Origin of the sequence: Burkholderia sp. MSMB1835, from assembly GCF_001526365.1 — a bacterium.
Lineage (GTDB): Bacteria > Pseudomonadota > Gammaproteobacteria > Burkholderiales > Burkholderiaceae > Burkholderia.
Genome location: NZ_LOYP01000054.1, coordinates 171794 through 282233 on the forward strand (window position 1 = coordinate 171794; position 110440 = coordinate 282233).

Here is a 110440-nt window from a genome sequence, read left to right on the forward strand (position 1 = left end):
GCGTGGCCTGACGCGCCGGCATCGCGCCAATGAAAAAGCCGCCGTGCTTCTCGCACGGCGGCTTTTTCAATTGCGCCGACAGCAACGGAACGGATCAGACCTGCTGCAGATCGCGCAGGAAATTGTCCCGCCACACCGACACGTTGTTCTCGCGAAGCTGCGCGATCATGTCCGCATAGCGCGCGCGCCGCTCGGCGAGCGGCATCGTCAGCGCCTGCGACAGCGCATCGGCCATTCCGTCGATATCGATCGGATTGACGATCAGCGCGCCCGTGAGCTCGCGCGCGGCGCCCGCGAAACGCGACAGCACCAGCACGCCCGGATCGTCCGGATTCTGCGCGGACACGTATTCCTTCGCGACGAGGTTCATCCCGTCGCGCAGCGGCGTCACGAAACCCACGCGCGCGAGCCGGTACAGCGCGGCCAGCACCTGACGGTCGTACTGACGGTGAATGTAGAGGATCGGCGCCCAGTCGAGCTCCGCGTAGCGCCCGTTGATACGCCCCGACTCCGCTTCCAGCTGCAGGCGGATGTCCTGGTACGCACGCAGGTCCGCACGCGTCGACGGCGCGATCTGCAGGAACGACACGCGGTTGCGGATCGACGCCTGGTGCTCGAGCAGCTTCTCGAACGCACGGAATCGTTCGACGAGCCCCTTCGAATAATCGAGCCGGTCGACGCTCATGATCAGTTGCCGCCCACGCAGCGACGTCGCGAGCGTGCGCACCGCCTTGCCGTGCTCGCCCGCCTGCGCGAGCGACGCGATCTCGTCCGGATAGACACCGATCGGATAGGCGGCCGCGCGCAGCGTCTGGCCGAACGCGCGTACGCGCACCGTGTGCCCGTCGTGCTCGACTTCGCCGTCCGCCTCGAACTCGACGTAGTCGCAGAACGCGCGCAGATCGGGCTCGGTCTGGAAGCCCAGCAGATCGAACGCGCACAGCGACTCGACGAGCTCGCGGTGCGGCGGCACGTTGACGAGCACCTGCGCGGCCGGAAACGGGATGTGCAGGAAGAAGCCGATGCGGTTCTTCACGCCGGCGTCGCGCAGCGCGCGCGCGAACGGAATCAGGTGATAGTCGTGCACCCAGATCACGTCGTCGTCCTGCAGCAGCGGCACGAGCTGCTGCGCGAGCCAGACGTTGACGCGGCGATAGCCGTCGAATTCGTGGCGATCGTACTGGATCAGGTCCGCGCGGTAATGGAACGCGGGCCACAGCGTCGCGTTGGAGAACCCGCGGTAATACTGGTCGTAATCGCGGCGCGACAGCCCGACCGTCGCGAACGTCACGGGCCCGCGCTCCTCGATGCGGATCTGCGGGTGCGGTGCGCCGGACGCGACCACTTCGCCGCTCCAGCCGAACCACATGCCGCCGGTTTCCTTCAGCGCGTCGTAGACGCCGATCGCGAGGCCGCCCGCCGCCGGTTCGCCTTCCGAAATCGGCGCGACGCGGTTTGAAACGATGATGAGCCGGCTCATGCGTGCGGCTGCCCCGCGCCGAGCCAGCATGCGATCTGCTCATGCAATGCGTCGACCGAATCGAGCCGCATGCGCGCGGACGTCTCGCCCGCACCGACCTTGATCGACAGGCCGCCGCGCGCGTTGACCACCGCAAAACCCTTCTCGTCGGTCAGGTCGTCGCCCGCGAACAGCGGCACGCGGCCCGCAAAGGGCGGCTCGTCGAGGAACGCGGCCAGCGCGCGACCCTTGTCGACGCCCTTCGGCTTGATCTCGAACACCATCTTGCCGGGTTGCAGCACGTACGCATCCGCATAGTCGGCGACGAGGCGCTCGGCCGCTTCGCGCGCCACCGCCTCGCGCTCGGGCGCATTGCGAAAATGCAGCGCGACGGCCGCGCCCTTGATCTCGAGCAGCATGCCCGGATGGCGGTCGACGACGTCCGCGAGCTCGCGCTCGATGCGCAGCAGGCGCTCGTCGTTGAAGCCGATGCGCTGCGTGTCGCCGTTCGCATCGCGGCGCTCCGCGCCGTGCAGGCCGGCGATCGGCAGGCCGGGCATCTTCAGGAACGTGTCGAGGTTGTCGATGCCGCGCCCGGACACGATCGCGACCGCGCCGTGCGAGCGGCGCGACAACGCGTCGAGCAGCGTCAGCAGCGACGGCGGAACGCGAATGCTATCGGGCGTCGGCGCCAGTTCGACGAGCGTGCCGTCGAAGTCGAAGAAGAACGCGGTATCGGTCAGGGACAGGGAAGCCGGAACGGATTGCATCGATTCGATAGTCTGAGGGGCAGCCGGCACATGCCGGCCGCCGCTGCGCGAATGGAGTTGTGCGCATCTTACCGCGCCTGCGCGTCCAGATGGGCGAAACCGGAGCTGCGCGGACACCACGCAGGTCGCCGCGTCAACTGCGACATATTGCCCCGCTCGCCCGCGCCGTACGGGTTTCGAAAGGACGCAGGCGCGCGAATTGCGCTACAGTCGCAACCGCCTGCCGCGCGACGCATGGCATCGTGCCGGCCGGCTACTCGTTGAGTCCGAGCGAGCTTGGGGACCGTTTCCGTATGGCACGCACATGCGAAGGTCCGAAATTGCTCGTAGGGCAACGAGTGAGGAGCGCCGTTTGGCCGAGCCAAACAAGCGACGCGCGACGCCGCCATACGGGCAGTTTCGGACAATCCCGTAGAATATTTTTTAATTTGGGGTTGCGCGTTCCATATGGAAACAGTCCCTGAGATGCCGTCTGCCTGTCCCGCGCCGCGCCGGCGCCTCTCCCGCCTCATCCGCACGGCCGCGGTCCTCGCCGCCGCCCTGGCGCTCGCCGCGTGCACGCACGACGAGCCGCGCTGGAACCTGACCAACGTCACCGGCCACCTGCCCGACCTGTCGTTCGAGCTGACGGGCGGCGACGGCCATCCCGTCGATGCCGATGCGTTCCGCGGCCGCGTCGCGCTCGTCTACTTCGGCTACACGCACTGCCCCGATGTCTGCCCCGAAACCCTGGCGCGGCTGATGGAAGTGCTGGCGAAGCTCGGCCCGCAGGCGGACCACGTGCGCATCCTGTTCGTCTCGGTCGATCCCGCGCGCGACACGCCGCAGGCGATGCAGTCCTATGTCGCCGCGTTCGACGCCGCGCACGCGCGCGGCCTGACCGGCACCGACGGCCAGATCGAATCGCTCGCGAAGCGCTATCGCGTCGCGTACCAGATGGAAAAGCGCGATCCGTCCGGCGGCTACGAAGTGACGCACAGCTCGGCCGTCTACATCTTCGACGCGACCGGTCGCGCGCGCCTGCTCGCGACCGATCGCGATTCGCCCGACGCCATCGCCGCCGATGTGCGTCGGATCATCGACCCTGCCTCCACGACCTGAATTCCGCGATGAACACGAAAACGACCCTCAAGACGTTCGCCCTCCTCGCCGCGCTGTGCGCCGGCGCCCACGCCTATGCCGCCGGCGCGATCAGCGCGCAGAATGCCTGGGTGCGCTGGCTGCCGAACAAGCTGCCCGCGGGCGGCTACGTGACGCTCGTGAACGCCGGCGACAAGCCGATCGACCTCGTCGACGTCGACAGCCCCGACTACGAGATGGCGATGCTGCACCAGACGGTATCGAACGGCTCGACGCAGAAGATGGAGATGGTCGACAAGCTGACGATCCCCGCGCGCGGCAAGGTCGACATCGCGCCGGGCGGCTATCACTTCATGCTCGAGGAGCCCAAGCACGCGATCAAGCCGGGCGACACCGTGCATCTGCGCCTGAAGTTCTCCGACGGCGAAACGGTCGATACGCCGTTCGCCGTGCAATCGCCGGCCCGGGCGAAGTGATGCACGCGCGATGAACCTCCTGTACTGGCTCGATCCGTGGGAACCGTCGCCGACCGTGGTCATCGCGGTGCTGGCGGCCGCCGTGCTGTTCGCACGCGGCGTGAAGAAAGCGAAGGTGTCGCCGCTGCGGCAGTTCTCGTGCTGGTTCGGGCTGACCGCGCTCTACGTCGCGCTGCATACGCGGCTCGACTACTTCTTCGAGCACGAATTCTTCATGCACCGCGCGCAGCACCTCGTGCTGCATCACCTCGGGCCGTTCTTCATCGCGCTGTCCTATCCGGGCGCGGCGATCCGCGCAGGCATTCCGTTCCGCTGGCGGCAGCGCTTCGTGCGCCCCGCGCTCGCGTGGGCGCCGGTGCGCGCGACACTCGACGTGGTATTCCATCCGGTCGTCGCCGTCGTGCTGTTCGTCGGGCTGATCTATTTCTGGCTGCTGTCGCCGATCCACTTCATCGCGATGCTCGACTGGCGTCTCTATCGCGTGATGAACTGGAGCATGGTGATCGACGGGCTGCTGTTCTGGTGGCTCGTCGTCGATCCGCGTCCCGCGCCGCCCGCGCGGCTGTCGCCGGGCCGCCGGATCCTGATCGTCGTCGCGGCGATCCCGCCGCAGATCGCGCTCGGCGCGCTGATCTTCTTCACGCCGCACGAGCTGTATCCGATCTATTCGATCTGCGGCCGCGCGTTCACGTGGCTGAGCCCGCTGCGCGACCAGCAGATCGGCGGCCTGCTGCTGTGGATTCCCGGTTCGATGATGAGCGTGATCGGCGCGCTGATCGCGCTGCGGCACTGGCTACGGCTGTCCGCGCGCGGGCGCCTGATCGGCGAACGGGCCGCGCGGCGCACGGACGAACCGCCCGTCGCACGCGGCGCGCACTGACTGCCGCGCAGCGCGGCGCGTCACGCGCGCGCGCTGCTCATCCAGACGTGCGGAATGCCGTCCTCGTCGTGCACGTCCGAACTCGGCGTGAAGCCGAATGCTCCGTAGAAACGCTGCAAGTGAGCCTGTGCATGCAGGCTCACCGGCGTATCCGGCCACTGCGCGCGGATATGCTCGAGCGCGCGCGACAGCAGCCCGTTGCCGAGCCCGGCGCCGCGAAACGCGGCGGTCGTCAGCACGCGGCCGATGCGCACGTCGGTGTGCTGCGCGTCCGGCAGCAGCACGCGCAGATAGCCGGCCAGACGGCCGGCCGGATCGAAGGCCGCCAGATGCCACGCGGCCTGGTCCGCATCGTCGATGTCGCGATACACGCAGTTCTGTTCGACGACGAATACGGCGCTGCGCGCTTCGAGGATCGCATAGATTTCTCGCGCCGTGAGCGCGTCGAAGGATTTCCAGCGCCAGTCGAGATCGGCGGTGCTCGGGGATGCGGCGGGGGCGGATGCGTTCATGTGCGGTCCTGAGTCGGGCGCGCCGACCGGCGCGCGGCAACCGTCGATTATGCCTCGAAGCGCGCCTCGCGCGCGACCGCCTGCCCGCATGCGAAAAAAGGCCCCGCATCGCGCGGGGCCTGCTCGTCATGCCGTCATGCCGGCATCTGGCCGAAGCGGCCGCTGTTGAAGTCCTCGATCGCGGTACGAATCTCCGCTTGCGAGTTCATCACGAACGGACCGTAGCCGACAACCGGCTCGTCGATCGGCTCGCCGCTCAGGATCAGCAGCTTCGCGTCGCCGTTCGCTTCGATCTCGACGTCGCTGCCGTCGCGGCCCAGTTGCACGAACTGCGCTTCGCGGGCCACCGTCTCGCCGTTCACCTGCACGGTGCCGCTCAGCACGACCACCGCGAGCGTACGCCCTTCGGCGACCGGGAACCGCGCATGGCCGCCTGCGACGAGCCGCACGTCCCACACGTCGATCGGCGTGTGCGTGCGGGCCGGGCCGCGCCGCCCGTCGAGCTCACCGGCGATGATCCGCGCCCGTCCCGCGCCGTCCGGCAACTCGACCACCGGGATATCGGCGTTCAGCAGCGTCTGGTAGCCGGGCGCGCCCATCTTGTCCGCGGCGGGCAGGTTCACCCACAGCTGCACCATCTCGAGCGGGCCGCCCCGCTTCGTGAACGCCTCCGAGTGGAATTCCTCGTGCAGGATCCCGCTCGCGGCCGTCATCCACTGCACGTCGCCCGGGCCGATCGTGCCGCCCGCGCCGGTCGAGTCGCGGTGCGCGACTTCGCCGTCATAGACGATCGTCACCGTTTCGAAACCGCGGTGCGGATGCTGGCCGACACCGCGCGGCGTGCTCGTCGGTTCGAACGTCGCCGGGCCCGCGTAATCGAGCAGCAGGAACGGGCTCAGGTGCGTGCCATGAGACTGGTAGCTGAACATCGAACGCACCGGGAAACCGTCGCCGACCCAATGACCGCGCGGCGCACTGTACACACCCTGGATCTTCTTCATTGCCCTTCTCCGTATTGCGGCGAAACCCGTGTTTCGCATCCATGGATGACAATATAGAGATGGAACGATCGATCCGGTAGACTGCCAAAATCGCACTCAGCGTTCCATTTCATGAACGATAAAGCGCGGGATCTCAACGATCTCTACTACTTCGTGCAGGTCGTCGAACACGGCGGCTTCGCGCCGGCCGGGCGCGCGCTGGACATGCCGAAATCGAAGCTGAGCCGCCGCATCGCGCTGCTCGAGGCGCGGCTCGGGATGCGGCTGATCCAGCGTTCGACGCGCCGCTTCACGGTCACCGACGTCGGCCAGACCTATTACGCGCATTGCCGCGCGATGCTCGTCGAGGCCGATGCCGCCGACGAGGCGATTGCGCTGCTGCACGAGGAGCCGCGCGGCATCGTGCGCGTCAGTTGCCCGATCGTGCTGCTCGATTCGCTGGTCGGCACGATGATCGCCGCGTTCATGGCCGCGTGCCCGCGCGTCGAGATCCACCTGGAAGCCACGAATCGGCGCGTTGACGTGGTCGGCGAAGGAATCGACGTCGCGATCCGCGTGCGTCCGCCGCCGCTCGAGGACAGCGATCTCGCGCTGCGCGTGCTCGCCGAGCGCGGCCAGTGTCTCGTCGCGAGCCCCGCGCTGCTGCGCGAGCACGGCGTACCGGCCGTTCCCGCCGATCTCGCGCGGCTGCCGAGCCTCGATCACGGCGTGCCGCAGTCCACGCACGTGTGGCGGCTGCGCGGGCCCGACGGCGCGCACGCGGAAATCCATCACCAGCCGCGCTTCGTGACGGGCGGGATGCTCGCGCTGCGCGCGGCGGCCGCCGCAGGCGTCGGCGTCGTGCAATTGCCGACGATGATGGTGCGCGACGAAGTTTCGCGCGGCGAGCTGGTCACGGTGCTGCCCGACTGGGCGCCCCGCCGCGAAATCGTGCACGCGGTGTTCGCGTCGCGCCGCGGGCTGCTGCCCGCGGTACGGGCGCTGCTCGACTTTCTGGCCGAGCGGTTCGCCGAACTCGAACCGGACTGAACGCGCCGCATCGCCCACGCCCCTGCGCTGCAGACCGCGCGCGCGTGCCGTAGACTGCGGTACGCGCAGTGCGCGCTTTCACAACCTCTATCGCTTTCCCGCCATGTTCACGCTGTCCAACGACCCTACCGCCTCCAAGGCCGACCAATACGCGACGCTCGTCGAGCAGGCGCGCGCGCTCGTCGAATCCGAACGCGACCTGATCGCGAACGCGGCGAATTTTTCCGCGCTCGTCTATCACTCGCTCGATCGCCTGAACTGGGCGGGCTTCTACTTCTTCGACGGCACCGAACTCGTAGTCGGCCCGTTCCAGGGCAAGCCCGCGTGCGTGCGGATCGCGCTCGGCAAGGGTGTGTGCGGCACCGCCGCGCAGACGCGCGAGACGCAGGTCGTGCGCGACGTGCACGACTTCCCCGGCCATATCGCTTGTGATGCGGCGTCGGAATCGGAAATCGTCGTGCCGCTGGTGGCCGGCGACGGCACGCTGATCGGCGTATGGGACGTCGACAGTCCGGTCGCCGCGCGCTTCGACGACGAAGACCGCCGTGGCATGGAAGCGCTGTGCCGCGTGTTCGTCGAACACGCGTGGCAGAAGGCGCGCGGTTAAGCGCAGCGGCGCCGCGGCGCTGGCCGCGTCAAACGAAACGGGCTCCGCGAAGGAGCCCGTTTCATTGCAACGCCGCGCCGCCGTATGCGGCACACGGTCGCCGTCAGGCCGCGTGCGTGCCGGAAAGCGCGGCGAACGCCTGCGGCTTCGCGTCCTCGGTCAGCACCTCGACGCCCGTTTCCGTCACCACGACCATGTGCTCCCATTGCGCGGACAGCGAATGGTCCTTCGTGACGACCGTCCAGCCGTCGGCCAGCACGTGCGTATCGCGCTTGCCCGCGTTCAGCATCGGCTCGATCGTGAAGATCATCCCCGGCCGCAGCGGCAGGCCGGTGCCCGGGCGACCGTAGTGCAGCACCTGCGGTTCGTCGTGATAGACGTCGCCGATGCCGTGCCCGCAATATTCGCGCACCACGCTGAACCCTTCGCGATGGGCGACCTGCTGTATCGCATAGCCGACGTCGCCGAGCGTCGCGCCGGGGCGCACCGCGCGGATGCCGGCGTGCATCGCCTCGTAGGTCGCCGCGACGAGCCGCCGCGCGAGCGCGTTCGGTTCGCCGACGAAATACATGCGGCTCGTATCGCCGAACCAGCCGTCCTTGATCACCGCGATGTCGAGGTTCACGATGTCGCCGTCGCGCATCGGCCGCGACGTCGGAATGCCGTGACAGACCACGTGGTTGACCGACGTGCACAGCGTCTTCGGATAGCCGTGGTAGCCGATGTTCGCGGGAATCGCGCCCAATTCGTCGACGATGTATTCGCGGCAGCGCGCATCCAGCTCGTCGGTGGTGACACCCGGCTTCACATGCTCGGTGATCATCGTCAGCACCTGCGACGCGAGCTTCGCAGCTTCGCGCGACTTGGCGATTTCCGCGGCACCGCGGATCGGGATTTCGCGTTTCGCCATTACGCCACCTGCTCGATATGCTGCGCGACCGGTTCCGCCGGCCCCACGTCGCCGCCACGCGCCTCTGCGTCGATCAACATCTTGCAGATGTCGCCGTAGGACAGCGACGGATTGAGCTCCGCCAGCATTCCGACGCGCAGCCAGTGTTCGGCCTGCGCGTTGATCGAACGGCTCAGCGCCGTGCTCGTCGAGCGCAGCCGCTCATGCATGTGCTCGGAAATCTTGATGATGCCCATATATCCCCAATTAAACGAAACGTAGCTGTTTCGTATATTACGCTGCGCCTGATGACCGAGCAAGCCGTTCGGTTCCGTCCCCTTCTTCAATCCGCGTCGGGGAATGCCGTTGACATCGAATTCCATCTTGCTGGAAAATAAATCCATCATGAAAGAATCAGCGATTCCCACGGCCGACGACGCCGGTATCAACGAACGCATTGCCCGGCGCGTGCGCGATCTGCGCGCCGTTCGAGGCTACACGCTCGATGCGCTGGCCGCGCGTTCCGGTGTCAGCCGTTCGATGATCTCGCTCATCGAACGCGCGTCGGCCAGCCCGACGGCCGTCGTGCTCGACAAGCTCGCGGCCGGCCTCGGCGTGTCGCTCGCCGGGCTGTTCGGCGGCGACCGGGACGACGCGCCCGCGCAGCCGCTGGCCCGCCGCGCGCAGCAGGCCGAATGGCGCGACCCGGCGTCCGGCTATGTGCGGCGCAACCTGTCGCCGGCCGGCTGGCCGTCGCCGCTCCAGCTCGTCGAGGTCGATTTCCCGCCCGGCGCGCGCGTCGCATACGACAGCGGCGGGCGCGAAAGCGCGCTGCATCAGCAGGTGTGGATCATCAGCGGCCGCGTCGACGTCACGTTGGGCGATGCGCTACACGAGCTTCGCGAAGGCGACTGCCTGGCCATGCGGCTCGACCGACCACTGATCTTCAGCAATCCGTCGTCGCATGCCGCGCGCTATGTCGTCGCGATCTGCGACGCATCCGCCGCCGTGCGGAGCGCGTGATGCGCGCGTCGAGTGCGCACCCGATTTAGAGCCAACAGGAAGGAACCCGTATGAACTCCCCGTCACAGCGCGACGACGTGCGCCTGATCGATTGCAGCGAGGCCGAACACGCAGCGGCCATTCTCGAGATCCTGAACGACGCGATCGTGAACTCGACCGCACTGTACGACTACCGGCCGCGGCCGCCGGAAGCAATGGTCGCGTGGTTCGCGACGAAGCGCGCGGGCGGCTTTCCGGTCTTCGGCGCCGTCGACGCCGCGGGCACGCTGCTGGGCTTCGCGAGCTGGGGGACGTTCCGCGCGTTCCCGGCCTTCAAGTACACGGTCGAACACAGCGTGTACGTGCGCAACGATCAGCGCGGCCGCGGGCTCGGCGAACTGCTGCTGCGCGAAGTGGTGCGGCGTGCGCGCGAAGCGCAGGTGCACGTGCTGGTCGGCTGCATCGACGCGACCAATGCCGGAAGCATCGCGCTGCATACGAAACTGGGATTCGTGCACGCGGGCACGATCGCCGAGGCGGGATTCAAGTTCGGCCGCTGGCTCGATGCGGCGTTCTATCAGTTGAAGCTCGAGACACCGGTGCAGCCGGTGGACGGGTAATTGATGGGCGGCCGTCGCATGCATCGTGTGCGATTGTTCAAAGCGACGCAAAAAAGAAGAGCCTCGCCGTAGCGAGGCATTATCTCGCTCTGCCTGGAGGCGCGGGCGGGATCGAACCGGCCTGAACGGTTTGCAAGCCCTCGTACGGGTCTTTACTTCGATTACTTATACGGCTTAACCGCCAAGGTAGCGGCTTTCTGAAGGCGGGTCTTTGCATGGCGGCTGGCGGCTCCACCATCTTCGGCGTTACTTCCGATTGCGCTCAATCCTCGGCAACTTCTGCGCCCGAAATGACTCGGTGATGAAGTCCACGAACGCGCGTGTTTTGGCTGGCAGGAGCTTTTGGTTCGAAAAATACAACGACAATGGCCCAGCATCGACATGCCAATCTTCCAGCACTCGCACCAGGGCGCCGCTGGCGAGGTGTGGCGCTGCATGTAGCAGCGAAACCACACCGACGCCAATACCCAGTAGCGCCGACCGACATACCGCATCGGGGTCATTGACCAGCATCACCGGCTTTTCTGCTACGGCCATCTCGGTGCCGGCCGAGTTGCGCATGACCCATGCGCGCTGACGACTGCTTAGCGGCGAACGCATCGTCACGCTTCCCAGTCTCGCGAGATCAGCGGGATCTTTCGGGGGAAGTTTACCGGCCATGAATGCCGGTGATGCCACCGCAATCAAATGAATTCGGCCCAACTCGCGAGCCACCATACCGGCAGGGAGCTCGAAACCGCCCCCAATTGCCACGTCGAATCCTTCCCCGATGAGATCGACCGGCCGATTATCGAAAAACCAATCCGGCCTCACCTCAGGATAGCGTTCCAGGAAAGCAGGCATCAGCGGTAACAGATAGTCCATTCCGAAACCCGCTGGAACGCTCAATTTCAGAACGCCCGAGGGTTTCGCGGCATTGACCATGAGATCCGCAATCGCACCTTGGATACTGTCGAGACCGCTCCGCACCGACAGCAGAAAGCGGTCGCCCGCTTCGGTGGGGGTCAGGCCGCGCGTGCTACGTTGAAACAGTTGGACGCCCAGGTTGCGCTCAAGATGCGCAACGTTGCGGCTGACCGCTGCAGGCGTAAGCGCGAGCCTGCGTGCAGCCGCCGAAAAGCTTCCTGACTCGGCGCTCCGGACGAAGCACTCCAGGTTGGCAAGACTTTCCATGAGCAGCTTCAAATATTGATTGAAACTGATTCTACTTGCATTCAACTACCTGTAAAGGCTCAACGAGCATAAAGTCCCTCTACGAAATGACTTTCAACCAGAGGGAACCAGTATGAGTATCGCAATCATTGGGGCCGGCGCCATTGGCTCGGCCATCGCGCGCAATCTCGCCCGTAGTGGCATCTCGGCGTCCATTGCCAACAGCCGCGGACCGCAATCACTACAGGCGCTGTCCGATGAACTCGGCCCCTATATTCGAGCCGTGAGCGTAAAAGAGGCTGCACGCGCTGACATCGTGTTTCTCGCGGTGCCTTGGGATCAGGTGGCCACTGTCTTGAAGGATCTCGGTCCGTGGAACGCCCGCGTTCTAGTCGACGCAAACAACGCGGTAGAAGTACGAATCGGTGCCGACAACGTACCGTCGTTCCATGCTATCGATTTTGGCGGTCGTGCTTCCAGCGAGCTGGTCGCGCAGTGGGCGCCGGCAGCAAGGGTTGTGAAGGCGTTCAATCATTTGAGCGCCGGGCCGCTGGCCTCTGGCCCCAAGGTTGACGGGGGTCGACGCGTGCTGTTCCTGGCCGGACAAGATGCTGATGCAAAGAAATCCGTCAGCGAGCTGATCGTTCGCCTCGGTTTCGCGCCGGTCGATCTCGGCGGTGTGGACGAAGGTCGGCTCATCCAGTTTCCGGGTGGGCCGCTCGCGGCGATTAACCTCACCCAGCTGGATCAGTAACGACGAAGCAGAGCAGAAAAAGAAAAGCCCCGCCGAAGCGGGGCTTTTTCTGGAGGCGCGAGCCGGAGTCGAACCGGCCTAAACGGCTTTGCAGGCCGCTGCATAACCGCTTTGCTATCGCGCCAAAAGCGGACTGTCCGGATGCCGTGAGGCAAGCGACAGATTTTCATTCGAGGACCGGAAGTCCATCAAATAAAAAGGGAAGCGTGGCTTCCCCGTTACCTGGAGCGGGAGACGAGTCTCGAACTCGCGACCTCAACCTTGGCAAGGTTGCGCTCTACCAACTGAGCTACTCCCGCATTGTCCTGCATCTGCAGCGCTTCGCCGTACTACACGCTGCCAGAAAAATCTGGAGCGGGAGACGAGTCTCGAACTCGCGACCTCAACCTTGGCAAGGTTGCGCTCTACCAACTGAGCTACTCCCGCATGTGTCCTGCATCCGCAGCGCTTTGCCGTACTACACGCTGCCAGAAAAAATCTGGAGCGGGAGACGAGTCTCGAACTCGCGACCTCAACCTTGGCAAGGTTGCGCTCTACCAACTGAGCTACTCCCGCGTATCGCTACGCTGCTGCTTCCCCGTCACACACTTCTTACTTCGTCGTGCAGCGGAGAAGCGAGATTATGTCGAAGGCACATTCGTGTGTCAAGGGCTTTTCCAGCCCTTTTTACAAAAACCGCCGGCCCATGCCGCGCGGATCACGCGCCGCCGCGCTCGCGAATCTGCGGCCATGCGAGCTTCATGTAGTACAGCATCGACCAGATGGTCAGCACCGCGGCGAGATACATCAGCCACTCGCCCCACACGCGCGTATCGATCGTCACGATGCCGAGCGGCAGCGGCCCGTAGAACAGCAGCATCGGAATCGCGACCATCTGGCATGCGGTCTTGAACTTGCCGAGCTGATTCACCGCGACGCTCTTCGACGCGCCGATCTGCGCCATCCATTCACGCAGCGCCGAAATCGCGATCTCGCGCCCGACGATCACGAGCGCGATCGCCGCGTCGACCCGCGAAATCTGCACGAGGATCAACAGCGCGGCCGTCACCATCAGCTTGTCCGCCACCGGGTCGAGAAACGCACCGAACGACGACGTCTGGTTCCACTTGCGGGCAAGGAAGCCGTCGAACCAGTCGGTCAGCGCGGCGAGGATGAAGATCGCCGCCGCCGCGAGATTGCGGTGCGCGCCGTCCATCACCGTGTCCGGCAGATAGAACACGCCGACGACGAGCGGAATCAGCACGATCCGTACCCACGTCAGGAAAATCGGGAAATTGAACGGCATGGCATACGGGACAGTAAAGGATTCGCAATTGTGCCGTGTCGACCGGCCTGCCACAAGAATGCTGGCAAATGCCGCCGGCCGCACGGCCGCGTCAGTGAAGCTGCTTGTAGATCTGCTCGGCGAGCGCGTGCGAAATGCCTTCGACGCTCGCCAGCTCCTCGACACTCGCGGCCACCACGCCGCGCAATCCGCCAAAACGCGCGAGCAGTCGCTGCCGGCGCTTCGCGCCGACGCCCTCGAGCTCCTCGAGCCGCGACGTCTGGCGCGCCTTCGCCCGCTTCGCCCGCATGCCGGTGATCGCGAAACGGTGCGCCTCGTCGCGGATCTGCGCGACGAGCATCAGCGCGGCGCTCTCCTTGCCGAGTTCGAGCGGCGCGCGACCGTCCGCGAACACCAGCGTCTCGAGGCCGACCTTGCGCCCCTCGCCTTTCGCGACGCCGACCAGCATCGACGTGTCGAGGCCGAGCTCGGTGAACACCTGCCGCGCGATCTCGACCTGGCCCTTGCCGCCGTCGATCAGCACGATGTTCGGCAGCAGGCTCGATGCCTCGGCCTGGCGCGTCGACTCGCCGTCGATGCCGGCCGCTTCGTCGGCGGCAGCCGCCTGTGCGGCCTGTTCCACCATCTTCTCGTAGCGGCGCGTGAGCACCTGCCGCATCGCCGCGTAATCGTCGCCCGGCGTGATGCCCGTGATGTTGTAGCGGCGATATTCGCTCGATTGCATCTTGTGATGGTGATAGACGACGCACGACGCCTGCGTCGCCTCGCCCATCGTATGGCTGATGTCGAAGCATTCGATCCGCAGCGTCGCGAGATCGTCGCTGTCGTAGCCGAGCGTGTCGGCCAGCGCACGCGTGCGCGCCTGCTGCGAGCCCTGCTCGGACAGCAGCCGCGCGAGCGCGAGCCGCGCATTCTGCTCGGCCATCGACAGCCACGCGCGCCGCTGCCCCTGCGGCTGCCGCACCAGCGACACCTTGTGGCCAGCCTGCTCGGACAGCAGCTCCAGCAGGTCGCGACTCGCGGGCGCATGGCTGACGACGAGCACGGGCGGCACGCGATTGCCGAGATAGTGCTGCGCGATGAACGCATCGAGCACCTCGGCCTCGACCGATGCCGCCGCCGTGCCGCGCGCGCCGCCGGCCTCTTCCGGGGGCTGGTCGGGCAGCGTGTCGAGCGTCGCATCGACCGCCTCCGCCGGCTCCGCCTCTTCGCCGAGACCGCCTTCGGCGAGCGTCAGCGCACTTTCGACGTGTGTCGGGAAATACGCTTTGTCCCCGAGGTGCCGGCCGCCGCGGACCATCGCGAGGTTCACGCACACGCGTCCGCCCTGCGCGACGACGGCCAGGACGTCGACGTCGCTGTCGCTGCCGACCTCGATCGCCTGCTGGTGCAGCACCGTCGCGAGCGAACTCATCTGATTGCGCACGGCCGCCGCCTGCTCGAATTTCAGCTCGGCTGCGAACGCGTGCATCTTCTGCTCGAGCTCCTTCATCACTTCGGACTGCCTGCCGAGCAGGAACCGCGCGGCGTTCGATACGTCGACCGCGTAATCCTCGTCGGAGATCGCGCCGACGCACGGCGCCGTGCAGCGCCCGATCTGGTGCAGCAGGCACGGCCGCGTGCGGTTGTTGAAGACCGAATCCTCGCAGGTGCGCAACTGGAACACGCGCTGCAGGATCTGGATGCTCTCGCGCACGGCCCACGCGCTCGGGAACGGCCCGAAATACTGGTTCTGCTTGTCGACCGAGCCGCGGTAGTAGGCCATCCGCGGAAAGCGGTGCGCGGTGAGCTTCAGGTACGGATACGACTTGTCGTCGCGAAACAGGATGTTGTAACGCGGCGCGAGCGCCTTGATCAGGTTGTTCTCGAGCAGCAGCGCTTCGGCTTCCGAGCGCGTGACGGTCGTTTCGATGCGCGCGATGCGCGTGACCATCATCGCGATGCGCGGCGACAGTTGCGTCTTCGTGAAATAGCTCGACACGCGCTTTTTCAGGTCGCGCGCCTTGCCGACGTAGAGGACGGCGCCCGCCGTGTCGTAATAGCGATAGACACCCGGCATGTGCGGCAACTGCGCAAGGATCTTCTTCGGTTCGAACGGGGTATCGGAGGCTTCTGGGGATGTCATGCGTGAGCCGGGCGCCTTGTAACGCGGAACGGGTCTATTAGAATCGCCAGTTTAGAGCATTCACCGGCCCGCTTCGATGCCACGCTCCCCCGCTGCCCCCCTCTCCGCCGTGCCGCTCGCGCCGGGCGAACCGATCGCCTGCGACCTCTTCTGCACGGTGATCGACAATTTCGGCGACATCGGCGTGTGCTGGCGCGTCGCGCGCCAGCTCGCGCACGAGCACGGCTGGCAGGTTCGCCTGTTCGTCGACGACCTGCACACGTTCGCACGCCTGCTGCCGCAGGTCGATCCCGACGCGACGCGGCAGACGGTCGACACGATCGTGATCGAGCACTGGCATGCGGAAGTCGGCGATGCGCTGGACATCGCCGACGTCGTGATCGAGGCGTTCGCGTGCGAGCTGCCGGGCGCGTATCTCGCGGCGATGGCGCGGCGCGCGCGGTGCCCCGTGTGGATCAACCTCGAATACCTGAGCGCCGAGGACTGGGTCGCCGATTTCCATTTGCGGCCGTCGCCGCATCCGCGCTACCCGCTGCTGAAGACGTTCTTCTTCCCGGGCCTGTCGGCCGGCACGGGCGGCGTGCCGAAGGAGCACGACCTCGACGCGCGCCGCACGGCCTTCGACACCGATCCGGCAGCGCGCGCCGCGTGGTGGCAGCGCGCGACCGGCGGCGCGCCGCCGGCGCCCGGCACGACGGTCGTCAGCCTGTTCGCCTACGAAAACCCGGCCGTCGACGCGCTGCTCGCGCAATGGCGCGACGGCCCGTCGCCGGTCGTCGCGCTCGTGCCGGTCGGACGTCTGTCGCCCGCCGTCGCGCGCTTTTTCGGGGTCGAATCGTTCGCGGCGGGCGCACGGGCGCGCAGCGGCAACCTGACCGCTCACGGTCTCGCGTTCGTTCCGCAGGCCGACTACGACCCGCTGCTGTGGGTCGCCGATTTCAATTTCGTGCGCGGCGAGGATTCGTTCGTCCGCGCACAGTGGGCGCGCAAGCCGTTTGCGTGGCACATCTACCCGCAGGCCGACGACGTGCACCTGCCGAAGCTCGACGCCGCGCTCGCGCACCTGTCGGCCGGCCTCGCCGATGCGCCGCGCGCGGCGCTCGAGCGGTTCTGGCATGCCTGGAACGGCGCCGGCACACCCGACTGGGCCGATTTATGGCAGCACCGCGCCGCACTGGAGGCCAATGCAGCCCGCTGGGCCGACGCGCTCGCGGCCGTCGGCGATCTCGCCGGAAAGCTGGCGGAATACGCAAAATCTCAGTTAAAATAAGCGGTTATCCGACGGCTGACCATGCAAGCGCTCGCGTTTGAGCTTTGGGGGCCCACCGGAACGCATCTGCTTGGCGCCTCACCCGTTGTGCAACGCTCAGGCACCTATTTATTCGATTGGATCAGGACAGTTTTTTATGAAGACCGCACAGGAACTCCGCGTAGGCAACGTCGTGCAGATCGGCAGCGACGCATGGGTCATCGCCAAGACGGAATACAACAAGTCGGGCCGTAACGCCGCCGTCGTCAAGATGAAGATGAAGAACCTGCTGACGAACGCAGGCCAGGAATCGGTCTACAAGGCCGACGACAAGTTCGACGTCGTCGTGCTCGACCGCAAGGAAGTGACGTACTCGTACTTCGCCGACCCGATGTACGTGTTCATGGACGCCGACTACAACCAGTACGAAGTCGAAGCGGAAATGATGGGCGAAGCGCTGAACTACCTCGAAGACGGCATGGCTTGCGAAGTCGTGTTCTACAACGAGAAGGCGATCTCGGTCGAACTGCCGACGATCCTCGTTCGCGAAATCACCTACACGGAACCGGCCGTCAAGGGCGACACGTCGTCGGGCAAGGTGCTGAAGAACGCGAAGCTGGCGACCGGCTTCGAACTGCAAGTGCCGCTGTTCTGCAACACCGGCGACAAGATCGAAATCGATACGCGCACGAACGAATACCGCAGCCGCGCGTAATCGTCGGCGATACCCGCATCGAACAAAGCGCCCTTCGGGGCGCTTTTTGTTTGTCTGGCGCCAACAGCTACCACGAGCGAGAGCCATAAAGAGCACAAAAGCCACCGGTAAAGATATTCAATTTGTATCATCGGTAACTGTTTTATAGCGCCGGAGAAATAATGCGCGTGACGCGTTCGGCGGGGCATAAAATCAATCTTTAATCCGACATGCGGCTGCGGCCCGCTGGCCGACAGCCCGCCTCTCTTGACTCGACTCGCGTCCACCATGCCACACGCCCTGATTGTCGAAGACGATCCCAACAGCCTGTCAGGCCTCACCGCACTGCTCGCCGCAGACGGCTTCTCGGTCGACACGGCCACGTCGCTCGCCGAAGCGCGCACGGCGCTCGGCCGCTCGATTCCCGACGTCGTGCTCGTCGACCTGAACCTGCCGGACGGCAGCGGGTTCGACCTGCTCCAGCACCTGCCGCAGCAACAGCCGAACGGCTCGCTGCCGGTGATCGTGCTGACGGGCAACGCGACGGTCGAGAGCGCCATCGAGGGCCTGCGCCACGGCATTTGGGACTACCTGCTGAAGCCGATCAACATTCCGCGCCTGCGCAGCCTGCTCGCGCGGATCCCGCGCCCGTACGAACTGATCGACGAAGTGCAGTCGCTGCGTGCGTCGCTGCGCCAGCTCGGCCGCTTCGGCGCGCTGGTGGGCCGAAGCGACGCGATGCAGCACGTGTACGACATGATCGAGCACAACGCCCGCACCGAAACGGCCGTGCTGTTCTCGGGCGAAGCCGGCACCGGCAAGAAGCTGGCGGCGCGCACGCTGCACGAACTGAGCCGGCGCCGCAAGGGGCCGTTCGTGTCGTTCGACTGCCGCATGCTCGCGCAGGCCGGCCGGCACGGCGCGTCGCTCGACAGCGTGCTGTTCGGCCATGAACGCGGCGCATTCGACGGCGCCGAGCGCCGCGAATCGGGCCTGTTCGAGCAGGCCGGCGGCGGCACGCTGTTCCTCGACGAAATCACCGCGCTGCCGCTCGTGCTGCAGGAAGCGCTGCTGCACGCGCTCGATTCGCAGAACTTCATGCGGATCGGCGGCACGAGCCCGATCACCAGCGATTTCCGGCTGATCGCGGCCACGCGCCGCCCGGCGCGCGAAGCGGTGGCGAACGGCACGCTACGCGAGGATCTGTGGCTGCGCCTCGACGCGGCGTCGATCACGATGCCGCCGCTACGCGAGCGCGACGGCGACGCGCTCGCGATCGCGGACGCGCAGATCGACGAACTGAACCGCGAAGCGCGCGCAACCGGCCGCAGCACGACCGACAAGCGGGCGGCGCCGGGCTTCGTGCGCGAATGCCTGTCCTACGAATGGCCGGGGAACGTGCGCGAGCTGCAGGAACGCGTGCGCTTCGCGTACGACGCGTCGGGCGACTTCATCGAGACGCTGCGCGCGGGCGAAGCCAGTTTCTCCGCCGGCGCCGCGCTGAACGGCAGCAGTGTGCAGATCAAGGTCGGCACGCCGCTGTCCGACGTCGAGGATCTGCTGATCCGCGCGACGCTCGACGCGGTCGGCGGGACGCGCCACCGCGCGGCTACGCTGCTCGGCATCAGCCCGAAGACGCTGTACAACAAGCTGCAGCGGATGAAGGTGAACTGAGCGGGCGGCTCTGGATGCGGGCACTGACGGGATCCGACCGTTAGTTGCATCTGCACCCAAGCTCGTCCCGGCGACTGTCCTGATCGGGCGGTCGCGCCCCGCAAAAAAGCCGCGCTATTGCGCGGCTTTCTGTTTGAGGCGACCCAAACGGCGCGACGCGCGCCATCCGTGCCCGCTTACGCCAGCGCGCTGCTCAACAGCGCCTGCGCCTGCAGATACTCGGGCTGCGCGACCAGCTTCTCCCACTTGAGCGCCTTGCCGCGCGCACGCATCCGCTTGATGCGCCGCACCGACTCGGCCGAGGCCCGCGCCTTCAATCCGTTCAGCACGACTTCGGCCGCGTCCGGCTGGTTGCAGACGAGCACCATGTCGCAACCGGCGGCGAGCGCGGCGTCGGCGGCCTGCGTGAGCGTGCCGCCTTCGCGCGCTGCCTCCATCGACAGGTCGTCGCTGAAGATCGCGCCCGTGAAGCCGAGCTTCCCGCGCAGGATGTCCTGCAACCACACGCGCGAAAACCCGGCCGGCCGCTTGTCGACCTGCGTGTAGATCACGTGCGCCGGAATCACTGCGGACAGCGACAGCCCGAGCCAGTCGTACGGCGCGACGTCCTGCTCGAGGATCGCATCGAGCGTGCGGTCGTCGGTCGGCAGCGCGACGTGCGAATCGGCCTCCGCGAAACCGTGCCCGGGGAAATGCTTGCCGCAGTTCGCCATGCCGGCGAGCGACAACCCGTGGTTCAGGCTCTTCGCGAGCAGCGTGACGACGCGTGGATCGCGATGGAACGCACGATCGCCGATCACCTTCGAGTGCCCGTAGTCGAGATCGAGCACCGGCGTGAAGCTCATGTCGATCCCGCACGCGCGCAATTCGGCAGCCAGGATGTAGCCGACGGCGGTCGCGACCTTCGTCGCGAGCAGCACGTCGCGATCCCACAGTTCGCCGAGGCGGCGCATCGCGGGCAGCACCGTGAAGCCGTCGGTGCGGAACCGCTGCACGCGCCCGCCTTCGTGATCGACCGCGATCAGGATGTCTTCGCGCACCGCGCGGATCGAATCGGTCAGCGCGGTCAGTTGCGCACGATTCTGGAAGTGCCGCGCGAACAGGATCACGCCGCCGGTATTCGGATGCGCGAGGCGCCGCGCATCGTCGCGCGACAGGGTCGTGCCGACGACGTCGAGCATGACCGGGCCGGGAGTCGTTTTCATCGAATCGGGAATTCCGTCAGGAGAGGGTTCGGGAAACAGGTCCGGGAGCAGGCGCGGCGTCCGTTTCGGCGATCACGAACGACACCGCGTAGTCGCGTTCGTCGCTGACCGTCACGCGCGCCGTGATGCCGCGAGCGGCCAGCCAGTCGGCCAGCTCGCCCGAGGCGACCACGTACGGCTCGCCGCTTGGATGGTTGAGCGTCTGCAGTGCGCGCCACGTCATCGGCCAGTGCATGCCGAGCCCGATCGCCTTCGAGAACGCTTCCTTCGCGGAAAACCGCGTCGCGAGAAACGCGATGCCGCGCGCCTCGGAGCGGGCGCGCCGCGCGTGGAACACGCGCAGCTCGTCGGGGCCGAGCACCTTCTCGGCAAACCGGCCGCCCGTGCGCTCGAGCACGGCTGCAACGCGGCTCACCTGCGCGATGTCGGTACCGATGCCGTAGATCGCCATGTCAGTCTCCGCCGGGGTGGCCCGGCGCGGCCGGGTCAAGTGCGTCGCAAACGGCGTGCGGGGCGCGGCGGCCTCGCATCTCAGCGCGCGCCGCCGTGCAGCGCGGCGACGCGTGCGGCGACCATGATCGCCTTCATCTCGCGAACCGCGTTGTCCCAGCCCGCGAAGATCGCGTGCGCGACGATCGCGTGACCGATGTTCAGCTCGACGATACCGTCGATCGCGGCAATCTGCTGCACGTTCGTGTAGTGCAGCCCGTGGCCCGCATTGACCTTCAGGCCGAGTTGCGCGCCGGCCTGCACGCCCGCGACGATACGCTCGTATTCGCGCTGCTGCTCGGCCTGGTCGTGCGCTTCGGCGTAGCGGCCCGTATGCAGCTCGATCACCGGCGCGCCCGCTTCGTGCGCGGCGCGGATCTGCGTGTCGTCCGGGTCGATGAACAGCGACACGCGCACGCCCACGTCGGCGAGCTGCTTGCACGCCGCGCGCACGGCCTCGAAGTGGCCGGCGACATCGAGACCGCCTTCGGTCGTCAGTTCCGCGCGCTTCTCCGGTACGAGGCACGCATCGTGCGGACGCACTTCGCACGCGATGTCGAGCATCTCGGCCGTCACCGCGCATTCGAGGTTCATGCGCGTCTTCAGCAGCGGGCGCAGCTCGCGCACGTCGGCGTCGACGATGTGACGACGATCCTCGCGCAGGTGCAGCGTGATCGCGTCCGCGCCCGCCTCTTCGGCGGCGAGCGCCGCACGGACCGGATCGGGATAGCGCGTGCCGCGCGCATTGCGCAGCGTCGCGACGTGGTCGATGTTCACGCCGAGGTCGATGGCGGTGGGCGTTGTCAGGAAGAAGCTCATAGGTTTTGCAGGTCGATCAGGATCTGACGCGTGGCGAGCGGCGTGCCGCCGAGATAGGTGTTCAGCAGGAAGCGCATCAGCGTCTTGCTCTGCGCAACCGTCTGGGCTCGATGGTAATCGTCCTGCTCCATGTCGAGCAACGTCTGTCCGGTGATGACCGGCCAGTGCGACGGCACGTCGTCGTCCGCATTGCGCACGCCGCGCTCGGGATCGAACACGTAGCGGCGCTCGGGCTCGACCGCGCGGCGCGCGACCGTGCGATTCAGCGCCATCGCATACCCGGTCTCGCGCAGCAGCACACGCTCGAACGAGCGCAGCACCTGCACCGCAGGCTCGCCGTGCGCGAGGCGCGTGAGGGTCAGCACGTAATGATTGAACAGCGGCGGCTGGGGATCCTCGCGCGCGCAGAATTTCACGAGCAGCTCGTTCGCGTAGAAACCGCACAACAGCCCGTCGCCGCTTAGCGGCAGCATCCCGCCGACCCACTCGGCGCCCGTCAGCGTGCGCACCTCGGATTTGCCGGACCACGACAGCAGCAGCGGCTGGAAGGTCTGCAATACGCCGCGCAACGCCGAGTGCGGGCGTTTCGCGCCCTTTGCGACGAGCGCGAGCCGGCCGTGGTCGCGCGTCAGCACGTCGACGATCAGGCTCGTTTCCCGATACGGATAGCTGTGCAGCACGTACGCCGGCTGCTCGGCGACGCGGAAATCGGACGTGCGAGACGCCGCGCGCCGCACCTTGCGCGGCGGTTCGGGCGGTGCCGGCAACGGCGCGTCGTTCGCGCCGGCGCTCACCGCGTCTTCGGTCGACGTCAGCGCGTCATTCGTACCCATAGGCACGCAGCCCCGCCTCGTTGTCGGCCCAACCGCTCTTCACCTTCACGAAGGTTTCGAGATAGACGGGGCCGTCGAACAGCTTCTCCATGTCCATCCGCGCTTCGGTGCTGATCTGCTTGAGCTTCTCGCCCTTCTTGCCGATCACCATCGCCTTGTGCGAATCGCGCTCGACGAGGATCGTCGCGAAGATGCGCTTCAGGCGGCCCTCCTCCTCGAACTTGTCGATCAGTACGGTGCTCGTGTACGGCAGTTCGTCGCCGGTCCAGCGGAATACCTTCTCGCGCAGGATTTCGGCCGCGAGAAAGCGCGAGCTGCGGTCGGTCAGTTCGTCCTCGCCGTAGATCGGCTCGCCTTCCGGCAGGTACGGCTTGATCGTGTCCAGCAGGCGCTTGATGTCTTCCGGCCGCTGCGCCGACAGCGGCACGAGCTCGGTGAATTCGCGCAGTTCGCTCACCTTCTGCATGAACGGGAACAGCGACGCCTTGTCGTTCACGCGGTCGATCTTGTTCGCGATCAACAGCGTCGGCATGCCGGGCGGGATCAGGTCGAGCACCTTCTGGTCGTCGGGCCCGAAGCGGCCGGCCTCGATCACGAACAGGATCACGTCGACCGACGTCAGCGTCGACGTGACCGCACGGTTCAGCGAACGGTTCAGCGCGGTGCTGTGACGGGTCTGGAAGCCGGGCGTGTCGACGAACACGAATTGCGCGTCGTCGAACGTGTTGATGCCGGTGATGCGGTGACGGGTCGTCTGCGCCTTGCGCGACGTGATGCTGATCTTCTGGCCGACGAGTGCGTTCATCAACGTCGATTTGCCGACGTTCGGGCGGCCCACGATCGCGATCATGCCGCAACGGAAACCGGTAGGAGCGGGAGTGTTCATATCGTTTGGGGGACAGGTTCGGAAACGGCCGCGCGGTGCGCGGCACGATCGATGGGCAATTCAGTGGCCGGCATCGGCCACGCGCGCCTGCGCGGCAGCAAGACTCGCGCCGCCGGGCGGCGCATCGGCGTCGGGCGTCGCGGCATCGCGTACGCGCGCCGGCGTGCGCGCAGCGGCGTCGGCACTCGCGGAAGGCTTGTCGGCCGACGGCGCCGCCGAATCGGCTGCGTGGCCGGCCGGCTTGTCGGCTGCGCGCGACGCGGCCTCGGCGGGTTTTTCCGCAGCCTTGTCGGGCCGCTCGGCCGGTTTGTCGGCAACCTTGTCGGTCGCCGGCTTCGCCGCCCGCTCGCCCTTGTCCGTGGCCGGCTCGACATGCGCCGCGCGAATCGCCGCCATCGGCGCGACGGCCGGCTCGCCCGTCGCCGCAGCCGCAGCGGCTGCAGCCGGCGCCGCGCCGGCCGCCCTGGCCTCGCGCGCCGCCGCACGTTCCTTCCGCTCCGGCGAGCGCAGGTCGAGCGCTTCCTGCACGCCCTTCACGCCCGGCACGATCTCGGGTTCGACATGCTTGGACCCGCGTGCGTTTTTCGAGCGCTTCGGCTTCGCGGCCAGCATCGGCGCGGCCGCCATCACTTCGTCGAGCGCCTTCTTCGCGGCGGCCTGCTCGGCCGCACGCCGGCTCGCGCCGGAACCCGATACCTTCACGTCGAGCTTCGGCACCGTGCACTCGACCTCGAACTGCTGATTGTGCGCCGCACCATGCGTCGCGACGACCGTATAGGTCGGCAGCGCGATCTTGTGCCCCTGCAAGTATTCCTGCAGCAGCGTCTTCGCGTCCTTGCCGAGCGTGCGCGGATCGATGTGGTCGAGAATCGGGATATAGAGCCGCTTGATGACCCCTTGGGCGGCTTCGAAGCCGCCATCGAGGAATACGGCCCCGATGATGGCTTCGAACGCGTCCGCGAGGATCGACGGGCGACGGAATCCGCCGCTGCGCAGCTCGCCCTCGCCGAGCCGCAGGCCGTCCGAGATATTCAGGGCCTGAGCAATTTCGTACAACGATTGCTGTTTGACGAGGTTGGCGCGTACGCGCGACAGGTCACCTTCGTCCAGCTTGCCGAAACGCTGGAACAAAAGGGCGGCCACCGCGCAATTCAGAACGGAATCGCCGAGAAACTCGAGCCGTTCGTTGTGCGTGGCGCTGTGACTGCGATGGGTCAAAGCCTGGCGCAACAATTCCGCATTGCGAAATTCGTAGCGCAGCCGGCTTTCCAACTGGGATAGGGGCATGTGCAGGAGTATAACGCGGGCGCCCGGTCGGGCCGAAACGGCACGGCCGGACGCGAAAAGGCGTGACGAGGCGGTGTTACCGCCGGTTCTTAAAGTAGTTCGGCAATACGCGACGCGGCCCGTGCGTCGCGTATTGCGTGTGAATCGAATGCGGTCAGTTGAAGGAACCGATGCGCTTCAGGTCGCCGAAGTTCATCCAGATGAAGAACGCGCGGCCGACGATGTTCCGGTCCGGCACGAAACCCCAGTAGCGGCTGTCCGCGCTGTTGTCGCGGTTGTCGCCCATCATGAAGTAGTGGCCGGGCGGCACCTTGCAGATCACGCCGCGGCTGTTGTACGTGCAGTTGTCGCGATACGGATAGTCGTATGCGCCCATCACGAACGGCGGCACGGCCGGGTTGTTGAGGATCGCGTTCTTCTTGTTGCCGATCGTTTCCTCGAACTGCTTCGCGTAATTCTGGCGCTCGTCGTCGAAGAAATCGGGCAGCGGCGTTTCGGGCACCGGCTGGCCGTTGATCGTGAGTTGCTTGTCCTGATACGCGACCGTGTCGCCCGGCAGGCCGATCACGCGCTTGATGTAATCGACCGACTCGTCCTTCGGATAGCGGAACACGACGACGTCGCCGCGCGACAGCGGGCTGCCCTGCGTGATCTTCGTGTTCGTGACCGGCAGGCGCAGCCCGTACTCGAACTTGTTGACGAGGATGAAGTCGCCGACAAGCAGCGTCGGCACCATCGAGCCCGACGGAATCTTGAACGGCTCGACGACGAACGAACGCACGACGAACACGGCCAGGATCACCGGGAAAAAGCTCGCCGTGTACTCGAGCCACCACGGCTGGCGCAGCTTTTCGTCACGCAGCTTCGAACGCGTCTGCGCCGCGTTTTCGTCCGCGAAACGCTTGTCGATGCGCGACTGCTGGCGATCGAACTCCTCGATCGCCGAGTCGGCCGCCTTGCGACGCCGCGGCAGGAACACCAGTTTGTCCAGCACCCACGCTACGCCCGTCACGACGACGAGCACAAAAAGAATCAGCGCAAAATTCATAAAGGATCAGTCCTGTTATTTGTCTTCGACGCGCAAGATCGCGAGGAACGCCTCCTGCGGGATCTCGACCGAACCCACCTGCTTCATGCGTTTCTTACCTTCTTTCTGCTTCTCGAGCAGTTTCTTCTTCCGCGTGATGTCGCCGCCGTAGCACTTCGCGAGCACGTTCTTGCGGAGCGCCTTGATGTTCTCGCGCGCGACGATGTGCGCACCGATCGCGGCCTGGATCGCCACGTCGTACATCTGGCGCGGGATGATCTCGCGCATCTTCGCGGCGACTTCGCGGCCGCGATATTGCGATTGCGACCGGTGCACGATGATCGACAGCGCGTCGACCTTGTCGCCGTTGATCAGCATGTCGACCTTCACGACGTCCGACGAACGGTACTCCTTGAACTCGTAATCCATCGACGCATAGCCGCGCGATACCGACTTCAGGCGATCGAAGAAGTCGAGCACGATCTCGGCCATCGGGATCTCGTACGTGAGCTGCACCTGGCGGCCGTGATACTGCATGTTGATCTGCGAGCCGCGCTTCTGCTCGCACAGCGTGATCACCGAGCCGACGTAATCCTGCGGCATGTACAGGTTCACGGTGACGATCGGCTCGCGCACTTCGGCGATGCGGCCGGGTTCCGGCATCTTCGCCGGATTCTCGACCATGATCGTCGAGCCGTCGCTCTGCACGACCTCGTAGACGACCGTCGGCGCGGTCGTGATGAGATCCATGTCGAACTCGCGCTCGAGCCGCTCCTGCACGATTTCCATGTGCAGCAGCCCGAGGAAGCCGCAACGGAACCCGAAACCGAGCGCCTGCGACACTTCCGGCTCGTACTGCAGCGATGCGTCGTTCAGCTTGAGCTTCTCGAGCGATTCGCGCAGCGCGTCGTACTGGTTCGCCTCGACCGGATACAGCCCCGCGAACACCTGCGGCTTCACTTCCTTGAAGCCCGGCAGCGGCTCGGCAGCGGCCTTGGTCGCGTGCGTGACGGTATCGCCGACTTTCGCGGCCGTCAGTTCCTTGATGCCCGCGATGATGAAGCCCACCTGCCCGGCCGACAGCGACTCGAGATTGCGCGACTTCGGCGTGAACACGCCGACGTGCTCGACCGGATACTGTGCGCCGGTCGCCATCATCTTGATCTTGTCCTTCGGACGCAGCGTGCCGTTGACGATGCGCACGAGCATCACGACGCCGACGTAGTTGTCGAACCACGAATCGATGATCAGCGCCTGCAGCGGCGCGGCCGGATCGCCCTTCGGCGGGGGCACCTTCGCGATCAGCGACTCGAGCACGTCCTCGACGCCGAGGCCCGTCTTCGCGCTGCAGCGCGTCGCGTCGGTCGCGTCGATGCCGATCACGTCCTCGATCTCCTCGATCGCGTTCTCGGGGTTCGCGGCCGGCAGGTCGATCTTGTTCAGCACGGGCACGACCTCGACGCCGAGCTCGATCGCCGTGTAGCAGTTCGCGACCGTCTGCGCCTCGACGCCCTGACTCGCGTCGACGACCAGCAGCGCGCCCTCGCACGCGGACAGCGAACGGCTGACCTCGTACGAGAAGTCGACGTGCCCCGGCGTGTCGATCAAGTTCAGGTTGTAGACCTTGCCGTCGCGTGCGCGATAGGACAACGCGGCAGTCTGCGCCTTGATCGTGATGCCGCGCTCGCGCTCGATATCCATCGAGTCGAGCACCTGCGCTTCCATTTCACGGTCGGCGAGGCCGCCGCATACCTGGATGATGCGATCCGCGAGCGTCGACTTGCCATGGTCGATGTGGGCGATGATCGAGAAATTGCGAATATGATCCATTCAGTGCCGATCAAGCGAAAAAGGCGCGCTCACGACTGCGGAGCACGCCTTGTAAGTCGGTGAAAAAAACGGCTTATTTTAGCCGAAAAGGCTTACGCCGGGCGGGATTTCGGACGCCCCGCCACGCGGGAGCCCGGCCGAGCCGGCCGCCGGATCGTGCCCCGTGCGAAGCGGCGCCGGCTCGCGGCGGACCCGGTTCAGCGCCGGGCCGCCAGCGCGTCGCGCACCCGCGCGTCGTCGAACCGGTGGCGGCACACTTCCGCGCCGTCCAGCAGCAGCACGGGCACGTCCTCGTCGTAACGCGCGACGAGCGCCGCATCGGTGTCGATGTCGATGTAGTCGACCGCGACGCCGAATTCGGCCGCCACCGGCGCCAGTGCGTCGCGCATGTCGTCGCACAGGTGGCACCAGCCGCGGCCGTAGAGCGTGAACATCGGCGCGTTACTTCTGGCGCGGCCGCACGGGCACGAACTGCGTGTTGTCGCCACGCCGCACGAGCACCGCGACCGCCTTCTGCGGATCGAGCTGCGCGGTCACGTCGGCGAACTGCTTCGCGCTCGTGATGTCGGTGTCGCCCACCCGCAGCACGATGTCGCCGCGCTGCAGGCCCGCACGGGCGGCCGGGCCGTCGACGCCGTCGATCTGCACGCCGTTCTTCAACTTCAGCGTCTTCATCTGTTCCGCCGTCAGGTCGCTGACCGTCAGGCCGAGCGAATTGGTCTGGCGCGGCTTCTGCGGCGCGTTCTTGCGCTGCTCGGCCTTCGCCGTCGACTCGGCCGGCGTCTCGGCGATCGTGATCGGCAGATCGCGCGCCTGACCCTTGCGCCACACGCTGACCGTCGCCTTCGTGCCAGGCTTCGTGTCGCCGACCATGCGCGGCAGATCCGACGCCGCATCGACCGGACGGCCGTTGAACTTCAGGATAATGTCGCCCGGCTGGATGCCGGCCTTGTCGGCGGGGCCGCCCGGTTCGACGCTGCTGACGAGCGCGCCTTCGGCCTTCGGCAGCCCGATCGAGTCGGCCACGTCCTTCGTCACCTCGCCGATCGCCACCGCGATGCGGCCGCGCGTGACCTTGCCCGTCGCCTTCAGCTGGTCGGCCACGCGCATCGCCTCGTCGATCGGGATCGCGAACGAAATGCCCATGAAACCGCCAGTGCGGCTGTAGATCTGCGAGTTGATGCCGATCACCTCGCCCTGCATGTTGATCAGCGGGCCGCCCGAGTTGCCGGGGTTCACGGCGACGTCGGTCTGGATGAACGGCAGGTAGTCGCCCGTGTTGCGGCTCTTCGAGCTGACGATGCCGGCCGTGACCGTGTTGTCGAGGCCGAACGGCGAACCGATCGCGACGACCCATTCGCCGACGCGCACCTTGTTCGAATCGCCGATCGCGACGACCGGCAGGTTCGACGCCTGGATCTTGACGACCGCGACGTCCGTGCGGTCGTCGACGCCGATCAGCTTCGCCTTGAATTCGCGCTTGTCGGTCAGCGTCACGTAGATGGTGTCCGCATCGTCGACGACGTGCGCATTGGTCATCACGTAACCGTCGGCCGACACGATGAAGCCCGAGCCGACGCCGCGGTTCTGCTCGGTGTCGGGCGGATTGTCCGGCGCCGGCGCGTTCTTCGGGTTGCCGCCGTTGCCACCGCCGTTACCGGGCGCCTGCGGCAGCGGAATGCCGAAGAAGCGCCGGAAGAATTCGGACATGTCACCGTTGTCGAAGCCGGGCGGGAGCATCCCGCGCGGGCCGCTCGTCGGCACGTTGGCGGTGGTCCGGATGTTCACGACGGCCGGGCCGACCTTTTCGACCAGATCGGCAAAGTCGGGCAGGCTGGCAGCGGGAGCCGTCACAGCGAACGCGGTATGCGGCACGAGCGGCAGGCAGGCAGACAGCGCCGCCGCCGCGAGCCATTTGCGCAGCGTGAGTTTCATCATGTCGGAAGCCGTAGCGTTACTTGGAAGCCTTGTATTCTATGGCAGACGCGAACTGCTGCAACGTGGCCGGCGGCACTTCGCCGAGCACGGTGATCCAGTAGTCGCCGCGGCGCTTCACGAGAACGTGCGTCGCACCGGTGCTGCCCGCGCCTTCCTTGCGCGTATTCTTTTCGGCCGGCTCGATGAAAACCGAGATCGTCGCGAGGCCGTCGGTGAAGACGGCCTGATCGACCGGGATCGGCGGATCGCCCGCATCGCGCGCGGCCATCGGCCGGCGCACTTCACGAATCTTCTGGAAGCCGGCGACGCTCGGCGCAAGCTGCCAGCCCTGCGCCTCCATGTCGACCGCCGCGACCGGCGGGCGCACGACCGTCCAGCCGCTCAGATTGCGCATGCCGGCTGCAATCGCGGCCTTGTCGCCGCTTGCGCCACCCGTCTGCAGTTGCGAGAACGCGATCTGTTCGAGCACGTGATCGTTCGCGTCGAGCGTCTGCGAACGCAGCAACAGCCCGGTGCGCGCATCGGCCCACAGCTTGTACGTGAAACGATACGCATCCTTCGGCACGAGCTCGACGACCTGCGCGTCGATCCCGGCCACGCGGTCCTTGCCGAGCGACTTCGCATCGTAGACGGACATCACGTGCTCGCCGCTCGCGCCGAGCAGCGCGGGGAACGAGTCGCGCGTTTGACGGCGCTCGACCACGCACAGCTTGCGTTCGGGCACGAACGTATACAGCTCGTCGTTGTGCCGCAGCAGCTTGCGCGGCTTGCCGTCGAGCGTCTCGATCCGCTCGAACTCGCCGTCGCGGGACGAGACGTGCGCGATACGCGACGACTGCACGTACCCGCCTCGCTGGTAGACGAACGTACCTTCGTAGCTCTGCTGCTGCGCCGCCTGCTGGACGCGGTCGAGCCAGTCAGCGGCGCCCTTGCGGGTCGCGACGGGATCGTCCGGTTGCTGGGCGCTGGCGGGAAGGGATTGAACGGACAACAGGGCGGCTGCGCAAAGCAAAAGGGCCGGCAGCCGCTTCCATCCGGAGATGGCGTGATTCAACTGCAATGTCCGCATCGGGGTTATTGGCCTGGCGTGGTGGTCACGGCAGCGCGGATCAGCGGCATCGAACCCGTGACGACGGGCTGCTGCGCGAATTGCTGGTGCGCTTCAAGGTATTGGTCGAGGCTGGCGTCGCGAATGATGTTGACGTCCTGCAGGCCCGGCTGGGCCGATGCCTGCGCAACCGTCACGCGCTGCAGGTTGCCGGTCTGCGGCGCGCCTACCGATGCGACCTGGACGGCGCCCGGGGCGCCGGCCGTCTGCATCTGCGGGACGACGATCCACGTCAGCGTGGCAGCCGCGGCGGCCACCGCGAACGCGGGCACGACGCGGCGGCGCAGCGACAGCAGCTTGCGCGCGACCGGCGCGGCCGCCGGCGCCAGCAGGTGCGGCTCGCTTTCGAGCGCAGCCGACATGCGCGCGGTGAACGCGACGCTCAGCGCGGGCGACAGCGCGAGCTCGTCCGAGCGCAGCGCATCGCCGATCAAGTGGTACTGGGCCCATACGGCGCGATCCGCGCGGTCGAGTTCAGCCAGAAACTGCCCGTGATCCGGGCCGTCGAACATTTCGCCGTCGACCAGCGCGGAAATGCGCTCGCCGCGCGAGCACGCTTGCGATTGCGTATTGACCGACCCCATGATGCTCCCCATCTTGCACACCCCGTCGTGACTTCACGACTCTATCCGTAACTAGACCCCGACCCGCGTCGTTCCGCCCGTCGCGCTTACCAGCGCTTGCCTTCGGGCGTATCGAGCAGCGGACGCAATTTGGCAGCGATTGCTTCGCGTGCGCGGAAGATCCGCGACCGGACCGTCCCGATCGGACAGCCCATCATTTCCGCGATCTCTTCGTAGCTCAGGCCCTCGATCTCGCGCAGCGTGATTGCCTGGCGCAGTTCTTCGGGCAGCAGAGCCATTGCAGCGTTGACCGTCTCGGCAATCTGCTTGCTCATCAACATCGACTCAGGCGTGTTGATATCCCTTAGTTGGTCTGCATCGGAGAAAGTTTCCGCTTCCTCCGCATCGGCCTCGGTCGAGGTCGGCGCCCGGCGGCCTTGCGTCGCAAGGTAGTTCTTCGCCGTATTGACGGCAATCCGGTACAACCACGTATAGAACGCCGATTCGCCGCGGAATTGCGGCAGCGCACGATACGCCTTGATGAACGCGTCCTGGGCCACATCCTCGACCTCGGCGGGATCCCGCACGAGGCGCGAGATCAGCCGAATGATCTTGCGGTGGTATTTGGAGACCAGGAGTTCGAACGCCGCCTTGTCGCCCTTCTGTACGCGCTCGACCAGAGCCTGATCGATTTCTTTTTCACTCACCTGACAAATCCGTTAACTAGGGATGCAACGCGGAGCGCTATTGTAGCGTTCCGGCGCCGGACGCTGGTTACGGCCGGTAACCGTGCTGCCGTCATGCCCGCCCCGCCGCCCCGGCCGTCCTCGCCAGCACCGACAGCGCGCTGAACGATGCGGCATCGAGCGCGTCGGCCGGAATCAGCAGCGGCCGGGCCCGCCGCGCGCCCTGCCCGACCGACAGCACCAGCAGCAGGCTGCTCCAGTGCGCGTGGCCCGTCACGCGGCCGCGGGCCAGCAACTGCCCGGTGCGGCCAAACGCCGCAATCTCCCCGAAGGCATCGATCCGCAGCTCGGCCGGCAGCCGGCGGGCGCAGGCCCGCGCCGCCCATACGGCCAGCAGTGCCGCCGTCGCCGCCGACACGCCCGCGCCGGCGGCAGCGCCCGCGCGCGGCGCCCAGAACAGGTACGCCGACGCGGCAGCCGACGCGACGAACGCGGCCAGCACGAGATACGACACGGCCGAGGCCCGCAACGCGAAGCGCTGCGGACGCCCGGCCGGAGCATCGAATGGACTCGTCAAGCGATTCGACTCAGACGCGCTTGAACACCAGCGTGCCGTTGGTCCCGCCGAAGCCGAAGTTGTTCTTCACGGCCACGTCGATCTTCATGTCACGCGCGGTGTTCGCGCAGTAATCGAGATCGCACTCGGGGTCCTGGTTGAAAATGTTGATGGTCGGCGGCGACACGTTGTTGTGCAGCGCCAGCACCGTGAACACCGATTCGAGGCCGCCCGCGCCACCCAGCAAGTGACCCGTCATCGACTTCGTCGAGTTGACCACCATCTTGTACGCGTGCTCGCCGAAGGCCGCCTTCACCGCGTCGGACTCGTTCTTGTCGCCCAGCGGCGTCGACGTGCCATGCGCATTCAGGTACTGGACCTCGTCGGCATTCACGCCGGCGTCGCGCAGCGCCGCGACCATGCAGCGGCGCGGGCCGTCCATGTTCGGCGCGGTCATGTGGTACGCGTCACCCGTCATGCCGAAGCCCGAGACTTCCGCGTAGATCTTCGCGCCGCGCGCCTTCGCCGCCTCGTACTCCTCGAGCACCATCACGCCGGAACCCTCGCCCAGCACGAAGCCGTCGCGGTCCTTGTCCCACGGCCGCGACGCGGTAGCGGGATCGTCGTTGCGGGTGGACAGCGCGCGCGCAGCCGCGAAACCGCCGATGCCGAGCGGCGACACCGTCGATTCGGCGCCGCCCGCGACCATCACGTCCGCGTCGCCGGCCTGGATCAGGCGCGCGGCGAGGCCGATGCTGTGCAGGCCGGTCGTGCAGGCCGTCACGGCCGCGAGGTTCGGGCCCTTCAGGCCGAACATGATGCTCAGGTGACCGGAGATCATGTTGATGATCGACCCCGGCACGAAGAACGGCGAAATGCGGCGCGCGCCGCGATCGACGTAGGTCTGGTGCGTATCTTCGATCATCGGCAGCCCGCCGATGCCGGAACCGACCAGCACGCCGATGCGTTCCGCGTTGGCTTCGGTCACTTCCAGCCCGCTGTCGCGGATGGCCTGGACGCCGGCGGCGATGCCGTAATGGATGAACGTATCCATGTTCCGGGCCTCCTTCGCCGGGATGTACTCCTCGGCGCTGAAACCCTTCACTTCGCCCGCGAAATGGCAGGCGAGGTTCGACGCATCGAACTTCGTGACGGTGGCGATACCGGACTTGCCGGCGACGAGATTGGCCCAGCCGTCGGCAACATTATTGCCAACAGGCGAAATCAGCCCCAGGCCTGTAACGACAACACGACGGCGGCTCACGGTAACCTCTTTTCCATTATTGGATGACAAAAACAAAAGCCACAGTGGCCACAGGAATCAGCCCTGCGAGCCCTGTGGCTGTTAGTCCGTCCGGCGCGAAGCCGGCAGGATGGCGCGTCAATCGCGAAGATCGCGGCGACGTGGCGGACAAGCGCGAAAGGCGCTTACGCCTTGACGTTTGCGCGAGCGTAGTCGATCGCTTGCTGAACGGTCGTGATCTTCTCTGCTTCTTCGTCCGGGATTTCCATGCCGAACTCGTCTTCGAGCGCCATCACCAGTTCGACCGTGTCGAGCGAGTCGGCGCCCAGGTCGTTCACGAACGAAGCTTCGTTCTTGATCTCGGCTTCGGCGACGCCCAGTTGTTCAGCGACGATCTTCTTGACACGTTGTTCGATGTTGTCCATTACCCCTCCGAGGGAAAGTTCAGATTTACAAGTGCGCGCATTTTATCAGGTTTGCTGACGCCAAAACGCGCGTTGGCTTGATGGTCGATCAAGCGCCGATCCGCCTGAAAAACGGGATACGGCGCGGATGGTAAACGAAAACCGTTACGACATGTACATGCCGCCGTTCACGTGCAGCGTCGTGCCGGTGATGTAACCGGCCTGCGGCGATGCGAGGAACGCGACGGCATGGGCGATGTCTTCCGGGCTGCCGAGGCGGCCGAGCGGAATCTGGGTCTTGAGCGCGGCCTGCTGTTCTTCCGGCAGCGTCTTCGTCATGTCGGTGTCGATGAAGCCCGGCGCCACGCAGTTCACGGTGATGCCGCGGCTGCCGATTTCGCGCGCGAGCGCACGCGTCATGCCCGCGACGCCGGCCTTCGCGGCCGCATAGTTGACCTGACCCGGATTGCCGGCCGAGCCGACCACCGACGTGATGTTGATGATACGGCCGCCGCGCGCCTTCATCATCGGGCGCAGCACCGCACGCGACAGACGGAACACCGACTTCAGGTTGGTGTCGATCACCGCGTCCCAGTCCTCGTCCTTCATCCGCATCGCGAGCTGGTCCTGCGTGATGCCCGCGTTGTTGACGAGCACGTTCAGCGCGCCGAATTCCTTCACGGTCGCATCGATCAGCGCTTCGGCAGCCGCCGCGTCGTTGACGTTCAGCACCGCGCCGCGGCCCGCGACACCGGCTTCCGCGAACGCCGCGGTGATCGCGGCGGCGCCCGATTCGCTCGTCGCCGTGCCGATCACCGTCGCGCCCAGATGCGCGAGTTCGAGCGCGATCGAACGGCCGATGCCGCGCGACGCGCCGGTCACGATCGCAACCTGTTTATCGAGAGTCTTGTCCATGAATCGAATATCCGTTGCTTGGGAAAAGGCGCCGCGTCAGGCGGTCACCAGCTTGAGCGCTTCGTCGAGCGAAGCCGGATCGAACACCGATGCCCCCGTCAGGTTGCCGTCGATGCGCTTCGTCAGGCCGGCGAGCACCTTGCCCGGACCGCATTCGATCACGTGCGTGACGCCCGTGCCCGCGATGTGCCGCACGCATTCGACCCAGCGCACCGGGCCCGCGGCCTGGCGCACCAGCGCATCCTTGATCGCGGCCGGATCGCCGACCACGGCGACGTCGATGTTGTTGACGACCGGAATCTGCGGCGCCTTCACGTCGACGTTCGCGAGATAGTCGCGCAACTGATCCGACGCCGGCTTGAGCAGCGACGAATGGAACGGCGCCGACACCGGCAGCGGCAGCGCGCGCTTCGCGCCCTTCGCCTTCGCGATTTCGCATGCCTTTTCGACCGCGGCCTTGCTGCCTGCGATCACGACCTGCGCGGGCGCATTGAAGTTCACCGCTTCGACGACGCCCGCTTCCGCGGCTTCGGCGCACACCGCGCGCACCGTGTCGTCGTCGAGGCCCAGGATCGCGGCCATGCCGCCCTGGCCGACCGGCACGGCCGTCTGCATCGCCTGCGCGCGAAAACGCACGAGCGGCACCGCGTCCTTGAACGCGAGGGCGCCGGCCGCGACGAGCGCCGTGTATTCGCCGAGGCTGTGGCCGGCGACGATCGACGGCGCCGGGCCGCCCGCCTGCTGCCACGCGCGGTAGCACGCGTACGCTGCGGTCAGCATCACGGGCTGCGTGTTGGTGGTCAGGTTCAGCTCTTCGGCCGGACCTTCGGCGATCAGCTTGCCGAGATCCTGATCGAGCGCGTCGGACGCTTCCTGGAGCGTCTCGCGCACGACGGCCAGATCGGCGAATGCGTTGAGCATGCCGATCGCCTGAGAGCCCTGCCCCGGAAAAACGAATGCAAATTTCATATCGTCCCCAATTGAATCGATTCGGACGGCGCACGCGAACGGCGCGCCGACGGGATCCGCGCGCGGCTTCGCGCGCCGCGGATCAGAAGCGGAAGACCGACGCGCCCCAGGTGAAGCCGCCGCCGACGCCTTCGATCAGCACGTGCTGACCGCGCTGGATGCGGCCGTCGCGCACCGCGGCGTCGAGCGCCAGCGGGATCGACGCGGCCGACGTGTTGCCGTGCTGGTCGACCGTCACGACCATGCGCTCCTGCGGCAGGCCGAGCTTGCGGCAGGTGCTGGTCATGATGCGGATGTTGGCCTGGTGCGGAATCAGCCAGTCGATTTGCTCGGGCGCGAGATTCGCCTTCGCGAGCGCTTCGATCGCGACTTTTTCCAGCACGTTGACCGCGAGCTTGAACACGGCCTGCCCGTCCATGTGCAGGAACGCGCTGCCGTCGATCACGCCGCGATTGACGTTGCCCGGCGTGCACAGGATGTTCGAGTAGCTGCCGTCCGCGTGCAGCGCGCTGCCGAGCACGCCCGGCTCTTCCGATGCGGACAGGATCACCGCGCCCGCGCCGTCGCCGAACAGCACGCAGGTCGTGCGGTCCTTGAAGTCGAGAATGCGCGAGAACGTCTCCGCGCCGACCACGAGCGCCGTACGGTGCTGGCCGCTGCGGATGAAGCTGTCGGCCGTCGCCATCGCGTACGCGAAGCCCGAGCACACGGCCTGCACGTCGAATGCCGCGCCGCCGTTCTTGATGCCGAGCTTGTTCTGCAGCAGGCACGCGGTGCTCGGGAACACGAAATCGGGGGTCGAAGTCGCGACGATGATCAGGTCGATCGACTGCGGATCGACACCGGCTGCTTCGATCGCACGACGCGACGCCTCGAGCGCGAGATCGCTCGTCGTGACGTCGGGTGCGGCGAAATGGCGCGCATGAATGCCCGTACGCGCCACGATCCATTCATCGCTCGTCTCGATGCCTTCCTGCGCAAGACGATCGGTCAACTGCTGGTTCGTGACGCGGTCGGGCGGCAGGAAGCTGCCCGTGCCGAGCACGCGGGAATAGAGAGTCGATTGGGCCATTTATGCTTTAGAGGATTGCGCAGCGGAAGGTTCGGCGTGATGGCCTGCGGCAGGGCTTGCATGGCCCGCGCCGCCCGCGTCGTGCTCGCCGTCGCCGAGCGACGCCGAATTATCCGCCATCGCGCGCGCGAGGCGCTCCAGCACCCCGTTTTTGACGGCATCATACCCGCGTTTGATCGCCCACTCAAACGCGTAGGCGTCGGCCGAGCCGTGGCTCTTGATCACGAGACTCTTCAGCCCCAGCAGCGCCGCGCCGTTGTACTGGCGGTGGTCGACGCGCTTCTTGAAACGCATCAGCACGGGCAGCGCGAGCAGCGCCATCAGTTTCGACATCAGCGAACGGCCGAACTCCTCGCGGATGATGTCCGACAGCATCTGCGCGAGCCCTTCGGACGTCTTCAGCGCGACGTTGCCGACGAAGCCGTCGCAGACGATCACGTCGACGGTGCCCTTGTAGATGTCGTTGCCTTCCACGTTGCCGCGGAAATTGAGCGTGCTGGCGCGCAGCAGTTCGCCTGCGCGCTTGATCGTCTCGTTGCCCTTGATGACCTCTTCGCCGATGTTCAGCAGGCCGATCGTCGGGCGCTCCTTGCCTTCGAGCGCGGCCACCAGCGCGTGCCCCATCTCCGCGAACTGCAGCAGATGCTGCGGTTCGCAGTCGACGTTCGCGCCGAGGTCCAGCATCATCGTGTAGCCGGTCGGGTTCGGCAGCGCGAACGCGATCGCGGGCCGCTCGATGCCGGGCAGCGTCTTGAGTACGTAACGGGAAACGGCCATCAACGCGCCGGTATTGCCGGCGGAAATGCAGGCCTGCGCCGCGCCTTCCTTGACGTGGTTGAGCGCGACGCGCATCGAAGAATCCTTCTTCTTGCGCAGCGCCACTTCGACAGGGTCGTCCATCGCCACGACTTCGGTGGCGGGCACGATGGTCAACGCGGGATCGTCGAGGGCTTTCAGCTTCTTCAACTGAGCGCGAATCGCGCTTTCGATGCCGACGAGCATCAGGTGCGCATCGGGATGCGCGCGGACGAACTTGACTGCCGCGGGAACGGTCACGGACGGGCCGTGGTCGCCTCCCATGCAGTCGATTGTGAGCTTTACGGTCATGGAATGCGACGAATTTCAGGCACAAAAAAGCGGCAGTTGAATGCCGCCTTTTTGTCGAGCCAGGAAAGTGTCAAGCGAACCAGTTGTCACGCGAACGGCGAGCGTAGCGCGCAACGCGTGACTTGACGCTTAGTCGTTCTTCGTCTTGACGACTTTCTTGCCGCGATAGTAGCCGTTCGGGCTGACGTGGTGACGCAGGTGCACTTCACCCGTGCTCGGCTCGACTGCCAGCGGCGCTGCCGTCAGGAAATCGTGCGAACGATGCATGCCGCGCTTCGACGGCGACTTCTTGTTTTGCTGGACTGCCATGACTAACTCCTAAATAATTTTCCGGATTCTAACACAGCCCGATCCGGCGCTTAACTACCCTGGCCCAAAGCCCTACGCCTTCCCGCGCCACAACTGCTCAGTGTTTCTTGGTGCCGTCACCGTCCTTCTTCAACGCTTGCAGCGCCGCGAACGGATTCGGCCGTTTGCCTTCGTCCCCGGCTTCGTCGGACTCCTCGTCCGACTCTTCCGCGGGACCGCTCGCGCCCGACACGAGGCTTTCGTGAACTGCCGGGCAAACCTCGTGCTTGGGCACGAGCGGCAACGAAAGCAGCAATTCCTCTTCGATCAAGTCGACGAGATCGAACTGGCGCGAGCCCACGATCACATCGGCTTCATCGTCGTCGAGCGGAAATTCCTCGGCTTCTTCTTCGGTCGCGACGATCCGGTACGTCATGTCGACGTCGAACGCCTGGTCGTACGGCGTCATGCAGCGCTGGCACGTGAGCCATGCATGGCCGTGCACCGCGAGGCGCAGATACGGCTGCTGCCCGTCGGCGCCGTCGTCCTGCAACTCTTTCTGCGTGAACCCTTCCGCCTGCCACGTGAAGACCGTGTCGCGATCCGGCGCGTCCGTCGGCACTTCGTTTAACATGCGCGGCAGTTGCGAGAGACGCACGGCCCCGGCCGCCTGCCGCCCGCTGCGGGCGAACTCGAACAGGTCGACCGCATGCGGATCGAGGGCCGCTGCAGGTTTGCCAGAAGAAGTGTTCATGTGCGCTCCTGCCTACAGGCTGACTTGCGGGATCCGGCTTGGCACCGCTCGCGTACGGCTCATCGAGGGATGCCGTACTTTACTTCCGAAGACCCGGCAGGCGCCACCACAGCGAAAGCCTGCCGACGAAAAGCGGGAAAGCATACCTGTTTTACCTTTTGCGGTCAATCACTTAAGCTTGCGTCCGCGCAACGCCGCGCCACACCTGACGACTCACCGATCCAACCGACCATGCCGGATACCGTTTGCCGCCCGCCGCGGCTGATTCTTGCCTCCAGTTCCCGCTACCGCCGCGCACTCCTCGAGCGCCTCGGCGTACCGTTCGACGTCGTGTCGCCCGACCTCGACGAAACCCCGCTCGCCGGCGAAACGCCAGCCGCGACCGCGCTGCGTCTCGCCGGCGCGAAGGCGCGCGCCGTGGCCGCGACGATCGACGCGCCGGACGGCGTGCTCGTGATCGGGTCGGACCAGGTCGCGACCTTCGACGGGCGCCAGATCGGCAAGCCCGGCACGCATGAGCGCGCGCTCGCGCAACTCGTGTCGATGCAGGGCCGCGAAGTCGAATTCCACAGCGCGCTCTGCCTGTACGACAGCCGTACGGACGACGCGCAGATCGAGGACATCGTCACGCACGTGCGCTTCCGTTCGCTGCCCGAAGCCGAACTCGACGCCTACCTGCGCGCGGAAACGCCGTACGACGTGGCCGGCAGCGCGAAGTCCGAAGGGCTCGGCATCGCACTGCTCGACGCGATCGACTCGGACGACCCGACCGCGCTCGTCGGCCTGCCGCTGATCGCCCTCACGCGGATGCTGCGCGCCGCCGACTACCCGCTGTTTGCCATCACCCGAGGAGACCGCGCATGACCGCCGGCACGCTTTATCTCGTCCCCAACACGCTCGGCGAAGGCGACGAATCGATGCTCGCCGCCGTGCTGCCCGCGGCCGTGCAGGCGCGCGCCGGCACGCTCGGCTATTACATCGGCGAAAACGCGAAAACGACCCGCGCGTTCCTGAAGAAGATCGGCACGACGCGCCCGATCCAGGAAATCGAGATCAGCGAGCTGAACGTGAATACGCCGGCCGGCGCCGTCGACCGGCTGCTCGCGCCCGTGCTGGCCGGCGCGGACGCCGGTCTCGTGTCGGAGGCCGGCTGCCCTGCCGTCGCCGACCCCGGCGCGCTGCTGGTGCGCCGCGCGCACGAGCGTGGCGTGAAGGTCGTGCCGCTCGTCGGGCCGAGTTCGATCCTGCTCGCGCTGATGGCGTCGGGCCTGAACGGCCAGAGTTTCGCGTTCAACGGCTACCTGCCGGTCGATGCGGCCGCGCGCGCGAAGCGCCTGCGCGAACTCGAGCAACTGTCGCGCAAGGCGCGCCAGACGCAGATCTTCATCGAAACGCCGTACCGCAATCACGCGATGCTCGACACGCTGGTCGCGACCTGCGCGCCGTCGACGCAGATCTGCGTGGCGGCCGATCTGACCCTTGCGACCGAGACGATCGCGAGCCGCACGGTGGCGGACTGGAAAAAGGCGCCCGCGCCGAATCTGCACAAGCGCCCCGCGATCTTCCTGCTGCTCGCGAACTGATGCAGCGACCGATGAAAGTGAAAGGCGGGCCATCGCGGCCCGCCGATTGCCGCCGTCGGCCGCCGGCCGTCAGCGCAGGTTGACCGACGCGCCGCCGGCCGTCAGCGCCTTCATCGCGGCGCCCCCGACGGCCGCACCGAACTTGCGCGCGACACGATTCGTCAGGCTTTCCTTCACCGTATAGTCGACCAGATCGGGCGCCTTCAGCACGTCGCGCGCGACCGTATCGGTCGTGCCGTAGCCGTCGGCGAGCCCGAGCTCGACGCTCTTCTCGCCGGTCCAGAACAGGCCCGAGAACATGTCGGGCGTCTCGTGCAGCCGCTTGCCGCGGCCGTCCTTCACGGCCTTGATGAACTGCGCATGCACCTGATCGAGCAGCGCCTGCGCGTGCGCATCCATCTTCGGCGTTTCCGGCGAGAACGGGTCGTAGAAGCCCTTGTTTTCGCCCGACGTATGCAGACGCCGTTCGACGCCGAGCTTGCCCATCAGCCCGGTGAAGCCGAACCCGTCCATCAGCACGCCGATCGACCCGACGATGCTCGCCTTGTCGACGAAGATCTTGTCGGCCGCGGACGCGATGTAATAGCCGCCCGACGCGCACATGTCGGTCACGACGACGTACAGCGGCTTGTTGGGATACTTGCCGCGCAACCGCCGGATCTCGTCGTAGACCATGCCGGCCTGCACCGGGCTGCCGCCCGGGCTGTTGATCCGCAGCACGACGCCGACCGTGCCGTCGTCGTCGAACGCGGCGTCGAGCGCCGTGTTGATGTCGTCGGCGTTCGCGTTGACGCCGGCCGCGATTTCGCCGTCGATCGTCACGAGCGCCGTATGCCGCCCGCTCGACGAAAACTTCGAATCGCTCGAGAAATCGATCAGCGCGAACGCCAGCAGCACGAACACGCCGAGAAACGCGAAGCGGAAGAAGATCTTCCAGCGCCGTGCCGCGCGCTGCTCCTTGACGGCCGCGAGCGCGATCCGCTCGAGCGCCGCGCGCTCCCAGCCCGGGTCACGGTCGTCGGGACGGGAGGAGGAATCCGGGAAATTCGGTTGGTCGGCCATGCAATGGTGTCGTCAGTCGGTCGTGGCGGGAGTGGCGGGATGCAGATCGGCATCGGGCACCCAGAATACCGCACGCCCGTCGGGCGTGTCGCGCTCGTCGACCTCGACCGGCCGCAGGCGGCCGCCGCGGCACGGGCCGCCGACGCACTTGCCGGTATCCGGCGCGTAGATCGCGCCATGCGTCGCGCACGTCAGATAGAGGCCCGACGACTCGAAGAACTGCCCTTCGGCCCAGTCGAGCTCCATCGGCACATGCGCGCAGCGGTTCAGGTAGCCGTAGGCGCGGCCGTCGTAGCGCACGAAGAACACGACGGCCTGCTCGCCGCGCAGCATCGCGTCGACGCGCACGCCGGCGCCGCCGTCGATCAGCGCGTCCGATGCGCACACGCGCACGGCGTCCGGCGCCGCGCTCATGCGTGCTCCCGCAGCCATGCGGCCAGCGCGCCGACGTCCGGCGCGACGAAGCGCGGCGCGAGCGCCGCCAGCGCGTCGGCCGGGTGCGCGCCGTACGACACCCCGACGCCTGCCGCGCCGGCGCTGGCGGCCATTTGCAGGTCGTGCGTGGTGTCGCCGATCATCACGGTGCGCGACAGGTCCTGCCCCAATTCCCGCGACAACTCGTGCAGCATCGCCGGATGCGGTTTCGAGAAGGTCTCGTCCGCGCACCGCGTCGCGTCGAACCAGCTCGTCAGCTTCGACTGGTCGAGCACGCGATTCAGCCCGACCCGCCCCTTGCCGGTCGCGACGGCGAGCAGGTAGCCCGTGTCGCGCAGTTCGGCGAGCAGCTCGCGCACGCCGGCGAACAGCTCGATGCGCTGGTCGTCGAGCAGATAGTGGTAGCGGTAGCGCTCGGCGAGCCGCGCGTAGTCGGACGGATCGACGGTCGGCGCCGCGATTCGCAGCGCATCGCGCAGGCCAAGGCCGATCACGTAGCGGGAAGCCTCGTCGGACGGCGTGGGCAAGCCGAGATCGCGGCACGCGGCCTGGATGCTGTGCGCGATGTGCGCGGTCGAATCCATCAGCGTGCCGTCCCAGTCGAAGACGATCAGGTCAAATTGCTGTCGGGCCATGCGGTTCAGGCGGTATCGCGCAATGCGCTGAGTTGGTCGAGAAAGCGCCGGCATTCGGCCGGCAGCGGCGCATCGAACTGCAGCGCCTCGCCGGTCAGCGGGTGAGCCAGCCGCAGCCGGTGCGCATGCAGGAACATCCGTTTCAGCGACGGCTGCGCGTTCGCGCGCGCCAGCGCCTTGTTCAGTGCGAAATCGCCATACTTGGCGTCGCCGGCGATCGGCAGGCCGAGATGCGCGAGGTGCACCCGGATCTGATGGGTCCGACCCGTTTTGAGTTCCGCTTCGACGAGCACATAGTCGGACCAGCGGTCGACGAGGTTGAACACCGTATGCGACGGCAGCCCGTCGTCCTGCACGCGCACGCGGCGCTCCCCTTCCGGGGTCGAATACTTGAACAGCGGCGCCTTCACCGCGCGGCGCCGGCCCCAGTCGGGCTGCCATTCGCCGTGCGCGCACGCGAAGTAGCGCTTGTCCATCCGGTTCTCGCGAATCTGCTCGTGCAGGCCCACGAGCGCCGTGCGCTTCTTCGCGAGCATCAGGATCCCGGACGTCTCGCGGTCGAGCCGGTGCACCAGTTCGAGGAATTTCGCACGCGGGCGCGCCTGGCGCATCTGCTCGATCACGCCGAACGCGACGCCGCTGCCGCCGTGGACCGCGACCCCGGCCGGCTTGTCGATGACGAGCATCGCGTCGTCCTCGTACAGCACGTCGAAATTCGCGGGCGGCACGACGGGCGTGTCGGCGCGCGCGAGGTCGGCCGCGGCCACGCGCACCGGCGGCACGCGGACGAGGTCGCCGAGCGCCAGGCGGTACTGCGCATCGATCCGGCCCTTGTTGACGCGCACTTCGCCGCTGCGGAGGATCCGGTAAATATGGCTTTTCGGCACGCCTTTACAGACGCGCAACAGGAAATTGTCGATCCGCTGACCGGCCGAGTTTTCGTCGATCTCGATCGTCGATACCTGGCCGCTTGCGACCGAATTCTGGGATATTTTGCCTAACTCATTCATACTGAATATAATTTTGCCCAGCCTGACGTTGTGGGTGGCCTGATCGGCCGGCCCCGGCTGAATTGGGCAAGGCGCAAGCGCAAACTGCTATTTTACTTGCGCCGGGGGTCCGCTGCTCGCCCCTAATCAAAGAGAAGCAGCAAGTTGCACGCACGGCGCCGCCCGTCGGCAAGGATCGCGCCCACAGGCGGATTCGGTCGGCAAGGCGCCGCGGTAACGGAAAGTTGGTTGAAAAGAATTTGATCGGTAGCCCGGCGGCGCGAAGTACGTCCGCAGGCTGCCGGTTGCGAAAATTACGGCGTTGCGCCCGATTTGGCCCCGCGAAGCGTGCGGGGCTTGGCGACGTCAAACCAGGGAAGTACACCCCAAGCGGGAAAGTCGGGCTGGATTCGATACTCCCCGCTGCGGCCCAAGCCGCAGCATCTGCCGCCCGTCGGCGCGCGCGACGCATTGTGCGCGCCCGTGGCAATGCCCGGACAGGCTTAGCGCGCTTTTGCAGCGTGCGGTGTGTGAACGCCGTGCTTTGAAGCCGTATTCGCAGGTGCCCTATGGCCGCCGGCCCCGTCTTTCGGGCCCAAGCGCCTCTTCAGGCAATTCTCCCCGCCAGCGTTCCCGCTCCAGCGTGCTCGTGACAACACAACAAGGTGCGGCCTGCCGTCGTTCCCGCCCTCGCGCCTGACAACCGCGAGGCGTCGGCAGCGGAGCCGCCTGGAGCCGTTCATGAAACGCATGCTGTTCAATGCGACGCAGCAGGAGGAGCTGCGCGTCGCCATCGTCGATGGGCAAAAACTCATCGACATCGACATCGAAACCGCCGGGCGCGAACAGCGCAAAGGCAATATCTACAAAGGTGTCATCACCCGTATCGAGCCGTCGCTCGAAGCGTGCTTCGTCAACTACGGCGAAGACCGCCACGGCTTCCTGCCGTTCAAGGAAGTCGCCCGCCAGTACTTCAAGGACGGCATCGACATGCGCTCCGCGCGCATTCAGGATGCGCTGCGCGAAGGCCAGGAGCTGATCGTCCAGGTCGAGAAGGAAGAGCGCGGCAACAAGGGCGCAGCCCTCACCACCTTCATCTCGCTCGCCGGCCGTTACCTCGTGCTGATGCCGAACAACCCGCGCGGCGGCGGCGTGTCGCGCCGGATCGAAGGCGACGAACGCCAGGAACTGCGCGAAACGATGGCGCAACTGCAGATTCCGGACGGCATGAGCATGATCGCCCGTACCGCGGGCATCGGCCGCAGCGCCGAGGAACTGCAGTGGGACCTGAACTACCTGCTGCAACTGTGGCGCGCGATCGAGGCCGCGTCGCAAAGCGGCAACGCCGGCCAGCCGATGCTGATCTATCTGGAATCGAGCCTCGTGATCCGCGCGATCCGCGACTATTTCCAGCCGGATATCGGCGAAATCCTGATCGATACGAACGAAATCCACGATCAGGCCCGCGCATTCATGGACATCGTGATGCCGGACAACGTCGCGAAAGTGAAGCGCTACCACGACGACGTGCCGCTGTTCTCCCGCTTCCAGATCGAGCACCAGATCGAAACCGCGTACTCGCGCACGGTCCCGCTGCCGTCCGGCGGCGCGATCGTGATCGACCACACCGAAGCGCTCGTCGCGATCGACGTGAACTCGGCGCGCGCGACCAAGGGCGCGGACATCGAGGAAACGGCCACCCGCACGAACCTCGAAGCGGCCGACGAAGTCGCCCGCCAGCTGCGCCTGCGCGACCTCGGCGGCCTGATCGTGATCGATTTCATCGACATGGAATCGGCGAAGAGCCAGCGTGAAGTCGAGCAACGCCTGAAGGACGCGCTCAAGCACGACCGTGCGCGCGTCCAGATGGGCAAGATCTCCCGCTTCGGCCTGATGGAGCTGTCGCGCCAGCGCCTGCGTCCGGCGCTGTCGGAAGGCAGTCACGTGACGTGCCCGCGCTGCAACGGCACCGGCCACATCCGCGACACCGAATCGTCCGCGCTGCAGGTCCTGCGGATCATTCAGGAAGAAGCGATGAAGGAGAACACCGCGGCGATCCACTGCCAGGTGCCGGTCGAGGTGACCGCCTTCCTGCTGAACGAAAAGCGTCAGGAAATCAACAAGATCGAGTCGCGCTTCAAGGTCGGCATCGTGCTGATTCCGAACAAGCACCTCGATACGCCGCACTACAAGCTCGAGCGCCTGCGTCACGACGACGCGCGCCTCGACGATCCGCGCGCGTCCTGGAAGATGGCCGAGGAAGCGGCCCGCGAGCTCGAGTCGGAAACGGGCTACAGCAAGCGTGCGGCCGAAGTGAAGCCGAAGCAGGAAGCCGCGGTGAAGGGCATCACGCCCGAGCGTCCGGCGCCGAGCCCGGCCCCGCAGCGTCCGGTCGAGCCCGTTGCGGCTCCGGCGGCGCCCGTCGCCGCGGCAAGCGGCGGCTTCATCGGCTGGCTGAAGGGGCTGTTCGGCGTGTCGCCGGCACCGGCACCCGCACCGGTCGCACCGGCACCGGCGAAGGAGCAGGCAGCCCGTCCGGCGCGCGAGCGCACCGAAAAGACCGAGCAGCGCGGCGGCGATCGCAACCGCAACCGTCGCGGCGGCGCACAGCAGGCGCAGGGCGGCCGCGACCAGGCAGCAGCAGGCCGTGGCCAGCCGCAACGCCAGGAACGCGAAGGCAAGGAAGTGCGCGAACCGCGTGAAGGCCGTGAGCCGCGCGAGGGTCGTGAACTGCGCGAAGGCCGGGAAAACCGCGAAGGTCGCGAAAACCGCGAGGGTCGCGAGGGCCGTGGTCCGCGCGAAGGTCGCGAGCCGCGCGAAGGCCGTGAGCCGCGCGAACCGCGCGAAAACCGCGAACCGCGCGAGCGTGTCGAACAGCCGGAAGGCGTCGAAGCAGCCGGCCGCGGCGAGCGCCAGGAACGCAGCGAGCGTCGCGAGCGCGGCGAACGCCGCAAGCCGACCCAGCATGCGGCCACGCTCGAAACCGTCACCCGCGGCGAAAACCATCCGGAACCGGAAACCGACAAGGCCGTTGCAGAAGCCCTGCCCGGCGCGGAACCGGCAGCCGATGCGGAAGCCGGCGCACGTGACGGCGAAGAACGCCGCCGTCGCCGTCGCGGCCGCCGCGGCGGTCGTCGCGAGCGCGAGGAAGATGGCGCAGTCGACCAGGCCGAGCAAGGCGCCGAAGGCGAAGTCGCCGCGCAAGCCGTGACGCCGAATGCACCGGTCGCAGCCGAGCCGGCCCACACGGCCGCACCGGCAGTCGTCGCTGCCGTGGCAGGTGCGGTCGCAGTGGAAGCCGTCGCCGAGCAGCATGCCGCTCCGGCCGCCGTCGAAGCGCAGCCGGCACCGGCAGCCGAAGCGGCACCGGCCGCCCCGACCGAGCCCGTCGTCGCCGTCCAGGCAGCCGAACCGGCACCGGTCGCACCGGCGGCGGCGGAAGCAGGCCCGGCGCCGGTCGCGGTGTCGCCGACCGATGCGTTCGAAGTGCCGGCAGCCGCTCCGGCCGCTGTCGAGGCGCCGCAAGCCGCACCCGTCGAGCCCGCCGCACCGGCCGTCGCGATCGAAGCCGCTCCGGTGGCGGTCGAGGCGCCGGTCGAGGCAGCACCGGCAGAGGCCGTCGCTGCACCGGCACCCGCCCCGACACCGGCTCCCGCCCCCGCCCAACCGGCAGCCGCGCCCGCTTCGGCGAGCCTGGATGCCGTGCTGGAGCAGGCCGGTCTCGTCTGGGTGAACACGGACGCCGACAAGTTCGCGGCCGCGCAGGAAGCCGCGTCGCGACTCCCGCGCCCGGCCCGCGTACCGCGCGAGCGCAAGGTGCTGCCGCCGGTCGATACGGCCCCGATGCAGCAGGTCGAAACGACGCACCACTGAACGGCGCATCGCACGACCAGGAAAAGCCCGCCTCCGGCGGGCTTTTTCATGCCCGCGCTGCGGGTTTCCGCCCCCCGGACCCGCCGGCCGGTTGCGGCTAAAATAGCAGTCTGGTCCGTACTTCTTCCAACATGTCCCGACGCATCATTCCCCTCGCCGACGTCAGCGGGATGCCGGACGTCTCCGGCGTCGCGCATGCCCCCGACGGCACGCTGGCCGACACGTTCGCCAGGCCGCTGCGCGACCTGCGCATTTCGGTGACGGATCGCTGCAATTTCCGCTGCGTGTACTGCATGCCGCGCGCGGTCTTCGACAAGGACTACCCGTTCCTGCCGCACAGCGCGCTGCTCACGCACGAGGAAATCGAGCGCGTGGCGCGGCTCTTCGTCGCACACGGCGTCGAGAAGATCCGTATCACGGGCGGCGAGCCGCTGCTGCGCAAGAACCTCGAATTCCTGATCGAGCGGCTCGCGCGTCTGACGACGCACGCCGGCCGCCCGCTCGACCTCACGCTGACGACCAACGGCTCGCTGCTCGCCCGCAAGGCGCGCGCGCTGAAGGATGCCGGGCTCACGCGCGTCACGGTCAGCCTCGACGCGCTCGACGATGCGCTGTTCAAGCGCATGAACGATGCCGAGTTCGCGAGCGCCGACGTGCTCGACGGCATCTTCGCCGCGCAGGCCGCGGGCCTCGCGCCGGTCAAGGTCAACATGGTCGTGAAGCGCGGCACCAACGACAGCGAGATCCTGCCGATGGCCGAGCGCTTCCGCGGCACCGGCGTGATCCTGCGTTTCATCGAATACATGGACGTCGGCACGTCGAACGGCTGGAACATGACCGAGGTGCTGCCGTCGGCGGACGTCGTCGCGCGTATCGCCGAACACTTCCCGCTCGTGCCGCTCGAGCCGCACACGGCGGCCGAAACCGCGCAGCGCTGGGGCTATGCGGACGGCAGCGGCGAGATCGGCGTGATCTCGAGCGTCACGCAGGCCTTCTGCGGCGACTGCACGCGCGCGCGACTGTCGACCGAAGGCAAGCTGTACCTGTGCCTGTTCGCGTCGACCGGCCACGACCTGCGTGCGCTCGTGCGCGGCGGCGCAAGCGATGCCGAGATCGCGACTGCGATCGCCCGCATCTGGCAGGCGCGCACCGACCGCTATTCGCAGCTGCGCGGCAGCGCATCGTCCGACGCCGCGCCCGAGGGCGCCGGCAAGCGCGTCGAAATGTCGTATATCGGCGGCTGACGCCCGCCGCTCTTTCCGCCCGCGCACGATGTCCGCTCCCGCGTCCGCCCCGTCGATCGCCGGCCTGCTGCTCGCAGGCGGGCGGGCCACCCGCATGGACGGCGTCGACAAGGGCCTGCAATTGCTCGACGGTACGCCGCTCGCGCTGCACGTGCTGCGCCGGCTGTCGCCGCAGGTCGACGAGACGCTGATCAGCGCGAATCGCCATGCCGATCGCTATGCCGAACTCGGTGCGCCGTTCGACGCGCGCATCGTCGCCGACGAAACCTCCGACTTCCCTGGGCCGCTCGCGGGCCTGCTTGCCGGCATGCGCGCGGCGCGCGCGCCGCTGCTCGCGTGCTCGCCATGCGATACGCCCTATCTGCCCGTCGACCTCGTCGCGCGGCTGCATGCCGCGCTCGACGCGCAGCAGGCCGACATCGCGATGGCGATTACCGTCGACGCGCGGCAGATGCGCTCGCCGCAACCGACGTTCGCGCTGCTGCGCACGTCGCTGGCCGACGACCTGGCCGCCCGGCTCGCGGCCGGCGACCGCAAGGTGCGTGCGTGGTACGCACGCCACAAGACGGTCGAAGTCGAGTTTCGCGACGAGCGTGCGTTTTACAATGCCAACTCCTGGCAGGAACTCGCCGCGCTGGCCCGCCGCTGACGGCCCGTGCCGTTCCCGCCCGGCGCCCGCCACACGCGAAACCCGCGCCCCGGCACCCTCCTCGCGCCACCGGCCACGAACCCGATACGCCTCGCGGCGCAGTCCGACTGATGATCACGCAATCCTCGCCCGCTTCCCGAACCGCACCCGGCCCCGATGCCCCGCTGTCGCTCGCCGACGCGCAGGCGCTCGCGTGCCGCTTCGCGGCGCCGGTCGACGCGTACGACACGGTGACGCTGCGCGACGCGCTCGACCGCGTGCTCGCGGCCGACGTGAGCGCGCCGTTCGACATTCCCGCGTACGACAACTCGGCAATGGACGGCTATGCGTTCGACGGCGGCAGCGCAGCATTCGCGTCGGCGCAGAGCGAGGTCGCGATGACGGTCGCCGGCACCGCGTTCGCCGGCCATCCGTTCGACGGCGCCGTGGCGGCCCATGCATGTGTGCGCATCATGACCGGCGCGCCGATGCCGGCCGGATGCGACACGGTGATTCCGCAGGAACGCGTACGCGTCGATGGCGACACGATCCGCTTCGCCGCGCACGACGTCGCGCGCGGCGCGAACTGCCGCAAGGCCGGCGAAGATCTCGCGCGCGGCGCCTGCGCACTCGCCGCGGGCCGTATCCTGCGGCCATCGGATCTCGGCCTGCTCGCCTCGTTCGGCGTCACCGACGTCACGGTGCGCCGGCGCGTGCGCGTCGCCGTGTTCTCGACCGGCGACGAGCTGCGCGAGCCCGGCGAACCGCTCGGCCGCGGCGCGCTGTACGACAGCAATCGCGGGATGCTGATCGCGATGCTCGCACGGCTGCACGTGGACACGATCGATCTCGGGATCGTCCGGGACGACCCGGCCGCGCTCGAAGCCGCATTGCGCGACGCCCTCGCCGCGCAGGCCGATGCGGTCATCACGTCGGGCGGCGTGTCGGTCGGCGAAGCCGATTTCACGCGCGACGTGATGGCGCGGCTCGGCGACGTGACGTTCGCGAGTCTCGCGCTGCGGCCCGGCCGGCCGCTCGCGTGCGGCACGCTCGCACGCGCGGGCGACAGCGCCGGCCACGCGCTGTTCTTCGGGCTGCCCGGCAATCCGGTCGCCTCCGCCGTGACGTTTTACGCGATCGTGCGCCCCGCCCTGCTGACGCTGGCCGGTGCGCAGACGCCGCCGCCGGCGATGTACACGGCGCTCAGTACGCAGCCGTTGAAAACGCGTCCCGGCCGCACCGAATACCTGCGCGGCATCGCGACGCGCGCCGCCGACGGCCAATGGCACGTCGCGCCGGCCGGATCGCAAAGCGCCGCGTCGCTGAGCGGTCTCGCGGCCGCCAACTGTTTCATCGTCCTGGGCCACGATACCGCGGCAATCGACGCGGGCGCCCCGGTCGACATCCTGCCGCTCGACGGCCTGATCTGAATTCCAATCGGTATATCACTACGGGGGCAATCCGCACATGAAGAAACAAATCTCGTCGATCGCCGCGGGGCAGACCGCAAAGGCGCTGATCCTCGTCTACCTGACGTTCAGCGTGCCGATCGTGCTGCTCGGCATTCTCGTCGCGTATATCCGTTACGGGATGGTCGAGTTGAGCACGATCCTGAGCGCGCTGCTGCTGAACGCGATCCTCGGTTTCGTGCTGCTGTGGATCGCGTGCCATGCGTACAACTGGGTCGCGTCGCGCTTCGGCGGCATCGAGATCGTGCTGTCCGATCCGCCGGAGGAAGCGTGAGCGGCACGCCGCTGATCCGCGCGGCCGACCCGCGCGACGTCGGCGCGATCCTCGCGCTGATGCGCGAGCTGGCGGAGTTCGAGAAGCTCACGCATCTGTTCGTCGCGACCGAAGCCGATCTCGCCGACGCGCTGTTCGGCGAGCACCCTGCCGCCGAGGCACGGGTGGCCGAGCAGGACGGCGCAATCGTCGCGTATGCGCTGTTCTTCCACAACTATTCGACGTTCCTCGGCCGCCGCGGGCTGTATCTCGAGGATCTGTACGTGCAGCCGTCGCAGCGCGGCACGGGCCTGGGCACCGCGATGCTGCGTCATCTCGCGGCACTCGCCGTCAAGCGTCGTTGCGCGCGCTTCGAATGGTCGGTCCTCGACTGGAACCAGCCGGCGATCGATTTCTACGAGAAGATGGGCGCGACCGTGCTGCCGGAGTGGCGCATCGTGCGCGTGACGGGCGACGCGCTGGACACGCTCGCCGCGCATTGAGCGCGAGCCGGCCGCGCCGGCGATCGCTGCCAACGAAAACGGGCGCCGCGGCGCCCGTTTTGTTCGTCCGGCCGTTGCCGCCAACGCGCGTCACGCGTCGTCCGCATCGGCGCCTTCGGCCCCTTCCGCGCCGAGCAGACCGGCCGCCGCATCGCCCGGCAGCGCCTCGACCTGCTTGAGCTTGCGGCTCATCACGCGCGTGCGCTGCTCGGCAGACTCGATCGAGCGCGTGACCGTTTCGAGCTGCGCCTTCGTGCGCGCGAGCACGTCGCCGAACTTGCCGAACTCCGTCTTGACCGCACCGAGCACCTGCCACACCTCGCTCGAGCGCTGCTCGATCGCGAGCGTGCGGAACCCCATCTGCAGGCTGTTCAACAGCGCGGTGAGCGTGGTCGGCCCGGCGACCGTCACACGATAGTCGCGCTGCAGCAGGTCGGTCAGCCCCGGGCGGCGCAGGATCTCCGCATAGAGCCCCTCGGTCGGCAGGAACAGCAGCGCGAAGTCGGTCGTGTGCGGCGGCGCGACGTACTTCTCGGCGATCGTGCGCGCTTCCATCCGCACCCGCGCCTCGAGCGCTCGCGCCGCCTCCTCGACCGCCACCGCATCGGCGCGCTCCTGCGCGTCGATCAACCGCTCGTAGTCTTCGCGCGGGAATTTCGCGTCGATCGGCAGCCACACCGGCAGCGCGTCGCGCGTGCCGGCAGCACGGCCCGGCAGCCGGATCGCGAATTCGACGCGCTCGGTACTCTTCGGCACCGTCGCGACGTTCTTCGCGTACTGGTCGGGCGTCAGCATCTGTTCCAGCAGCGCCTCGAGCTGCACTTCGCCCCAGGTGCCGCGCGTCTTCACGTTGGTCAGCACCTTTTTCAGGTCGCCGACGCCGGCCGCGAGCGTCTGCATCTCACCGAGCCCGCGATGCACCTGTTCGAGCCGGTCCGACACGAGCTTGAACGATTCGCCGAGCCGCTGCTCGAGCGTCGCGTGCAGCTTCTCGTCGACGGTGCGGCGCATCTCCTCGAGTTTCGCCGCGTTGTTCGTCTCGATTTCCTTCAGCCGCTGTTCGAGCGTCGCACGCACTTCGCCGATCCGGCGATCGTTCGCCTCGGTCAGTTGCGTGAGCTGCCGGTTCAGCGTGTCGCCGAACAGCCGCAGCGCGCCCGTCTGTTCCTCGCGCGCCTGCTGCGCCTGGCGCTGCAGGCTCTCGCGCATCGCATCGAACTGCTGCGCATTGCCGGCGACGAGCTTGCCGAGCTGCTGCGCGAACCCCTCGATCTGGCTGTTCTGCACGGTCGCCACACTCGTCAGTTGCGCGGCGAGCGTCTGCTGCAACTGGGCGAAGCTGCCGGCCAGCTCGGTACGCGACCCGCGCGCATTATCGACGATCTCGCCGCGCAATTCGCGTTCGAGCCGCTCGACCGCGCGCGCCTGCGCATGCGCGGCATCCTCGATCTGGTCGCCGAGCACGGCCACGTCGTCGTGGCGGCCGCCGCCGCGCACGAGCGCGACGATCGCCACGGCGAGCGCGACGGCCAGCACGACGACCGCCGCCAGCAACAACGTCATCGTCATGCGCGCGGCTTCCCGATCACGTCAGGGTTGATCGGATTCGGCGGCCGCCCCGCGCGCGGCCCCTCGCCGAGCGCGGCGATCAGGTTGTCGGCAGCGAGATTCGCCATCGCGCGGCGCGTCTTTTCGGTCGCGCTCGCGATATGCGGCGTCAGCACGACGTTCGGCACTTCGAGCAGCGCCGGATGCACGCTCGGCTCGCCCTCGTACACGTCGAGGCCGGCCGCGGCGATCGTCCCGTCCCGCAGCGCGGCGGCCAGCGCCGCATCGTCGACGATCCCGCCGCGCGCGATGTTGGTCAGCGTCGCCGTGGGTTTCATCTTCGCGAGCTCGGCCGCGCCGATCGTGTGATGGTTCTCCTTCGTGTACGGCAGCACGAGCACGACGTGATCGGCACGCGCGAGCAGCGCATCCTTCGACACGTATTCGGCCTCGAGCTCGGTTTCGATCTCGGGCGCGACCCGCGAACGGTTGTGATAAATCACCTGCATCCCGAAGCCGCGCGCGCGCCGCGCGAGCGCCTGGCCGATGCGGCCCATCCCGATGACGCCGAGCGTCGAGCCGTAGATGTCGGTGCCGAGGAAGCCGTCGTACGCCCACTTCCGCCAGTGACCGGCGCGCAGCCAGTGTTCGGATTCGGCGATCCGACGCGCGGCGGCCATCATCAGCGCCCAGCCGAAATCGGCGGTCGACTCGTTCAGCACGTCGGGCGTGTTGGTGCCGAGCACGTTCGCCGCGTTGAACGCGGCCATGTCGAAGTTGTTGTAGCCGACCGCCATGTTCGCCACGACGCGCAGGCGCGGCGCGGCCGCGAGCGTGGCCGCGCCGACCGGGTCGCCGGCCGTCAGCGCGCCGTCCTTGTCGGCCAGACGCGCGGCGAGCGCGTCGGGCGCGAGCGCGTCGCCGTCGTTCCAGTCGACTTCGAAATACTGCTTGAGCCGTTCGATCACGTCCGGAAAGATCGGACGCGCGACCAGGATCTTCTGCATCGCCATCTCCGCATGCCGCGGACGGGTCGTAGCGCCGCGCGCCGCCGGGACCGCCCGCTCGGGGTTGAAAATCGTCAGCTTACGCCGGGAAGAAAAGCCACGACGTCAGCAGGAATACCGGTATCAGCACGACGAGCGCCCAGCCGAGGTACGCAAAGAAGCTCGGCATCTTCACGCCGCGCGATTCGGCGATCGCCTTCACCATGAAATTCGGCGCGTTGCCGATATAGCTGTTCGCGCCCATGAACACCGCGCCGGCGGAAATCGCGGCGAGCGTCGATGCGCCGGTCGTCATCAGCGTCTGCGCATCGCCGCCCGCGAGGTTGAAGAACACGAGATAGGTCGGCGCATTGTCGAGGAACGACGACAGGATGCCCGTCGCCCAGAAGTACATCGCATCGATCGGCTTGCCGTCGGGCCCCGTGACGAGATGGACGATCTGCGCGAATGCGCCGTCCGCCCCCGCGCGCAGGATCACGATCACCGGCGCGATCGTCACGAAGATGCCGGCGAACAGCTTCGCGACTTCCTCGATCGGCGCCCAGTTGAACGCGTTGCCCTCGCGCGCGGAACGCGGCGTCAGCGCGAGCGACGCGAGCGTCACCACCACGAGCGCGACGTCGCGCACGAGATTCTGCAACGCGACGTGCGTGCCCCACACGTCGAACGAGATGCCCGGCTTCCACACGCCGCTCATCAGCACGAGCGCGATCACGGCCGCCAGCAGCACGAAGTTGATCTTGCCGTCGATCGACAGCGCCGCGCCGTCGGGCGTCGGATCGAGCGCGGCCGGCCGCTCCTCGCCGCCCTTCCGGTAGAAGTACGTATCGAGCGCGAAGAACAGCGTCAGCAGCACCGCGCAGATGAACAGCATCGGCAGCGCGAGATGCGTGGTCGTCCAGAAGAAGCTCACGCCGTTCAGGAAGCCGAGGAACAGCGGAGGATCGCCGAGCGGCGACAGCGAACCGCCCGCGTTCGCGACGAGGAAAATGAAGAAGATCACGACGTGCACGACATGCTTGCGGTTGTCGTTCGCGCGCAGCAGCGGCCGGATCAGCAGCATCGCGGCGCCCGTCGTGCCCATCACGCTCGCGAGCAGCGTGCCGAGCGCGAGGATCGCGGTATTCAGTTTCGGCGACCCATGCAGGTTGCCGTTCACGCAGATGCCGCCCGCGACCGTATAGAGCGCGGTGAGCAGCACGATGAACGGAATGTATTCCTCGAGCAGCGCATGCACGAGCGTGCCGAACGCGGTGCCGGCGCCGAACGCGACCGCGAACGGCGCGAGGAACACGATCGCCCAGCCGGCGGCGATCTTGCCGAAGTGGTGATGCCAGAACACGGGGGCGACGAGCGGGAACAGCGCGATGGACAGCAGGATCCCGGCGAACGGGATACCCCAGAGCGCCGACAGCGTGGAACCGTCGAGCGTGGCGGCCGATGCGAGCGCGGGAGCGGCGCCAAGCGCGATTCCCGACGCCATGCCCGCCCAGGCGGCATGTCGTTTCATGCGGAACTTCCTTGTTCGAAATAAGGGTGAAGGCAGCGGGTGCGTCATGCGCCCCGTACGACGATCGCGTGCACGCGGTACGGACCGTGTGCACCCAGAATGATCGTTTGCTCGATGTCGCCGGTGCGCGACGGGCCCGACACGAAATTGACCGCGCGCGGCAGTTCGCCGCGCTCCGCGCGAATCAGCGCGAACGCGTCTTCATGACCGGCGACGATGCGCGACGCCGGCACGATCGCGATGTGGGTTTCCGGCAGCAGGCCGGCCGATGCGTAAGTGTCGGGGCCGGACAGCAACACCAGCGACCCCGTTTCGGCAGTCGCGCAAAAACACCCGGTCAGGCCGACGAGATCGCCGTCGCGCGGCTTGCGGCACTCGACCGACAGGCCGGCGGCGGCCCAGTCGAGATCGGCCAGCGTGCGCCACGCGATGGCCTGCGCCGGCAGGCCGTGAGCGGCAAGATAGCGGGCGGCGGCGGCAGGCACGTCGGCCAGCGTCGCGACTTCGTCGACCGTGGTCGACAGGCGCTGCGCTTCGTCGACGAAAGCGGCGACGAGGTCGGCCGGCGCCGGCGGGCGCGGGCCTTGCGGATGACGGGCAAGGTAGTCGGCGACGCCGTCGCGCTCCGCTGCATCGGGTTCGGCCGCACGCCCCTGCGCCGCGCGGATGCGCGCGAGGATCTGGCGACGGGCAGCGGAAGTGTCCATGAACGGTCCTCGTGACGTTGCGTGCAATACGTCGGATTATACCGGCCACCCCTGCTGCGACACACCTGGCCGGACGGCCGGCGCCTACTTCGACGCGTCTTCCTCGACCGGCTGCGCGATGCCGAACACCTGACGCAGGTACGCGAGATACGCCTTGTCGTCGCACATGCTCTTGCCCGGCGAATCCGACAGCTTCGCGACCGGCTGGCCGTTGCAGCGAACCATCTTGATCACGATCTGCAGCGGCACGTAACCGAGATCGTTGGTGAGGTTGGTGCCGACGCCGAACGCAAGCTTGCAGCGGCCGCGGAACCGTTCGTACAGCTGCATGACCTTCGGAATGTCGAGCGCGTCCGAGAACACGAGCACCTTGGTGCGCGGGTCGCACCGGTTCGCCTCGTAATGGCGCAGCATCCGCTCGCCCCAGTCGAACGGATCGCCCGAATCGTGGCGCGCGCCGTCGAACAGCTTGCAAAAGTACATGTCGAAGTCGTTCAGGAACGCGTCCATGCCGTAGACGTCCGACAGCGCGATCCCGAGGTCGCCGCGATACTCCTTCGCCCACATCTCGAAGCCGTAGATCTGCGAATCGCGCAACCGCGGGCCGAGCGCCTGACACGCCTGCAGGTATTCGTGCGCCATCGTGCCGAGCGGCGTGATGTCGTGCTTCATCGCGTACAGCACGTTGCTGGTGCCCGCGAACTGCGGGCCGAGCCCGTCGCGCAGCGTGAGCGCGACTTCCTCGTGCCAGACCTTCGAGAAGCGCCGGCGCGTACCGTAGTCGGCGATCTTGCAGTCGGCGAATTCGGGCTTCGCGCCGAGCAGCTTGATCTTCTCGCGCAGCCGTTCGCGGCCTTCGCGATAGTCGGGCTCGCGCTGCGTGTTGCGGAAATAGACTTCGTTGACGATCGCGAGCACCGGGATCTCGAACAGGATCGTATGCAGCCACGGCCCCTCGATCACGATGTCGATCTCGCCGTTGCCCTTCGGCGAAGGCGTGATCGAGATGTACTTCTCGTTCAGGTGGAACAGCGCGAGGAAGTCGACGAAGTCGCTCTTGATGAAGCGCATCCGCCGCAGATAGTCGAGTTCGACGTCGGAAAAGCGCAGCGAGCACAGGCCGCGCACCTCGTCGCGAATCTCGTCGATGTACGGCACGAGATCGACGCCGGGCGTGCGGCACCGGAAACGGTATTCGACGTTGGCAGCGGGAAAGTGATGCAGGACGACCTGCATCATCGTGAACTTGTAGAGATCCGTGTCGAGCAGCGAAGTGATGATCATGATGACGGCAGCGCCAATATCGTGACCGGGCCCCGACGCACCGCGCGCCGCCCGGTCTGTCGGTCATGTTACCCGAATGCGTGCCGGACCATCGCGAAACCGCCCTCCGCCGTGCCGCATCACGCTCGTGCCCGGCGCGCGGTTGTGTCCGCGTTGCGCCGCCCATAAACTAATCACGAAACGATATAAGCCGGATAGCCGACCACGCGATGCGGGTTTTGCGCTTCAGTTACAATGCCGCTTTTGGCGCAAACGCCACCCCATATATACCGCCAAGCAGGAGCGTTTTAATGACTCACGTTGTGACCGAAGGCTGCATCAAGTGCAAATACACGGATTGCGTGGATGTGTGCCCGGTGGATTGCTTCCGTGAAGGTCCCAACTTTCTCGCCATCGATCCGGACGAGTGCATCGACTGCGCCGTGTGCGTCGCCGAATGCCCGACCAATGCGATCTATGCCGAAGAAGACGTTCCGGGCGACCAGCAGCAGTTCACCGAGCTGAACGCCGAGCTGGCGAAGAACTGGCCGTCGATCACGAAGACTAAGCCGGCGCCGGCCGACGCGGACGAGTGGAAGGACGTGCAGGACAAGCTGCACCTGCTCGAGCGCTGATCGCACGGCGGCGACTGCAAAAAATTTTATTCGCTGCGGCTCCAAAGTATTGACAGGTTAGCGAACACTCCATACAATCTCGTTTCTCTGCTGTTGTTGTTTGTTCCCCGATAGCTCAGTCGGTAGAGCGCCGGACTGTTAATCCGTAGGTCCCTGGTTCGAGCCCAGGTCGGGGAGCCAAAAACGCAAAGGCCCGTTGAAAGTGGACGGGTTTTTTGTTGAGAACGAGCAACACGCAGATGTACCGATTTATTCCCCGATAGCTCAGTCGGTAGAGCGCCGGACTGTTAATCCGTAGGTCCCTGGTTCGAGCCCAGGTCGGGGAGCCAAATAGCGAAAGGCCCGTCATTCGACGGGCCTTTTGTTTTTTCGGCCGCCGTTCCGCCCTTCTGCTTGTCGTGGCCCGGTCACGCGCATGCTAGAGTCTCTGTCCCGCATTCGCATCCGGTTCCGTCGATGAAGCATCGCCTCCTGCGCTCCGCCCCCGTCGCCCTCCTGCTCTCCGCATTCGCTGCAGCGCCGTTCGCGCAGGCGGAGGAAGTCGGCAGCGTCAATACCCATTTCCGCGTCACGGGCTCCGATCGCGTAGTCGTCGAGGCCTATGACGATCCGGTCGTGAACGGCGTGACCTGCTACGTGTCGCGCGCCCGCACCGGCGGGATCAAGGGCACGCTCGGCGTCGCCGAGGATCCGAGCGAAGCATCGATCGCGTGCCGGCAGGTCGGCCCGATCAGCTTCAAGGAACCGCTCAAGCAGCAGACCGACGTGTTCAGCGAACGCATGTCGTTCATCTTCAAGACGCTGCACGTCGTGCGCGTGGTCGACAAGAAACGCAACACGATCGTCTACCTGACCTACAGCGACCGCATCGTCAGCGGCAGCCCGAAGAACGCCGTCACCGCGGTGCCGATGCCGGCCGGCACGACGATTCCGGTCAAGTAAGCCCGCGCCCGCCGGGCGCGCGAGCGATACACTGTCGGTTCGACCGCTCCCGCGCCCGATCATGCCCGCCACCCGCCTTCCCGATTCCGCACGCTACTGGCGTACGCCGCTCGTGCCGGACGCGGATCTCCTCACGGCCACCTATCGCGATCACGCGTTCGCGCCTCACTGGCACGACGCGTACACGATCCCCGTGATTCTCGAAGGCGCGGAACGCTTCACCTATCGCGGCACCGGTCATGTCGCCGAAACGGGCACCGTGCCCGTGATCAATCCCGGCGAAGTCCATACGGGGTCGCGTGCCGCCGACGAGGGCTGGTGCTATCGCGTCAGCTACATGCCGGTCGAATTCATCCGCGAACTCGCCGGTTCGATCGCGGGCCGCCCGCAGGAGGCGCCGTGGTTTGCGCCCGACGTGATCCGCGACGCCGACCTCGCGGCCCGGCTCGCGCTCGCGCACCGGATGCTGGAAGCCGGCAGCGAGCGCGCGCTGTCGTCGCATGCGGCCGGGCAGCGGGCAGGCGCTTCGGCGGCAGGCGACCCGGCGGCCGACGGTCCCGCCACCGGCGCGCCGCGCATCTACGATCCGCTCGCCGCCGAAACCGCGATGCTCGACGCGCTGTCGACGCTGATCGCGCGCCACGCCGACGTGCGACCGCAGCCGGTGCCGCTCGCGGCCGACGAACCGCGTGTCGACGCGATGCGCGAGCGGCTCGCCGCCGATCTGACGGGCGCGGTGACGCTCGACGATGTCGCGCAGGCGGCCGGCCTGTCGCCGTTTCACGCGGCGCGCCTGTTCACGCGTACGGTCGGCATGCCGCCGCATGCATGGCGCAACCAGTTGCGGCTGCAGCGTGCACTGGCGCCGCTGCGCGCGGGCATCCCCGTCGCCGATGTCGCGGCGGCCAGCGGCTTCGTCGACCAGAGCCACTTCACGCGGCATTTCAAACGGATGTTCGGTGTGCCGCCCGGGCGCTGGCAGGCAAGCTGACGCGCGGCTTCCCGCAGCCGTCGGCTGCGCCTGCGCCCCGCGCCGGCCGACACGCGAACCGGCGCCGCTGCGGCGGGCGCAAGAACATACAAGCCGGCTCGCCACCGGCCCGCTATCCTCCCCCTCATGGAGGAGCGCTTCTTGAACGAGACACCCGCATCGCCCCCGCGCCGCCCGCTCAACGAATGGCTCGACGGCGCACGCGACACGATTCCGATGATGATCGGCGCAGCACCGTTCGGCGTGATTTTCGGCACGCTCGTCGGCGGCGGCCCGCTCGCCGCCTGGCACGGCGCGCTGATGTCGCTCGCGGTGTTCGCGGGCTCCGCGCAGTTCATCGCGCTCGGCCTGATCGCCGGCAGCGCGAGTTTCGCCGTCGTGCTCGCCACGACGCTGATCGTGAACCTGCGCCACCTGCTGTACAGCGCGACGCTCGCGCCCTATGTCGCCCACCTGCCGCTGCGCTGGCGCGCGACGCTCGGCGCGTTGATGACCGACGAGGTGTTCGCGGTCGCCTACGGACACTACCGGCACTACCCGCCCGGTACGATCGGCCCCCACTACTTTTTCGGCTCCGGGCTCGCGATGTACCTGAACTGGCAGGTCTGGACGCTCGCGGGCATCGGCTTCGGCACGGCATTCCCGGGCCTGCAGTCGCTCGGCCTCGATTTCGCGATGGCGGCGACCTTCATCGCGATCGTCGTCCCGCAGCTCGGCACGCTGCGCTACTTCTCGGCGGCCGCCACGGCCGGCACGCTCGCGTACTTCTGGCAGGGCTGGCCGTACAAGCTCGGGCTGCTCGGCGCGGTCGCCGCCGGCGTCGCGGTCGGCCTCGCGCTCACGCTGCTGCACGATCGCACGCGCGCCGGCTCCCGCCCGGAGGCGGCATCGTGAGTTACGCGCTGCTGATCCTCGGGATGGCCGTCATCACGTATGCGATCCGCTCGACGCTGTTCCTGTTCGGCGAGCGGCTGACGTTCCCGCCGCTCGTGCGGACCGCGCTCGGCTTCGTGCCGGTCACCGTGCTGACCGCGATCATCGTACCGATGACCGTCTCGCCGCACGGCGGCACGGCCGAGCTGACCTGGCGAAACCCGCAGCTCGTCGGCGCGCTCGCGGCCGTGCTCGTATCGGCCGCGACCCGCCGCCCGCTCGTGACGATCGCCGCCGGGCTCGCGGTGTTCTTCCTGTGGCAAGGGGTCGTACTGCCGCACTGGCCGCCCGCCTGAGCGCGGGCTGCGTCGCGCGCGCGCTCAAGTTTCCGCCCGGTGCGCCGATATAGGAGAGGAAGACCCGCCACCGGCCCCGGCGCGCATCGGTCGGTCGACGCCGTGCCCCGTTCCCGGTGCGCCGCGCCGGCGCCGGCTTGCGCGGGCCGCCATCGAGACGATTCATGGGCCAGATCACCCTTTCCCTCAAGGACGACACGCTCGAGTCCCTGCGCAAGGACTACGATGCGTTCGTCCGCGTGTCGCTGAAACTCGACCCGCAATTCGCGACGCCGTCGTTCGAGGATTTCCTGCGCGCCAAGCTGCTCGACAACATGGTGCCGCTGACCGAGCACGCCGTGCAGCGGATGCTGCAGGGCGGCCAGTACGCGTGGGCCAAGCGCACGCTCGACAAGGAATTTCCGGACGTCGTCGCGATCCTGATGCGGCAGGCCGGCGAATTCGGCTTCGGCTTCGCGTCGCGCTCCGAATGGACCCCCGACGAACTCGCGAAGGCATGCCGCGACTGGGCGAAGGCGATCGTCGCCGAAGCGCAGGGCGACGCGTCGCTGATCGACCCGCTCGCGTCGCAGATCAAGAGCGCGGCGCAGGACATCCAGACGCTCGAGGAACTGATGCAGACGCCTGCGTGGCGGCTCGCGGAATCGCTGCGGCAACGGATCTACGAGGCCAAGCTCGCGTGCGAGATGAGCGTCGGCAGCACCGCGCGCGACAAGCTCGGCGAACTGCGCGGGCTGCTGCGGCTCGGGCTCGCGCACGGCTCGTTCCAGAAGCAGGAAGCGCAGCAGATCATGGAATACCTGCGGCTGCTGAAGCCGGAGATCTTCGTCGAGGAACCGTACGACGTCTTCGCGCGCCTGGCCGCGTGGCTTCGCAGCGTGTTCACGCCGGCCGTCGCACGGCCGGCCCAGGGACAGGGGCAAGGCCAGCGCCGGCCCTGACCGCGCTCGTCCCGCGCAACGCATCCCCCCACGAAAACGGCCCGGTCGCGCGAAGCGAACCGGGCCGCCTGACGATTGCCGTCGCGACGCGCCATCCAGGCGCGCGTCGCGACGGCGTCGGACACGCTTACTGCGTGGCGCCCTGCGCCGATGCACCGCCCTGCGCGCCGACCGATGCGCCGCCTTCGGTCGCCTCGTCGGCTTTCGCCTTGGCCGAGCCCGCATGGCCCTTGGCCGACTTCGCCGCATGCTTCGTGTGCTTCTTGGCCGAATGAACGGCCGACAACGTCGTATCCTTCGCGCCATCGGCCGCCGCGCCGACCGCATCGGTCGCACCGCCCGTCGCATTGCCCGACGCGTTCGCGCCGGCGCCGCCCTGCGCGCCCGCACCGACACCTGCCGCCGGCGTCTGCGCCTGCACGCCGGCACCGGCTGCGCCTTGCGCCGTCGTGCCCGTCTGGGCGAATGCGGCCGAAGTAGCGAACGCCGTCAGCGCGGCACCGATCAGCATCGTACGAATCTTGGACATGGCAATTCTCCTCAAGAAGTTGTGCGTCCGGACCGCAGCGATGCGGTCCGTCGCGTCCCCGCCGCAACACGCAGCAGGTACGACAGAAGACCGGCCGCCCGCACGGCCGGTTCGCGAATCTCTCAGACTGTTACCCACCGTTTCATTTGCTGACGAATCGCTCACAGTCCTTTACATCCACCGGCGGCCACCCGCGCTCGCGTGCGGGCGCGCGGTGCCGTATGATGCGGAGCGTTTCCTCCCGCGCGTCGCGCCCCTTCCTCGTCATGCCCAATCTGGATTTCACGCTGACCGGCGAATACGTCGAGCTGCACAACCTTCTCAAGATCACCGGCCTCGCGGACAGCGGCGGCACCGCGAAGCTGATCGTCGCGTCCGGCGCCGTGAAAGTGGACGGCGCGATCGAGCTTCGCAAGACCTGCAAGATCCGCGCGGGCCAGGTCGTGCTGCTTGGCGACACGCGCATCGCGGTACGCGAGGCCTAGCGCCCGCGGGGGGTTCCCCCTGACCGCAACATGGCCATCGGCGCGCACGTTCGACACGGTACGAATAAAGCCGTAAGCTAGCCGTCTCTCAAAATAAATACATATAGCGCGGGCCCGCACCCGCGCGAGCGCCCATTCCATGTCGCATTCCGGTCTTACGAGGACGGCCGCCGCGCCGCCGTCCCTGTCCAGTCATGCCGCCGATACCGCGCGCCTCGCCGCGCCGCTCGCGATCGCGCAACTTTCCCAGATGGCGATGAGCGTCACCGACACGGTGCTGCTCGGTTCGCTCGGCCCCGATTCGCTCGCGGCGGGCGGGCTCGGCGCGAACTTCTTCTTCGTCATCGTGACGATCCTGCAAGGCGTGCTGTCGTCGGTCAGCGTGAGCGTCGCGCATGCGCGCGGCGCCCAGGCCGAGGATCGCGTGCCGCACATCTACTGGACGGGCTTCGCGCTGTCCGTGCTGCTCGCGATTCCGGCCATCGTCGCGCTGTCGCTTGCCGAACCGATCCTGCTGATGTTCCACGAGCCGCCGCTGCTCGCGCATCACGTCGGCGAATACACGGGCATCCTGCGCTTCGCGGCGCTCGGCAGCCTGATCGGCGTCGGGCTGATGCGCGCGTTCCTGCCGGCGATCGGCGCCGCGCGGCGGCTCCTGTGGGTGTCGATCGGCGGCGTCGGCGTCAACGGCGTGCTGAACTACGGGCTGATCCACGGCGCATTCGGGCTGCCGCGCCTCGGCTTTCTCGGTTCGGCCGTCGCGACGACGATCACGATCTGGCTCACCGCGCTCGCGCTGATCTGGCTGCTGCACGGCCGGCAGCGCTTCCGCCATTTCGTGACCGCGGCGCGCCCGAAGCTGCCCGTGATGGGCGAGTTGATCGGCATCGGCTGGCCGGTCGCGATCACGTACGGGGTCGAATCGACGCTGTTCCTCGCCACCGGCCTCACGGTCGGCGTGCTGGGCGCGACGTCGCTCGCCGCGCACCAGATCGCGCTGAACGTCGCGTCGGTGTCGTTCATGGTGCCGCTCGCGATCGGCCAGGCGGCCAATGTTCGCGTCGGCTACTGGATCGGCGCGGGCTCGCCCGTCGCCGCGCGGCACGCGGGCTTCGTCGCGCTCGCGCTCGGCGTCGGCTTCATGTCGCTGTCGGGCCTCGTGATGATCGTCGCGCCGCATACGATCGTCGGCCTGTACCTGCACCTCGACGACCCGGCCAACGCGGCCACGGTGTCGCTCGCCGCGTCGCTGCTCGGCATCGCCGCGGTGTTCCAGATCGTCGACGGCATGCAGACCGTCGCGTCGGGTGCGCTGCGCGGCCTGAAGGACACGCGCATCCCGATGCTCGCCGCGACCTTCGGCTACTGGGGCATCGGCTTCCCGACCGGCTACTGGTTCGCATTCCACGCGGGCCTGGGCGCGCGCGGCCTGTGGTGGGGGCTCGCGGCCGGCCTGGCGAGTGTCGCCGCACTGATGGCATGGCGCTTTCATCGCAAGACCACCTCGCTCATCGCGACGGTGCGCTAGGCGCGACACGACGCAAAATCGCGGCCGGCGCTATGCTTGTCGATAGCCATCGAGACGCCGCACGAGCGGCGCGACTGCCTCACGATACGTCCGATTACGTCTGACGCCGCGCGACGGCGCGCGGCCTTTCCCCTTTCCTGGAGGAGTGCATCATGAACGAAGCAGTTCGGATGGAACGCGACACGTTCGGCGAGATCGCCGTGCCGGCCGACCGGCTCTGGGGCGCGCAGACCGAGCGCTCGCTGCAGAATTTCCGGATCTCGACGGAGAAGCAGTCGCCCGAGCTGATCCACGCGCTCGCGATCGTCAAGCGCGCCGCGGCGGCCGTCAACCAGTCGCTCGGCGTGCTCGCCGACGACAAGGCGCGCGCGATCATCGAAGCCGCCGACGAGATCATCGCCGGCCAGCATCCGCGCGAGTTCCCGCTCGCGGTGTGGCAGACGGGCTCCGGCACGCAGACCAACATGAACCTCAACGAGGTGATCGCGAACCGCGCGAGCGAGCTGATGGGCGGCGAGCGCGGCGAAGCGCGCAAGGTTCATCCGAACGACGACGTGAACCGCGGCCAGTCGTCGAACGACGTGTTCCCGACCGCGATGCACGTCGCGGCCGCGTATGCGATCGCCAATCACCTGCTGCCGGCGCTGCGCACGCTGCGCGCGACGCTCGACGCGAAGTCGAAGGCGTTCGCCGACATCGTGAAGATCGGCCGCACGCACCTGCAGGACGCCACGCCGCTCACGCTTGGCCAGGAGTTCTCCGGCTATGTCGCGCAGCTCGACCACGGCATCCGTCACGTCGAATCGGCGCTGCCGCACCTGTACGAGCTCGCGCTCGGCGGCACCGCGGTCGGCACGGGGCTGAACGCGCATCCGGAGTTCGCGGTGCGCGTGGCGGACGAGATCGGCCGGTTGACGAAGCTGTCGTTCGTAACCGCGCCGAGCAAGTTCGAGGTGATGGCCGCCGCCGACGCGCTGGTCTTCGCGCACGGCGCGCTGAAGACGGTCGCGGCCAGCCTGATGAAGATCGCGAACGACGTGCGCTGGCTCGCGAGCGGGCCGCGCTGCGGGCTCGGCGAGCTGTCGATTCCGGAAAACGAGCCGGGCAGCTCGATCATGCCGGGCAAGGTGAACCCGACGCAGTCGGAAGCCGTGACGATGCTGTGCTGCCAGGTGTTCGGCAACGACGTCGCGGTCAACGTCGGCGGCGCGAGCGGCAATTTCGAATTGAACGTGTTCCGGCCGATGATCGCGCACAACGTGCTGCAGTCGGTGCGCCTCCTCGCCGACGGCGCGCAGAGCTTCAACGATCACTGTGCGGTGGGCATCGAGCCGAACCGCGCGCGGATCGATCTGTTGCTGAACGAATCGCTGATGCTCGTGACGGCGCTCAATCCGCACATCGGCTACGACAAGTCCGCGCAGATCGCGAAGAAGGCGCACAAGGAAGGCACGACGCTGAAGGCGGCCGCGCTCGCGCTCGGCTACCTGACCGAGGCGGAATTCGATGCGTGGGTGCGCCCCGAGCAGATGATCGGCACGCGGTAACGGCAGGACGGCGGGCGCGGCGCAGATGGCGCGGCGCCCGCGGCACTCAGACGGTGCCCTTCGCGACTTCTTCCGGCTTCATCTCGACGATCTTGTCGAGCGCGGCCCGCACGTCGGCCGCGTATTTCGCCAGCACCCGCTGCTCGTCGGTTTCGGGTACGAACGGCGGCACCGGCACCGGGTTGCCGTTCTCGTCGACCGCGACGAACACGACGAGGCAATCGGTCGTCTGACGCAGCACGCCGCCCTTCGGATCGCCGGCGTGCACCGACACGTGGATGTGCATGCTGGTACGGCCCGTCGCGACGACGCGCGCCTTCAGCTCGACCAGATTGCCGACCAGGATCGGACGCTGAAAACGGATGTTGCCGACGCTGACCGTCACGCAATAGCGGCTCGACCAGACGGCCGCGCACGCATACGCGACCTCGTCGATCCACTTCATCAGCGCGCCGCCGTGCACCTTGCCGCCGAAGTTCACGGACGAAGGCTCGGCAAGGAAGCGGAATACGGTTTCGGTGCGGTCGAGGGCAGCCGGCACGGGGGACGGTTGAGGCATTGTTCTGGCTCCAGGCGGCAGGGGCGCCGTCATCGGGCCATTATACGTTGCACTGCGGCAATACGGCGCGGCAAGCCCCGCGTGGCGGGGCTGCGGCGGCCATGCCGGCTCGCGCCGGACCGGCGCCGGTCAGCGGCGTACCGTGACGCCCTGGTCGATCGTTCCGTACATCTCGATACTGCCGCCGCGCTCGCCGGTCGGGCCCGCGCCGCCGGGTGCACACGCCGCGCACACGAGCGCCGCCGCCAACACACAGAAAATCGTCTTCATCGTTGCATCGCGTCTCATGCGGCGGCCCGCTGCCGCCGCGTCCGGCCATTCTACGCGTGCCCTGCAACGGGCTGCGGTTCGGTCCGCGCGGGGGCGGCACCGCTGCATCCGACATTTCATCCGAAAGCGAAACATCGAATGCGCATCCGGACTACACTGCCCTCATCCCGCTCGACGAGACACGACGATGACCGATCAAGACGACCACCATTTTCCGGGCCTGAGCCGCATCGGCGCGCTGATCGCCGATCCCGGCCGCGCCGCGATGCTATGGGTGCTGATGGACGGCAGCGCGCGACCGGCCGGCGAACTGACGATGATCGCGGGGCTGTCGCCGTCCGCGGCCAGCGCGCACCTCGCGCGCCTGACCGAGGGCGGCCTGCTGGCCCTCGACGTGCGCGGCCGGCATCGTTACTACCGCATTGCGTCGGCCGACATCGCGGCCTCGCTCGAAGCGCTGGCGAACGTCGCCCGCGCGGCCGCGCCGCATCGCCCGGTCCCGCCGCCGTCGCGCACGGTCCCGGCCGAGCTGCGCTACGCACGCACCTGCTACGACCACATGGCCGGCGAGCTCGCGGTACGTATCTTCGACGGTCTCACCGAGCGCCGCTGGCTGCTCGCGAACGGCGACGCGATCGAGGCCACCGAACTCGGCACGCAGGCGCTCGCGCAATGGGGCATCGACGTCGCGCAGCAACGCACGCGCCGGCGCCGCTTCGCGTGCGGCTGCCTCGACTGGAGCGAGCGGCGTTCGCATCTCGGCGGCGCACTCGGCGCGGCGCTGCTCGACAGCTTCTGCGCGCACGGCTGGATCGAGCGCGCCGACCGACCGCGCGTGCTGCGCGTCACGGTGCCCGGACAGCAGGTTTTCGACGCGTGGCTTACGTCCGCTTGACGCCGGCATTGCAGCTGCACGACAGCGGCGCGCGATGGACAGGTTTTGTTACATCGCGTGCCATTCGACTTACAAAACACCGTGCCTTGAAACAGGCCGAGCGGATATTGTGAACTGGACGGCACGAATCGACGCGCCGCGATCACAACGATGACGCTCACCATGGCCTCCCTCTTCACGCTCAAGCGCACCGCCCGCTACACGCTGCTCGCGTTCGTCGCGCTGGCGGCGCTGCCACCGGCCTTCGCGCAATCGGCCGATGCGCCGCCGAACCTGGCCGCGGCACGGCAACCGGGCGGCGATCCGCCCGGCCGCGTCGCACGGCTCAATTACCTGTCGGGCGCCGTGACGACCGAACCGGCCGGCACCGATACGTGGTCGTACGCGGCGGTGAACCGGCCGCTGACGACCGGCGATCAGCTCTGGAACGATGCCGGCGCGCGCTCGGAGCTGCACATCGGCTCGACCGCGGTGCGGCTCGGCCAATCGACGAGCCTGTCGGTGCTGAACCTCGACGACACGACGACGCAATTGAAGGTGGGGCTCGGCACCGTGTCGACGCACGTGCGCGATTTGCCGGCCGGCGGATCGTACGAAATCGACACGCCGAACCTCGCGCTCGGCATCGCCGGCCCCGGCGACTATCGCGTCGATGTCGCGCCGAACGGCGCGAGCACGACGGTGACGGTACGTAGCGGGAGCGCGACCGTCTACGGCAGCAACGGGCAGTATCCGCTGTCGCCGGGGCAGCAGGTGGTGTTCACCGGCACCGACCTGCAGGTCGCGCAGCAATCGGCCGCACCGGCCCCCGACACGCTCGATCAGTGGGCCGCCAGCCGCGACGCGGCCGAAGCGCGCTCGGTGTCGGCCCGCTACGTGTCCCGCGACATTCCCGGCTACCAGGATCTCGACGCGAACGGCACGTGGCGCGAAACCCCGAATTACGGCGCGGTATGGGTGCCGAACGACACGCCGGCCGATTGGGCGCCGTATCACGACGGCCACTGGATCTGGCAAGCGCCGTGGGGCTGGACCTGGGTCGACGACGCGCCGTGGGGCTTCGCGCCGTATCACTACGGCCGCTGGGCGTACGTGGACGACAACTGGGCCTGGGTGCCCGGCCCGATGGTCGTCGACCAGCCGCCCGTCTATGCGCCGGCGCTCGTCGCGTTCGTGGGCGGCGGGGGCGGCGGCGGTTCCGACTGGAGCGTCGCGCTCACGGTCGGCGGCGTCGCCGCGGCCGGCTGCGCATGGTTCGCGCTCGGCCCCGGCGAGCCGTGGCATCCGGGCTGGGGCGGCTGGAGCCCGCACTACTACGACCGCGTCAACCGCAACATCGTGGTGAACAACGTCAACGTGAACAAGACCGTGAACGTGACGAACATCACCAATATCACCAACATCAACAAGACGTACGTGAACTTCCGTGCGCCGCACGCGATCACGGCCGTGCCGGCCACTGCGTTCGTGCACGGCCAGCCGGTCGCGCACTTCTCGCAGCACGTCGATCCGCAGCAATGGCGCAACGCGCACGTCACGCCGGGCACGCCCGGCATCGCGCCGGTGCGCCAGAGCTTCACCGGCGGGCTGCGCAATGCCAGCTACCGCCCGCCGGCGGCGATCGCGCAGCATCCGTACGTCGCGACACGCAACCCGGCCGTCCCCGCCGCCTATCGCGATCAGGCCGCCGCCCACCTCGCGCAGCAAGGCGGGCGCGTACCGGGCGCCGGCGCGCCCGTCGTGAAGACGAACGTGCCGGCCGACTATACGGCTCGTCCGGTCCGCGTTCCGGGCCAGCCGCCGGGCGGCGGCGCATGGGCGATGCACAACGTGCAGCTCGTGAATCCGCACGGCCCCGTCGTGCAGCCGGCCCACGCGTCGCGCGAAGGCCAGCCGGCCGGCGAGCAGGCCGCGCGGCCGGGCGCGCCGACGCCGGGCATGTCGAATGTCGCGCGGCCGCCGAACGGCGAAAACCCCAATGCACCGCGCTTCGCCAACGGCGGCACGCCGCCGGCACCCGGCAACCCGATGCCGCATCAGGCGTTCTCGCCCGGCAACGGCGTCCCGCATCCGCCGGGCGCGAACAACGTTCCGGCCGCGACCGGCAACGCACACGCGGCCAACGCGCCGTCGCCCGTGTGGATGCAGCCGCACACGCCGATGGCGCGTCAACGCGCCGACTCGCCGACCGCACTGCACGCGGCAGGACAGAATGCGCTGCCGCCCGTGCGCAGCGCCGCGGCGCCGCATCCGGACGGCGTGCCGACGCCGCAAGGCGTACAGCCCGGCGGCCGCAACGAAGCGCCGCGCGCGCTGCCGCAACCGCGGGCCGACGATACCGCGCAGATTCAACAACCGCGTCCGCACCCCGACTTCCAGACGCCGGCCTGGCATGCGCAGCCTCAGCCGCAACCGGAACGGGCCGCCCCCGCGCCGCAACCACGCCCGGACTTCGCTCAACCGGCGCCGCATCGCGAGGTCGCGCCGCCGCGCGTGAACGAGTACCGTCCGCCGGCGCCCGCGGTGCACGACGTGCCGCGTCCGCAGCCGCAGGCGCCGCACATGGAGCCGCGACCGCAGCCGGCGCCCCGCATGGAACCGCGCCCGTCGATGCCCGCTCCCCGGATGGAACCGCGGCCGCAGCCGGCGCCGCACGTCGAGGCGCCGCATCCGGGCAATCCGCCGCCGCAGGGCGGCCACGAGGAGCGGCATCGCCAGTAAGGGCAGCAAAGATGAAACAAAAAGGCTCGACCGGCCAATACCGGTCGAGCCTTTTTTGCAGGGTATGGATCGACGAAACCGTGCGGCCTCGCCCGCGCGATCAGACTGCCATCGGCGCGGTCAGCGGCTCGTGGTGGCGATAGCCGACGAGCGAGAAATCGGACGGCTCGACCTGCTCCAGCCATTCGGGCGCATAGACGCCCGTTTTCGCGTACTCGGGCACGCGCTCGGCAATCTCGAGCCGCGGGCTTTCGTACGGCTCGCGCGTGAGCTGCTGCTGCAGCATGTCGAGCTGGTTCTCGTAGATGTGGGCGTCGCCGATGAAATACGTGAACCAGCGCGGCGTGTAGCCCGTCAGCCGGCCGACGAGCGACAGCAGCGCAGCCCCTTCCGTCAGGTTGAACGGCGTGCCGAGACCGACGTCGTTGCTGCGGATGTACAAGCACAGCGAGATCTCGCGCTTCGTCGCGTTCGGCAGGAACTGGTACAGCAGATGGCACGCGGGCAGCGCGATCTGGTCGAGCACGGCCGGATTCCACGCGTGAAACAGGATGCGACGATCGGACGGGTTCTCCATGATCGTGTCCAGGCACTGGCGCAACTGGTCGATCGCCTTGTACAGCAGCACCTTCGGCGCGCCATCCTCGTCGAAACGCGTGACGATCCGGAAGCCGCGGCGCGTCGCGTCGGCGATCTGCGCGTCGGCGCTCGCATCGAGCACCTTGTAGCCGGGCCACTGGCGCCATTGCACGCCGTAGACGTCGCCGAGATCGTCGACGCCCTGGCGATACGGGTTCGCGAGCCACTGCGCGTTCTCGTTCGCGTTCGCATCCCACACCTTGCAGCCGAGCGCACGGAAATCGGCCGCGCTGCGCGACGCACGCAGGAAGCCGACCAGCTCGCCGATTGCCGACTTGAACGCGAGCTTCTTGGTCGTCACGGCCGGAAAGCCTTGCTGCAGATCGAAGCGCAGCATCGCGCCCGGCATGCTGATGGTGCGGATCCCCGTGCGGTTCTCCTGCCAGGTGCCGGTATCGAGAATGGTACGAACGAGATCGAGATACTGTTTCATGCGGGTTCCTTCGGCCGCGAGAGGCGGCCGTACCCGCCGATTTTAGCAAGCGTGGCGCGGAAGCTCCGGCAACGGCGCCGAAAACCCTGCCAGCGTGTCGCCGCGATCGCGCATGCCGTGCGCGCACATCAGCCGGTAGAGCGTGACGCGCGACACGCCGAGCTCACGCGCGGCATCCGCAAAACGGCCGCGATGGCGCAGCAACGCCTGCTCGATCGCCTGCCGTTCGGCTGCCTCGCGCGCCTCCAGCAGCGACACCGGCGCGAGCGTCGCATAGTCGTTCAGCTCGAGATCGGCGGCGGTGATCATCCGGCCTTCGGACATCACGATCGCGCGGCGCACGCGGTTGATCAGCTCGCGCACGTTGCCGGGCCACGAATAGCCGTACAGCGACGCGACCGCATCCGGCGAAAAGCCGCGCAGGCGCCGATGCGCATCGCCCTTGAAGCGCTCGAGCATGTGGCGCGCGAGCACCTCGATGTCCTTGCCGCGCGCGCGCAGCGGCGGCTCCTCGATCTTCAGCACGCACAGCCGGTGAAACAGGTCCTCGCGAAAGCGCCCTTCGCGCAGCGCCGCTTCCATGTTCACGTGCGTCGCGCAGATCACGCGCACGTCGACCGGCATCGACACGTGCGCGCCGAGCCGCTCGATCTTGCCTTCCTGCAGGAAACGCAACAGGCTCGCCTGGCTTTCGAGCGGCAGATCGCCGATCTCGTCGAGAAACAGCGTGCCGCCGTTGGCGGCCTCGACGCGGCCGATCTTGCGCTGGTTCGCGCCGGTGAACGCGCCGCGCTCATAGCCGAACAGTTCGGCCTGCAGCAGCGTCGACGGGATCGCACCGCAATTGATCGCGACGAACGGCGCCTGTGCGCGCGACGAACGCTCGTGAATCGCGACCGCCGTCAGTTCCTTGCCCGTGCCCGACTCGCCGGAGATGAACACCGGTGCGTCGGTCGCCGCGACGCGGCGGATCGTCCTGAAGAGCCCGAGCATCGCATCGCAGGTGCCGACCATCTCGCCTTCGCTGCGTCCTGCGCCGACGGGCGGCAAAACGGGATCGGTCAGTGCGACCATGCCGTGCGCATGACCGACGGTCTCGACGATCCGCGCCGTTTCGTACGGCATCGTCACGTAGTCGAAGCAATAGTCGCGAATGAGATGGCGCAGCGTCGCGTCCTGCAACTGGCCGCGCCGCGTCGCCGCGATCCAGCCGATGTGCTGGATGCTCAGGCAGGATTCGAGTTCGCGCAGGTCCGACGGCTTGAAGCCCGGCGAGAAATCGAGCAGGCCGGCGGTCGCCACGCCGTGCTGCACGACGCGCCGCACATCGCGCACGGTCTCGGCCAAGTCGACGCGCCAGCCGCATTCGTCGAAATGGCCGCGCAACGCGTCGTTCGGTTCGCGCGAATAGTAGACCACGTGCCGCTGATCGGCTCCCATATGCTCACCCCGTTCATCAACCGTCCAACGATTGCCGCACACGTCGGATTGCGTGCAAAAGGATCGAATCGGGTCAGCCGGAGGTGGCTCGATTCGCCATGCCGATGCGCGGCAACGACACTGCCTCGCATGATGGCGCTTGTCTCGCGTCCAGTATTTTTTTGATCAAGACGATCTGGTTATAGGCACCGAATACGACAAATCCGTTTCAGTGCCGATGGCGACACGGCCGAATCGCTCAGCGGTCGATGCAGATCAATCATCTGCACATAGCCCATGTGCAGGAAGGGTTTCGTCATCGACACACGCGCCGATTTTCATCCTTGAAGCGTGTCGATTGAATCAGCAGTATTCCCGACCCCCATCGTTTCAGGCCTGAAACATTTTCAGTCGTTTTCAGCCACCATTCGCAACGCTCGAGCGCGAATCGCAAGGGCGGCAATGGCCCCGGTACGGTGGCATGTATTTCGCTGAATACGTACACGATCGGAGACATCCGCCATGCGAAAACCTTTTTTACTTTCTTTCGTGCCGATGACGCTCGTGCTCTCGGCCGCCGGGCCGCCTGCTCCGGCATGCGCGGACGAAGGCATGCAGCCGGATCGCGCCATGCTGCTCGCCGAAAACACGCCGAGCAGGCAGCCCGGCAACGGGTTCGGCATCCTGACCGTGTCGGCCCCGCAACCGCTGCCGGCCGCCAACGCCGCCGTGACGCTGTGGGACGAGATCCCGCCGCCGCCCCAGTTGCCGATGCCGCTGCCGGCGCCGCAACCGGGCGACATCCGGCATGTGATGGAAGGCAATGCGCGAGGCCATACGCATCCCTGATGCATGCGCCTCTTCAATTCGATCAGGATAACGTATTGAAATGACGAGCCGGTCGAACCGGATGCCATCGAGCGGAACCGGCCTCCCCGATCTCGCGACATGAAACGTTTTGGTGCTCCGTCCCCCGGCGGGCACTCTTTTTATTCGGACGGACCGTCGCGACGCGGGGCATCGCGCGTCGCGACGCCCGGCGCCGGAAACGCCGGTCGCCGTGCGGGCGTGCGGAATCCGGCGCACGCCGTCGTTCCGGTAAAATCGGCCCCGTTCCCCTCTTTCCCGACCTTCATGACGACGTTGACCTTGATCGTCGCGCGTGCCCGCAACGGCATCATCGGCCGCGACAACCAGTTGCCCTGGAAACTTCCCGAGGATCTCGCGTTCTTCAAGCGCACGACGATGGGCGCGCCGATCGTGATGGGCCGCAAGACCCACGAATCGATCGGCCGGCCGCTGCCCGGCCGCCGCAATATCGTCGTCACGCGCGACGCCACGCGCCGTTTCGACGGCTGCGATACGGTCACGTCGCTCGCCGACGCACTGGCGCTCGCCGCGCGCGACGGGGCGCCGGAGGTATTCCTGATCGGCGGTGCGCAACTCTACGCGGAAGGTCTCACACTCGCCGACAAGCTGGTCGTCACCGAGATCGACGCCGACTTCGACGGCGACGCGTCGTTCCCGGCGCCCGACGCCGCGCACTGGCAGGAAATCTCGCGCGACGCGCATCAGGCTGCCGCGCCGAACACGTTCGGCTATGCGTTCGTCGTCTACGCACGCAAGCGCGGCTGACGTCTTCTTCCGCACGATGAAAAAAGCCCGACCGGCTTCGCGCCGGTCGGGCTTTCGTTTTCCGGCGGCCTGCGCCGCGTGCGGCTTACTGCCCCGCGATCGTCATCTGCTCGATCAGCACCGAGCCGGTTTCCTTCGTCCCGCGCACGATCGAATCCGCACCGATCGCGACGATATGACGGAACATCTCCTGCAGCGTGCTGGCAACGGTGATTTCCTCGACCGGATACTGGATCACGCCGTTCTCCACCCAGAAACCCGCCGCGCCGCGCGAATAGTCGCCCGTCACGTAGTTCACGCCCTGCCCCATCAACTCGGTCAGCAGCAGCCCCGTGCCGAGCTTCTTCAGCATCGCGTCGAAGTCGTCGCCCGCCTGCGTGTTCGTGCTGCGCAGCGCGAGATTGTGCGAGCCGCCCGCGTTGCCGGTGGTTTGCGTGCCGAGCTTGCGTGCCGAATAGGTCGACAGGAAATAGCCTTCGACGACACCGTCCTTCACGACGCTGCGCGCACGCGTGCGCACGCCTTCCTCGTCGAACGGCGCGCTGCCCATCGCGCGCGGCACGTGCGGATCCTCGACGATCTGGATGTGCGGTGCGAACACCGGCTTGCCGAGGCTGTCGACGAGGAACGACGTCTTGCGATACAGCGCGCCGCCGCTCACGGCCTGTACGAATGCGCCGAGCAGGCCGGCCGCGAGCGGCGCCTCGAACAGCACGGGCACCTTGCGCGTGTCCAGACGGCGCGCGCCCATCCGCGCGAGCGCACGCTCGGCCGCGTAACGGCCCACGGCTTCGGGCGCGGCGAGGTCGATCGCGCTGCGCTTCGACGAATACCAGTCGTCGCGCTGCATGTGGCGGCCGCTGCCCGCGATCGGCGCGCAGGCGATGTAGTGGCGCGAATACGGATAGCCGGCCAGGAAGCCGCGCGACGTCGCGAGCACGAACTGCGAGTGCTGCGCCGACACGCTCGCGCCTTCCGAATTGCGAATTTGCGGGCTGACCGCAAACGCGGCGTCTTCCGCGCGGCGGGCAAGCTCGACCGCGTCGTCGGCCGTCAGCGCCCACGGGTGGTACAGATCGAGGTCGCGCGGGTCGGTTTCGAGCAGCTCGGCTTCGGCGAGACCGGCCGCTTCGTCCTCGGCCGTGAAGCGCGCGATGTTGTAGGCGGCGGCGACGGTATCCTTGATCGCGGCCGGCGAGAAGTCCGACGTGCTCGCGTTGCCGCGTTTCTTGCCGATGAACACGGTGACGCCGACCATCTTGTCGCGATTGTGCTCGATCGTTTCGACCTCGCCGCGGCGCACCGACACCGACAGGCCGTCTCCCTCGGAGATTTCGGTCGCGGCGTCCGTCGCGCCGAGCGCCTTCGCATGGCGAAGGATGTCCGATGCGATTTCTTTAAGCTGGTCCTGCGTGTGCGGGAAATAGCGCGCTTGTACGTCGAGATTGGCTGCCATCGTCTTGGTATCCGGTGGCGGGCGGGCGCCCGCATGGTCAAAATGTTGCGTATCCCGCGATCATAGCAAGGTCCGGGGCCGGGCACAGACAAGCTTGGGTATCCGCGCCGCGATACAATGCGGCCCATGACACGCAAAACCCGAATCCAGCCGATCGAACATGCCGTCGAGGACGACGACAATGGCTACGATCGCCCCAGCAAATCCCAGTTGAAGCGCGAAATGCACGCGCTGCAGGAACTCGGCCAGGCGCTCGTCGACCTGCCGAAGGACGCGCTCAAGCGCATGCCGATGCCCGAAGATCTCGCGGACGCCGTGCGCGAGGCCCGCCGGATCACCGATCACGAAGGCAAGCGCCGCCAGCTCCAGTACGTCGGCCGCGTGATGCGCTCGCTGACCGACGACGAAACGGCCGCGCTGCGCACCGCGCTCGACGCGCAACGCGGCGTGAACAAGGCCGCGACGGCCCGCCTGCACTGGATCGAGCGCACGCGCGAGCAACTGCTCGCGAGCGACGACGCGCTGACCGAATTCCTGCGCCAGCACCCCGACGCCGACATCCAGGAAGGCCGCACGCTGATCCGCAACGCGCGCAAGGAAGCCCAGCAAGGCAAGCCGCCGCGCTATTTCCGCGAGCTGTTCCAGTGGATCAAGACCGCGAGCGGCACGCCCGGCGGCGATGACGAAGCGGGCGACGACGCCGGGGACGACCATGACGACGAAGCGTAACCATCCGGACGAGCTCGTGGTCGGCCTCGTGTCGATCAGCGACCGCGCGAGTACGGGCGTCTACGAGGACAAGGGCATTCCGGCGCTGCAGGAATGGCTCGCCGGTGCGCTCGTCTCGCCGTGGCGCGCGCAAACGCGCCTGATCCAGGACGACGCGCCGACGATCTCGGCCACGCTGACCGAGCTGGTCGACGTCGCCGGCTGCGACCTCGTGCTGACGACGGGCGGCACCGGTCCCGCGCGCCGCGACGTGACGCCGGAAGCCACGCTGGCCGTGGCGACGAAGGAAATGCCGGGATTCGGCGAACAGATGCGGCAGATCAGCCTGAATTTCGTGCCGACCGCGATCCTGTCGCGGCAGGTCGCGGTGATCCGCGAAACGGCCGACCATGCGGCGCTGATCATCAACCTGCCGGGCCAGCCGAAGTCGATCCGTGAAACGCTGGAAGGGCTGCGCGATGCCGACGGCAAATCGACCGTGCCCGGCATCTTCGCCGCGGTGCCCTACTGCATCGACCTGATCGGCGGCCCGTATATCGAGACCGACGCCGCGGTGGTCGCGGCGTTCCGGCCGAAAAGCGCGCGGCGCTGAACGTGGCTCGAGCGCCGCGCGCGTGCCGGCCCGCTCAGGCGGCCGGCACGGAATCACCTGCCGGCGCCGATGCGGCCGGAATCAGGAAATGCTCGCGATAGTACTTCAGCTCGTCGATCGACTCGTGGATGTCGGCGAGCGCGGTGTGCATCGCCCGCTTCTGGAAACCCTTGTAGATGGCGGGCTGCCAGCGGCGGCACAGCTCCTTGAGCGTGCTGACGTCGAGGTTGCGGTAGTGGAAGAACCGCTCGAATTCCGGCATCCAGCGCGCCATGAAGCGGCGGTCCTGGCAAATCGAGTTGCCGCACATCGGCGACTTGCCCGGCGACACGTACTGCGCGAGGAACGCCTGCAGTTGCGCGGCGGCTTCCGCCTCGGTCACGGTCGATGCGCGCACGCGGTCGATCAGCCCCGAACGGCCATGCGTCGACTTGTTCCAGTCGTCCATCTTCGCAAGCGTCTCGTCGCTCTGGTGAATCGCGAACACCGGGCCCTCGACGGCAACGTCGAGCGTGGAATTGGTCACGACGACCGCGATCTCGATGATGCGGTCGTTTTCCGGGTCGAGGCCCGTCATCTCCATGTCGAGCCAGACGAGGTTCAACTCGTTGCGCACGAGCGCGGGCTGGCTGGCGGAAGCGGCGGTATCGGTCATGATTCATCCTGGAAAATGGCGGACCGGGCGCGCCGACGCGGCGCCGCCCGGGCGGCCGGCATCGCATCAGCGGGGCCGGTCCGCAAGAACATATAATTCTCGCATAGAACCCTTTGGCGCCTTCGATGTCACCCTTTTCGTTCACCCTGCTGTTCGCGATCGCCGTACTCGCGATGGTCGTCACCAAGCTGTGGCTCGCGTCGCGGCAGATCCGCTTCGTCGCCGCGCACCGCAACGGCGTGCCCGCGCAATTCAGCGCCACCATCCCGCTGACTGCCCACCAGCGCGCGGCCGACTATACGGTCGAGCGCACCCGGCTCACGATGCTCGAGATCGTCGTCAGCGCGGCCGTGCTGGTCGGCCTCACGCTGCTCGGCGGCGTCGGCGCGCTCGACACGCTGCTGACCGGCTGGCTCGGCCGCGGCTACGGGCAGCAGGTCGCGCTGGTCGCCGCGGTGCTCGTGATCATGAGCGTGATCGACGTCCCGTTCGAGTATTACCGCCAGTTCGGGATCGAGCAGCGTTTCGGCTTCAACCGGATGACGAAGCGGCTGTTCTTCACCGACATGCTGAAGAATTCGCTGCTCGGCGCCGTGCTCGGCCTGCCGCTGCTGTTCGTCGTGCTGTGGCTGATGAACCAGGCCGGCAGCCTGTGGTGGCTGTGGACCTGGATCGTGTGGGTCGCGTTCCAGATGCTCGTGCTGCTGATCTATCCGACCTTCATCGCGCCGCTCTTCAACAAGTTCGAACCGCTGAAGGACGACGCGCTGCGCGCGCGCATCGAGTCGCTGATGAAGCGCTGCGGCTTCGCGGCGAAGGGCCTGTTCGTCATGGACGGCAGCCGCCGCTCGGCGCACGGCAACGCGTACTTCACGGGCTTCGGCGCATCCAAGCGGATCGTGTTCTTCGATACGCTGCTCGCGCGCCTGTCCGGCCAGGAGATCGAAGCCGTGCTCGCGCACGAGCTCGGCCACTTCAAGCGCCGCCACGTGATGAAGCGGATGCTCGTGTCGTTCGTGCTGAGTCTCGTGCTGCTCGCGCTGCTCGGCTGGCTCGCCCAGCGCACGTGGTTCTATACGGGGCTCGGCGTCACGCCGTCGCTCGACACCAGCAACGCGGGCGCCGCGCTCGTCCTGTTCTTCCTCGCGATTCCGGTATTCCTGTTCTTCGCGACGCCGTTCAGCAGCCTCACGTCGCGCAAGCACGAATTCGAGGCCGACGCGTTCGCGGCCAGCCAGACCGACGCGCAGGATCTCGTCAGCGCGCTCGTGAAACTCTATGAAGACAACGCGTCGACACTGACGCCCGACCCCGTCTACACGGCCTTCTACTACTCGCATCCGCCTGCGTCGCAGCGGATCGACCGCCTGCTGCAACACGCATGAGCCGGCCGACCTCCCGCAAGCCGGCCCCGCGCGCATCGGGCGCGCAACGGGCCGAAGGCCGCGTGATCGCGGCACACGGCCGCCACTACATCGTCGCCCCCGACGACGGCGGCCCGATGCTGCAATGCTTCCCGCGCGGCAAGAAAAGCGACGTCGCGGTCGGCGACCGCGTCGCGTACGAACTCGCGTCGGCCGACCAGGGCGTGATCGTGGAGATCGGCGAACGGCGCAACCTGCTGTACCGCTCCGATCAGTTCAAGTCGAAGCTGTTCGCGGCGAACCTCGACCAACTGCTGATCGTGCTCGCGACCGAGCCCTATTTCAGCGAGGATCTGCTCGGCCGCGCGCTGATCGCCGCCGAAGCGAACGAGCTGAAGCCGCTCGTCGTACTGAACAAGATCGACGTGGAGGCCGCACTGCCGGTCGCGCGCGAACGCCTCGCGCCGTACCGCGCGCTCGGCTACGACGTGCTCGAGCTGTCGGTGAAAGGTGCGCCGGACGACGCGCGCGCGCAACTGATGCCGCACCTCGCCGGTCATTCGACGATCCTGCTCGGCCAGTCGGGGATGGGCAAGTCGACGCTCGTGAACCTGCTCGTGCCCGACGCCGAAGCCGCGACCCGCGAGATTTCGGCCGCGCTCAACAGCGGCCGTCACACGACGACGTTCACGCGCCTGTACCCGCTGGAAGGCGGCGGTGCGCTGATCGATTCGCCGGGCTTTCAGGAATTCGGCCTCTACCACCTGACCGAAGGCCGCCTCGAACGCGCGTTTCCGGAATTCCGGCCGCTGCTCGCGGACTGCCGTTTCTATAATTGTCATCATCTGCACGAGCCGGGCTGCGCGATCCTCGAAGCCGTCGCCGACGGCCGCATCGCGCCGTCCCGGCATGCGCTGTACGCGCAGCTCGTGCACGAGGCGAGCCAGATCGTCCGCTGATCGCGCGACGTGTGCGACGGCCGGCCGGCGCCAGACGGACCGGCCTTCATCGACAGGAGCGGCGATGCGTTTCAAGGCACCCGACCTCGCGACCGCGCAGCATTGGGCCAACGTGCTCCAGGTGGCCGGCATCGGTTGCGAACTGCACAACTGCTATGCGACCGGCGCGCTCGGCGGCCTGCCCGCCGATGCGTGCACGCCCGAACTGTGGCTCGACGACGAACGCGACGACGCGCTCGCCCGCCGGCTCCTCGATGCCGCATCGCACGGGCCGTCGGCCGGCGCCGCACCCTGGCGCTGCCGGCAGTGCGGCGAAGCGCTCGAAGCGCAATTCACCGCGTGCTGGCAATGCGGCGCCGTGCGCGATCCGCGCGACGACTGAACGCACTGCGCCGACCCACAGCGAAAAGGCCGGCATCAAGCCGGCCTGTTCATTTCGTCGGGCGCCGGGCTAGCGCGTCACGATACCCAGACCGCCAGCGTCAGCATCAGCAGCAGGATCATCCACAGGATCACCGCGCGCCACACGAGGCCGACCGCCGACTGCAGCGTGCGCGGCGTGCAATCGTCACCGACCGTCAACGGACCGCTGTCGCCGACCGCCAGCGCATCGAGGCTCGACGGCTCCGCGAGCGGCCCGGCGAGACGCGCGCCGAGCGCCCCGCTGCCGGCGGCCAGCAGCACGCCGTCGTTCGGGTCGGGCCACTGGCGCGTATGGTTGCGCCACGCGTAGATCGCATCCTCGAAATTGCCGACGATCGCGAACCCGAGCGCCGTCAGCCGGGACGGAATCCAGTCGATCACGAAGAACGCGCGCTGCGCGAACGTCGAGAAGGCAGCCGTGCGGTCGTCGCCCGGCGTCGACCAGCTGCGCGCGAGGTATTCGGAAATCCGGTACAGCACGGCGCCCGCCGGGCCGAGCGGCAGCACGTACCAGAAGAACACGCCGAAGACGTGGCGATGCGACGCGACGACCGCGTGGATCAGCGTATGACGGACGATTTCGCCGACCGGCATGTCGACCGTGTCGATACCCGTCCACTCGTGCAGGATTTCTCGCGCGCGCGGCACGTCGTCGTTGTTGAGCGCGAGATGGATATCGGTGAAGTAGTGGCTGAACTGGCGGAAGCCGAGCGTGAAATACACGACGGCGACGTTCCACAGAAACGCGAGCACGAAGCTCACCTTGTACAGCAGGAAATAGATCAGCGCGACGACCAGTACCCACGGCAGCACGACCGCGAGCCAGGCGAGGATTCCGTGCTTCTGCTTGCCGGCGTCGAGGCCATGCGCGACGGTTTCCGCATGAAACTGGAACAGCGCGAACACCGGATTGCTCGGCGACAACGCGCGGACCTGTTCGATGATGAGGGCGAGGAGAACCGAAAAGAAAGTCATGCGTGGCGCCGTCTTCGGAGTTATGTCATTTTTTGCATAACGATAGCACAGCGTCAGTCGCGCATGGCTGCGCGGCGCGGTTGCCGGGCAGCCGGTCGCGCGCGCCGGCCGGCGCGCCCGCCTAGCCGGCGGCCAAGAAGCGATACAAATTGCGAAACATGGCGGCAGTTGCACCCCAGATGAAGTAATGGCCGTCCGGTTTGCCATTCGGATAGGGCATGGCAAAAAAGCGACGCTCGCCGCCCTCCCATCGGAACACGCGCACCTGATGGTTCGCGGGGTTCATCACGAACGCGAGCGGCACCTCGAAAATCTCGGCAACTTCGAACGTGTCGGCCTGCACGGTGAACGGCGGATGCACGAGGCCGACCACCGGCGTCACGCAGAACCCCGTGCCGGTCAGGTAGTCGGGCAGCGCACCGAGAATCTCGACGCGTTCGGCGGCCAGCCCGATCTCCTCCTTCGCCTCGCGCAACGCGGTGGCGGTCGCGTCGCGGTCGAACGGCTCGCGACGGCCGCCGGGAAAGCTGATCTGTCCGGCGTGGTCGTTCAGGTGATCGGCGCGCTGCGTCAGCAGTACGGTGAGGCCCGACTCGCGGACGACGAGCGGCACGAGGACGGCCGCGCTACGCGGATCGACGCCTTCCTGCAGCCTCGCCTCGCCGGGTTCGACGCTCCATTCGAGCGTGCGCGCGAAGCGTTCACGCAGGCCGGACGGCGTCATCAGCCTGGAATCGATGACCGGCAGGCCGGCGCCGGTGCCTTCGACCGGCAATACTTCGGGATCGATGATGGGGCGGCGATTCAATGGGGCTCTCGGGTTCGTGTCGTATCGAGCATATTGTCGCGCCAGAATGAAAAAAGCACCCGGTTGGGTGCTTTTTCCTTACAGCTCTTACTCTTGGGAAGCTGCTGCGGCGCGATCCTTCGACACCAGCTTTTCCTTGATACGAGCCGACTTGCCCGAACGCTCGCGCAGGTAGTACAGCTTCGCACGACGCACATCGCCGCGACGCTTCACGACGATGCTTGCCAGCAGCGGCGAGTACGTCTGGAACGTACGCTCGACGCCTTCGCCCGACGAGATCTTGCGGACGATGAAGTTCGAGTTCAGACCACGATTGCGAATCGCGATCACGACGCCTTCGTAAGCCTGAACGCGCTTGCGGTTACCTTCAACCACGTTCACGTTCACGATCACCGTGTCGCCCGGGGCGAAATCGGGGATCGTCTTGCCGGCGAGCGCGCGCTCGATTTCTTCCTGCTCAAGTTTTGCGATCAGATTCATTACTGACTCCTTATGCCATCGTGTCGGCGTTCAACCCGCCTGCTTCCAGGCTTGGCCCCGATAGAGGATGGATTCACATCAGGCGCCGCACACGCATGTACGGCACCGCCAATTCCCGCTCGCGCAGCCGCCTCAGGAGGCGTCCTTCGCTTCGCGTGCGAGGTTCGCGAGCCACGCCTCGTCGGCGCGGCTCAACAACTTCTCGCGGCGCGCCCGGACGATCAGGTCCGGCCGCTTCCGCAACGTATTCCTCAATGCTTCCTGGCGCCGCCACCGCTCGATCTCGGCATGATGCCCGCCGAGCAGCACGTCCGGCACGCGCACGCCGGCGTATTCCTCGGGACGCGTGTAGTGCGGGCAATCGAGCAGACCGTCGGCGAAGCTGTCCTGTACGGCCGACAGCGAATCGTTCAGCACGCCGGGCAGCAGCCGCACGACCGCATCCATCATCGCCATCGCCGGCAGTTCGCCGCCCGACAGCACGAAGTCGCCAAGGCTGATTTCCTCGTCGACGCAACGGTCGAGCAGGCGCTGATCGATCGCTTCGTAGCGACCGCACAGCACGACGACGCCGGGCTCCTGCGCCATCCGCACCGCACGATCATGCGTGAGCGGCGCGCCTTGCGGCGACATCATCACGACACGCGTGCTCGCGATGCCCTGCTCCGCCTGCGCCGCTTTCGCGGCGTCGATCGCGGCTTCGAGCGGCCTGGCCAGCATCACCATGCCCGGACCGCCGCCGTACGGACGATCGTCGACCGTGCGGTAGTTGTCCGTCGTGAAATCACGCGGATTCCAGGTGCGCAGCCCGAAGCGCCCCTGCTTGACGGCCCGGCTGGTGATTCCCCAGTCGGTCAGTGCGCGGAACATCTCGGGAAAGAGCGTGACGACGTCGAACTGCACCGCGCTCTCGGTAACCTGGTTCATTTCAGTAATCGGCTTCCCAGTCGACGACGATGCGACGCGCCGCCTGATCCACCGTCTTGACGTAGACGCCGACGAACGGAATCAACCGCTCGTCGGTGGTCGGCCGACCGTCTTTGCCGGTTGCCGGATACTCGACGCGCATGATCGAATGCACGCCGTTGTCGATCATCCCGCTCACCGTCCCGAGCGCCACCGATTGCTCGTTGACGACATCGAGGCCGATCAGATCGACCCAATAGAATTCGTCCGCGGCCAGTGCCGGGAAATCTTCCCGGCGCACGAACACGCGAAAGCCGCGCATGGACAGCGCAGCATCGCGGTCGCCGACACCCGCGGGTTGCGCAACGACAGTGTCGCTGTGCGTCTTCGACTGCATGATGCGGACGGAAAGCCGCTCCGCACCGCGTTCCAGCCACCAGCGACGCGCGCTGAGCAGCGCGTCGCCACCGCGACCGGCATCGGCATGCGTCGCCACCTTGACCCAGCCCTTCAGGCCGTAGGCGTCGACTACCGCCCCGACCTCGACGGCATCGTCGGGCCAGGCTTGCGTCGCTTCGGGGCCGCCCTGTTCGGCAGCCTGACCGGCGTTCGCGACCGTGCCGCGCTCGACCGGCTTGCGGACGAATGCGCCGAATGACGCACGCCCGCGCCTTGCATTACCGGAATCGTGACCCGCCATCAATGCACCTCACAGCCGGCACGACCGGCACACCGTGCCACGTTAGGCAGCCGGTTGCGCCTTTTGCGCTTCCTTCACGAGACGCTGGACGGTCGGCGACAGTTGCGCGCCAACGCCTTGCCAGTACGTCAGGCGATCCTGAGCGATACGCAGCGATTCGCCCTTCGTGGCGACCGGGTTGTAGAAGCCGACGCGCTCGATGAAGCGGCCGTCACGACGGTTGCGCGAATCGGTAGCGACGATGTTGTAGAACGGGCGCTTCTTCGAGCCGCCACGAGCCAGACGGATGATAACCATATGATGTCCTTCGGGAAAACCGGGTTCGAAACTACTGAAACACGCGATTATAGCCGGAAACCAGAGGTACAACAAACACTTACGCGTAAAAATCCGCGGACGGCCCGCCAGCCGGACCTACAATCGTCGTATCGAGGATGCTTCCGACCGTCATGCCGCCCCTTCGCGCCACCCCGATGCGCCGCGTGCAGCGCCTATTGGCGGCGCTGCTTGCCGGCCTTGCCTGCGTCGCGTCCGCACCGGCGTTTGCCGCGCCGCTGCCGGTGAACGAACTCGTCGTGCCGCCCGGCTTCCATGTGAGCGTGCTGACCGACGCCGTACCGGCCGCGCGCGAAATGGCGTGGTCGCCGCGCGGCATTCTGTATGTCGGCACGCGAGACGGCCGCGTCCATGCGTTCGCGATGCACGAGGGCCGGATCAGCGCACACTACGTCATCGCGTCCGGGCTCGACCTGCCCGTCGGCGTCGCCTATCGCGACGGCGCCCTCTATATATCCGCCGTCTCGCGCATCCTGCGCCTCGATCGTATCGACGACCGGCTCGCCCGACCGCCCGCGCCCGTCGTCGTGACCGACGCGCTGCCGACCGACCATCATCACGGCTGGAAATTCATCGCGTTCGGCCCCGACGGCAAGCTGTACGTGCCCGTCGGCGCGCCGTGCAACGTCTGCCTCGCCGATCGCGACCGCTACGCGATCATCGCGCGGATGAACGCCGACGGCAGCGGGCGTGAAGTGGTCGCTCGCGGCATACGCAATACGGTCGGCTTTGCATGGCACCCTGACTCGGGCGAGCTGTGGTTCACCGACAACGGGCGCGACATGATGGGCGACGACGTACCCGACGACAAGCTGAACCGTGCGCCGCGCACCGGCCTCGACTTCGGCTTTCCATACTGCCACGGCGGCGATACGCCCGACCCCGAATTCGGCGGCGCCGACGTCTGCCGCCGTTATGTGCCGCCCGTCCTGAAACTCGGCGCGCACGTCGCGGCGCTCGGGATGCGCTTCTATACCGGGGCGATGTTTCCGGCGCCCTATCGCAACAACGTCTTCATTGCCGAACACGGCTCGTGGAATCGCAGCACGAAGGTCGGCTACCGCGTGATGCGCGTGGTCGCATCGGCGGACGGCAGCCACGCGCGCCAGACACCGTTCATCACGGGCTGGCTGCGGCCCGACGGCACCGTATGGGGACGCCCGGCCGACGTATTGCCGCTACCGGACGGCTCGCTGCTCGTCAGCGACGATTACGCGGGCGCGATCTACCGCGTGACCTATGCGGCACCTTGACGCAGGCGACGCGTGACCGGGCCCGACCGGGCATCGTAGAATGCGTGCCGGGCCGCTCGTCCGCGCCGGCCTGCCGGCCCCCGCCCATGCCAACGACAATACGCCGCCATCCATGTCCAGCAGCACCGCTTCGCCCCGCCGCTTCCGCTCCAAGACGCTCACCGCCGCCCTCGCGTTCCTGCTCGGCTCGCTCGGCGCGCACCGCTTCTACCTGTACGGCTTTCGCGATGTGTACGGCTGGGCTCACCTGCTCGCGACGATCGTTGGCATCCCGGGCTTCCTCCTGCTCGCCGCAACGCAGCGCAGCGCCGGCCTCGGCTGGTGGCTCGCGGTACCCGGCGCAATCTCGCTGCTGGCGGCGTTTCTTGCCGCACTCGTCTACGGGCTGCGCCCCGACGAAAAATGGGATGCGCAATTCAACGCGGACACCGGCAAGCACAGCCGGTCGGGCTGGACCGTGATCTTCGTCGTGATCTTCTCGCTGCTGATCGGCGCGTTCCTGTTGATGACCGCACTCGCGCTGTCGTTCCAGACCTACTTCGAATCGCAGGTCGAAGCAGCCAAGCAGATTTCGCAGTAAGCACGACCGATACGGTCGATACGGCACACCGGCGACTGCATGGCTCGCCGGTCAGAACAGGTTCAACTGCATGTCGTCGCGCGGCTTCGCGCCGGCTGCGCGCACCGCGACACGCGGCGCCGGCACCGCAGCGGCCGGCGCACCGCTGAACCGCGACAGATCGAGGATACCGTTCGTGCGTTCGTTCAACCCGAGCCGCTTGACGGCCTGGCGAAAGCGCTGCCGCAACAGGTCGGCCCAGATCCCCTCGCCCTTCATCCGTTTCGAGAAATCCGAGTCGTAATCCTTGCCGCCGCGCATGTCGCGCACGCGGTTCATCACGCGCTCCGCACGATCGGGAAAATGCGCGGCAAGCCATTGCTTGAACAACGGCGCGACCTCCCACGGCAACCTCAGGATGATGTAGCTCGCATGCGTCGCGCCGGCTTCCGCACAGGCCTCCAGCACGCGCTCCATGTCGGGCTCGGTCACGAACGGAATCACCGGTGCAATGCTCACGCCGACCGGCACGCCCGCATCTCGCAGCGCGCGAATCGTGCGCAGCCGCCGCGCCGGCGTGGCCGCACGCGGCTCCAGCGTGCGCGCGAGCTCGGCATCGAGCGTCGTGATCGTGACCGCCGCCATCACCTGCCCGCGTTCGGCCATCGGCGCGAGCAGGTCGAGATCGCGCTCGATCAGCGACGATTTCGTGATCGCCGCGAACGGCAGCCCGCGATCGTGCATCACCTGGATCACGCTGCGCGTAATGCGCAGGTCGCGCTCGACCGGCTGGTATGCGTCGGTATTGACGCCGAGCGCGATCGGCTCCGGCACGTAGCGCTTGCGCGAAATCTCGCGCTCGAGCAGTTCGGCCGCGTTCACCTTCGCGTAGATGCGGCTTTCGAAATCGAGCCCCGGCGACAGCCCGAGGTAGCTGTGCGTCGGCCGCGCGAAGCAGTAGATACAACCGTGCTCACAGCCGCGATACGGATTGAGCGACACGCTGAACGGAATATCGGGCGACTGATTGTGCGTCAGGATGCTCTTCGCCCGCTCCTCGAATACCTGCGTGCGCAGCGGCGCGGGGAAATCGGCGTCGTCGGACTCGTGCGTCCAGCCGTCGTCCACCGCTTCGCGCTGCGCGATTTCGTACCGCCCCTGGAGGTTGTCGACCGCACCGCGCCCCTTGCGGGGCACGGGCGGCGCTACCGGAAATTCGTTGTCGGACCGATCGTCCATGTGCCCACCCATTTGCCTGCGCCCAATACTGTACATTTATACAGTATTGGGCGCAGCATGCCAAGGACGGGATAAAGGGCCCGACAACGGGCCGTCGGCGCGTCACTCGCCGACGGCGATCGTCAGCGTTTCCTTGATTTCTTCCATCACGACGTAGCTCTTCGACTGCACGGCGCCGGGCAACTGCAGCAGGATGTCGCCGAGCAGTTTCCGGTAGTCGGCCATCTCGCCGATCCGCGCCTTGATCAGGTAGTCGAAATCGCCGGAAACGAGATGGCATTCGAGCACCTCGTCGATCTTCATCACTTCCCGGCGGAATTGCTCGAACATGTTGCCGCCCTTGTGGCCGAGCGTGATCTCGACGAACACCAGCAGCGCGGCGCCCAGCTGACCCGGGTCGACCCGCGCGTGATAACCGGTGATCACGCCGTCGCGCTCCATGCGCCGCACGCGCTCGATGCACGGCGTGACGGTCAGTCCGACCTGTTCCGCGAGATCTTTCATCGCCATCCGGCCGTCGTCCTGGAGCAGTTTCAGAATGCGCCGGTCGAGCTTGTCGAGCGAGCGTACGGGCTGACGTTGCGTTCTCATTTGTTTATGCTGAAAACCGAAAAAATACGATAACAAAAACTGCACATTCGACAATACCATAGCTCGAAAAACTAGATCAGCTAGAGGTTACACGGAGCCGCAGGTGCGCCCGGCCTCAACCTGGTCCCTTCCATCTGGAGCAGCTATGCGAGTCGTCATTCTGGGCAGCGGTGTAGTGGGCGTGGCAAGCGCGTATTACCTTGCGCGCGCCGGCCATGAAGTCACTGTGATCGACCGGGAAGCCGGCCCGGCGCTGGAGACGAGCTTCGCGAACGCAGGCCAGATCTCGCCCGGCTATGCCGCGCCGTGGGCCGCGCCCGGCGTGCCGCTGAAGGCCGTCAAGTGGATGTTCGAAAAGCACGCGCCGCTCGCGATCCGCCTCGACGGCACGCGCTTCCAGCTCCAGTGGATGTATCAGATGCTGCGCAACTGCACGGCCGAGCGCTATGCGATCAACAAGGGGCGCATGGTCCGTCTCGCCGAATACAGCCGCGACTGCCTGCAGGCGCTGCGGGCCGACACCGGCATCCAGTACGAAGGCCGCACGGGCGGCACGCTGCAACTGTTCCGCACGCAGCAGCAGCTCGACGGCGCGGCGAAGGACATCGCCGTGCTGCAGGAAGCGAACGTGCCGTTCGAACTGCTGTCGCCGGCCGAACTGAAAAAAGCCGAACCGGCGCTAGCCGCCGTCTCGCACAAGCTGACGGGCGGCCTGCGCCTGCCGGGCGACGAAACGGGCGATTGCCAGCTGTTCACGACGCGCCTCGCCGCGCTCGCCGAATCGCTCGGCGTCAAGTTCCGCTACAACACGCCGATCGATGCGCTCGCGATCGCGGGCGGCAAGATCGCCGGCGTGCAGTGCGGCAGCGAGACGGTGCGTGCCGACGCGTACGTCGTCGCGCTCGGCTCGTACTCGACGCGCTTCATCTCGAACCTGATGAAGATTCCCGTCTATCCGCTCAAGGGCTATTCGATCACCGCGCCGATCGTCAACGAAGCCGCCGCGCCCGTGTCGACCGTGCTCGACGAGACCTACAAGATCGCGATCACGCGCTTCGACCAGCGCATCCGCGTCGGCGGCATGGCGGAAATCGTCGGCTTCGACAAGACGCTGCGCGCGGCACGTCGCGAAACGCTCGAGATGTGCGTGAACGACCTGTTCCCGGGCGGCGGCGACACGTCGAAGGCCACGTTCTGGACGGGCCTGCGCCCGATGACGCCGGACGGCACGCCGATCGTCGGCCGCACGCCGGTGTCGAACCTGTTCCTGAACACCGGCCACGGCACGCTCGGCTGGACGATGTCGTGCGGCTCGGGCCAACTGCTCGCGGACCTGATCTCGGGCAAGATGCCCGCGATCCAGGCCGACGACCTGTCGGTGCATCGTTACCTGAAGGACGTGCCCGGCCAGACGCGCCCGGCATACGCGTAAATCGGAACGGCCCGCGGCGATGCGGGCCCGTTGCATCAGCAAGAAAGGCGCCCGAGGGCGCCTTTCTCGTTTCGGCGGCTGCGAGTGCAACCGCGACCGCGAGTGTCGATTCGGCACGACGCTTCAATCAACCTGCGCATGCCGCCGTCGCACGGCGCTCGAATCGACGCTACCCGTCGTGCGTGCGCGAGGATACGTTCCGCACGACACGGTACGATCCGGATTCTTCCCGCCGAGCGACGCTCGCGCCTCTTCCGCAACGACACAACAAAAAAGGGGCGCTCGTCGCGCCCCTCTTCCCGTGTGCTTACCGCTGAGGCGTCACGCCGCGTCAGCCGAGCTCGCTCACGAGTTCCGGCACGAGCGCGAACAGATCGCCGACGAGGCCATAGTCGGCCACGCTGAAGATCGGCGCTTCCGGATCCTTGTTGATCGCGACGATCACCTTCGAATCCTTCATCCCGGCCAGATGCTGGATCGCGCCCGAGATACCGACCGCGATGTACAGCTGCGGCGCGACGATCTTGCCGGTCTGGCCGACCTGGTAGTCGTTCGGCACGTAGCCGGCATCCACTGCCGCGCGCGATGCGCCGAGCGCCGCCGACAGCTTGTCGGCCAGCGGCTCCAGCACCTTCGTGTAGTTCTCGCCGCTGCCCAGACCGCGGCCGCCCGACACGATGATGTTCGCGCTGGTGAGTTCCGGACGGTCCAGCTTCGTCACTTCACGGCTGACGAATTGCGACTTGCCGGCGTCGGCTGCCGCTTCGATCTTCTCGACCGCTGCGCTGCCGCCTTCGGCCGCAACCGGATCGAAACCCGTCGCGCGTACCGTGATGACCTTGATCGGGTCGCTCGATTGCACCGTCGCGATCGCGTTGCCGGCGTAGATCGGGCGCTCGAACGTGTCGGCCGAATCGACTGCCGTGATGTCCGAGATCTGCGCGACGTCCAGCTTCGCGGCGATGCGCGGTGCGACGTTCTTGCCGTAGGCAGTGGCCGGCGCGAGGATGTGCGAGTAGTCCTTCGCGATGTTCAGCGCCGTCGCCTCGACGTTTTCCGCGAGGCCTTCGGCCAGTTGCGGCGCGTCGGCCAGCAGCACCTTCGACACACCCGCGATCTTCGCTGCCGCATCGGCAGCCGCTTGCGCGTTGTGACCCGCGACCAGCACGTGAATGTCGCCGCCGATCTTTGCCGCCGCCGCCACCGTGTTCAGCGTCGCGGCCTTGATCGACGCGTTGTCGTGTTCTGCAATTACCAGAATCGTCATTTCTTTCCGCTCCCTTTACAGCACCTTGGCTTCGGTCTTCAGCTTCTCGACCAGCGTCTTCACGTCCGGCACCTTCACGCCGGCCGCGCGCTTCGGCGGCTCGACCACCTTCAGCGTCTTCAGACGCGGCGCGACGTCCACGCCGAGGTCTTCCGGTTTCACCGTTTCGAGCGGCTTCTTCTTCGCCTTCATGATGTTCGGCAGCGTCACGTAGCGCGGCTCGTTCAGACGCAGGTCGGTCGTCACGACCGCCGGCAGCGTCAGCGACAGCGTTTCCGCGCCGCCGTCGACTTCACGCGCGACCGTCGCCTTGCCGTCGGCGATCGTCACCTTCGATGCGAACGTCGCTTGCGGCAGGCCTGCCAACGCGGCCAGCATCTGGCCCGTCTGGTTCGAATCGTCGTCGATCGCCTGCTTGCCGAGGATCACCAGTTGCGGCTGTTCCTTGTCGACCAGCGCCTTGAGGATCTTCGCGACGGCCAGCGGCTCGACGCTGTCGTTCGACTCGACGAGGATCGCGCGATCCGCGCCGATCGCCAGCGCCGTGCGCAGCGTTTCCTGCGCTTGCGCGACGCCCACCGACACTGCGATCACTTCGGTCGCGACGCCCGCTTCCTTCAGGCGCACGGCTTCTTCAACGGCGATTTCGTCGAACGGGTTCATCGACATCTTCACGTTCGCGATGTCGACACCCGTGTTGTCCGACTTCACGCGGACCTTCACGTTGTAGTCGACCACTCTTTTCACTGGCACCAGGATTTTCATGCACACGCTCCAAAGTTACGAATACGACCAGAGGCCATTTTATAGCGCGACCTCATGACTGCGCGGCCAGGCGGACCCAACCATCATGGTTGTCGAGGATACCGCTTCTTGGCGACGCGCCAATGATAGCGAACGGTCGTTCTATTTTAAAAGAGAAAAAACCCGGACGCAAAGCCCGGGTTTTCGATCATCGACTCTAATCCCGCCGGGCGTCCGCGCTCCATCGGTTACCAGGCGGCAACGACCGCGCCGCCGAACTTGCCTTCGATGAACTGCTTCACGTCGGCCGAGTGGTACGCCGCAATCAGCTTGGCGACCCACGGCTTGTTCCGGTCCGCCTCGCGGATCGCGAGAATGTTCGCATACGGGCCGTTCGGGCCCTCGATCGCGATCGCGTCCTGCTTCGGTTTCAACCCTGCTTCCATCGCGTAGTTGGTATTGATCGCGGCCGCGTCGACGTCGCCGAGCGAGCGCGGGATCTGCGCCGCGTCGAGCTCGACGATCTTCAGCTTGCGCGGATTGTCGACGATATCGAGCGGCGTCGCCTTCAGCCCCGCATCCGCGCGCAGCTTCAACAGCCCCTGCTTCTGCAGCAACAGCAGCGCGCGGCCGCCGTTGGTCGGATCGTTCGGAACCGCGACGCGCGCGCCCGGCTTCAGTTCGGCCAGCGACTTCACGCGCTTCGAATAGATGCCCATGGGGAACGTGACGGTGTCCGCGACCTTGAGCAGCTTGTAGCCGCGATCCTTCACCTGCGCCTGCAGATACGGATCGTGCTGGTAGCTGTTCGCGTCGAGGTCGCCCGACGCGAGCGCCGCGTTCGGCTGCACGTAATCGGAGAATTCGACGATGCGGATCTCCAGGCCGTCCTTCGCCGCGACCTTCTTCACCACTTCCATGATCTGCGCGTGCGGACCGCCCGTCACCCCCACCTTGATGGTTTCGGCCTGCGCATGCGCGCCCGCGAACAGCGCGGCCGCGCCCAGCGCCGCCGCAAATTTCAGCATGAAGCGTCGTTGCATCGTGTCTTTCCTGTCGGATCGGTTTGGTCTTATTTGTGGCTCAGCCGGCGCACCAGCCAGTCGCCGAACGATTGCACGATCTGCACGAACACGATCAGGATCGCGACGACCGTCCACATCACTTCCGGCAGATAGCGCTGGTAACCGTAGCGGATCCCGAGATCGCCGAGCCCGCCGCCGCCGATCGCACCCGCCATCGCCGAATAGCCGACGAGCGACACGAACGTGATCGTCAGGCCCGCGACGACGCCCGGCAGCGATTCGGGCAACAGCACCTTGAATACGATCTGCGACGTGGTCGCGCCCATCGACTGTGCGGCTTCGATCAACCCGCGATCGACCTCGCGCAGCGCCGTTTCGACGAGACGCGCGATGAACGGCGCGGCCGCGAGCGTCAGCGGCACGACCGCCGCGGCCGTGCCGATCGACGAACCGGTGACGAGCCGCGTGAACGGAATCACCGCGACCAGCAGAATGATGAACGGCGTCGAGCGGACCGCGTTCACGATGCCGCCGAGCACGCGATTCACCGCGAGGTTCTGCAACACGCCCTGGCGATCGGTCAGGTAGAGCAGCACGCCGAGCGGCAGGCCGACGAGCGCGCCGACCGCCCCGGAGATGCCGACCATGATCAGCGTCTCCCAGAACGACTGCACGAACATATCGAACATCTCACTCAACATACGAAAGCTCCTCTACCACCACACCTTGCTCGCGCAGGAACGCGAGCGCCTGCCCGACCTTGCCCGGCTCGCCGCCGGCGAGCACCGCGAGCGAACCGAATGCCTGCCCCTGGATCTCGTCGATCTGGCCGTGCAGGATGTTGAAATCGAGTTCGTACCGGCGGATCGTCTCCGACAGGATCGGCTGGTCGACACCCGAGCCCGTGAACGCGAGCCGCAGCAGATGGCCGCTGCCCGTCTTCAGCCGCTCGGCCACGCGCGCCTTCAGCGCGGGCGGCAGTTCCTGCGCGATCACGTCGCCGATCAGCGCGCGCGTGACTTCGTGATGCGGCTGCAGGAACACGTCGATCACGCGGCCCTCTTCGACCACGCGCCCCGCATCGAGCACCGCGACGCGATCGCAGACCTGCTTGATCACTTCCATCTGGTGCGTGATCAGCACGATCGTCAGCCCGAGTTCGCGGTTGATGCGCTTCAGCAGATCGAGGATCGAACGCGTGGTTTCGGGATCGAGCGCGGACGTCGCCTCGTCCGACAGCAGCACCTTCGGCTGGCTCGCCAGCGCGCGGGCGATGCCGACGCGCTGCTTCTGGCCGCCGCTGATCTGCGCCGGATAGCGATCCTTCTGCGCGGACAGCCCGACCAGGTCAAGCAGCGGCAGCACGGCGGCCTCGATGTCGGCACGGCTCGCGCCGGCCAGTTCGAGCGGCAGCGCAACGTTGTCGAACACCGTGCGCGACGACAGCAGGTTGAAGTGCTGGAAGATCATGCCGATCTCGCGGCGCGCCTCGCGCAGCGCACTGGCCGACAGCAGCATCAGGTCGCGCCCACCGACGACGACATTGCCTTCGGTCGGCCGCGTGAGCAGGTTGATGGTGCGCACGAGCGTGCTCTTGCCGGCGCCGCTTCGGCCGATGATGCCGAACACCTCGCCTTGCGGGATCGTCAGGTTGACGTTGCGCAACGCTTCGACCCAGCCGCCCGGGCCGGGGAAACGCTGCGAAAGATTGCGTAATTCGATCATGTAAACAAAACGGCGGCCGGCCGGCGAGTTGGCCCGCCAGTCGGCCGCCGATGCATCGGGAATAGCCGGCGATTTTACCGCAAACCCCTCATTCCCCTTAATAATCGATTTCGATCTTTTCATAACCAGACGAAATTAGAGGAGCGCCGCTTCGCCCACGCCGGGAGGCCGCGACTATGATCGGGAACACACTCGCCAACGAACCGGAGACACGCCAGATGAGCGCCACCACCACGCCGGCCGCCGCACCCGCCGCCATTGCCGGATCGGCGCCTTCGGCGCCCGCGCCGCACATGGGCCGGCTGCGTACCGCGGACGGGCTCGAACTGGCGTCGTACCGCTGGCCGGCCGGCGACGGCAGCGTGCCGCCGCGCGCGACGATCGCGCTGGTGCACGGCCTCGCCGAACACGCGGGCCGCTATGCCGCGCTCGCCGGCCGGCTGACCGCAGCCGGCATCGACGTGCTTGCGATCGATCTGCGCGGGCATGGCCAGTCGCCCGGCAAACGCGTGTGGGTCGAGCGTTTCGACGGCTACCTGAACGACGCGGATGCGCTGGTCGCCGAAGCCGCGCGCGGCGACGCGCCGCTGTTTCTGATGGGGCACAGCATGGGCGGCGCGGTCGCGGCGCTCTACGCGATCGAACGTGCACCGGCTCGCGGCCACGCGCTGGCCGGCCTCGTGCTGTCGAGTCCGGCGCTTGCGCCGGGGCGCGACGTGCCGCGCTGGATGCTTGCGCTCAGCCGCCTCATCAGCCGTGCGTGGCCTACTTTCCCCGCGATCAGGATCGATGCGGCCCTGCTGTCGCGCGATCCGGCCGTCGTCGCCGCCAATCGCGCCGACCCGCTCGTGCACCACGGCGCCGTGCCCGCCCGCACCGGCGCGGAGATCCTCGATGCGATGGCGCGCATCGAGCGCGGCCGCGGCGCGCTGCGCGTGCCGGTGCTCGTCTATCACGGCACGGAGGACAAGCTGACCGAACCCGACGGCAGCCGGGCGTTCGGCGCGCACGTCGGTTCGCCCGATCGTACGCTGACGCTGTACGAAGGCGGCTTCCACGAAACGATGAACGATCTCGAACGCGACCGCGTGATCGACGCGCTGATCGCGTGGATTCATGCGCGCGTGCCCGCGCGCTGAACGCGCCCGGCCCGGCCGGTCAATCGCGAATCAGATCCCGGCCAGCACGCGCAGGTGCGCGACGACGCTGCGCCCGAGCGCGGACAGGTTGTAGCCGCCCTCGAGGCAACTGACGATACGGCCCTGCGCATGCCGGCGCGCCACGTCGACGATTCGCGCGGTCAGCCATTCGAAGTCGGCTTCGACGAGCCCGAGATTGCCGATATCGTCCTCGCGATGCGCATCGAAGCCGGCCGACACGAACAGCATCTGCGGCTTGAACGCGTCGAGGCGCGGCAGCCAGAACATGTCGACGGCTTCGCGAATCGCCATCCCGTTGCTGCGTGCGGGCATCGGCAGGTTGACCATGTTCGGCGCCTGGTGATCGACGCCCGAGAACGGATACAGCGGATGCTGGAAGAAGCTGCACATCAGCACGCGCTCGTCGTTCGCGAACGCCGCCTCGGTGCCGTTGCCGTGATGCACGTCGAAATCGACGATCGCGACGCGCTCGATGCCGTGTACGTCGAGTGCGTGCCGTGCGGCGATCGCGACGTTGTTGAAGAAGCAGAAGCCCATCGCGCGCGCGGGCTCCGCATGGTGGCCGGGCGGGCGGACGCCGCAGAACGCATTCGCATAGCGGCCTTCGATCACCGCGTCGGTCGCCGCGATCGCGGCGCCGGCCGCGCGCAGTGCCGCGCGCCACGTGTCGCGATTCATCAGCGTGTCGGGATCGATCTCGACGTAACCGTCGACCGGCGTCATGCTCCGGATGTAGTCGATGTGCGCCTGCGTATGCACCCGGCCCAGCGCGACCTCGCTCGCGAACGGCGCGGTTTCGTGCACGATCAGGTCGTCGATGCGGCTCGCAATCAGTTGATCCTGGATCGCCGACAGGCGGGCCGGACATTCCGGATGCCATTCCCCCATCTCGTGCAGCATGCAGTCGGGGTGCGTATAGAAAGCGGTTGCCATAAGCTGTCATCCGCGGCGCACGGTGCGTCGCAGGTCTCCATCAATGATGTCCATCGTCTGCCGCGAATTCGCCGCTAACTTACCACAACGGGGGCCCGCTTCGGCCCGGTGCGCCGGATGCGTCGGGTATACTGCGCCGAACACAATCGCCCTGTCCGCCCGCTTCGACATGAATTCCAGCAAGCCTGCCGCCCTTCTTTCCGCGCTGTTCCGGGTTCGCGCTCCGCTCGTCGCCGCTGCCCTCGCCGCGGCCCTCGGCACCGCGCCTGCCGTCGCGCAGACGCAGCCGGCGAAGCCCGCCGGCACGCTCGTCGCCCAAGCCCAGCCGCAGCAGGAGACGCCGCAAGGCCAGACCTTCGAAGAGGAAATCGTTCCACAGCGTTACGCGAACAATGCGAAGGTCGACGCGTTCATCGACGAGATGGTGAGCCGCAACGGCTTCGATTCGGCAAGCCTGCATGCGCTGTTCTCGCGCATCAGCTACTCGGCGACGGCCGTCAAGCTCGTGAAGCCGGCCCCGTCGCCGACGGTCAAGAACTGGCGCGTCTATCGCTCGCGCTTCATCGAGCCGATCCGCATCAACGCGGGCGTGAAGTTCTGGAAAGCGAACCAGGCCACGCTTCAGCGCGCGTCCGAGCAGTTCGGCGTGCCGCCCGAGGTGATCGTCGGCATCATCGGCGTCGAGACCATCTATGGCCGCTACATGGGCAATTTCCGCGTGCTCGACGCGCTGACGACGCTCACGTTCGACTACCCGGACACGCCGAACCGCGACAGCCGCCAGGCCACGTTCCGCAAGAACCTCGAAGACTTCCTGGTCTGGACCCGCGACAACCAGCTCGACCCCACCACCGTGCTCGGCTCGTACACCGGCGCGATCGGGATTCCGCAGTTCCTGCCGAGCAGCATCCGCGAATATGCGGTCGACTTCGACGGCACGGGTCACGTCGATCTGCGCAGCAGTCCTGTCGATGCGATCGGCAGCGTCGCGAACTACCTGAAGCAGCACGGCTGGGAAACGGACCGTCCGGTGGTCTGGCAGATCACGCCCGATACAGGCAGCCTGGGCATCGCCCAGGCCGCCGCCGACGGCCAGCCCGAACCGCACTGGGCGCTGTCGCAACTGCTGCGCGCGGGCATGACGTTGAACGAGCCGACGGTCAACATCACGACCGAAGCCGGCACGCCGGTCACCGTGGTCGACTTGCCGACGCCGGGGCGCGCGACCGAATACATGCTCGGCCTGAAGAACTTCTATGTGCTGACGCGCTACAACCGCAGTTTCTTCTACGCGCTCACCGTGTACCAGCTCGGCGAGGCCGTGAAAGCGCAGATGGAAGCGAGCGGCGCGCTGCAACCCGCCGCTGCCGCGGCGCAGTCGCAGTAAGCACCGGTCGCCCAAAGAAAAAACGCCGCAGAAGCGGCGTTTTTTATCGATGCGCGGGCCGCGCCCCCTCTCGCTCAGGCGGGAAACACGCCCGTGGACAGGTAGCGGTCGCCACGATCGCAGACGATGAACACGATCGTCGCGTTCTCGACCTGGCGCGCGATGCGCAACGCGACTTCGCATGCGCCGCCCGACGAAATGCCCGCGAAGATGCCTTCGACCGCCGCGAGCCGGCGCGTCATCGTTTCCGACGCAGCCTGACTCACGCTCTCGACGCGGTCGACGCGGCTGCGATCGAAAATGGTCGGCATGTACGCTTCCGGCCACTTGCGAATGCCCGGAATACGCGAGCCGTCTTCCGGCTGCGCGCCGACGATCTCGATCGCCGGATTCTGTTCCTTCAGGTAGCGCGACGTGCCCATGATCGTGCCCGTCGTACCCATGGCGGACACGAAGTGCGTGATGCGCCCCTCGGTATCGCGCCAGATCTCCGGCCCCGTGCCTTCGTAGTGCGCGACGGGATTGTCGGGGTTGCCGAACTGGTCGAGGATCACGCCCTTGCCTTCGCGCTGCATCTGCTCCGCGAGGTCGCGCGCCAGTTCCATCCCGCCCTTCACCGGCGTCAGGATGATTTCGGCGCCATAAGCCGCCATGCTCTGGCGGCGCTCGACCGACAGATCCTCCGGCATGATCAGCACCATCTTGTAGCCGCGGATCGCCGCGGCCATCGCGAGCGCGATGCCCGTGTTGCCGCTCGTCGCCTCGATCAGCGTATCGCCCGGCTTGATGCGCCCGCGCGCCTCGGCCTTGCCGATCATCGACAGCGCCGGACGATCCTTCACGGAGCCGGCCGGATTGTTGCCCTCGAGCTTCGCGAGCACCACGTTGTTGCGGGCGCGAATCTCGTCGTCCGGCAGGCGGACCAGTTGCACGAGCGGCGTATTGCCGATCGTGTCTTCGATAGTTTTGTAAGCCATGGATATACCGTGAGTACGAGGCCGATCAATCGATCGATTGTAAACCAGCACCGACACGCGCGCCGGCAACCCCTTTGCGACGATGGAATACGCGCGCCGCGCGGTCGCGATCGCCGCGCATGCCGCTCCATGCAAAAAACCCGCGGCATGCCGCGGGAAGCCGTCGCAACGACGGCGACTGAAGGAGCCCTTTGTCGGGTACGTGCGAGCCGCTATTTCTGCGCGGTGCGAGCCGGTGCGGCGGCAGGCTTCGCCGCCGCCGGCTTGCCTGCGGCCGACGGCGCCGCGCCCGCCGCCGCACCGATCGTCAACCCTTCCTGCTGAAGCCGCTCGACGGTATGCCCGCCCATGCCCTTCACGCGCGCGGCGAGATCGTCTGCATTCCTGAACGGGCCGCGTGCGCCGCGCTCGTCGAGAATCGCCTTCGCCCGCGCCGGACCGATGCCCTTGATACCGACGAGCGCATCCTCGTTCGCGGTGTTGACGTCGACGGCCGCCCAGGCCGACGCCACTGCGCCGAGCATGACCGCCGCGGCAAACCATTTCCTGATCATGTGCTGGATCTCCGAAGAAAAACGGCCGGCGGCTGCCGACCGTGAGACCCAGTCTATCGATGCAACGCGCCGGTTTAAACCTGGCCGGATAGCCAACGGACGTAGCGGTCGACGCCTTCCTGCACGGTCAGGAACGGTGCGTCGTAGCCGGCCGCGCGCAGTTTCGTCTGGTCGGCCTGCGTGAAGCACTGGTACTTGCCGCGCAGCGCATCGGGGAACGGCACGTATTCGATCAAGCCCTGCTCGACCTGCTGCGCGAGCGTGAGCGGCGGCTGGTTGTCGAGTGCGCGCAGCGTATTCACGACCGTCGACGCGATATCGTTGAACGGTTGCGCGCGGCCGGTGCCGAGATTGAAGATGCCCGACTTCTCCGGATGATCGAAGAAGAACAGGTTCACCTTGGTCACGTCCTCGACGGACACGAAATCGCGCGTCTGCTCGCCCGGCGCATAACCGTTGTACTCGCCGAACAACTTCACCTTGCCTTCCGCGCGGAACTGGTTGAAGTTGTGGAACGCGACCGACGCCATGCGCCCCTTGTGCGTCTCGCGCGGGCCGTACACGTTGAAATAGCGGAAGCCCGCGATCTGGCTCTTCGCGCTCGGCAGCACGCGACGGATCACCTGGTCGAACAGGAACTTCGAATAGCCGTATACGTTCAACGGCGCCTCGACGTCGCGTTCCTCGACGAAACGCGTCGAGCCGCCGTAGATCGCGGCCGACGACGCATACAGGAACTGCGTGCCGTGCGCGAGGCAGGTATCGAGCACCGCGCGGCTGTAGCGGAAGTTGTTGTCCATCATGTAGCGGCCGTCGGTTTCCATCGTGTCCGAACAGGCGCCTTCATGAAATACCGCGCGTACTTTGCCGAAATCGCCGCGCGCGAAGCGTTCGACGAATTCGGTCTTGTCGAGATAGTCGTCGATCTCGCAGTCGACGAGATTGCGGAACTTGTCCGCGCGCGTCAGGTTGTCGACCGCGATGATGCGCGTCTCGCCGCGCTCGTTGAGCGCCTTGACGATGTTCGCGCCGATGAAACCGGCTGCGCCGGTAACGATGAGGGTCATGATCGTCCTGCCTGAAAAGTGCGAGCCACTCGTGCGGCGCGCTCGTCGCGCCGCCGAATGCACTCAGTGAAACAGTTCGTCGTAGTCCACCGTGGCCGTGCCGAGCTTGCCGACCACGATGCCGGCCGCGCGATTCGCGAGCACCACGGCGTCGACGAGCGGCACACCGGCGCCGAGCATCGTCGCGACCGTCGCGATCACGGTGTCACCCGCGCCCGACACGTCGAACACTTCGCGCGCGAGCGCCGGCGCATGCAGTTCGCCGCCCGCGGAAAAGAGCGTCATGCCCTCTTCCGAGCGCGTGAGCAACAACGCGTCGATGCCGAGCGCCGCACGCAGATTCGCGACGCGCGCGCGCAGGTCGTCTTCCGATTTCCACTGCCCGACCACCTCGCGCAGTTCCGCGCGATTCGGCGTGATCAGCGATGCGCCGCGATAGCGTTCCCAGTCGTCGCCCTTCGGGTCGACCAGAACCGCCTTGCCGGCCGCACGCGCCTTCTCGATCATCGTCGTGACGTGCGTCAGGCCGCCTTTCGCGTAATCCGACATCAGCACGACGTCGTGCTGCGGCAACAGCGCATCGAAGCGCGCGAGCCCCGCGAGCAGCACCTCGTGCGTCGGCATCGCCTCGAAGTCGACGCGCAGCAACTGCTGCTGACGCGCGAGCACGCGCAGCTTGATCGTGGTCGGCAAGGCCGGATCGCGCTCGAGATGCGGCGTCACGCCGCTGCTGCCGAGCAGCTCGACGATCCGCTCGCCGGGCTCGTCGCAACCGACGACGCACAACAGCCCGGCCTGGCCGCCGAGCGTCACGGCATTGCGCGCCACGTTGGCCGCGCCGCCGAGCCGCTCCTCCTGACGCTGCACGTGCACCACCGGCACCGGCGCTTCAGGCGAAATGCGATCGACGTTGCCGAACCAGTAACGGTCGAGCATCACGTCGCCGACGACGAGCACACGCGAGTGCGCGAGTTGCTCGCGCGGCACCGGAACGACTTCGCGAAGAGTATTCATCGTACGTTCAGCCACGGGGGAACGACTGGGGATCGACATACGGCCGGCCGATCGCGTAGTAATCGATGCCCAGTTCGGCCATCGCGTCCGGCTCGTACAGGTTGCGCCCGTCGAAGATCACCGGTGCATTCAGTTCGGCCTTCAGGCGCGTGAAATCGGGGCTGCGGAATTCCTTCCATTCGGTCACGATCACGAGTGCGTCCGCGCCCGTGACCGCGGCATCCTGCGTGTCGACGAGATGCAGTCGCGCCAGCATGTGCGCATCGTCGCCGAAATCCAGCGCGAACACGCGCCGCGCTTCGTCGACGGCGACCGGATCGTAGGCGCGCACGGTCGCACCGCGTTCGAGCAACGCGGCGATCAGGCGGCGGCTCGGCGCCTCGCGCATGTCGTCGGTGTTCGGTTTGAACGCCAGGCCCCAGACCGCGAATTCGCGCCCCGTCAGGTCGGCGCCGAAGCGCTGCTCGATCTTGCCGATCAGCACGTCCTTCTGTGCATGGTTGGCGGCCTCGACGGCCTCCAGGATGCGCAGCGGCTGGCCGTTCTCGCCGGCGGTGCGGATCAGCGCCTGCACGTCCTTCGGAAAGCACGAGCCGCCGTAGCCGACGCCCGCGTACAGGAAGTGATAGCCGATGCGCGGATCGGAGCCGATCCCGCGGCGCACGGCCTCGATGTCGGCGCCGACCTTGTCGGCGAGATTCGACATCTCGTTCATGAACGAGATGCGCGTCGCAAGCATCGCGTTCGCCGCATACTTCGCGAATTCGGCCGAACGCACGTCCATGTAGATCGTGCGCTCGTGGTTGCGGTTGAACGGCGCGTAGAGCTTCTTCATCTTCTCGCGCGCGATCGTGCCGGTGTCGTCGTCGTCGACGCCGATGATGATCCGGTCCGGGCGCATGAAGTCTTCGACCGCGGCGCCTTCCTTCAGGAATTCCGGGTTCGACACGACCGAGAAGCGATGCGCAACGCTGCCCGCGAGCCCGCGTGCGGCCAACGCCTCGTCGACCACCCCGCGCACGCGCCGCGCGGTGCCGACCGGCACCGTCGACTTGTCGACGATCACCTTGAAGCCCGTCATGTGGCGGCCGATGTTGCGCGCGGCCTCGAGCACGTATTGCAGGTCGGCCGAGCCGTCCTCGTCGGGCGGCGTGCCGACCGCGATGAACTGGATCTCGCCATGCGCGACGCTCGCCTCGATGTCGGTCGAGAAGCGCAGACGCCCCGCCGTGCGGTTGCGCGCGATGATGTCCAGCAGCCCCGGTTCGTGAATCGGCATCCCGCCGTTGTTCAGGATATCGATCTTGCGCGGATCGACGTCGAGACAGAAGACGTCGTGACCGATCTCCGCGAGGCAGGCGCCCGTGACGAGGCCGACATAGCCGGTGCCGATGATGGTGATTTTCATAGATGTTCCGGTACTTCCCGGTAATTGACTAACTTGGCCGCCGGGGCGAGCCCGGCGGCAACCGCAGCGCGTTGGCTCCGCGTGCCGGGATCAGCCCGGCATCGCAGGTTCGACGCGGCGCGGCGCATAGGTTTCCCAGCCGCTGCATCCGGGGCACTGCCAATAGAAGAGCCGTGCCCGGAAACCGCAATTCTGGCACGTATACCGTGGCAGATTTTTCGTGCGCTGCTTGATCAGCGCACGCATCATTTCAAGTTCCTTACGACGCGGCTCCTCGGCCGCCGCGATCTGCGCATCGAGCAGGTGCAGCATCCCCGACAGGTTCGGCGACTTTTCCATCTGCGTCCGCGCGAGCGTGTGTGCCGCATCCTGGCCGCGCAACCCGGCGATATGCTGATAGGCGATGTCGAGCAGGTCGTTCGACGGATAGCGATCGACGTACCCCATCAGCAACTCGGCGCCTTCGACGTTCTTGCCGAGCGCGACGTATGCCTTCATCAGCTTGTCGGCCACGAGCGGCAGATACGCCGGGTTCTGCGCTTCGACGCGCTTCCAGTGCTCGATCGCGCCCGCGTGATCGCCCGCCGCTTCCGCCGCGTCGCCGGACAGGACCGTCGCACGCACGTTCTGCGGATTCACGCTCAGCGCAAGGCGCAACTGTTCGGCCGCCGCGGCGGCATTCTTGCGCTGCAGCGCGTCCTGCGCGAGTTCGCAGTGAAACTGCGCGATTTCGACGCCGAGCGGCTTGTCGCTCATCGACTCGATGCGTTTCGCCGTATCGATCGACTTGTTCCAGTCCTTCTCGATCTCGTAGATCGTCAGCAGCGCGCGCTGCGCGCCGAGCGCGTAGTCGCCGTCGGCGAGCTTGTGGAACGCCTCTTCCGCGCGATCCAGCAGGCCGGCCTTCAGGAAATCCTGACCCAGTTCGTACAGCGCGTGGTCACGTTCGTTGACCGGCAGGTCGGTGCGGCTCAGCAGGTTCTGGTGCACGCGGATCGCGCGGTCGGTCTCGCCGCGACGGCGAAACAGGTTGCCGAGCGCGAAGTGCAGCTCGACCGTTTCGGGGTCGAGCTTGGCAACCTCGATGAACGCATCGATCGCCTTGTCGGGTTGTTCGTTCAACAGAAAATTCAGGCCGCGAAAATACGAACGCGGCAGGTTGGCGCTCTCCGACAGGAGATTCTTCAGGTCATAGCGTGACGCCGCCCAACCGAGCGCGAACGCGACCGGAATCGCGAGCAACCACCAGAAATCCAGATCCATGCGAAATATCGAAGCAGAGACGAAAACCGCGCGATGATCGCGCGGCGTCCGTGTTAAATGACGGGCGGCATCGGCGGCTGGTCGATGACGGCAGGCGTTTCACGCGCAGCACGCAGATCGCGCTTCAAACGCCCGTTCTCGAGACGCAGGCGGAAGATCGAAGGCAGCGCGGACAGCAGGCCGGCCAGCAGCCCCACGGCGAAGAATGCCAGGCCGATCAGGATCAGCGGCGCTTGCCATGCGTAGCCGGCAACGAAATTCAGCGTCGCGGTTTGCGTATTGGCCAGCGCAAGCACCAGCAGCAGGACGAACACCAATACCCGGATCAGCCAGACGATAAACTTCATGAAGCCCTCTCTTTGTTGAGGTTTGCCGCGGCGCGCGACTCCCCTTCGTCGCACCGAATCGACCCGTATTGTAAAGGAAGCGTTTCCGCGGCTGCGCACATCCTGTGCGCGGCGTGGCGCGCGGTGGCCGGAAATGAAAAAAGCGCCCGCAAGGGGCGCTTTTCTTTTCAGCCTTCGCCGGACAGGTTCCGGGCACACCGAACGACGTTCAACGCTCGTCGTCCGGATCGTCAGCCTTCAGCGGTTCACCGGCGCGGCCGTCGACGCGTTCACGCAATTCCTTGCCAGGCTTGAAGTGCGGCACGAACTTCTCGGGCACCTGCACTTTCTCTCCCGACTTCGGGTTGCGTCCGACGCGCGCCGGGCGACGATTGAGGCCAAAGCTGCCGAAACCCCGAATTTCAATGCGATGCCCTTTCGCCAGGGCGTCGGACATCGCATCGAGCATCGTTTTCACCGCGAAATCCGCATCCTTGAGGACAAGTTGCGGAAATCGCGATGCCAGCTGCGCGACCAACTCGGATTTGGTCATACTTCAGCAGACCTCGTAAGGCTTACTGGTTTTGGCCGTCGAGCTTCGCCTTCAGCAGCGCGCCGAGGTTGGTCGTACCGGTCGCAGCAGCGCTGGAGTCCGACTGCAGGCCGCGGATCGCTTCCTGTTGTTCGGCCGAATCCTTCGCCTTGATCGACAGGTTGATGCCGCGCGACTTGCGATCGATGTTGATCACCATCGCGTTGACCTTGTCGCCTTCCTTCAGCACGTTGCGTGCGTCTTCGACGCGATCCTGCGAGATTTCCGACGCACGCAGGTAGCCTTCGATGTCGCCCGTCAGCGTGACGACCGCACCCTTCGCATCGACCGTCTTCACGACGCCGTCGACGATCGAGCCCTTGTCGTTCATTGCAACGTAGTTGCTGAACGGATCGCCTTCGAGCTGCTTGATGCCGAGCGAAATGCGCTCCTTCTCGACGTCGATACCGAGCACGATCGCTTCGACTTCGTCGCCCTTCTTGTACTTGCGAACGGCTTCTTCGCCGGCTTCGCTCCACGACAGGTCCGACAGGTGGACCAGGCCGTCGATGCCGCCCGGCAGACCGATGAACACGCCGAAGTCGGTGATCGACTTGATTGCGCCCGTGATCTTGTCGCCCTTCTTGAAGTTGCGGCTGAAGTCATCCCACGGATTCGGCTTGCACTGCTTCATGCCGAGGCTGATACGACGGCGGTCTTCGTCGATCTCGAGGACCATGACTTCGACTTCGTCGCCCAGCTGGACAACCTTCGACGGCGCAACGTTCTTGTTGGTCCAGTCCATTTCCGACACGTGGACGAGGCCTTCGATGCCCGATTCCACTTCGACGAATGCACCGTAGTCGGTGATGTTCGTGACCTTGCCGAACAGGCGCGTGCCCGACGGGTAACGGCGCGAGATGCCTTCCCACGGATCGTCGCCCAGTTGCTTGATGCCCAGCGAGACGCGGTTCTTCTCTTGGTCGAACTTGAGGATCTTCGCGGTGACTTCCTGGCCAACCGACAAGACTTCGCTCGGGTGACGCACGCGACGCCATGCGATGTCGGTGATGTGCAGCAGGCCGTCGATGCCACCGAGGTCGACGAACGCGCCGTAATCGGTGATGTTCTTGACCACGCCGTTGACGATCGCGCCTTCCTTCAGCGTCTCGAGCAGCTTCGCGCGCTCTTCGCCTTGCGTTGCCTCGATCACTGCACGACGCGACAGCACGACGTTGTTGCGCTTGCGATCGAGCTTGATCACGCGGAACTCGAGCGTCTTGCCTTCGTACGGGGTCGTGTCCTTGACCGGACGCGTGTCGACCAGCGAACCCGGCAGGAACGCGCGGATGCCGTTGACCATCACGGTCATGCCGCCCTTCACCTTGCCGGTGATCGTGCCGGTGACGAGTTCGTTGTTGTCGAGGGCCTTTTCCAGCGACAGCCACGATGCGAGGCGCTTTGCCTTGTCGCGCGACAGGATCGTGTCGCCGTAGCCGTTTTCGAGTGCGTCGATCGCGACGGACACGAAATCGCCCGACTGCACCTCAACCTCGCCCTGATCGTTCAGGAATTCCTCGATCGGAATGTAAGCCTCGGACTTCAGGCCTGCATTGACGACCACGAAGTTGTGGTCGACGCGCACGACTTCGGCGGAAATCACTTCGCCGGCGCGCATGTCTTGGCGGGTCAGCGACTCTTCGAACAGAGCCGCAAAGGATTCGGTATTCGGGGTGGAGGTTTGCAGGTCGGACATAAAAATCTGATTGTGCATGGCTCGCTGTGCCACGCCGGCCGGAATGGCAGGCTGAAAGGGCCAGATCGAAGACCACACGGGGTTAAGGGTTCGAAACACGCTCCGCACTCACGCGCGGAGCACCTACTGCCGCCCAGCCTTCTCAGGCTGGCTGGCCGAGCGCCCGGTACCACTGCAGCACCTGATCGACGGCTTCATCGACCGAAAGCGCCGACGTATCGAGCAACTTGGCATCTGCCGCAGGCTTCAGCGGCGCGGCTGCGCGATTGCTGTCGCGCGCGTCACGTTCACGAAGATCCCGGAGCAAGTCATCTATATTAGCAGAAAAACCTTTTTGCATCAATTGCTTATGCCGTCTGGTCGCGCGCGCCTCGGCGCTGGCGGTCAGGAACACCTTCAGCACGGCGTCGGGGAAGATCACCGTGCCCATGTCGCGCCCGTCCGCCACGAGGCCCGGCGTCTTGCGAAACGCCCGCTGGCGCGCGACGAGCGCGGTGCGCACGGGGCCGTGCACGGCAATGGCCGACGCGCGGTTGCCGACCGCTTCGGCACGAATGTCGTTCGACACGTCGACGCCGTCGAGCTGCGCGCAACCTTCACGGAACGTGATGTGCAGATCGTCGATCAGCTTCACCAGCGCGTCGATGTCTTCCGCGGCGATTCCGTAGCGCACGCTCGCGAGCGCCGCGAGCCGGTACAGCGCGCCGCTGTCGAGCAGGTGGAAGCCGAGGTGCGCGGCGACGAGCGCCGCGACGGTGCCCTTGCCGGAAGCGGTCGGGCCGTCGATCGTGATGACGGGAGTCGGGTGAAAGGGTCGGGTCGATTTCATCGGAACAGTCGGATCAGGCTTTGGCGAGCGCGGCGAAGCGGTCGAAATAGTCGGGGAACGTCTTGCCGACGCACTTCGGATCGTTGATCCGCACGGGCACGCCGCCCAGGCTGACGAGCGAGAAGCACATCGCCATCCGGTGATCGTCGTACGTATCGATCGCCGCGTTCGGCGTGAGCTTTGCGGGCGGCGTGACGACGAGATAGTCGGGGCCTTCCTCGACGATCGCGCCGACCTTGCGCAGCTCGGTCGCCATCGCGGCGATGCGGTCGGTCTCCTTCACGCGCCAGCTCGCGATGTTGCGCAGCGTGCTCGTGCCGTTCGCGAACAGCGCCGCGATCGCGATGGTCATCGCCGCGTCGGGAATCAGGTTGAAGTCCATGTCGATCGACTCGAGCTTGCCGTGATCGTGGCCGATGCCGCGCACGTCGATCCAGTCGTCCCCCATCGTCACGTTCGCGCCCATCTGCATCAGCGCATTCGCGAAGCCGACGTCGCCTTGGATACTCGCCCGCCCCACGCCCTCGACCCGCAGCGGGCCGCCGCCCAGCGCGCCGGCCGCGAGGAAGTACGACGCGGACGACGCGTCGCCCTCGACCATGATTCGCCCCGGCGAGCGGTAGCGCACGCCGGCCGGCACGACGAAGCGCTGCCAGCCGTCGCGCTCGACGCTCACGCCGAAGCGCGCCATCAGCCGGATCGTGATGTCGATGTACGGCTTCGAGATCAGCTCGCCGTCGACTTCGACGACGGTCCGGCCGTCCTTCGCCTTCACGAGCGGCAGCGTCATCAGCAGCGCGGTGAGGAACTGGCTCGACACGTCGCCGCGCACGCGGATCGGCGCATCGACCGAGATCGGCGCGGGCTTGATCCGCAGCGGCGGGTAGCCTTCGTTCAGCTCGTAGTCGATCTGCGCGCCGATCTGGCGCAAGCCGTCGACGAGATCGCCGATCGGCCGCTCGTGCATGCGAGGTACGCCGTGCACCCGGTAGTCGCCGCCGTTTACCGCGAGCGCGGCGGTCAGCGGCCGCACGGCCGTGCCCGCGTTGCCGAGGAACAGGTCGGCCGTCTTCGCGGTAAACGCGCCGCGCGTGCCGGCGACGACACAGGTGTCGCCGTCGCGCGCGAGCTTCACGCCGAGCTTGCCGAGTGCGTCGAGCATCACGCGCGTGTCGTCGGAGTCGAGCAGGTTGGTGATCGTCGTTTCGCCTTCGGCGAGCGCCGCGAGCAGCAGCACGCGGTTCGAAATGCTCTTCGAGCCGGGCAGGCGCACGGTGCCCGATGCGCTGGAGTACGGGCCGAGATCGAGGTAGTCCATGGGAATCGTCCTGTTATTTCTTGACCGGTTCGGCAGCGGGCGCGCCGCCGCATTCCTGCCATGCCTTGCGCGCGGCGCGCGAGCGCGCGAATACGGCTTCGAGCGCCGCGCCGTCGCCGGCGTCGATCGCCGCGCGCAACCGCGTGAGCACGCGTGTGTAGCCGTCGAGTTCGTCGAGCAGCGCCGCGCGGTTCGCGACGCACACGTCGCGCCACATTTCCGGGTTCGACGCCGCGATGCGCGTGAAATCGCGAAAACCGCCGGCCGCGTACGAGAATTTCAGTTCCGCGTCGGCCTCGCCGAGAATCTGCTCGACGAGCGCGAACGACAGCACGTGCGGCAGATGGCTGATCG

The 110440-nt window shown here is 67.0% G+C and carries 116 protein-coding genes and 6 tRNA genes (2 of these 122 cut by a window edge); 45 read left to right on the forward strand and 77 right to left on the reverse strand.

What is annotated here, in order from left to right; translation table 11 throughout:
- Nucleotides 1–11, forward strand: partial view of an ABC transporter ATP-binding protein gene (locus WS96_RS26680; protein WP_034206807.1) — the 3' end only. 1822 nt of this gene lie to the left of the window's left edge; 11 of the gene's 1833 nt are visible here — the last part of the coding sequence; its start codon lies beyond the left edge, outside the window; the stop codon is at nucleotides 9–11.
- 83 nt (nucleotides 12–94) lie between these two features.
- Here the strand turns inward: WS96_RS26680 and otsA are convergent, their stop codons facing one another.
- Nucleotides 95–1480 (reverse strand): alpha,alpha-trehalose-phosphate synthase (UDP-forming), encoded by a 1386-nt coding sequence (otsA, locus tag WS96_RS26685; RefSeq protein ID WP_059836687.1) that lies wholly within the window; start codon nucleotides 1478–1480, stop codon nucleotides 95–97.
- Nucleotides 1477–2229: a trehalose-phosphatase gene (gene otsB / locus WS96_RS26690; RefSeq protein ID WP_059836689.1), complete on the reverse strand. Its 753-nt coding sequence runs from the start codon at nucleotides 2227–2229 to the stop codon at nucleotides 1477–1479. Before otsB ends, otsA begins: the two co-directional genes overlap by 4 nt.
- Before the next feature lie 465 nt (nucleotides 2230–2694).
- On the opposite strand from otsB, the gene WS96_RS26695 reads away from it, so the two are divergent.
- From WS96_RS26695 to WS96_RS26705, 3 genes are read left to right on the forward strand one after another with little or no spacing between them, the layout of a single operon-like run.
- Nucleotides 2695–3330 carry an SCO family protein gene (locus tag WS96_RS26695; protein WP_059824183.1) on the forward strand — a complete coding sequence of 212 codons (636 nt, stop codon included), beginning with the start codon at nucleotides 2695–2697 and terminating at the stop codon, nucleotides 3328–3330.
- A gap of 8 nt (nucleotides 3331–3338) precedes the next feature.
- A complete protein-coding gene (locus tag WS96_RS26700) occupies nucleotides 3339–3785 on the forward strand; it encodes a copper chaperone PCu(A)C (protein ID WP_059836691.1) in 447 nt (148 codons plus the stop codon).
- A 10-nt stretch (nucleotides 3786–3795) separates the two neighbouring features.
- Nucleotides 3796–4665: a cytochrome c oxidase assembly protein gene (locus WS96_RS26705; RefSeq protein ID WP_059836693.1), complete on the forward strand. Its 870-nt coding sequence runs from the start codon at nucleotides 3796–3798 to the stop codon at nucleotides 4663–4665.
- 20 nt (nucleotides 4666–4685) lie between these two features.
- On the opposite strand, the gene WS96_RS26710 is transcribed toward WS96_RS26705, so the two are convergent.
- Both WS96_RS26710 and WS96_RS26715 read right to left on the reverse strand, forming a co-directional pair.
- The gene (locus tag WS96_RS26710) at nucleotides 4686–5177 is read right to left on the reverse strand and encodes a GNAT family N-acetyltransferase (protein ID WP_059836695.1); all 492 of its coding nucleotides are present in this window, start codon (nucleotides 5175–5177) and stop codon (nucleotides 4686–4688) included.
- Between the two features lie 134 nt (nucleotides 5178–5311).
- Nucleotides 5312–6178 (reverse strand): pirin family protein, encoded by an 867-nt coding sequence (locus WS96_RS26715; protein WP_059824191.1) that lies wholly within the window; start codon nucleotides 6176–6178, stop codon nucleotides 5312–5314.
- A 111-nt stretch (nucleotides 6179–6289) separates the two neighbouring features.
- On the opposite strand from WS96_RS26715, the gene WS96_RS26720 reads away from it, so the two are divergent.
- Both WS96_RS26720 and WS96_RS26725 read left to right on the forward strand, forming a co-directional pair.
- The gene (locus WS96_RS26720; protein ID WP_059836697.1) at nucleotides 6290–7207 is read left to right on the forward strand and encodes a LysR family transcriptional regulator; all 918 of its coding nucleotides are present in this window, start codon (nucleotides 6290–6292) and stop codon (nucleotides 7205–7207) included.
- Nucleotides 7208–7310: 103 nt separating this feature from the next.
- The gene (locus tag WS96_RS26725; protein ID WP_034206798.1) at nucleotides 7311–7814 is read left to right on the forward strand and encodes a GAF domain-containing protein; all 504 of its coding nucleotides are present in this window, start codon (nucleotides 7311–7313) and stop codon (nucleotides 7812–7814) included.
- Between the two features lie 103 nt (nucleotides 7815–7917).
- On the opposite strand, the gene map is transcribed toward WS96_RS26725, so the two are convergent.
- On the reverse strand, nucleotides 7918–8724 hold the full coding sequence (gene map, locus WS96_RS26730) for a type I methionyl aminopeptidase (RefSeq protein ID WP_059836699.1): 807 nt from the start codon (nucleotides 8722–8724) through the stop codon (nucleotides 7918–7920).
- Nucleotides 8724–8960: a ParD-like family protein gene (locus tag WS96_RS26735; RefSeq protein ID WP_059836700.1), complete on the reverse strand. Its 237-nt coding sequence runs from the start codon at nucleotides 8958–8960 to the stop codon at nucleotides 8724–8726. The genes map and WS96_RS26735 overlap by 1 nt, the downstream gene beginning before the upstream one ends.
- A 148-nt stretch (nucleotides 8961–9108) precedes the next feature.
- Between WS96_RS26735 and WS96_RS26740 the strand changes: the two genes are divergently transcribed.
- Both WS96_RS26740 and WS96_RS26745 read left to right on the forward strand, forming a co-directional pair.
- Complete coding sequence (locus tag WS96_RS26740) at nucleotides 9109–9726, forward strand: helix-turn-helix domain-containing protein (RefSeq protein ID WP_059501561.1); 618 nt, start codon at nucleotides 9109–9111, stop codon at nucleotides 9724–9726.
- A 50-nt stretch (nucleotides 9727–9776) separates the two neighbouring features.
- Complete coding sequence (locus WS96_RS26745; RefSeq protein WP_034206794.1) at nucleotides 9777–10325, forward strand: GNAT family N-acetyltransferase; 549 nt, start codon at nucleotides 9777–9779, stop codon at nucleotides 10323–10325.
- Nucleotides 10326–10571: 246 nt separating this feature from the next.
- On the opposite strand, the gene WS96_RS26750 is transcribed toward WS96_RS26745, so the two are convergent.
- On the reverse strand, nucleotides 10572–11498 hold the full coding sequence (locus WS96_RS26750; protein WP_059836978.1) for a LysR family transcriptional regulator: 927 nt from the start codon (nucleotides 11496–11498) through the stop codon (nucleotides 10572–10574).
- A gap of 112 nt (nucleotides 11499–11610) precedes the next feature.
- Here WS96_RS26750 and WS96_RS26755 point away from each other — a divergent pair, with 112 nt between their 5' ends.
- Nucleotides 11611–12231, forward strand: a complete 621-nt coding sequence (locus WS96_RS26755; RefSeq protein ID WP_059836702.1) for an NADPH-dependent F420 reductase — start codon at nucleotides 11611–11613, stop codon at nucleotides 12229–12231.
- Nucleotides 12232–12281: 50 nt separating this feature from the next.
- Here the strand turns inward: WS96_RS26755 and WS96_RS26760 are convergent.
- From WS96_RS26760 to uvrC, 6 genes are all read right to left on the reverse strand, one after another.
- A tRNA-Cys gene (locus WS96_RS26760) sits at nucleotides 12282–12355 on the reverse strand.
- A 99-nt stretch (nucleotides 12356–12454) separates the two neighbouring features.
- Nucleotides 12455–12530 (reverse strand) — tRNA-Gly (locus tag WS96_RS26765).
- Nucleotides 12531–12581: 51 nt separating this feature from the next.
- Nucleotides 12582–12657 (reverse strand) — tRNA-Gly (locus WS96_RS26770).
- 53 nt (nucleotides 12658–12710) lie between these two features.
- A tRNA-Gly gene (locus tag WS96_RS26775) sits at nucleotides 12711–12786 on the reverse strand.
- Nucleotides 12787–12928: 142 nt separating this feature from the next.
- On the reverse strand, nucleotides 12929–13516 hold the full coding sequence (gene pgsA / locus WS96_RS26780) for a CDP-diacylglycerol--glycerol-3-phosphate 3-phosphatidyltransferase (RefSeq protein ID WP_059836704.1): 588 nt from the start codon (nucleotides 13514–13516) through the stop codon (nucleotides 12929–12931).
- Between the two features lie 91 nt (nucleotides 13517–13607).
- Entirely contained in the window at nucleotides 13608–15641 is a 2034-nt protein-coding gene (gene uvrC / locus WS96_RS26785) for an excinuclease ABC subunit UvrC (RefSeq protein ID WP_059836706.1), read from the reverse strand.
- A 76-nt stretch (nucleotides 15642–15717) separates the two neighbouring features.
- Between uvrC and earP the strand changes: the two genes are divergently transcribed.
- From earP to WS96_RS26800, 3 genes are all read left to right on the forward strand, one after another.
- Nucleotides 15718–16911 carry an elongation factor P maturation arginine rhamnosyltransferase EarP gene (earP, locus tag WS96_RS26790; RefSeq protein ID WP_059836708.1) on the forward strand — a complete coding sequence of 398 codons (1194 nt, stop codon included), beginning with the start codon at nucleotides 15718–15720 and terminating at the stop codon, nucleotides 16909–16911.
- Between the two features lie 136 nt (nucleotides 16912–17047).
- Nucleotides 17048–17605, forward strand: a complete 558-nt coding sequence (efp, locus tag WS96_RS26795; RefSeq protein ID WP_034206788.1) for an elongation factor P — start codon at nucleotides 17048–17050, stop codon at nucleotides 17603–17605.
- Nucleotides 17606–17872: 267 nt separating this feature from the next.
- Entirely contained in the window at nucleotides 17873–19258 is a 1386-nt protein-coding gene (locus WS96_RS26800; RefSeq protein WP_034206787.1) for a sigma-54-dependent transcriptional regulator, read from the forward strand.
- 176 nt (nucleotides 19259–19434) lie between these two features.
- Here WS96_RS26800 and nagZ read toward each other — a convergent pair whose 3' ends face one another.
- The 22 genes from nagZ to WS96_RS26910 all read right to left on the reverse strand — a co-directional run bounded on the left by nagZ (nucleotide 19435) and on the right by WS96_RS26910 (nucleotide 39237).
- Nucleotides 19435–20463 carry a beta-N-acetylhexosaminidase gene (gene nagZ, locus WS96_RS26805; RefSeq protein ID WP_059779758.1) on the reverse strand — a complete coding sequence of 343 codons (1029 nt, stop codon included), beginning with the start codon at nucleotides 20461–20463 and terminating at the stop codon, nucleotides 19435–19437.
- A 16-nt stretch (nucleotides 20464–20479) separates the two neighbouring features.
- Nucleotides 20480–20914, reverse strand: coding sequence for a holo-ACP synthase (acpS, locus tag WS96_RS26810; RefSeq protein WP_059836710.1), 435 nt, complete (start codon nucleotides 20912–20914; stop codon nucleotides 20480–20482).
- Between the two features lie 80 nt (nucleotides 20915–20994).
- Nucleotides 20995–21771 (reverse strand): pyridoxine 5'-phosphate synthase, encoded by a 777-nt coding sequence (pdxJ, locus tag WS96_RS26815; RefSeq protein WP_059501577.1) that lies wholly within the window; start codon nucleotides 21769–21771, stop codon nucleotides 20995–20997.
- Nucleotides 21768–22604, reverse strand: coding sequence for a DNA repair protein RecO (gene recO / locus WS96_RS26820; RefSeq protein ID WP_059824205.1), 837 nt, complete (start codon nucleotides 22602–22604; stop codon nucleotides 21768–21770). Before recO ends, pdxJ begins: the two co-directional genes overlap by 4 nt.
- Nucleotides 22591–23490: a GTPase Era gene (gene era, locus WS96_RS26825; RefSeq protein ID WP_034206782.1), complete on the reverse strand. Its 900-nt coding sequence runs from the start codon at nucleotides 23488–23490 to the stop codon at nucleotides 22591–22593. The genes recO and era overlap by 14 nt, the downstream gene beginning before the upstream one ends.
- Before the next feature lie 60 nt (nucleotides 23491–23550).
- Nucleotides 23551–24777, reverse strand: a complete 1227-nt coding sequence (rnc, locus tag WS96_RS26830) for a ribonuclease III (protein WP_059836712.1) — start codon at nucleotides 24775–24777, stop codon at nucleotides 23551–23553.
- 154 nt (nucleotides 24778–24931) lie between these two features.
- Nucleotides 24932–25825 (reverse strand): signal peptidase I, encoded by an 894-nt coding sequence (lepB, locus tag WS96_RS26835; protein WP_059836714.1) that lies wholly within the window; start codon nucleotides 25823–25825, stop codon nucleotides 24932–24934.
- 15 nt (nucleotides 25826–25840) lie between these two features.
- Nucleotides 25841–27634, reverse strand: coding sequence for a translation elongation factor 4 (lepA, locus tag WS96_RS26840; RefSeq protein WP_059501585.1), 1794 nt, complete (start codon nucleotides 27632–27634; stop codon nucleotides 25841–25843).
- A gap of 197 nt (nucleotides 27635–27831) precedes the next feature.
- On the reverse strand, nucleotides 27832–28068 hold the full coding sequence (locus WS96_RS26845; RefSeq protein ID WP_006476497.1) for a glutaredoxin family protein: 237 nt from the start codon (nucleotides 28066–28068) through the stop codon (nucleotides 27832–27834).
- 7 nt (nucleotides 28069–28075) lie between these two features.
- Nucleotides 28076–29572: a DegQ family serine endoprotease gene (locus WS96_RS26850; RefSeq protein WP_059501587.1), complete on the reverse strand. Its 1497-nt coding sequence runs from the start codon at nucleotides 29570–29572 to the stop codon at nucleotides 28076–28078.
- Nucleotides 29573–29588: 16 nt separating this feature from the next.
- The gene (locus tag WS96_RS26855) at nucleotides 29589–30641 is read right to left on the reverse strand and encodes a MucB/RseB C-terminal domain-containing protein (protein WP_011544940.1); all 1053 of its coding nucleotides are present in this window, start codon (nucleotides 30639–30641) and stop codon (nucleotides 29589–29591) included.
- Nucleotides 30642–30646: 5 nt separating this feature from the next.
- The gene (locus WS96_RS26860) at nucleotides 30647–31264 is read right to left on the reverse strand and encodes a sigma-E factor negative regulatory protein (protein ID WP_034206776.1); all 618 of its coding nucleotides are present in this window, start codon (nucleotides 31262–31264) and stop codon (nucleotides 30647–30649) included.
- Between the two features lie 86 nt (nucleotides 31265–31350).
- Complete coding sequence (rpoE, locus tag WS96_RS26865) at nucleotides 31351–31950, reverse strand: RNA polymerase sigma factor RpoE (protein ID WP_006490873.1); 600 nt, start codon at nucleotides 31948–31950, stop codon at nucleotides 31351–31353.
- Nucleotides 31951–32041: 91 nt separating this feature from the next.
- Nucleotides 32042–32506, reverse strand: a complete 465-nt coding sequence (locus WS96_RS26870) for a protein YgfX (RefSeq protein WP_059779753.1) — start codon at nucleotides 32504–32506, stop codon at nucleotides 32042–32044.
- A 10-nt stretch (nucleotides 32507–32516) separates the two neighbouring features.
- On the reverse strand, nucleotides 32517–33749 hold the full coding sequence (gene fabF, locus WS96_RS26875; RefSeq protein WP_034206774.1) for a beta-ketoacyl-ACP synthase II: 1233 nt from the start codon (nucleotides 33747–33749) through the stop codon (nucleotides 32517–32519).
- Between the two features lie 164 nt (nucleotides 33750–33913).
- The gene (acpP, locus tag WS96_RS26880; RefSeq protein WP_004197638.1) at nucleotides 33914–34153 is read right to left on the reverse strand and encodes an acyl carrier protein; all 240 of its coding nucleotides are present in this window, start codon (nucleotides 34151–34153) and stop codon (nucleotides 33914–33916) included.
- A 144-nt stretch (nucleotides 34154–34297) separates the two neighbouring features.
- Entirely contained in the window at nucleotides 34298–35047 is a 750-nt protein-coding gene (gene fabG / locus WS96_RS26885; RefSeq protein ID WP_059836716.1) for a 3-oxoacyl-ACP reductase FabG, read from the reverse strand.
- A gap of 36 nt (nucleotides 35048–35083) precedes the next feature.
- Complete coding sequence (gene fabD, locus WS96_RS26890; RefSeq protein ID WP_034206772.1) at nucleotides 35084–36016, reverse strand: ACP S-malonyltransferase; 933 nt, start codon at nucleotides 36014–36016, stop codon at nucleotides 35084–35086.
- 82 nt (nucleotides 36017–36098) lie between these two features.
- Complete coding sequence (locus WS96_RS26895; RefSeq protein ID WP_059836718.1) at nucleotides 36099–37088, reverse strand: beta-ketoacyl-ACP synthase III; 990 nt, start codon at nucleotides 37086–37088, stop codon at nucleotides 36099–36101.
- The gene (plsX, locus tag WS96_RS26900; RefSeq protein WP_034206770.1) at nucleotides 37089–38195 is read right to left on the reverse strand and encodes a phosphate acyltransferase PlsX; all 1107 of its coding nucleotides are present in this window, start codon (nucleotides 38193–38195) and stop codon (nucleotides 37089–37091) included.
- A gap of 129 nt (nucleotides 38196–38324) precedes the next feature.
- On the reverse strand, nucleotides 38325–38504 hold the full coding sequence (gene rpmF, locus WS96_RS26905; protein WP_006051932.1) for a 50S ribosomal protein L32: 180 nt from the start codon (nucleotides 38502–38504) through the stop codon (nucleotides 38325–38327).
- 97 nt (nucleotides 38505–38601) lie between these two features.
- Entirely contained in the window at nucleotides 38602–39237 is a 636-nt protein-coding gene (locus WS96_RS26910; RefSeq protein WP_034206769.1) for a YceD family protein, read from the reverse strand.
- A gap of 231 nt (nucleotides 39238–39468) precedes the next feature.
- Between WS96_RS26910 and WS96_RS26915 the strand changes: the two genes are divergently transcribed.
- Together WS96_RS26915 and WS96_RS26920 are read left to right on the forward strand one after the other, a co-directional pair.
- Nucleotides 39469–40101 carry a Maf-like protein gene (locus tag WS96_RS26915; RefSeq protein ID WP_059791478.1) on the forward strand — a complete coding sequence of 211 codons (633 nt, stop codon included), beginning with the start codon at nucleotides 39469–39471 and terminating at the stop codon, nucleotides 40099–40101.
- A complete protein-coding gene (locus WS96_RS26920; RefSeq protein ID WP_059501598.1) occupies nucleotides 40098–40820 on the forward strand; it encodes an SAM-dependent methyltransferase in 723 nt (240 codons plus the stop codon). The genes WS96_RS26915 and WS96_RS26920 overlap by 4 nt, the downstream gene beginning before the upstream one ends.
- A gap of 69 nt (nucleotides 40821–40889) precedes the next feature.
- On the opposite strand, the gene WS96_RS26925 is transcribed toward WS96_RS26920, so the two are convergent.
- Genes WS96_RS26925 through WS96_RS26940 form a run of 4 tightly spaced genes read right to left on the reverse strand, consistent with a single transcriptional unit; the run spans nucleotide 40890 to nucleotide 43962 of the window.
- Nucleotides 40890–41882, reverse strand: a complete 993-nt coding sequence (locus WS96_RS26925) for a S49 family peptidase (RefSeq protein WP_059779750.1) — start codon at nucleotides 41880–41882, stop codon at nucleotides 40890–40892.
- A gap of 12 nt (nucleotides 41883–41894) precedes the next feature.
- Nucleotides 41895–42296 (reverse strand): Rieske (2Fe-2S) protein, encoded by a 402-nt coding sequence (locus WS96_RS26930; RefSeq protein WP_059836980.1) that lies wholly within the window; start codon nucleotides 42294–42296, stop codon nucleotides 41895–41897.
- Nucleotides 42293–42952: an HAD-IA family hydrolase gene (locus tag WS96_RS26935; protein ID WP_059836720.1), complete on the reverse strand. Its 660-nt coding sequence runs from the start codon at nucleotides 42950–42952 to the stop codon at nucleotides 42293–42295. Before WS96_RS26935 ends, WS96_RS26930 begins: the two co-directional genes overlap by 4 nt.
- Nucleotides 42953–42957: 5 nt before the next feature.
- Nucleotides 42958–43962, reverse strand: coding sequence for an RluA family pseudouridine synthase (locus WS96_RS26940; RefSeq protein ID WP_034206763.1), 1005 nt, complete (start codon nucleotides 43960–43962; stop codon nucleotides 42958–42960).
- A gap of 720 nt (nucleotides 43963–44682) precedes the next feature.
- Between WS96_RS26940 and WS96_RS26945 the strand changes: the two genes are divergently transcribed.
- The 6 genes from WS96_RS26945 to WS96_RS26970 all read left to right on the forward strand — a co-directional run bounded on the left by WS96_RS26945 (nucleotide 44683) and on the right by WS96_RS26970 (nucleotide 51911).
- Nucleotides 44683–47814 carry an Rne/Rng family ribonuclease gene (locus WS96_RS26945; protein ID WP_059836722.1) on the forward strand — a complete coding sequence of 1044 codons (3132 nt, stop codon included), beginning with the start codon at nucleotides 44683–44685 and terminating at the stop codon, nucleotides 47812–47814.
- 131 nt (nucleotides 47815–47945) lie between these two features.
- Complete coding sequence (moaA, locus tag WS96_RS26950) at nucleotides 47946–49058, forward strand: GTP 3',8-cyclase MoaA (protein WP_059836724.1); 1113 nt, start codon at nucleotides 47946–47948, stop codon at nucleotides 49056–49058.
- A gap of 28 nt (nucleotides 49059–49086) precedes the next feature.
- Entirely contained in the window at nucleotides 49087–49707 is a 621-nt protein-coding gene (gene mobA, locus WS96_RS26955; protein WP_059824220.1) for a molybdenum cofactor guanylyltransferase MobA, read from the forward strand.
- 110 nt (nucleotides 49708–49817) lie between these two features.
- The gene (moeA, locus tag WS96_RS26960) at nucleotides 49818–51116 is read left to right on the forward strand and encodes a molybdopterin molybdotransferase MoeA (protein ID WP_059836726.1); all 1299 of its coding nucleotides are present in this window, start codon (nucleotides 49818–49820) and stop codon (nucleotides 51114–51116) included.
- 37 nt (nucleotides 51117–51153) lie between these two features.
- Nucleotides 51154–51429 carry a hypothetical protein gene (locus tag WS96_RS26965; RefSeq protein ID WP_006476519.1) on the forward strand — a complete coding sequence of 92 codons (276 nt, stop codon included), beginning with the start codon at nucleotides 51154–51156 and terminating at the stop codon, nucleotides 51427–51429.
- Entirely contained in the window at nucleotides 51426–51911 is a 486-nt protein-coding gene (locus WS96_RS26970) for a GNAT family N-acetyltransferase (protein ID WP_059836728.1), read from the forward strand. The genes WS96_RS26965 and WS96_RS26970 overlap by 4 nt, the downstream gene beginning before the upstream one ends.
- A 90-nt stretch (nucleotides 51912–52001) precedes the next feature.
- On the opposite strand, the gene rmuC is transcribed toward WS96_RS26970, so the two are convergent.
- The 5 genes from rmuC to pncB all read right to left on the reverse strand — a co-directional run bounded on the left by rmuC (nucleotide 52002) and on the right by pncB (nucleotide 57967).
- Entirely contained in the window at nucleotides 52002–53480 is a 1479-nt protein-coding gene (gene rmuC / locus WS96_RS26975) for a DNA recombination protein RmuC (RefSeq protein WP_059836730.1), read from the reverse strand.
- Entirely contained in the window at nucleotides 53477–54466 is a 990-nt protein-coding gene (locus tag WS96_RS26980) for a 2-hydroxyacid dehydrogenase (RefSeq protein WP_059836982.1), read from the reverse strand. The genes rmuC and WS96_RS26980 overlap by 4 nt, the downstream gene beginning before the upstream one ends.
- Nucleotides 54467–54545: 79 nt before the next feature.
- Nucleotides 54546–55976: a sodium:proton antiporter gene (locus WS96_RS26985; RefSeq protein WP_059836731.1), complete on the reverse strand. Its 1431-nt coding sequence runs from the start codon at nucleotides 55974–55976 to the stop codon at nucleotides 54546–54548.
- Between the two features lie 44 nt (nucleotides 55977–56020).
- Nucleotides 56021–56683, reverse strand: a complete 663-nt coding sequence (locus WS96_RS26990; RefSeq protein ID WP_034206755.1) for a LutC/YkgG family protein — start codon at nucleotides 56681–56683, stop codon at nucleotides 56021–56023.
- Between the two features lie 84 nt (nucleotides 56684–56767).
- Complete coding sequence (gene pncB / locus WS96_RS26995; RefSeq protein WP_059836733.1) at nucleotides 56768–57967, reverse strand: nicotinate phosphoribosyltransferase; 1200 nt, start codon at nucleotides 57965–57967, stop codon at nucleotides 56768–56770.
- A gap of 290 nt (nucleotides 57968–58257) precedes the next feature.
- On the opposite strand from pncB, the gene fdxA reads away from it, so the two are divergent.
- The 8 genes from fdxA (at nucleotide 58258) to WS96_RS27035 (ending at nucleotide 62684) form a co-directional block, all read left to right on the forward strand.
- A complete protein-coding gene (fdxA, locus tag WS96_RS27000) occupies nucleotides 58258–58581 on the forward strand; it encodes a ferredoxin FdxA (RefSeq protein WP_011544919.1) in 324 nt (107 codons plus the stop codon).
- 104 nt (nucleotides 58582–58685) lie between these two features.
- Nucleotides 58686–58761 (forward strand) — tRNA-Asn (locus WS96_RS27005).
- Between the two features lie 73 nt (nucleotides 58762–58834).
- Nucleotides 58835–58910 (forward strand) — tRNA-Asn (locus WS96_RS27010).
- 127 nt (nucleotides 58911–59037) lie between these two features.
- Nucleotides 59038–59523: a CreA family protein gene (locus tag WS96_RS27015; RefSeq protein ID WP_034206753.1), complete on the forward strand. Its 486-nt coding sequence runs from the start codon at nucleotides 59038–59040 to the stop codon at nucleotides 59521–59523.
- Between the two features lie 61 nt (nucleotides 59524–59584).
- On the forward strand, nucleotides 59585–60514 hold the full coding sequence (locus tag WS96_RS27020) for an AraC family transcriptional regulator (protein WP_059836735.1): 930 nt from the start codon (nucleotides 59585–59587) through the stop codon (nucleotides 60512–60514).
- Nucleotides 60515–60640: 126 nt separating this feature from the next.
- Nucleotides 60641–61408: an AzlC family ABC transporter permease gene (locus WS96_RS27025; protein WP_059836737.1), complete on the forward strand. Its 768-nt coding sequence runs from the start codon at nucleotides 60641–60643 to the stop codon at nucleotides 61406–61408.
- Complete coding sequence (locus WS96_RS27030; RefSeq protein ID WP_059824226.1) at nucleotides 61405–61743, forward strand: AzlD domain-containing protein; 339 nt, start codon at nucleotides 61405–61407, stop codon at nucleotides 61741–61743. The genes WS96_RS27025 and WS96_RS27030 overlap by 4 nt, the downstream gene beginning before the upstream one ends.
- Before the next feature lie 164 nt (nucleotides 61744–61907).
- A complete protein-coding gene (locus tag WS96_RS27035; RefSeq protein WP_059779728.1) occupies nucleotides 61908–62684 on the forward strand; it encodes a DUF4088 family protein in 777 nt (258 codons plus the stop codon).
- Between the two features lie 127 nt (nucleotides 62685–62811).
- Here WS96_RS27035 and WS96_RS27040 read toward each other — a convergent pair whose 3' ends face one another.
- Entirely contained in the window at nucleotides 62812–63213 is a 402-nt protein-coding gene (locus WS96_RS27040; RefSeq protein ID WP_059836739.1) for a hypothetical protein, read from the reverse strand.
- A 266-nt stretch (nucleotides 63214–63479) separates the two neighbouring features.
- Here WS96_RS27040 and WS96_RS27045 point away from each other — a divergent pair, with 266 nt between their 5' ends.
- The 3 genes from WS96_RS27045 to fumC all read left to right on the forward strand — a co-directional run bounded on the left by WS96_RS27045 (nucleotide 63480) and on the right by fumC (nucleotide 66773).
- On the forward strand, nucleotides 63480–63698 hold the full coding sequence (locus WS96_RS27045) for an RNA-binding S4 domain-containing protein (RefSeq protein WP_027783904.1): 219 nt from the start codon (nucleotides 63480–63482) through the stop codon (nucleotides 63696–63698).
- A 139-nt stretch (nucleotides 63699–63837) separates the two neighbouring features.
- On the forward strand, nucleotides 63838–65226 hold the full coding sequence (norM, locus tag WS96_RS27050; RefSeq protein ID WP_034206747.1) for a multidrug efflux MATE transporter NorM: 1389 nt from the start codon (nucleotides 63838–63840) through the stop codon (nucleotides 65224–65226).
- A 152-nt stretch (nucleotides 65227–65378) separates the two neighbouring features.
- Complete coding sequence (fumC, locus tag WS96_RS27055) at nucleotides 65379–66773, forward strand: class II fumarate hydratase (RefSeq protein ID WP_059836741.1); 1395 nt, start codon at nucleotides 65379–65381, stop codon at nucleotides 66771–66773.
- 46 nt (nucleotides 66774–66819) lie between these two features.
- Here the strand turns inward: fumC and WS96_RS27060 are convergent, their stop codons facing one another.
- Nucleotides 66820–67332 carry an acyl-CoA thioesterase gene (locus tag WS96_RS27060; protein WP_023475851.1) on the reverse strand — a complete coding sequence of 171 codons (513 nt, stop codon included), beginning with the start codon at nucleotides 67330–67332 and terminating at the stop codon, nucleotides 66820–66822.
- A 129-nt stretch (nucleotides 67333–67461) separates the two neighbouring features.
- Nucleotides 67462–67602: a hypothetical protein gene (locus WS96_RS34160; protein WP_179949987.1), complete on the reverse strand. Its 141-nt coding sequence runs from the start codon at nucleotides 67600–67602 to the stop codon at nucleotides 67462–67464.
- Nucleotides 67603–67789: 187 nt separating this feature from the next.
- On the opposite strand from WS96_RS34160, the gene WS96_RS27065 reads away from it, so the two are divergent.
- Nucleotides 67790–68497 carry an ArsR/SmtB family transcription factor gene (locus WS96_RS27065; RefSeq protein WP_059836743.1) on the forward strand — a complete coding sequence of 236 codons (708 nt, stop codon included), beginning with the start codon at nucleotides 67790–67792 and terminating at the stop codon, nucleotides 68495–68497.
- 162 nt (nucleotides 68498–68659) lie between these two features.
- Nucleotides 68660–71218: a DUF6600 domain-containing protein gene (locus WS96_RS27070; protein ID WP_059836984.1), complete on the forward strand. Its 2559-nt coding sequence runs from the start codon at nucleotides 68660–68662 to the stop codon at nucleotides 71216–71218.
- A gap of 100 nt (nucleotides 71219–71318) precedes the next feature.
- On the opposite strand, the gene WS96_RS27075 is transcribed toward WS96_RS27070, so the two are convergent.
- Nucleotides 71319–72290 carry a thymidylate synthase gene (locus WS96_RS27075; RefSeq protein ID WP_059836744.1) on the reverse strand — a complete coding sequence of 324 codons (972 nt, stop codon included), beginning with the start codon at nucleotides 72288–72290 and terminating at the stop codon, nucleotides 71319–71321.
- Nucleotides 72291–72332: 42 nt separating this feature from the next.
- Complete coding sequence (locus WS96_RS27080; RefSeq protein WP_059836746.1) at nucleotides 72333–73730, reverse strand: sigma-54 dependent transcriptional regulator; 1398 nt, start codon at nucleotides 73728–73730, stop codon at nucleotides 72333–72335.
- A gap of 501 nt (nucleotides 73731–74231) precedes the next feature.
- Here WS96_RS27080 and WS96_RS27085 point away from each other — a divergent pair.
- The gene (locus WS96_RS27085) at nucleotides 74232–74558 is read left to right on the forward strand and encodes a hypothetical protein (protein WP_059836748.1); all 327 of its coding nucleotides are present in this window, start codon (nucleotides 74232–74234) and stop codon (nucleotides 74556–74558) included.
- 285 nt (nucleotides 74559–74843) lie between these two features.
- The gene (locus tag WS96_RS27090) at nucleotides 74844–75344 is read left to right on the forward strand and encodes a dihydrofolate reductase (protein WP_059836750.1); all 501 of its coding nucleotides are present in this window, start codon (nucleotides 74844–74846) and stop codon (nucleotides 75342–75344) included.
- An 85-nt stretch (nucleotides 75345–75429) separates the two neighbouring features.
- On the opposite strand, the gene pmbA is transcribed toward WS96_RS27090, so the two are convergent.
- The gene (pmbA, locus tag WS96_RS27095; RefSeq protein ID WP_059836752.1) at nucleotides 75430–76800 is read right to left on the reverse strand and encodes a metalloprotease PmbA; all 1371 of its coding nucleotides are present in this window, start codon (nucleotides 76798–76800) and stop codon (nucleotides 75430–75432) included.
- 126 nt (nucleotides 76801–76926) lie between these two features.
- Here pmbA and yjgA point away from each other — a divergent pair, with 126 nt between their 5' ends.
- Together yjgA and mog are read left to right on the forward strand one after the other, a co-directional pair.
- Complete coding sequence (yjgA, locus tag WS96_RS27100; protein WP_306454043.1) at nucleotides 76927–77529, forward strand: ribosome biogenesis factor YjgA; 603 nt, start codon at nucleotides 76927–76929, stop codon at nucleotides 77527–77529.
- Complete coding sequence (gene mog, locus WS96_RS27105; RefSeq protein WP_082720383.1) at nucleotides 77513–78121, forward strand: molybdopterin adenylyltransferase; 609 nt, start codon at nucleotides 77513–77515, stop codon at nucleotides 78119–78121. Before yjgA ends, mog begins: the two co-directional genes overlap by 17 nt.
- 34 nt (nucleotides 78122–78155) lie before the next feature.
- Here mog and orn read toward each other — a convergent pair whose 3' ends face one another.
- A complete protein-coding gene (orn, locus tag WS96_RS27110; RefSeq protein WP_059501648.1) occupies nucleotides 78156–78776 on the reverse strand; it encodes an oligoribonuclease in 621 nt (206 codons plus the stop codon).
- A 125-nt stretch (nucleotides 78777–78901) separates the two neighbouring features.
- On the opposite strand from orn, the gene WS96_RS27115 reads away from it, so the two are divergent.
- The 3 genes from WS96_RS27115 to WS96_RS27125 all read left to right on the forward strand — a co-directional run bounded on the left by WS96_RS27115 (nucleotide 78902) and on the right by WS96_RS27125 (nucleotide 81481).
- Nucleotides 78902–80161, forward strand: coding sequence for a M48 family metallopeptidase (locus tag WS96_RS27115; RefSeq protein ID WP_059836756.1), 1260 nt, complete (start codon nucleotides 78902–78904; stop codon nucleotides 80159–80161).
- On the forward strand, nucleotides 80158–81099 hold the full coding sequence (rsgA, locus tag WS96_RS27120; protein WP_034206736.1) for a ribosome small subunit-dependent GTPase A: 942 nt from the start codon (nucleotides 80158–80160) through the stop codon (nucleotides 81097–81099). The genes WS96_RS27115 and rsgA overlap by 4 nt, the downstream gene beginning before the upstream one ends.
- A gap of 64 nt (nucleotides 81100–81163) precedes the next feature.
- Nucleotides 81164–81481, forward strand: coding sequence for a putative signal transducing protein (locus tag WS96_RS27125; RefSeq protein ID WP_021159739.1), 318 nt, complete (start codon nucleotides 81164–81166; stop codon nucleotides 81479–81481).
- 77 nt (nucleotides 81482–81558) lie between these two features.
- Here the strand turns inward: WS96_RS27125 and WS96_RS27130 are convergent, their stop codons facing one another.
- From WS96_RS27130 to rpsP, 6 genes are all read right to left on the reverse strand, one after another.
- Nucleotides 81559–82497: a CobD/CbiB family protein gene (locus tag WS96_RS27130; protein WP_034206735.1), complete on the reverse strand. Its 939-nt coding sequence runs from the start codon at nucleotides 82495–82497 to the stop codon at nucleotides 81559–81561.
- 121 nt (nucleotides 82498–82618) lie between these two features.
- Entirely contained in the window at nucleotides 82619–83305 is a 687-nt protein-coding gene (locus WS96_RS27135; RefSeq protein ID WP_059836758.1) for a CoA pyrophosphatase, read from the reverse strand.
- 87 nt (nucleotides 83306–83392) lie between these two features.
- Complete coding sequence (gene rplS / locus WS96_RS27140; protein WP_006486838.1) at nucleotides 83393–83785, reverse strand: 50S ribosomal protein L19; 393 nt, start codon at nucleotides 83783–83785, stop codon at nucleotides 83393–83395.
- Between the two features lie 132 nt (nucleotides 83786–83917).
- A complete protein-coding gene (gene trmD, locus WS96_RS27145; protein ID WP_034206733.1) occupies nucleotides 83918–84712 on the reverse strand; it encodes a tRNA (guanosine(37)-N1)-methyltransferase TrmD in 795 nt (264 codons plus the stop codon).
- A 1-nt stretch (nucleotide 84713) separates the two neighbouring features.
- Nucleotides 84714–85391 carry a ribosome maturation factor RimM gene (gene rimM, locus WS96_RS27150; protein ID WP_059836760.1) on the reverse strand — a complete coding sequence of 226 codons (678 nt, stop codon included), beginning with the start codon at nucleotides 85389–85391 and terminating at the stop codon, nucleotides 84714–84716.
- A 42-nt stretch (nucleotides 85392–85433) separates the two neighbouring features.
- Entirely contained in the window at nucleotides 85434–85688 is a 255-nt protein-coding gene (gene rpsP, locus WS96_RS27155) for a 30S ribosomal protein S16 (protein WP_006476550.1), read from the reverse strand.
- Between the two features lie 152 nt (nucleotides 85689–85840).
- Between rpsP and WS96_RS27160 the strand changes: the two genes are divergently transcribed.
- Nucleotides 85841–86980, forward strand: a complete 1140-nt coding sequence (locus tag WS96_RS27160; protein ID WP_059836986.1) for a PQQ-dependent sugar dehydrogenase — start codon at nucleotides 85841–85843, stop codon at nucleotides 86978–86980.
- A 112-nt stretch (nucleotides 86981–87092) separates the two neighbouring features.
- Nucleotides 87093–87560 carry an NINE protein gene (locus WS96_RS27165; protein ID WP_059791513.1) on the forward strand — a complete coding sequence of 156 codons (468 nt, stop codon included), beginning with the start codon at nucleotides 87093–87095 and terminating at the stop codon, nucleotides 87558–87560.
- Between the two features lie 51 nt (nucleotides 87561–87611).
- Here WS96_RS27165 and WS96_RS27170 read toward each other — a convergent pair whose 3' ends face one another.
- Nucleotides 87612–88790 carry a PA0069 family radical SAM protein gene (locus WS96_RS27170; RefSeq protein WP_059836762.1) on the reverse strand — a complete coding sequence of 393 codons (1179 nt, stop codon included), beginning with the start codon at nucleotides 88788–88790 and terminating at the stop codon, nucleotides 87612–87614.
- A gap of 90 nt (nucleotides 88791–88880) precedes the next feature.
- Nucleotides 88881–89369 carry an Lrp/AsnC ligand binding domain-containing protein gene (locus WS96_RS27175; protein WP_012492860.1) on the reverse strand — a complete coding sequence of 163 codons (489 nt, stop codon included), beginning with the start codon at nucleotides 89367–89369 and terminating at the stop codon, nucleotides 88881–88883.
- Between the two features lie 145 nt (nucleotides 89370–89514).
- On the opposite strand from WS96_RS27175, the gene WS96_RS27180 reads away from it, so the two are divergent.
- Nucleotides 89515–90801: a D-amino acid dehydrogenase gene (locus WS96_RS27180; RefSeq protein ID WP_059836764.1), complete on the forward strand. Its 1287-nt coding sequence runs from the start codon at nucleotides 89515–89517 to the stop codon at nucleotides 90799–90801.
- Nucleotides 90802–91132: 331 nt separating this feature from the next.
- On the opposite strand, the gene WS96_RS27185 is transcribed toward WS96_RS27180, so the two are convergent.
- The 5 genes from WS96_RS27185 to WS96_RS27205 all read right to left on the reverse strand — a co-directional run bounded on the left by WS96_RS27185 (nucleotide 91133) and on the right by WS96_RS27205 (nucleotide 95562).
- On the reverse strand, nucleotides 91133–92068 hold the full coding sequence (locus WS96_RS27185; protein WP_059836766.1) for an electron transfer flavoprotein subunit alpha/FixB family protein: 936 nt from the start codon (nucleotides 92066–92068) through the stop codon (nucleotides 91133–91135).
- 15 nt (nucleotides 92069–92083) lie between these two features.
- Nucleotides 92084–92833 carry an electron transfer flavoprotein subunit beta/FixA family protein gene (locus WS96_RS27190; protein WP_034206727.1) on the reverse strand — a complete coding sequence of 250 codons (750 nt, stop codon included), beginning with the start codon at nucleotides 92831–92833 and terminating at the stop codon, nucleotides 92084–92086.
- 227 nt (nucleotides 92834–93060) lie between these two features.
- Complete coding sequence (locus WS96_RS27195) at nucleotides 93061–93855, reverse strand: MetQ/NlpA family ABC transporter substrate-binding protein (protein WP_034206726.1); 795 nt, start codon at nucleotides 93853–93855, stop codon at nucleotides 93061–93063.
- Between the two features lie 29 nt (nucleotides 93856–93884).
- Entirely contained in the window at nucleotides 93885–94538 is a 654-nt protein-coding gene (locus WS96_RS27200) for a methionine ABC transporter permease (RefSeq protein ID WP_006486982.1), read from the reverse strand.
- Nucleotides 94528–95562: a methionine ABC transporter ATP-binding protein gene (locus tag WS96_RS27205; RefSeq protein WP_034206725.1), complete on the reverse strand. Its 1035-nt coding sequence runs from the start codon at nucleotides 95560–95562 to the stop codon at nucleotides 94528–94530. The genes WS96_RS27200 and WS96_RS27205 overlap by 11 nt, the downstream gene beginning before the upstream one ends.
- 218 nt (nucleotides 95563–95780) lie before the next feature.
- Between WS96_RS27205 and WS96_RS27210 the strand changes: the two genes are divergently transcribed.
- Nucleotides 95781–96701 (forward strand): alpha/beta hydrolase, encoded by a 921-nt coding sequence (locus WS96_RS27210; protein ID WP_059836988.1) that lies wholly within the window; start codon nucleotides 95781–95783, stop codon nucleotides 96699–96701.
- 30 nt (nucleotides 96702–96731) lie between these two features.
- Here WS96_RS27210 and WS96_RS27215 read toward each other — a convergent pair whose 3' ends face one another.
- Nucleotides 96732–97655: a histone deacetylase family protein gene (locus WS96_RS27215; RefSeq protein ID WP_034206723.1), complete on the reverse strand. Its 924-nt coding sequence runs from the start codon at nucleotides 97653–97655 to the stop codon at nucleotides 96732–96734.
- A 169-nt stretch (nucleotides 97656–97824) separates the two neighbouring features.
- Here WS96_RS27215 and mltB point away from each other — a divergent pair, with 169 nt between their 5' ends.
- Nucleotides 97825–99042, forward strand: coding sequence for a lytic murein transglycosylase B (gene mltB / locus WS96_RS27220; RefSeq protein ID WP_059836768.1), 1218 nt, complete (start codon nucleotides 97825–97827; stop codon nucleotides 99040–99042).
- Between the two features lie 74 nt (nucleotides 99043–99116).
- Here mltB and cysM read toward each other — a convergent pair whose 3' ends face one another.
- From cysM to WS96_RS27280, 12 genes are all read right to left on the reverse strand, one after another.
- The gene (cysM, locus tag WS96_RS27225; RefSeq protein ID WP_059501676.1) at nucleotides 99117–100019 is read right to left on the reverse strand and encodes a cysteine synthase CysM; all 903 of its coding nucleotides are present in this window, start codon (nucleotides 100017–100019) and stop codon (nucleotides 99117–99119) included.
- A gap of 212 nt (nucleotides 100020–100231) precedes the next feature.
- Nucleotides 100232–100573 (reverse strand): ComEA family DNA-binding protein, encoded by a 342-nt coding sequence (locus WS96_RS27230; RefSeq protein ID WP_059824240.1) that lies wholly within the window; start codon nucleotides 100571–100573, stop codon nucleotides 100232–100234.
- A 74-nt stretch (nucleotides 100574–100647) separates the two neighbouring features.
- Nucleotides 100648–101640, reverse strand: coding sequence for an ADP-glyceromanno-heptose 6-epimerase (gene rfaD, locus WS96_RS27235; protein WP_059836770.1), 993 nt, complete (start codon nucleotides 101638–101640; stop codon nucleotides 100648–100650).
- A gap of 63 nt (nucleotides 101641–101703) precedes the next feature.
- On the reverse strand, nucleotides 101704–102654 hold the full coding sequence (rfaE1, locus tag WS96_RS27240) for a D-glycero-beta-D-manno-heptose-7-phosphate kinase (protein WP_059836772.1): 951 nt from the start codon (nucleotides 102652–102654) through the stop codon (nucleotides 101704–101706).
- 7 nt (nucleotides 102655–102661) lie between these two features.
- Nucleotides 102662–104062 carry a UDP-glucose dehydrogenase family protein gene (locus WS96_RS27245; RefSeq protein ID WP_059836774.1) on the reverse strand — a complete coding sequence of 467 codons (1401 nt, stop codon included), beginning with the start codon at nucleotides 104060–104062 and terminating at the stop codon, nucleotides 102662–102664.
- Between the two features lie 90 nt (nucleotides 104063–104152).
- Complete coding sequence (gene lapB / locus WS96_RS27250; protein ID WP_059836776.1) at nucleotides 104153–105325, reverse strand: lipopolysaccharide assembly protein LapB; 1173 nt, start codon at nucleotides 105323–105325, stop codon at nucleotides 104153–104155.
- Between the two features lie 53 nt (nucleotides 105326–105378).
- Nucleotides 105379–105672 carry a lipopolysaccharide assembly protein LapA domain-containing protein gene (locus tag WS96_RS27255; RefSeq protein WP_012328123.1) on the reverse strand — a complete coding sequence of 98 codons (294 nt, stop codon included), beginning with the start codon at nucleotides 105670–105672 and terminating at the stop codon, nucleotides 105379–105381.
- Nucleotides 105673–105880: 208 nt separating this feature from the next.
- Nucleotides 105881–106204 (reverse strand): integration host factor subunit beta, encoded by a 324-nt coding sequence (locus tag WS96_RS27260; protein ID WP_006486894.1) that lies wholly within the window; start codon nucleotides 106202–106204, stop codon nucleotides 105881–105883.
- 22 nt (nucleotides 106205–106226) lie between these two features.
- Nucleotides 106227–107939: a 30S ribosomal protein S1 gene (gene rpsA, locus WS96_RS27265; protein WP_011544885.1), complete on the reverse strand. Its 1713-nt coding sequence runs from the start codon at nucleotides 107937–107939 to the stop codon at nucleotides 106227–106229.
- 142 nt (nucleotides 107940–108081) lie between these two features.
- Nucleotides 108082–108768 (reverse strand): (d)CMP kinase, encoded by a 687-nt coding sequence (gene cmk, locus WS96_RS27270; RefSeq protein WP_006476573.1) that lies wholly within the window; start codon nucleotides 108766–108768, stop codon nucleotides 108082–108084.
- A gap of 13 nt (nucleotides 108769–108781) precedes the next feature.
- Nucleotides 108782–110086, reverse strand: coding sequence for a 3-phosphoshikimate 1-carboxyvinyltransferase (gene aroA / locus WS96_RS27275; RefSeq protein WP_059836778.1), 1305 nt, complete (start codon nucleotides 110084–110086; stop codon nucleotides 108782–108784).
- A 13-nt stretch (nucleotides 110087–110099) separates the two neighbouring features.
- Nucleotides 110100–110440, reverse strand: partial view of a prephenate dehydrogenase gene (locus tag WS96_RS27280; protein ID WP_059836779.1) — the final stretch only. 586 nt of this gene lie beyond the right edge of the window; 341 of the gene's 927 nt are visible here — the last part of the coding sequence; its start codon lies off the right edge, out of view; it ends in the stop codon at nucleotides 110100–110102.

Bases quoted from the DNA above. Each gene is read 5' to 3' on its own strand.
- otsA (WP_059836687.1), bottom strand. From the start codon at position 1,480: ATGAGCCGGCTCATCATCGTTTCAAACCGCGTCGCGCCGATTTCGGAA.
- otsB (WP_059836689.1), bottom strand. From the start codon at position 2,229: ATGCAATCCGTTCCGGCTTCCCTGTCCCTGACCGATACCGCGTTCTTC.
- WS96_RS26695 (WP_059824183.1), top strand. From the start codon at position 2,695: ATGCCGTCTGCCTGTCCCGCGCCGCGCCGGCGCCTCTCCCGCCTCATC.
- WS96_RS26700 (WP_059836691.1), top strand. From the start codon at position 3,339: ATGAACACGAAAACGACCCTCAAGACGTTCGCCCTCCTCGCCGCGCTG.
- WS96_RS26705 (WP_059836693.1), top strand. From the start codon at position 3,796: ATGAACCTCCTGTACTGGCTCGATCCGTGGGAACCGTCGCCGACCGTG.
- WS96_RS26710 (WP_059836695.1), bottom strand. From the start codon at position 5,177: ATGAACGCATCCGCCCCCGCCGCATCCCCGAGCACCGCCGATCTCGAC.
- WS96_RS26715 (WP_059824191.1), bottom strand. From the start codon at position 6,178: ATGAAGAAGATCCAGGGTGTGTACAGTGCGCCGCGCGGTCATTGGGTC.
- WS96_RS26720 (WP_059836697.1), top strand. From the start codon at position 6,290: ATGAACGATAAAGCGCGGGATCTCAACGATCTCTACTACTTCGTGCAG.
- WS96_RS26725 (WP_034206798.1), top strand. From the start codon at position 7,311: ATGTTCACGCTGTCCAACGACCCTACCGCCTCCAAGGCCGACCAATAC.
- map (WP_059836699.1), bottom strand. From the start codon at position 8,724: ATGGCGAAACGCGAAATCCCGATCCGCGGTGCCGCGGAAATCGCCAAG.
- WS96_RS26735 (WP_059836700.1), bottom strand. From the start codon at position 8,960: ATGGGCATCATCAAGATTTCCGAGCACATGCATGAGCGGCTGCGCTCG.
- WS96_RS26740 (WP_059501561.1), top strand. From the start codon at position 9,109: ATGAAAGAATCAGCGATTCCCACGGCCGACGACGCCGGTATCAACGAA.
- WS96_RS26745 (WP_034206794.1), top strand. From the start codon at position 9,777: ATGAACTCCCCGTCACAGCGCGACGACGTGCGCCTGATCGATTGCAGC.
- WS96_RS26750 (WP_059836978.1), bottom strand. From the start codon at position 11,498: ATGGAAAGTCTTGCCAACCTGGAGTGCTTCGTCCGGAGCGCCGAGTCA.
- WS96_RS26755 (WP_059836702.1), top strand. From the start codon at position 11,611: ATGAGTATCGCAATCATTGGGGCCGGCGCCATTGGCTCGGCCATCGCG.
- pgsA (WP_059836704.1), bottom strand. From the start codon at position 13,516: ATGCCGTTCAATTTCCCGATTTTCCTGACGTGGGTACGGATCGTGCTG.
- uvrC (WP_059836706.1), bottom strand. From the start codon at position 15,641: ATGACATCCCCAGAAGCCTCCGATACCCCGTTCGAACCGAAGAAGATC.
- earP (WP_059836708.1), top strand. From the start codon at position 15,718: ATGCCACGCTCCCCCGCTGCCCCCCTCTCCGCCGTGCCGCTCGCGCCG.
- efp (WP_034206788.1), top strand. From the start codon at position 17,048: ATGAAGACCGCACAGGAACTCCGCGTAGGCAACGTCGTGCAGATCGGC.
- WS96_RS26800 (WP_034206787.1), top strand. From the start codon at position 17,873: ATGCCACACGCCCTGATTGTCGAAGACGATCCCAACAGCCTGTCAGGC.
- nagZ (WP_059779758.1), bottom strand. From the start codon at position 20,463: ATGAAAACGACTCCCGGCCCGGTCATGCTCGACGTCGTCGGCACGACC.
- acpS (WP_059836710.1), bottom strand. From the start codon at position 20,914: ATGGCGATCTACGGCATCGGTACCGACATCGCGCAGGTGAGCCGCGTT.
- pdxJ (WP_059501577.1), bottom strand. From the start codon at position 21,771: ATGAGCTTCTTCCTGACAACGCCCACCGCCATCGACCTCGGCGTGAAC.
- recO (WP_059824205.1), bottom strand. From the start codon at position 22,604: ATGGGTACGAATGACGCGCTGACGTCGACCGAAGACGCGGTGAGCGCC.
- era (WP_034206782.1), bottom strand. From the start codon at position 23,490: ATGAACACTCCCGCTCCTACCGGTTTCCGTTGCGGCATGATCGCGATC.
- rnc (WP_059836712.1), bottom strand. From the start codon at position 24,777: ATGCCCCTATCCCAGTTGGAAAGCCGGCTGCGCTACGAATTTCGCAAT.
- lepB (WP_059836714.1), bottom strand. From the start codon at position 25,825: ATGAATTTTGCGCTGATTCTTTTTGTGCTCGTCGTCGTGACGGGCGTA.
- lepA (WP_059501585.1), bottom strand. From the start codon at position 27,634: ATGGATCATATTCGCAATTTCTCGATCATCGCCCACATCGACCATGGC.
- WS96_RS26845 (WP_006476497.1), bottom strand. From the start codon at position 28,068: ATGTTCACGCTCTACGGCCGCGGCTGGTGCCACCTGTGCGACGACATG.
- WS96_RS26850 (WP_059501587.1), bottom strand. From the start codon at position 29,572: ATGATGAAACTCACGCTGCGCAAATGGCTCGCGGCGGCGGCGCTGTCT.
- WS96_RS26855 (WP_011544940.1), bottom strand. From the start codon at position 30,641: ATGCGGACATTGCAGTTGAATCACGCCATCTCCGGATGGAAGCGGCTG.
- WS96_RS26860 (WP_034206776.1), bottom strand. From the start codon at position 31,264: ATGGGGTCGGTCAATACGCAATCGCAAGCGTGCTCGCGCGGCGAGCGC.
- acpP (WP_004197638.1), bottom strand. From the start codon at position 34,153: ATGGACAACATCGAACAACGTGTCAAGAAGATCGTCGCTGAACAACTG.
- fabG (WP_059836716.1), bottom strand. From the start codon at position 35,047: ATGGACAAGACTCTCGATAAACAGGTTGCGATCGTGACCGGCGCGTCG.
- fabD (WP_034206772.1), bottom strand. From the start codon at position 36,016: ATGAAATTTGCATTCGTTTTTCCGGGGCAGGGCTCTCAGGCGATCGGC.
- WS96_RS26895 (WP_059836718.1), bottom strand. From the start codon at position 37,088: ATGGCCCAATCGACTCTCTATTCCCGCGTGCTCGGCACGGGCAGCTTC.
- plsX (WP_034206770.1), bottom strand. From the start codon at position 38,195: ATGACCGTAAAGCTCACAATCGACTGCATGGGAGGCGACCACGGCCCG.
- rpmF (WP_006051932.1), bottom strand. From the start codon at position 38,504: ATGGCAGTCCAGCAAAACAAGAAGTCGCCGTCGAAGCGCGGCATGCAT.
- WS96_RS26910 (WP_034206769.1), bottom strand. From the start codon at position 39,237: ATGAACACTTCTTCTGGCAAACCTGCAGCGGCCCTCGATCCGCATGCG.
- WS96_RS26915 (WP_059791478.1), top strand. From the start codon at position 39,469: ATGCCGGATACCGTTTGCCGCCCGCCGCGGCTGATTCTTGCCTCCAGT.
- WS96_RS26920 (WP_059501598.1), top strand. From the start codon at position 40,098: ATGACCGCCGGCACGCTTTATCTCGTCCCCAACACGCTCGGCGAAGGC.
- WS96_RS26925 (WP_059779750.1), bottom strand. From the start codon at position 41,882: ATGGCCGACCAACCGAATTTCCCGGATTCCTCCTCCCGTCCCGACGAC.
- WS96_RS26930 (WP_059836980.1), bottom strand. From the start codon at position 42,296: ATGAGCGCGGCGCCGGACGCCGTGCGCGTGTGCGCATCGGACGCGCTG.
- WS96_RS26935 (WP_059836720.1), bottom strand. From the start codon at position 42,952: ATGGCCCGACAGCAATTTGACCTGATCGTCTTCGACTGGGACGGCACG.
- WS96_RS26940 (WP_034206763.1), bottom strand. From the start codon at position 43,962: ATGAATGAGTTAGGCAAAATATCCCAGAATTCGGTCGCAAGCGGCCAG.
- WS96_RS26945 (WP_059836722.1), top strand. From the start codon at position 44,683: ATGAAACGCATGCTGTTCAATGCGACGCAGCAGGAGGAGCTGCGCGTC.
- moaA (WP_059836724.1), top strand. From the start codon at position 47,946: ATGTCCCGACGCATCATTCCCCTCGCCGACGTCAGCGGGATGCCGGAC.
- mobA (WP_059824220.1), top strand. From the start codon at position 49,087: ATGTCCGCTCCCGCGTCCGCCCCGTCGATCGCCGGCCTGCTGCTCGCA.
- moeA (WP_059836726.1), top strand. From the start codon at position 49,818: ATGATCACGCAATCCTCGCCCGCTTCCCGAACCGCACCCGGCCCCGAT.
- WS96_RS26965 (WP_006476519.1), top strand. From the start codon at position 51,154: ATGAAGAAACAAATCTCGTCGATCGCCGCGGGGCAGACCGCAAAGGCG.
- rmuC (WP_059836730.1), bottom strand. From the start codon at position 53,480: ATGACGATGACGTTGTTGCTGGCGGCGGTCGTCGTGCTGGCCGTCGCG.
- WS96_RS26980 (WP_059836982.1), bottom strand. From the start codon at position 54,466: ATGCAGAAGATCCTGGTCGCGCGTCCGATCTTTCCGGACGTGATCGAA.
- WS96_RS26985 (WP_059836731.1), bottom strand. From the start codon at position 55,976: ATGAAACGACATGCCGCCTGGGCGGGCATGGCGTCGGGAATCGCGCTT.
- WS96_RS26990 (WP_034206755.1), bottom strand. From the start codon at position 56,683: ATGGACACTTCCGCTGCCCGTCGCCAGATCCTCGCGCGCATCCGCGCG.
- pncB (WP_059836733.1), bottom strand. From the start codon at position 57,967: ATGATCATCACTTCGCTGCTCGACACGGATCTCTACAAGTTCACGATG.
- fdxA (WP_011544919.1), top strand. From the start codon at position 58,258: ATGACTCACGTTGTGACCGAAGGCTGCATCAAGTGCAAATACACGGAT.
- WS96_RS27015 (WP_034206753.1), top strand. From the start codon at position 59,038: ATGAAGCATCGCCTCCTGCGCTCCGCCCCCGTCGCCCTCCTGCTCTCC.
- WS96_RS27020 (WP_059836735.1), top strand. From the start codon at position 59,585: ATGCCCGCCACCCGCCTTCCCGATTCCGCACGCTACTGGCGTACGCCG.
- WS96_RS27025 (WP_059836737.1), top strand. From the start codon at position 60,641: ATGGAGGAGCGCTTCTTGAACGAGACACCCGCATCGCCCCCGCGCCGC.
- WS96_RS27035 (WP_059779728.1), top strand. From the start codon at position 61,908: ATGGGCCAGATCACCCTTTCCCTCAAGGACGACACGCTCGAGTCCCTG.
- WS96_RS27040 (WP_059836739.1), bottom strand. From the start codon at position 63,213: ATGTCCAAGATTCGTACGATGCTGATCGGTGCCGCGCTGACGGCGTTC.
- WS96_RS27045 (WP_027783904.1), top strand. From the start codon at position 63,480: ATGCCCAATCTGGATTTCACGCTGACCGGCGAATACGTCGAGCTGCAC.
- norM (WP_034206747.1), top strand. From the start codon at position 63,838: ATGTCGCATTCCGGTCTTACGAGGACGGCCGCCGCGCCGCCGTCCCTG.
- fumC (WP_059836741.1), top strand. From the start codon at position 65,379: ATGAACGAAGCAGTTCGGATGGAACGCGACACGTTCGGCGAGATCGCC.
- WS96_RS27060 (WP_023475851.1), bottom strand. From the start codon at position 67,332: ATGCCTCAACCGTCCCCCGTGCCGGCTGCCCTCGACCGCACCGAAACC.
- WS96_RS34160 (WP_179949987.1), bottom strand. From the start codon at position 67,602: ATGAAGACGATTTTCTGTGTGTTGGCGGCGGCGCTCGTGTGCGCGGCG.
- WS96_RS27065 (WP_059836743.1), top strand. From the start codon at position 67,790: ATGACCGATCAAGACGACCACCATTTTCCGGGCCTGAGCCGCATCGGC.
- WS96_RS27070 (WP_059836984.1), top strand. From the start codon at position 68,660: ATGGCCTCCCTCTTCACGCTCAAGCGCACCGCCCGCTACACGCTGCTC.
- WS96_RS27075 (WP_059836744.1), bottom strand. From the start codon at position 72,290: ATGAAACAGTATCTCGATCTCGTTCGTACCATTCTCGATACCGGCACC.
- WS96_RS27080 (WP_059836746.1), bottom strand. From the start codon at position 73,730: ATGGGAGCCGATCAGCGGCACGTGGTCTACTATTCGCGCGAACCGAAC.
- WS96_RS27085 (WP_059836748.1), top strand. From the start codon at position 74,232: ATGCGAAAACCTTTTTTACTTTCTTTCGTGCCGATGACGCTCGTGCTC.
- WS96_RS27090 (WP_059836750.1), top strand. From the start codon at position 74,844: ATGACGACGTTGACCTTGATCGTCGCGCGTGCCCGCAACGGCATCATC.
- pmbA (WP_059836752.1), bottom strand. From the start codon at position 76,800: ATGGCAGCCAATCTCGACGTACAAGCGCGCTATTTCCCGCACACGCAG.
- yjgA (WP_306454043.1), top strand. From the start codon at position 76,927: ATGACACGCAAAACCCGAATCCAGCCGATCGAACATGCCGTCGAGGAC.
- mog (WP_082720383.1), top strand. From the start codon at position 77,513: ATGACGACGAAGCGTAACCATCCGGACGAGCTCGTGGTCGGCCTCGTG.
- orn (WP_059501648.1), bottom strand. From the start codon at position 78,776: ATGACCGATACCGCCGCTTCCGCCAGCCAGCCCGCGCTCGTGCGCAAC.
- WS96_RS27115 (WP_059836756.1), top strand. From the start codon at position 78,902: ATGTCACCCTTTTCGTTCACCCTGCTGTTCGCGATCGCCGTACTCGCG.
- rsgA (WP_034206736.1), top strand. From the start codon at position 80,158: ATGAGCCGGCCGACCTCCCGCAAGCCGGCCCCGCGCGCATCGGGCGCG.
- WS96_RS27125 (WP_021159739.1), top strand. From the start codon at position 81,164: ATGCGTTTCAAGGCACCCGACCTCGCGACCGCGCAGCATTGGGCCAAC.
- WS96_RS27130 (WP_034206735.1), bottom strand. From the start codon at position 82,497: ATGACTTTCTTTTCGGTTCTCCTCGCCCTCATCATCGAACAGGTCCGC.
- rplS (WP_006486838.1), bottom strand. From the start codon at position 83,785: ATGAATCTGATCGCAAAACTTGAGCAGGAAGAAATCGAGCGCGCGCTC.
- trmD (WP_034206733.1), bottom strand. From the start codon at position 84,712: ATGAACCAGGTTACCGAGAGCGCGGTGCAGTTCGACGTCGTCACGCTC.
- rimM (WP_059836760.1), bottom strand. From the start codon at position 85,391: ATGGCGGGTCACGATTCCGGTAATGCAAGGCGCGGGCGTGCGTCATTC.
- rpsP (WP_006476550.1), bottom strand. From the start codon at position 85,688: ATGGTTATCATCCGTCTGGCTCGTGGCGGCTCGAAGAAGCGCCCGTTC.
- WS96_RS27160 (WP_059836986.1), top strand. From the start codon at position 85,841: ATGCCGCCCCTTCGCGCCACCCCGATGCGCCGCGTGCAGCGCCTATTG.
- WS96_RS27165 (WP_059791513.1), top strand. From the start codon at position 87,093: ATGTCCAGCAGCACCGCTTCGCCCCGCCGCTTCCGCTCCAAGACGCTC.
- WS96_RS27170 (WP_059836762.1), bottom strand. From the start codon at position 88,790: ATGGGTGGGCACATGGACGATCGGTCCGACAACGAATTTCCGGTAGCG.
- WS96_RS27175 (WP_012492860.1), bottom strand. From the start codon at position 89,369: ATGAGAACGCAACGTCAGCCCGTACGCTCGCTCGACAAGCTCGACCGG.
- WS96_RS27180 (WP_059836764.1), top strand. From the start codon at position 89,515: ATGCGAGTCGTCATTCTGGGCAGCGGTGTAGTGGGCGTGGCAAGCGCG.
- WS96_RS27185 (WP_059836766.1), bottom strand. From the start codon at position 92,068: ATGACGATTCTGGTAATTGCAGAACACGACAACGCGTCGATCAAGGCC.
- WS96_RS27190 (WP_034206727.1), bottom strand. From the start codon at position 92,833: ATGAAAATCCTGGTGCCAGTGAAAAGAGTGGTCGACTACAACGTGAAG.
- WS96_RS27195 (WP_034206726.1), bottom strand. From the start codon at position 93,855: ATGCAACGACGCTTCATGCTGAAATTTGCGGCGGCGCTGGGCGCGGCC.
- WS96_RS27200 (WP_006486982.1), bottom strand. From the start codon at position 94,538: ATGTTGAGTGAGATGTTCGATATGTTCGTGCAGTCGTTCTGGGAGACG.
- WS96_RS27205 (WP_034206725.1), bottom strand. From the start codon at position 95,562: ATGATCGAATTACGCAATCTTTCGCAGCGTTTCCCCGGCCCGGGCGGC.
- WS96_RS27210 (WP_059836988.1), top strand. From the start codon at position 95,781: ATGAGCGCCACCACCACGCCGGCCGCCGCACCCGCCGCCATTGCCGGA.
- WS96_RS27215 (WP_034206723.1), bottom strand. From the start codon at position 97,655: ATGGCAACCGCTTTCTATACGCACCCCGACTGCATGCTGCACGAGATG.
- mltB (WP_059836768.1), top strand. From the start codon at position 97,825: ATGAATTCCAGCAAGCCTGCCGCCCTTCTTTCCGCGCTGTTCCGGGTT.
- cysM (WP_059501676.1), bottom strand. From the start codon at position 100,019: ATGGCTTACAAAACTATCGAAGACACGATCGGCAATACGCCGCTCGTG.
- WS96_RS27230 (WP_059824240.1), bottom strand. From the start codon at position 100,573: ATGATCAGGAAATGGTTTGCCGCGGCGGTCATGCTCGGCGCAGTGGCG.
- rfaD (WP_059836770.1), bottom strand. From the start codon at position 101,640: ATGACCCTCATCGTTACCGGCGCAGCCGGTTTCATCGGCGCGAACATC.
- rfaE1 (WP_059836772.1), bottom strand. From the start codon at position 102,654: ATGAATACTCTTCGCGAAGTCGTTCCGGTGCCGCGCGAGCAACTCGCG.
- WS96_RS27245 (WP_059836774.1), bottom strand. From the start codon at position 104,062: ATGAAAATCACCATCATCGGCACCGGCTATGTCGGCCTCGTCACGGGC.
- lapB (WP_059836776.1), bottom strand. From the start codon at position 105,325: ATGGATCTGGATTTCTGGTGGTTGCTCGCGATTCCGGTCGCGTTCGCG.
- WS96_RS27255 (WP_012328123.1), bottom strand. From the start codon at position 105,672: ATGAAGTTTATCGTCTGGCTGATCCGGGTATTGGTGTTCGTCCTGCTG.
- WS96_RS27260 (WP_006486894.1), bottom strand. From the start codon at position 106,204: ATGACCAAATCCGAGTTGGTCGCGCAGCTGGCATCGCGATTTCCGCAA.
- rpsA (WP_011544885.1), bottom strand. From the start codon at position 107,939: ATGTCCGACCTGCAAACCTCCACCCCGAATACCGAATCCTTTGCGGCT.
- cmk (WP_006476573.1), bottom strand. From the start codon at position 108,768: ATGAAATCGACCCGACCCTTTCACCCGACTCCCGTCATCACGATCGAC.
- aroA (WP_059836778.1), bottom strand. From the start codon at position 110,086: ATGGACTACCTCGATCTCGGCCCGTACTCCAGCGCATCGGGCACCGTG.